This is a genomic window from Ralstonia sp. NFACC01 (assembly GCF_900115545.1).
Lineage (GTDB): Bacteria > Pseudomonadota > Gammaproteobacteria > Burkholderiales > Burkholderiaceae > Ralstonia > Ralstonia mojiangensis.
Window position 1 is genome coordinate 171,327 of sequence record NZ_FOWV01000002.1, and the last position, 114,995, is coordinate 286,321.

Below are 114,995 nucleotides of genomic sequence, written 5' to 3' on the forward strand. Positions count from 1 at the left end.
TCGGCGAAGCCAATGGAGGGCCAATCGGGGCGGTACCGGCGCTCGCTGGGCTCGTTTTCCCGCTGGGGCTCGTTACCCTGGCTTTCTTGCGTGTGCGCTGGTTTCCGATGGTGTGGCTCGGATACGGCCTGCTCCAGTTGCTGGCTACGCTGGCCATGAGCGGCGGCATTCATGCGTGGACGACACAAGCCTCCGGCGGCACGGCAGGGCGCATGCCGATCACGCTGCTGCTGGCAGCGGAGGCGCTACTGCTCATCGGCTCGGCAGCGTACATCTGGTTTTCGCGCCGCGTGCGTGTGACCTATCGGCATGAGGTGCGGCTGACCGATCCTGCTGCAGCACCGGCCGTGTTCGACAAGCCCGCCCCCAATGAAACGCCCTCTGACGCCACCGACCACGCACGCGAACGCGCGGCGCTACGGCGCGTTGCCCAAGAACTGAGTTCCGGTGTGCTCGACACCCGAACCTGGATGCACGTGATGCGGCATCACGCCGATGCCACCGACGGCACCCGCACGGCGGCCTATGTGCGGGCGCGCATGTCTGAGCTGTGTCCGCCGGCGCATGTCCATCCGCCGGTCGTGCGCACGTTGTCGACCGGGCTTGGTGCGTTGCTTGTGAGCGTGCTGGCTGCGGGCGTGCTGATGGCTGCGGTGATTGCGCTGGCGCTGCGCGTGCCTGGCGACGGCACCGATCTGCTTGAACTGCTCGTTGCCGTGGCGCTCACGCTGAGCTGGCTGGGCGGCCTCTTTGTTGGCGCGGGTTTTCTGCGCCGCGTTGCCTGACATCTACCGCGTGGCCGTCGGCGCGGCAGCGGCTTGGTTCCAGTCGCCGCCCACCGCCTTGACGAGGAACACGCTCGTCGTCATCTGCTGGCCGAGAATCTGCACCGCCGTGCGCTGGTTGTTCAACAGCGATTGCTGCGCGGTGATCACGTCCAACGAGGTTGCGAGCCCGCCCTCGTAGCGCACGCTCGCAATGTCGTAGACCTTGCGGGCGCTTTCCACGGCATGGCGCGCCTGGTTTGCCGCACGGTCCAGCGATTGCAGCCCGGCAAGGCCATCTTCCACTTCCTGCAACGCGCCCAGCACCGTCTGCCGGTAGTTGGCGATCGCGCCCTGGTAGGCCGCATTGGCAAAGTCCACACGCGCCCGCGTGCGGCCGGCGTCGAACACCGTCTGGGCGATCTGTGTGCCGAACGACCACAGCAGCGTGGGCGCAGAGAACAGCAGCGCCAGATCGCGGCTTTCCCAACCGGCGCCGCCGTTGAGCATCACGCTCGGGAAGAATGCCGCGCGTGCCACGCCCACCTGAGCGTTGGCGGCAGCGGCACCCCGTTCAGCCGCTGCCACGTCCGGGCGGCGTTCGATCACGTCGGAGGGCAGCGCCACCGGAATCTGCGGCGCTGTGCCTGCAAGTGGCGCGGGGTCGAGATGGAAGGCCGGGGCCGGTGTACCGACCAGCGTAGCCAGCGCGTGTTCGTACTGCGCGCGTTGCTTGGTCAGCAGTTCGGCCTGCGTGGCGGTGCTGTCCACCAGCGCCTGTTGCTGCGCCAGATCGAGCCCCGACGCCACGCCGTCCTGGTGCCGTGAGGTAACAAAATCGAGCGCCTTGCGCTGCAGAGCCAGACCTTCCTGCACCACGGCGATTTCCGCATCGGTCTCGCGCAGGTTGTACCAGGTGGTGGCGACCTGCGCGGCAAGCAGCAGGCGGAAGTTCTCGAAATTGGCGCCGGCCTGCTCTTCACTGGCGGCGGCGTTGGCGACGGTGTTGCGCACGCGGCCGAACAGATCGGCTTCATAGCTCGCGTCGGCGCGCAGGACGAAATCGCTCTGCACCGTTGACATCGTTGGGCTCGTGTACGACGAGAGCGGCCGTTCCGACGACGTGCGCGTACGCGTGTCGTTGTTGGTGGCTGTGATGGTGGGCAGCAGGCTTGCGCGGGCCATGCGCGTCTGAGCCTGCGCCTGCTCCAGGTTCGACAACGCAACCTTGAGCGATTGGTTGTGCGCCAGCGCCTGCGTGACGAGCTTGTCGAGCTGCGGATCGTTGAAGCGTTGCCACCATGGCCCTTTGGGCGCGGCGTCTGCGGGTTGCGCGGCGCGCCAGGGCGCTTCGGTCTGCCAGTGCGCGGGCACGTCCATGGCCGGGCGCTCGTAAGTCGGCGCGAGCGAGCAGCCGGCCAGCGCGGCGATCAGCGATGCCGCCAGCGCGGTGGTGCGCAACCGCGTCATGATGCGTGCGGCGCGGAAGCCGCGGGCGCTGATGCCGGGGCCGGCGTGACGATGGTCACCGCTTCGCCCTGCTCGATGGAATCGGCCGGGTTGAGGATCAGCGCGTCCGTCGCCTTCAAGCCGGAGATGATTTCTACCGTGCGGCCGTAGTCGCGTCCGATGGTGACGGGGCGCAGGTCGACGTGGCCGTTTTCTGCCACGGCGATGCGCGGGCCTTCCTTGCGGAAGAGCAGCGTGTTGGTCGGCACCGTGAATGCAACCGGTGCGTCTGCCTTCGCGCTGGCGCCGGCTTCGTCGCCGGTGGCTTTGCCCTTGATGGCGACCTGCACATAGGCGCCGGGCAGCAGGCGCCCGTCCTTGTTGGGCAGCTGCACTTCCACCTGCATGGTGCGCGTAGTGGCGTCGATGGCGCCGGAGGCCCGCGCGATGGTGCCGTGGAAGGTCTGGCCCGGCAGCTCTGCCAGCGTCACGGCCACGTCCTGCCCGACCTTCACCTGTTGCGAATACGCCTGCGGCACATAGAGGTAGATGCGCAGCGGATCGGTCTGCGCAAGCGTAAACAGCTCGCGGTTGGCGCCCGCGTTGCCGGCGTTGACCAACGCACCGACATCGACATTGCGCTTGGTCACCACGCCCGCAAACGGGGCCACCACGCGGCGGAAGCCTTGCAGTTCCTGCAGGCGGCGCACGTTGGCTTCTGCGGCAGCCAGGTCGGCCTGGGCCTGGTTGGCGGCGCTGGTGCGCTCGTCCAGTTCCTGTTGCGAGACGGCGTCTTTCTGGCGCAGGTTCTGCCAGCGCGTGAGCGAGGTCTGCGCCAGTGCCTTGCGTGCGGCGGCCTGGTTGCGCGTGGCCTGCGCCTGGTTCAGTTCCTGGTCCACTTCCGGCGTGTCCAGCAGCGCCAGCACTTCGCCCTTGTCGACGTGCGCACCGATGTCCTTGAACCAGCGCAGCACGTAGCCGCTGGTGCGCGCATAGATGGGCGATTCAACGTAGCCCTGCAGCGTGCCCGGCAGCGTCAGTTCGCGATTGGTGTGAGCCGGTTTGGGGGCGATGGTGGTGACGTAGCGGCTGGTCTGCGCGTTCACCTGCCGCTCCAGCGCATGTGCGTTGTAATAGCGGCCGACCAGCGTGCGCGCAGCGCCCAGCGCCAACACCACCACCACGGCAATCACGACCCAGCGTGCGCGGCGCATGGCGGGGCCGCGGTCGACCTGTTCGATCGGGTCCACCGTGACGACGTGGTGCGGCGGGCCGCCTGCGAGGTGCCCTGAATGCGACCCAGAATGCGGCCCAGAATGGGCACCGGATGTTTGTTCAGACATGTCCTTCGCTTCCCCGCAAATCGTGACTACGCCGGGCGGCGCGCCGCTGCAATCTGTTGTGCACGCTGGCAAACACCACCGGAACAAAGAAGAGGGTCGAGACGGTCGCAAACAGTAGACCGCCGATCACCGCGCGCCCAAGCGGCGCGTTCTGTTCTGCGCCTTCGCCCAGGCCCAATGCCATGGGCACCATGCCGATGATCATCGCCAGGGCCGTCATCAGCACCGGGCGCAGGCGGGTGGCCCCCGCTTCCAGCGCAGCCTGCACAGGCGCGATGCCTTCGGCCAATCGCTCACGCGCAAACGAGATCAACAGAATCGAGTTGGCCGTCGCCACGCCCATCGTCATGATGGCGCCCGTGAGTGACGGCACCGACAGCGTGGTCCCCGTCACGAACAGCATCCACGCGATGCCCGCCAGCGCTGCCGGCAGGGCAGTCACGATGATGAGCGGGTCGATCCACGATTGGAAGTTCACGACGATCAGCAGGTACACCAGCACGATCGCCATCACCAGCCCCACGCCCAGGCCGAGGAACGACGACTCCATCGTCTTCACTTGGCCGCGTACCGTGACCTGCGCGCCGCGCGGCAGCTTGGGGCGGATGTCGTCAACGGCTTTCTGCACTTCCTTGGCGACGGCGCCCAGGTCGCGGCCCTGCACGGCGGCGTACACATCCACCACGGGCGTGATGTCGTAATGCGAGACGACCTGCGGCTGCACCCCGGGGCTGACCTGTACGAGGTTGCCCAGCAACTGCGGGCCGCCCGCCTGGGCAGCGCCACCGCGCGAGCCCGCCACCGGCGTGCGCAGCAGCGCGTCAAGGGAGTCAACGCGGTACTGCGGGCTGGTGACGGCAACCTGATACACCACGCCGTTGATCGGGTTCAGCCAGAACGTGGGCGAGGTCTGGAAGCTGGAGCTGAGCGATACCAGCAGGTTCTGCGCCACGTCGCGTCCTTCCAGGCCGACCTGCTGGATGCGGGTGCGGTCCATGTTCAAGGCCAGCGTGGGCTGATCGAAGCGCTGGTGCACATGTGTATCCACCGCGCCCGGAATCTGCTTGATGCGGTTGGCCAGCACGCCCGCGAGCTGCTGGTTGGTGGCCACGTCGGCGCCGGAGAACTGCACGTCGATGGCCGACGGCAGGCCGAAGTTCAGGATCTGACTGACGATGTCCGCAGGCTGGAACGCGAACTCCACGCCGGGAAACCGCTTCGGCAATTCTTCGCGCAGGCGGCGGATGTATTCGGCGCTGGGTTTGCGCTCGCCTTCGTGCAGGGCGATCAGGATTTCGCCATCCAGCGTGCCGATGGTGCCCGCGTTGCTGTACGACAGGTTGATCCCCGAGTTCGGCACGCCCAGGTTGTCGAGAATGGTCGACAGCTCTTTCTTGGGAATGATCTGTCGGATGGCCGTTTCCACTTCGTCGGCCAGGCGCGCTGTCTCTTCAATGCGCATGCCCGACGGTGCACGCATGTGCAGGCGGATCTGGCCCGCATCCACATCCGGGAAGAAGTCGCGGCCGAGCACCAGGAACAGCGCGCACGATGCCACGCAGAAGCCCAGGAACGACAGCGCGAACACGCGGCGGTATTCCAGCAGGCCGCCCAGGATGGCGGCGTAGTTGCCGCGCATGTGCTCGAACTGTGTGTTGAACGCCCGATAGATGCGGCCGAACGTGCTCGGTTTTGCGTCGGCTTTCCCGGCGCCATGCGTGTGCCCGGTCATGAGCATCATTACCAGCGTCGGCACCAGCGTGCGCGACAGCACATACGACGCCAGCATCGCGAAGATCACTGCTTCGGCCATCGGCACGAACAGGTAGCGCGCCACGCCCGTGAGGAAGAACATCGGCACGAACACGATGCAGATGCAAAGGGTCGACACGAAGGCCGGCACGGCAATCTCGGCGGCGCCGTCCAGGATGGCGGTAACAGGCTCCTTGCCTTCGTGCAGGTGGCGCTCGATGTTCTCGATGGTGACGGTGGCATCGTCCACCAGAATCCCGACCGCGAGCGCCAGGCCGCCCAGTGTCATCAGGTTGATGGTCTCGCCAATCAGATGCAGCACGATGATCGACGAGAGGATCGACAGCGGAATCGACACCGCAATGATGGCCGTGCTGCGCCAGTTGCCGAGGAACAGCAGGATCATCGCGGCCGTCAGGCACGCGGCGATGATCGCCTCCCGGATCACCCCTTCGATGGCCGCCTTCACGAACAGCGACTGATCGAACAGTGGCGTGATCTTCAGGTCTTGAGGCAGCGCGGCGGCCGCGGCCGGCAGAAGCTTGTGGATGTTGTTGACGATATCCAGCGTTGATGCGCCGCCGTTCTTCAGGATGGACAGCAGCACGCCGCGCTGGCCATCCTGGCGCACCACGTTGGTCTGCGGCGAGAAACCGTCGCGCACATGGGCCACGTCGCCCAGGTAGAGCGTGGCGCCGTTGCTGGTCTTGACCGGAATGGCGTTGAGCGCGGCGATGCTGCCCGGCGTACCGTTGAGCGTGACACCGTATTCGGTGGCGTCGATCTTTTGCGTGCCGGCCGGCAGGATCAGGTTCTGCGCGCCCACCGCGTTGACGATGTCCACCGGTGTCAGGCCCTGCGCCAGCAGCTTCTGCGTGTCGAGATCGACCGTGATCTGCCGGCTCTTGCCGCCATACGGGAACGGCACGGCGATGCCAGGCACCGTAATCAGGCGCGGGCGCAGGAAGTTCAGTGCCGCATCATTGAGTTCCTGCTCCGACAGCGTGTTGCTCGACAGGCCGAGTTGCAGGATCGGAATGCTCGACGCTGAATACTTGATGATCAGCGGCGGAGTCGTCCCCGGCGGCAACTGCCGCACCTGCGCCTGCGACACCGAAACGATCTGCGCCAGCGCGGTCTGGATGTTGGCCGTCGGCTGGAAGAACACCTTGACGATCGAGATGCCGTTCAACGATTGCGACTCGATGTGCTCGATGTCGTTGACGGTGGTCGTCAGGCTGCGCTCCGTGACTGACACGATGCGGTCGGCCATCTCCTTGGCGGGCAGGCCGTTGTAGTTCCAGATGATGCTGACGACCGGAATGTCGATTTCCGGAAAGATGTCCGTGGGCGTACGCATGAGCGTAAACGGCGTCGCCAGCAGGATCAGCAGCGCGAGGACGATGAACGTCAGCGGCCTTCGCAGCGCGAGTTGGACAATCCACATGGAGGCGTTTCAGAACCGCGGTGCGTTGATGGAGGGCGACGGTTGTTCGATCCGGCCCGACAGGCAGGGACCAGCCATTCTAGCGCCGGGGGCCGCCGATCAATATGTCGCTTTGATCTGACTTTATTACATTGCATAACGGCAACTGCCGTGGCAACTGAAGGCCCCGCTCAGCGCAGATTGCGCCCGCATTGCAGCAGCAGATCGTGCAGCAACGCAGCGTGCGCAGCGTCGATTCCCTGCAGCATTTCCTGCTCGAGCCGGCTCACGGCTTCATCGCACAGCGCCAGCAGCGCGAGCGCTTCGTCGGTCAGGCCCAGCATGACGATGCGGCCGTGCGTCGGATCGGGCGTGCGCGTCACCCAGCCCCGCGCCTCCATCGTCTTCACCACTTCATTGGCCGATTGCGGCGACATGAAAGAGCGCTCCGCCAGTTGCGCGTTCGACAGGCTACCGCGCGCGTGCAGCACGGACAGCGCCGTGAATTGCGGCACCGTCAGCCCGTGCGGGGCGAGCGCCTCGCCCAGGCGACGCTTGACGATGCGGTCGGTGCGCCCAATCAGGTAGGGCAGTCGTGCAGACGTTGCTGGTGCGCCGTCTTGTGTGGGCTGAGGTGTGTTGCGTTTGGTTCGGGTGGCCGCCATGGATGTGAGTGGGTGTGCACCTATGCAGATGCGCACATTCTGCTACGTGTCGTTCGGGTCAGGGTTTACGGCAATGATAATCTCCTTGTTATATCAGGTTACCTGATATTAAATTGGCACCAAGCTGAGACGCGCCGCACACAAGACGGCGGGCGTCTCAAGCAGCCGACAGATCAAGGAGACGGAAATGGCTGATTACCAAGGGCGCTGGCAAACCGTGGACGTAAAGGTGGACCAGGGCATTGCATGGGTGACGTTCAACCGCCCCGAGAAGCGCAATGCCATGAGCCCGACGCTCAACTCGGACATGATCCAGGTGCTCGAAGCGCTGGAGCTGGATGCCGATGCCAAGGTGCTGGTGTTGACCGGCGCCGGCGATGCGTGGACGGCAGGCATGGATTTGAAGGAGTACTTCCGCGAAGTCGACGCCGGCCCGGAAATCCTGCAGGAGAAGATCCGCCGCGACGCCTGCCAGTGGCAATGGAAGCTGCTGCGCATGTATGCCAAGCCGACCATCGCGATGGTCAACGGCTGGTGCTTCGGCGGTGGCTTCTCGCCGCTGGTGGCGTGCGATCTGGCGATTGCGGCGGACGAGGCCACCTTCGGCCTGTCGGAAATCAACTGGGGCATCCCGCCGGGCAACCTCGTCAGCAAGGCCATGGCGGATACCGTCGGCCACCGTCAGGCGCTCTACTACATCATGACCGGCGAGACCTTCACCGGCCAGCAGGCCGCCGCCATGGGCCTCGTCAACGAGAGCGTGCCGCGCGCTCACCTGCGTGCGCGCACCGTGGCGCTGGCCGAGAAGCTGCTGGAGAAGAACCCGGTGGTGCTGCGTGCCGCCAAGCACGGCTTCAAGCGCAGCCGCGAGCTGACGTGGGAGCAGAACGAGGACTACCTGTACGCCAAGCTCGACCAGGCCACGCTGCGGGACCCGGAGGGCGGCCGCGAGCAGGGCCTCAAGCAGTTCCTGGACGACAAGTCCATCAAGCCGGGTCTGCAGGCATACAAGCGCGCCTGATCCGCTCCCTCCAACGCCCCCGGAGACGAACCCATGCCTGACGTGACTCAGCTTGTGACCCTGCTCATCGGCGGTCAAAACCGGCCAGCCGCAAACGGTGCCATCTTCGAGCGCCGCAATCCAGTCAACGACGCGGTCGCCTCGCGTGCGGCGGCTGCCACGCTGGAAGATGCCGACGCCGCCGTGCAGGCTGCCGCCGGTGCATTCCCCGCGTGGGCAGCGCTACCGCCGGGTGAGCGCCGCAAGCGCCTGCTCAAGGCGGCCGACTTGATGGACCAGCACACCGAGGCATTCATCCGCGCGGGCGCCGCCGAAACCGGTGCCAGCCCCAACTGGATCGGCTTCAACGTCATGCTGGCGGCCAACATGCTGCGCGAAGCCGCCTCCATGACCACGCAGATCGACGGCAGCGTCATCCCGTCGGATGTGCCGGGCAACTTTGCGATGGCCGTGCGCCAGCCGTGCGGTGTGGTGCTCGGCATCGCGCCGTGGAATGCGCCGGTGATCCTGGGCACGCGTGCGCTTGCGATGCCGCTGGCATGCGGCAACACGGTCGTGCTCAAGGCATCGGAGATGTGTCCGGGCGTGCATCGGCTCATCGGCACCGTACTGCAGGAGGCCGGCCTGGGCGATGGCGTGGTCAACGTGATAAGCAACGCCCCGGCCGACGCCGCCCAGGTGGTGGAACGCCTGATCGCGCATCCGGCCGTGCGCCGCGTGAACTTCACGGGTTCGACGCATGTGGGGCGCATCATTGCGCAGCACGCGGCGCGGCACCTGAAGCCCGCGCTGCTGGAGCTGGGCGGCAAGGCGCCGGTGCTGGTGCTGGACGATGCCGACCTCGATGCCGCGGTGGAAGCAATTGCATTTGGCGCATTCTTCAACCAGGGGCAGATCTGCATGTCGACCGAACGCGTCATCGTCGATCGCAAGATTGCCGATGCCCTCGTCGACAAGCTGGCCGCCAAGGCACGCACGCTTCGCGCAGGTGACCCGACCGACGCCACCGCGCAACTGGGCGCGATGGTGAGCGTGGATGCGGCCCGGCGCGTGCAGGCGCTGGTGGAAGACGCCCGCGCGCACGGCGCTGCGCTGCCCGTCGGCTTGCACATGGATGGCGCCATCGTGCAGCCGGCCATCGTGGATGGCGTGACGCCTGCCATGCGGTTGTACAACGAGGAATCGTTCGGCCCCGTGGTGACGGTGGCGCGCGTGGATGGCGATGAAGAGGCAATCTGCCTGGCAAACGACAGCGAATACGGCTTGTCGGCCGCCGTGTTCAGCCGCAATGTGTCGCGCGCCATGCGGGTCGCGCAACGTATCGAATCGGGCATCTGCCATATCAACGGCCCCACCGTGCACGACGAGGCGCAGATGCCGTTTGGCGGCGTGAAGAGCAGCGGCTATGGCCGGTTTGGCGGCAAGGCGTCGATTGCGGAATTTACCGAGCTGCGCTGGATCACCTTGCAGAATACGCCGCGCCACTATCCGATTTAACCGATCTGAAGTTCGGCAGCCGCCCACCACAACCATAAAACGGACGGCGCATTCAGGAGACAAGACGTGAATCACGTCGAAATGCAGGCTCAAGGCCGGCAGGTTCAAACCGGGCATCACACGCCGCCCCCGGCAGGTGTGCCAAATCACCCATACAGGCAGGTTGCCGTCAGCGATGCGCCTGCGCGTTGCGAGATGGATGTGCGCGACCGCGGTGTCTGGCACGTGCGCAATACCGAGGCGCTTGCCGAGCATCCGCAACGCATGACCGATTGCCTCGTGGCGGGCGCTCAGCGCCATCCGGATCGTGTGCTGGCTGCACGCCGCGGGGCAGACGGCGCGTGGATCAAGCTGACGTATCGCGAGATGCTGGAGCGCGCACGCGCCATCGGCCAAGCGTTGCTGGATCGCGGTGTCTCCACCGAACGCCCGCTGGCGATCCTGTCCGGCAACGATCTTGAGCACTTGCAGCTGGCGCTGGGCGCCATGTGGGCGGGTGTGCCGTATGCGCCGGTGTCGCCGCCGTACGCATTGGTGTCGACGGATTTCGGCAAGCTGCGCCACGTGTTTGACGTGCTGACGCCGGGGCTTGTTTATGCAGCGGATGGCGCGGCCTTTGCCAACGCCATCAGCGCGGTGGTGCCGGCCGGCGTGGAGGTCATCACGCGCGACGGCGCATTGCCCGGGCGCAGCGCCACCGCCTTCGACACGCTGCTGCAGACGCCCGTGACGACGGCAGATGCCGCGCAGGCCGCAACCGGCCCCGATACGCTGGTCAAGGTGCTGTTCACCTCCGGCTCGACACGCGCACCGAAGGCCGTGCCGACCACGCACCGCATGCTGTGCAGCAACCAGCAGATGCTGCGCCAGACCATTCCCGAATTCGCCAAGGAGCCGCCGGTGCTGGTGGACTGGCTGCCCTGGAACCACACGTTCGGCGGCAGTCACAACGTCGGCATCGTGCTCTACAACGGCGGCACGCTTTACATCGATGACGGCCGGCCCGTGCCCGGCAAATTCGACGAGACCCTGCGCAACCTGCACGAGATCGCACCCACAGCGTATTTCAATGTGCCCAAGGGGTGGGAAGAACTCGCGCTGGCGCTGGAACGGGACCCGGCGTTGCGCGAGCGCTTTTTCTCGCGCGTGAAGCTCTACTTCTTTGGCGGTGCCGGGCTGTCGCAAGAGGCATGGGACCGGCTGGAGCGCGTGACCGGCCAGCACTGCGGCGAGCGCATCCGCATCATGGCCGGGCTGGGCATGACCGAGACCTCGCCGTGCTGCCTGTTTACGACCCGGCCAATCATGCGTTCGGGCTATGTCGGCACGCCGGCGCCGGGGTGCGAACTCAAGCTCGTGCCCGTGGGCGACAAGCTGGAGGCGCGCTTTCGCGGGCCGCACGTCATGCGTGGCTACTGGCGCCTCGGCGAAGAGCCTGCCGCGCCGGTCTTCGATGAAGACGGCTACTACTGCAGCGGCGACGCGCTGCGTTTCTACGATGCGGAGCACCCCGAGAAAGGCCTCGTCTTCGATGGCCGCATCGCGGAGGACTTCAAGCTCAGCTCCGGAACCTTCGTGAGCGTGGGGCCGTTGCGCGCCCGCGTAATCGCGTCGGGCGCGCCGTATGTGCAGGACGTGGTGATTGCCGGCATGAACCGTGACGACATCGGCTTGCTGGTGTTTCCGCAAGTGGAGCGATGCCGCAGCCTGTCTGGCCTGCCGCCCACCGCGGGCGTGGCCGAATTGTTGGATGCCCCCGCCGTGCGCGCCGCGTTTGCCGCGCTGCTGCACGAACTGAACGCCACGGCCACCGGCAGCGCCACGCGCGTGGCGCGACTGCTCTTGCTTGACGTGCCGCCATCGCTCGACCGCGGCGAGATCACCGACAAGGGCACGCTCAACCAGCGCGCCGTGCTGGCCCACCGTGCCGAGCAGGTCGACACGCTGTATCGCGATGGCGATCCCGCGGTGATTCGCGCGGGCTGATTCCAACGCAGCACTACGCCCAACCGGCAAAGACCGGTTCATCCACCCAGGAGGAGACTCATGAAGACCGTCATGTCACGGGGCATGGCGCTGGCCGCGCTCGCCCTCGCGCTGAGCTGCGCCGGCTGCAACGACGACAGCACAGGCGACACATCAACGTCGCAAGCATCGCAACTGCCCCAGCTCACGCCCGCCACCGGTTTGACGCTCGCCAGCGCGTGCGAGAGCTTTGCCGGCAAGCTGAGTTTTGCCAACACCAGCATCACTGCCATCTCCACCGTGGCGGCAGGCACGTTGAGCGTGGGCGGTAACGCCGTGCCCGAGCATTGCCTGATTACCGGAACCATGAACATGCGCGTGAGCCCGGTAGACGGCAAGACGTACGCCATTGGTTTTGAAATGCGCCTGCCCAAGGCGTGGAACGGTCGCTTCTATTACCAGGCCAACGGCGGGCTGGATGGCGCGGTGGCCACCGCGCTGGGCGCGTTGGGTGGCGGGCCCGTCAGCAGTGCGCTGGGCTCGGGGTTTGCCGTGATCAGTTCGGATGCGGGGCATAACGGCAGCCAGGTGCCGCTGTTCGGGCGCGACCCGCAGGCGCGCCTCGATTACGGCTATAACGCCGTCGCCACTCTCACGCCGATGGCCAAGTCGATGATCGCGCAGGTGTACGGCAAGACGCCGGACCGCAGCTACTTTGGCGGGTGCTCCAACGGCGGGCGCCACGCGATGGTGGCTGCCGCACGGTCGGCCAATGCGTATGACGGCATCGTGGCAGGCGACCCGGGCTTCCATCTGCCCAAGGCGGCCATCAACGAGGTGTACAGCGCCCAGCAACTGGCGACGGTGGCCACGGCCAACACCAGCGCCGGCTTTCCGGACATCACCACGTCCTTGAGCGCCACGGAGCGCGCCATGGTCGCCAGCCACGTGCTCGCCAAGTGCGACGCGTTGGATGGCACGACCGACGGCATGATCAACAACCTCAAGGCGTGCCAGACCGCCTTCAGCCTCGCCAACGATGTACCGACCTGCACTGGGGCACGCGACGGCACCTGCCTGACCGCCGCGCAGAAGACCGTGATGGCCAACCTGTTTGCCGGCGCGCGCAACAGTGCGGGGCAGGCGTTGTACTCGGGCTTTTCGTTTGACGCCGGCATCAGCGGCAGCAACTGGGCAGCCTGGAAGCAAGGCAACTCGATCCAGCTGGATCCCGCAGCCCTGGCGTTCGTGTTTACGACCACGCCGCAGCCGGCGTCCGCCATCACGTCGCTCACCGCGTATGGCCTGGCGTTCAACATGGACACCGACGCGCCGAAGATCTTCGCCACCGACGCCACGTACACCGAATCCGCCTGGTCGTTCATGACGCCGCCGGATGAAACCAACCTCGGCACGCTCAAGGGGCGCGGCGCCAAGCTGATGGTCTATCACGGCACGAGCGACCCGGTGTTCTCGTCCGACGACACGACGGACTGGTACCAGCGCCTGGCTGCAGCCAACGGCGGCGACGCCAGCAACTTCGCGCGCTTCTATCCGGTGCCCGGCATGAACCACTGCGCGGGCGGCCCCACCGCCGACCAGTTCGACATGCTCACGCCACTGGTGGCCTGGGTGGAACACGGCGTGGCGCCTGACAGCGTGGTCGCCACCGCGCGCGGCCCTGCCAACGCCGTGCCCAATGCCGAAGTGCCCAGCGACTGGAATGCCGCTGGCCACGACCGCACACGCCCCCTGTGTGCATACCCGAAGAACGCCCGCTATACGGGCACCGGCAACATCAACGACGCGTCGAGCTTCAGTTGCCAATGACGGCCGCCCAACATCCGGAAGGAGACGCCATGCAAACCACCACCACGACATTGACCCGGGAGAACGTTGGCCCTGGTGTCGCCATGACCCTCGGGCTGTGCTTCATCGTTGCACTGCTTGAAGGGCTCGATCTGCAATCCATCGGTGTGGCCGCGCCGCGCATGGCGCGCGAGTTCGGCCTGTCGGTCGGGCAGATGGGCCTGGCCTTCAGCGCCGGCACGTTCGGCCTGTTGCCGGGTGCCATGCTGGGCGGCCGCCTGGCCGACCGCATCGGCCGCAAGCGCGTGCTGATCCTGGCCACGGCGCTGTTTGGCATTTTTTCAATCGCCACCGCGCACGTGTGGGATTTCAACAGCCTGCTGATGATTCGCGTGGCCACCGGTATCGGCCTGGGCGCTGCCATGCCCAACCTGATCGCACTGTGTGCTGAAGCGGTACCCACGCGCCTGCGCAACACCGCCGTGAGTGTGATGTATTGCGGCATCCCGTTTGGCGGTGCCATTGCTGCGGTGGTCGGCATGTTGAGCGCGGGCGATTCCGGCTGGCGCCACATCTTCTACGTGGGCGGCTTTGGCCCGCTGGTGGTGGTGCCGTTGCTGCTGACGCTGCAGGAATCGCGCCGGTTCGACGGCGCACAGCGTGGCGCCATTCAGCCACCGCCCGTGTCGTGGGCACTGTTTGGCGAGCGTCGGACGGCCGCCACGCTATTCCTGTGGGTCAGCTATTTCTTCACGCTGATCGTGCTGTATTTCCTGCTCAACTGGCTGCCTTCGCTGATGGCCGCGCAGGGGCTGACCCGGCCGCAGGTGGGCATGGTGCAGATCCTGTTCAACATCGGTGGCGGTGCGGGTGCGCTGGGTATTGGCATGCTGATGGACGCGGCGCGCCCGCGCTGGGTGGTGTCGGGCATGTATGTCGGCATCATCGCGGCGCTGTCGTTGCTGGCGGCGGCGGGCGGCATGGCATCGATGTCGGCGGGAGCCTTCATGGCCGGGCTGTTTGTGATCGGCGCGCAGTCGGTGCTATACGCGCTCGCGGCGGCCTATTACCCGACCGTCGTTCGCGGCACCGGCGTGGGCGCGGCGGTGGCGGTGGGCCGGCTGGGCTCAATTGCGGGGCCGCTGCTGGCGGGCCAGTTGCTGGCGATGGGGCAGCACGCCACCACCATCATCGGCGCGAGCATCCCCGTCACCGTTGTTGCGGCGTTGGCGGCGTTGCTGCTGCTCAAGCGGCCGCGCGTGCAGGACTGACACAGCGGTTCTTCTTTCTCGCGCCGTCCGCCCGGACGGCGCCTTCCACGCATTCCAAACTGCCGGCCCGCCAGACATGGGGGGCGGGACCGGCTCGACCCTAGGAGGGGCCCCATATGCAAACCACCACCTTGCGTACGCACTGTCTCGCGCTGGCCGCGGCTACGTGCGCACTCGCCAGCGGCGCCGCCAACGCACAGAGCGTCACGCTTTACGGCCTGATTGATACGGGCATCGAATACGTCAGCCATGCCAACGCCAACGGCAATGGCCTCACACGCATCCCATCGGTGACGGGAACGTTGCCCTCGCGCTGGGGCCTGCGCGGCGCTGAAGACCTGGGCAACGGCATGAAGGCCGTGTTCACCCTGGAGAGTGGTTTCAACACCGACACCGGCACTTCCGGTCAGGGCGGTCGTCTCTTCGGCCGGCAGGCGTGGGTCGGGCTCGCAAGTGATTACGGCACCGTCACGCTGGGCCGGCAGTACAGCATGGTGTTTCTGTCGCTGGCCGATGCTGACATTCTCGGCCCCAGCCAGTACGCCATCGGGTCACAGGATGCCTACATTCCCAACGCCCGCACAGACAACACCATCGCCTACAAGGGCACCTTCAGCGGGCTGACAGTCGGCGCCACGTATTCGTTCGGCCGCGATGCGGCGGGCGGTGTGCCGGCGTCCGGCACCTGTGCGGGAGAGGTAGCGGGCAATGCATCGGCATGCCGCGCCATGTCGGCCATGGTGAAGTACGACGCCGCCACCTTTGGCGTGGCCGGCGCCTACGAAGAGCAACGCGGCGGCACGGGCGCCACCGCATCGTTCTTCAACGGCAGCGCGCCCATCGCGTTCACCGATGCGGGCGACAAGGACCGCCGCATCGTCGCCAACGGCTACGTGAAACTCGGCAACGCCAAGCTCGGCGTGGGCTGGATCGGTCGCCACGTGCAGGCCGTTGCCGGCGACGTCCGTTCCAACCTGTACTTCGTCAACGGCAGCTATCCGCTCACGGGTGCACTCACGCTTGATGCAGGCCTGATCCGCCTGGTCAACGCTGACCAGAGCCGTAGCGCTACGATGGCTGTGCTGCGCGGCGTCTATGCGTTGTCCAAGCGCACGGCGCTCTACGCGCAGACGGGCTATCTCTGGAACAGTGCCAACGCGCAGTATTCCGTCAGCGGCGGCGGTGGCGGCACCACGCCGGCCAAGGGCGTCAACCAGCTCGGCGCGATGGTGGGGATGCGGACGGCGTTTTGATGAGGTGGAAGGGGGGAGAGCCCCGTCACCCATTGACGATCTCCCCCCCATTCGGATGCAGCGTTTGCCCCGTCATATAGCTCGCATCGGCAGACGCGAGAAAGATGTAGCAGGGCGCCACTTCATCCGGCTGGCCGGCCCGGCCCAATGGCTCCTGGCTGCCAAACTTGGCGACGTGCTCGGCATCGAAGGTGGACGGGATCAACGGTGTCCAGATCGGTCCCGGTGCCACGGCGTTCACGAGGATGCCCTTGTCCGCCAACTGCTGCGCCAGTGAGCGCGTGAACGCCACGATCGCGCCCTTGGTGGCGGCGTAGTCCACCAGATGCCCGCTGCCGCGAAACGCCGTGACTGACGTCGTGGTGATGATTCGCGCGCCTTCATGCAGGTGCGGCAGCGCCGCGCGAATCAAATAGAACATCGCAAAGACGTTCGTGCGGAACGTGCGTTCCAGCTGCGCGGCATCGATGTCGGCCAGGCTCTGCTGTGGATGCTGTTCTGCTGCATTGCTGACCACGATGTCGATCTTGCCGAACATGGCCGCCGCCTGCGTGACCACCGCGCGGGCATGCGCTTCGTCGCCCAGGTCGCCAGCAATGGCTTCGCAGCGGCGGCCGGTCGCGCGTACGAGGCGGCAGGTCTGGTTGGCATCGTCGTGTTCATCGAGGTAGGCGATCAGCACGTCGGCGCCTTCCTTGGCGAAGCCGATGGCGACGGCGCGTCCGATGCCGCTGTCGCCGCCGGTGACGATGGCCACCTTGTCGGTCAGCTTGCCGCTGCCGACGTAATCCTCCATCTCTGCGCGGGGATGCGGCGTCATGTCGCCCTCGGTGCCGGGCTGGCGGTCCTGATGCTGGGGCGGTTGCTGTTGTGGCTGGTCGGGCATGGCGGGCTCGCTATGAAAGAGTGGATACACGGCTTTCAGCACGCGGCATGCCATTGCGCTCGAACGTGGCGTGGGGTGCACTCTCGTGTGCATGCCGTGCGGCACGCTGCTTGCTCTGCTGGTGGAACAGACTCCACATCGACGACGGGAGGCACCATGGACACGCTGCTGTTCCTGTTTGGCGAAGGCAAGGACCTCAACCCGCTGCAAACCGCGATGCGCGCGGTGGTTGTGTTCGCCATCGGGCTGGCGCTGGTGCGTCTGTCGGGCCGACGCTCGTTCGGGCAGCGTGCGCCGTTCGATTTCGTTGTCGCCGTGCTGCTCGGGGCGACGCTGAGTCGCGCGATTGTCGGGGCCTCGCCGTTTGTGGCCACGGTGTCGGCATCGCTCGCGCTGGTGGCCGTGCACCGCCTTCTTGGCTGGGCGTGCGTGCGGCTGCCGAAGCTGGACCGGCTCATCGCGGGCCGCGAGCGCGAGGTCTATCGCGAAGGGCGCTTCGACCAAGGCCAGATGGATGCGGCGCTCATCACCGTGGGCGACTTGCAAGAGAGCGTGCGCCAGACCTTGGGCTCGCGCACGCTCGATGATGTAGAGGCCGCCATCCTGGAACGCAACGGACAGGTCAGCCTGATCCGCAAACGCCGCTGATTTTGCACACCCGCACCCGCACACCGGAGCCAATCATGCGAGACAAGCAACAGAAGGAAAACCGAGACGCCGAACAACGCAAGGCTGATTGGGGACAGGCCGAATCGCACCGCAAGCCCGGCGACCGGCCGGCCATTGCGGAAGTGGGCCGCACCGGCAGCACGGCACCCAAGCCGCAAAGCCGGCACGACACGCTGCGCCAGGGCGAGGTGCCACCTGGCATCACACGCGACAAGCTGCACGACCCGGGCGACCAGACCACCGACGCGCCGCCCACAGACAATCGCAGCTGAGCGCAACGTGCCGGCCGCAGACGACGCCCCGTGGTACCGCCGGTTGGGGCCCGGCCTGATCACCGGCGCGGCTGATGACGATCCGAGCGGGATCGCTACCTATGCGCAGGCCGGCGCGCAGATGGGTACCGGCATGCTGTGGACGCTGTTGCTGACCCTGCCCCTGATGATTTCCATCCAGCTCGTCAGTGCCCGCTTGGGGCGCGTGTCCGGCCAGGGCGTGGTCGCCAACATCCGGCGGCATCAGTCGCCGTGGCTCGCCTATGCATTTGTGGCACTGGTGACGCTTGCCAACATCATCAACGTGGGGGCTGACATTGCGGCCATGGGCGACAGCGTGCGCCTGCTTCTGGGTGGTTCGACAGCGTGGTATGCCTGCCTGTTTGCCATCTTCACGCTCGCGCTGCAGGTCTGGATGCCGTACCGCCGCTATGCGCGCTATCTGCAGTGGACGGCGCTGTCACTGCTGGCATATGTGGCCACGGCGTTTGTCGTGAAGGTGGACTGGGCGCACGCGCTGCACGACACCGTGGTGCCCCGGCTGCATTGGTCGAAAGACTATGCAATGACGCTGGTGGCGGTGTTCGGCACCACCATCAGCCCCTATCTGTTTGTGTGGCAGGCCGCGGGCGAAGTCGAAGAGACGCGGCTGGCCGAAGACGAAGCGCCGCTCAAGAAAGCGCCTTGGCAGGCGAAGGATCAGCTTGCACGCATCCGTATCGACACCACGGTCGGGATGGTGGTATCGGCGCTGATCGCCTTTTGCATCATGCTGACGGCCGCTTACGCACTGCACACGCACGGCGTCACGCAAATCGAGACCTGCGCCCAGGCCGCCGAAGCGCTCAAGCCCGTGGCTGGCCCATTTGCGCAGGCATTGTTTGCCGTGGGCGTGATCGGCACGGGGCTGCTGGCGGTGCCGGTGCTGGCGGGCTCTGCCGCCTATGCCGCTGCTGAAGCCTTCCAGTGGCACAGCAGCCTGGAGGCCAAGGTGCACCGCGCGCCCAAGTTCTATCTGTTCCTGGCGCTTGTGATGGCGGTGGCCACGGTGATGGTGTTCCTGCCCATCGAGCCGTTCAAGCTGCTGTACTGGGCAGCCGTGCTCAATGGCGTGGCGGCCACGCCCGTCATGGTGATGCTGCAACTGATGTCGCGCCGCAAGTCCGTGATGGGGCCGTTCCCCAGCTCACGGCTGCTGCATGGCACCGCCTGGGTGGCGACCCTGTGCATGTGCGCCAGCACGTTGCTGTTCTTCGTACTGGCTGTGCGCGGTTCGTAAAAGGGGCAGGCACCGGGGTTGCGTGTCTAGGGCGAAACCGCGCAACAGGTGCGATGTCCTGTTCACCAACCAGGGGTCAATCATGAAAGCTGTTGTATTCCACGGCATCGGGGGCATTCGTCTGGAAGACGTGCCCGAACCGACACTGCGCGAGCCAACCGACGCCATCTGCGGTACGGATCTGCACTTCGTGCGCGGCACATACCGCGCCTTCCACGCGCGCCAGCCCGGGTGGTTGAAGGTCAAGCTGGACCCACAAGCCACTGACGGCGCTCGCACGCCCCGCGCCTCACGGGCATGAGCCGGGAGCTGCACGATCGCGTCGCCCGCCTTGGGCCGGTGCTGGTGATCTCGCCGCACTTTGACGATGCGATCTTCTCGTGCGGCGCCCTGCTGGCTGCGCATCACGGCAGTCGCACCGTCACCGTGTTCGGCGGCGCACCTGCCACACCCGTGTCGACGGTGTGGGATCGCGACGCGGGCTTTGCCGATTCCAACGAAGCGGTGGCCGCGCGCCGGCAGGAAGATGCACAGGCGCACGCGCAGGTGAGCGCCACCGTTCACCATCTCGGCTTTTGCGACAGCCAGTACGGGCAGACGCCTGCCGTGACGGAGCTGGAGCGCGCGCTACACCGGTTGGTGCAGACGCGCTCGGCACAGGCGGTGTTTGTGCCGCTGGGGCTGTTCCATAGCGATCACGTGCTTGTGCACGAAGCGGCCCTGATGCTGATGCACAAGCTGCCGGAGCGCCTCTGGATCGGGTATGAAGATGCGCTGTACCGGCGCGGGCGTGGCGTCGTGCAGGAGCGCATCGTTGCGTTGGCGGCCCAGGGCATCGTTGCCACGCCCGTGTCGCCCACCACGGCGGCCGATGGCCGCCAGAAGCGCCGCGCCGTCGCCTGTTACGCCAGTCAGTTGCGCGCCTTTGGGCCGGGTGGTGTGGAAGATCTGCACCAGCCTGAACGCTTCTGGCAGCTGGAACCCAAGCAAGGAGAATCCGATCATGCAACCCCTGGATGACGCCCGCAAGGCGCAAGTACCGTGTTCCATCGTCGTGCTGACGTATAACCGGGCGGCCACTGTGCTGGAGACGCTGGAGAAGTTGGCCGCCCTGGATGAACCCTGGCCCATCGTGGCGGTCGACAACGGCTCGACCGACGGCACCGCTGACAAGATCGCCACCCGCTTTCCCGAGGTTGCGCTCGTGCGTTTGCCGCGCAACTACGGCGCAGCCGGCCGCAACTTTGGCGTGGCCACCGTCGATACGCCGTACGTTGCCTTTTGCGATGACGACACCGCATGGCTGCCCGGCTCGGTGGCGCGCGCGGTGGATGTGCTGCAGCGGTATCCGTCGGTAGGCGTGGTGGCGGCGCATGTCGTGGTCGGCCCCACGCGCCGCGACGACACCGCGTGCGAACCCATGGCCGCCAGCACACTGCCCGCCGACGGCCTGCCGGGCCCCGCGCTGCTCGGCTTCATGGCCGGGGCGTGCGTGGCGCGTACGCGCGCATTTACCGAGGCAGGCGGCTACCGGCGCGACCTCTTTATCGGCGGAGAAGAAAGCGTGCTCGCGCTCGACCTGGTCGACACCGGCTGGCGCATCGTCTACTGCCGGGAGGTGGTCACGCACCACAACCCATCGCCGGTGCGTGACGTGATGCAGCGGCGCGCGCTGCTGACGCGCAACGAATTGCTGAGCGCCTGGCTGCGGTTGCCGCTGGACCTCGCGTGGCGGGTTACCGGCCGGGCGATACGTGCGATGGCCGAACAAGGTGTGCTCGCAGAAGCGTTGCCCGCTGCGCTGGTACGCCTGCCACGTACCTTGTTGCGCAGACATGCCGTTCAGCCCTCCACTGTCGCGCTGTGGCGGCAGATGGACGCAGACCGCCAGCGCCGCCGCGCCATCCCCACGCTGTCGGTTGGCTAACGCAGGGGGGCGGCGCAGAAGGTCAGGCCAGCACGGGCATCGGCGCGAGGAAGAACTGCTGTCGGAAATACTCCACCGTGCGCGCCAGTCCCACCTCCAGCGCGGTGTGGGGCTCCCAGCCGAGCGCCTCGCGCGCCAGCGCGATGTCAGGGCAGCGCTGCGTGGGGTCGTCTTGCGGTAACGGGTGGAACACCAGTTCCGAGGTCGAGCGTGTGCACGCAACGATCTGCTGCGCTATGTCGAGCATGCTCATTTCAACGGGGTTTCCCAGGTTGACCGGCCCTGCAAATTCCGCTGGCGTGTTCATCAATCGCACGAGTGCGTCGATCAGATCATCCACGTAACAGAAGGCCCGCGTCTGGCGGCCATCGCCATAGAGCGTGATGGGCTCGCCGGCCAGCGCCTGCATGATGAAGTTGGAGATCACGCGCCCGTCGTTCGGGTGCATGCGCGGGCCGTAGGTGTTGAAGATGCGCGCCACCTTGACGTCGAGGCCATGCTGGCGGCGGTAATCCATGAACAGTGTCTCGGCGCAACGCTTGCCTTCGTCGTAGCACGAGCGCACGCCGATGGGGTTGACGTTGCCCCAGTAGCGCTCGGTTTGCGGATGTTCATGGGGGTCGCCATACACCTCGCTGGTTGACGCTTGCAGGATGCGCGCGCCCACGCGCTTGGCCAGTCCCAGCATGTTGATCGCGCCGTGCACGCTGGTCTTGGTGGTCTGCACGGGGTCGTGCTGGTAGTGGATGGGGGATGCCGGGCAGGCGAGGTTGTAGATGTCGTCCACCTCCACATACAGCGGGAAGGTCACGTCATGGCGCAGCACCTCGAAGCGCGGGTGCCCCAGCAGGTGGGCGATGTTGCGCTTGGTGCCGGTGTAGAAGTTGTCGACGCACAGCACGTCATGCCCGTCGCGCAGCAGGCGGTCGCACAGGTGCGAGCCGAGAAAGCCCGCGCCGCCCGTGACCAGCACGCGGCGTTGATCGCGCCAATTTTGGTGCGGTTGAGGGTGGCCGGGGTGATGTGCGTCGCCGTGGTGTCTCATGCCGCCTCCCTTCTGTTTTCCATGACGGTGGCAAACGCGTTCAGCCAATCGGCGACAAAGCGGTCGATGCCAAAACGTGTGCGCGCCGTCTCGCGTGCGGCGTCGCCCCAGCGGCGGGCAAGCGCCGGGTCGCGCAGCAGCGTCTGCATGACACCGGCCAGCGCATCGGGGCTGGTATCGACATAGCCGTTGTGGCCGTTGCGGATGACGGTGCTCATTTCGGTGGTCGCCAGACCAATGATCGGCATACCGATGGTCATGGCTTCCACCACAGCCAAGCCCAGGCTGGTATAGCGGATCGGGTTGAAGAAGAAGCGATAGCGCGCGCAGAAGGCGGGCAGGTCGAGATTGCCCACCTCGCCGATGCCGCCTGCCGCATCGGCGCCCATGCCGACCAAGTCGAGCGGCACACGCTGACGCAGCGACAGGAACACGTCTGCGCCGAGCCGCCGCCCGCGCTTGTGCAGATGGTTGACGACGACAATGCCGCGCTCCAGTTCGCCGCTGTAGCGCGCCGGCACGGGCAGGTGCACACCATGTTCAATCACGCGTGTGGGCGTAATGCCGCTGTCCCACATCAGCGCGTTGAACGGGGTCACGTGCACCAGCAGCACATTGGGGTCTTGCACCCAGTGTCGCGTGTTGGTGGGGTGTTCCTGCGGGGGATCGTGCTCAAGGTAGATCGTCGGCAGCGCGCGCTGGGCGGCGCTGAGCACAGTCAGGCGATCGTCTTCCCATTGGGCGCGCGATTGATACAGCACCGCATCGAAGTGTTGCCCGGCAACGGCGTCGAACGGCACCTCGTGCACGTTGTCACCCCAGGGCAGCGCGCCAACCTTGCCCGCATAACCGGGCGGCACCCGCCCAGCCGCATCGGGCGGCCGCGTAACAAGATAGAAGTCGTGCGGCACCTGCGACAGGTAATACAGGTAGTTGCCGTGCACGTGCCACGTCAGGATGCGCAGGCGTTGTCGCGTCGGGTGGTTCATGAAGTCGAGTTCTCGATCGTGTGCGATGCGGTCTGGGTGTCGGCCGGCTGCGGCGCGTGCGACGCGCGCAGGTGCACATCGGGGTCGAACAGCGCGGCATAGGCGGCGTCCAGCACCTGGTGCACGGTCACATCGCGTGCGCATTCATGGCCCGTGGGGCATGTCCAGTGCATGCAAGGCCGGCAGGGCGGGTGCGCCGCCAGCACGCGATGCAGCGTGCGGTCTGCCGGCGCCCAGCGATCCACGTCGCTGCCGCAGGCGATGACAAGGCTGGGCGCGCGCACCGCCGCCGCCACGTGCGAGACGCCGGTGTCGTTGCAGATCAGCAGGCGTGCCAGCCGCAGCAGCGCCGCCAGCCCGCCCAGCGAGGTCTGCCCCACCACCGAAGCCGCGCGCTGGCGCATGTGGCTGCGGACCTCTTCAACGAGCGCCGCCTCCGCTGGCGCGCCTGTCATCACCACATGAAAACCACTGACGGTGAGCGTATCGGCCACCGCGGCAAAGCGCTCGGGCCACCAGCGCCGTGTGGGCATGCGGGCACCGGCGTGCAGGCAGACAAGGCGGTCGCGGTCCAGCGCGTGGTGGCGCAGCAGAGCGAGGGCTTCGGCATAGTCTTCGCGCCCGAGCGGAAAATCGGGCGTGGCGGGCACCGTCGGCGCGCCCAGGTGGATGAGCAGGGCCAGCAGGCGTTGCGCCTCGGGCAACTGCGTCGGCCATGGAAGCAGCGCTGCATTGGTCTGCCGTGCAATCACGCCATTAGGCTGAAACCCGAATACATGGTGCGCGCCAAACTGGCGGACTACTTCCGTCGATTGCGGCCCGCTCCCGTGTAACTGGATGGCGACGTCAAAGCAGCGGGAGCGCATCCCGGCATAGAACGCATGCGTGGCATCCCCATCGGCGGGCCCGGCTTCCGGAAAGCCGTCGCCGCCGGGGAATGCGACAAAGTCGTCTAGCAGATCGGCATAGCGCTCTTGGAACTGACGCGCCCATGGCAGCCCGACGAGGGTGATATGTGCCTGTGGCGCGGCGGCCCGCAACGCGTGCAAGGCAGGTACGGCGCACAGCATGTCGCCCAGTTGCAGGGCGCGAAAGACGGCAATGCGGCGTGCGCCGCGCAGGAGTTCAGCAGCGGACGTCATAGGAACCAGACCCGGAAATGCCACGCGCCGCGCAGGCGCCAGTACAGCGCGAGCGGCGGAATGGCGATGGATGTCCAAAACATTTCAAGCACATGCCGCACCGTGTGCGCGGTGCCGTGAAGCCGCATGGCGGTAAAGCGCACCGTGAGCGCCAGCCAGACCATGGCAGCTGCACCGGCCACCCAAGGGCGATGGGCTGCCAGCGCAGCGAACGCAATCACCACAGCGGCGCCCATGGCGTAGTAGTGCCATGGCGGCACCGGGCGGATGCGTGTGCGGTAGCGCTGCGGGTGCTTCTTGTAGAGCAGCGCGTCGTAAAACACTTTGCGCTGCTGCGACACGCTCACGCCCCATGGCGCCGGCCGCACCGGGTGGTGCATCAATGCACGCGGTGCCTGCACGATGCGCCCCCCCGCATCCAGGATGCGGAACTGCAGATCGGAATCTTCACGCCATGCCAGCCGGAAGCGCTCGTCAAAGCCGCCGATGCGCGCCAGCATCGCGCGCCGCACGAAGCAGTTGGCGGTGACGAACTCCGCCCGGGTCAGGCCGCTGGCGTCGCGTTCGTAGTCGGTGGGGCGTGTGGGCAACGGCATGCGCACAGCACCGGTCGCGGCATCGGGCGGGGTGCCGCCGCCAGCACTGGCAGCGTCTTCGGGCGTGGTCATGGTGCGCCAGCCTTCGGCCAGCCAGGTGGGTGCGGGGATCGTGTCGTCGTCGGTGAAGGCGATGATGTCGCCTGTGGCGGCCTGCCAGCCGCGGTTGCGGGCTGCCGCCGGGCCTTGCGTCTCACGCACCGGCACGTAACGCACGCGCCAACCGGGGGCCGCTGCAGCAAAGCCGTCCACGACCGCACGGGTGGCGTCGTCGGGGCCATCGTCAGCCACCACCAGCTCCAGCCGGCGCGCGTCGAACGTTTGCGCCAGCAGGCCGTCGAGGCAGCGTTGCAGCATCTGCGGCCGTCGCCATGTGGCAATCACGACTGACATCGCCGGTGCCCCTTGCGTCGGGGTCAGCAATGACACGTCGAACGGCATTGGCTGGTTCATGCGACCCCCGCCAGGCCGGGAACGCGCCGCAGCCCATCGACATTGCGCACGGCGCCGTCTTCCTGGGTCTGCGATTGCTCCGGGCGCACGGCCGTCTTGCGCAGCAGGAACGGCCCGATCACCAGCGCATCGAGCGGCGATGTCCAGAACGATTCCACCGCATCGCGCGGGCTGCAGACCATGGGCTCGCCGCGCGTATTGAACGACGTGTTGACCAGGATCGGCACGCCGGTGCGCCGCTCGAACGCCGCCAGCAGGTCGTAGTACAGCGGATGCTGGCGCCGGTTGACGGTCTGCACGCGCGCGGTGCCGTCGACGTGGCGCACGGCCGGGATCTGCGTGGCGCGGTCTTCCCGCACGTCGAAGATGAACAGCATGAACGGCGCAGATTGCGCACCGACAAACCAGTCGGCAGCGCGTTCTTCCATGACCACCGGGGCGACGGGGCGGAAGTCCTCGCGGTCCTTGATCTCGTTCAGGCGTGCCTGCATGTCGGCAGGGATGGGCGAAGCCAGGATGGAGCGCGCACCCAACGCACGCGGGCCGAACTCCATGCGCCCCTGGAACCAGCCGATCACTTGCCCTTGCGCCAACAACTCGGCGGTCTGCTCGGCAATGTTGTCCAGGCGCTCGAATGGCAGCTTCGACCACGTAAGGAATTGCTCGATTTCTTCATCGGCATACGACGGGCCGAGATAGGCGTGGTCCATCTTCCACAGGCGCTGTTTGTTGCCGCGTGTCTGGTAATCCGTCCACAGCGCTGCGCCAAGCGACGTGCCTGCATCGCCTGCGGCCGGTTGCACCCAGACGTTCTCAAATGGACCACGGTCGCGTATGCGCGCGTTCATCACGCAGTTCAGCGCCACGCCGCCTGCCATGGCCAGATTGCGGGCGCCCGTGGCCTGATGCAGCCACTGGCTCATCGTCAGCACGGTCTCTTCCAGCACCTGCTGGAGTGAGCGGGCAATGTCAAAGTGGCGCACTTCCATTGGGCCGCCCCGTTGGCGCGGCGGGCCGAAGCGTTCTTCCAGGCGCAGCGGTGCCACGGTGTAGCGGCCGTCGGTCTCGACCCGCACCATCTCGTGGAATGCGTCGACATAGCGCGGCTCTCCGTATGAGGCCAGCGCCATCACCTTGTACTCGTCGGACGAGCGCAGAAAGCCCAGATAGTCCGTCACCTCTTCATAGAGCAGACCGAGCGAATGTGGCAGATCCACTTGCTGCAGGCGCGTGTATTCGCCGTCGCGGAAGAGGCCGTAGGAAGTCGTCGCACGTTCGCCGCGGCCGTCCATGGTGAGTACGGCACAGTCTTCGAACGGTGCCGCCAGGAACGCACTGGCCTCGTGCGCAAGGTGATGTTCGACAAACGACCAGCGGAACGGCCCGGTGTGCTTCACGTTGGCGAAGCGCGCCTGCAGATGATGCGGCGCGCCGTCGGCCAGTTGGCGCGGGGCGTTCAATACGTAGGAGAGAAACAGCGGGTCCCACGGCGCGGCGCCCGGTGGCAGATCCATCTGGGCAGAAGGCTGCAGCGGCAGGGCGATATGGGTTTGCGCCTGCAGGTCGGTCAGCAGGGCAGGGTCCAGCGAATACGCGACCTGATCCACACGCGCGAGGTCGATGCCGGCTTCGGCCAGGCAGTAATCGATGGCGTGATACGGCAACTGCCAGGTGGAAAACGGCACCGGCCGCTTGGCGTGCTTGACGTGCGTGAAACGTTCGTCTTCAGCGGCGGCAATCACCACACCGTCACGCACCAGCGTAGCGGAAGAATCGTGATACGCCGCGTTGATGCCGAGGGTGTAGAGCGGTTTGGCTTCCATGCGGGGGCTCCGTCAATCGATTCAGTCAGTACAGGTCACGCGCAACGCTCAGGCGACCGGCGTTGGCGCATTCGATACAGGCAACGCAGGCACGGCGGAAACAGGCCATAAACGCTGCGCCACGCGCGACGACTGCCATAGCGGGTGCGCGGCGGCGACCACTTCCTCTTCCGTCACGCCGGTCAGGCACGCCTGATGGCCGAGCGGACACACGCTGCGATAGCAATAGCGGCACGGCACCTGATGCGAGAGCACCGCGTGCGGCACAGCCCATGGCGTGTGCTGCGGATTGGTCAGCGCGTACAGGTCGACCACCGGCGTTTGCGTGGCTGCAGCCAGATGCACGGGCCCGCTGTTGTTGGACACCAGCAGCGCTGCGCCTTCAATGAGCGCAGCCAGTTCGCCGAGCGTGAGGGCACCTGCCAGGTTCAGCACGCGCTGCCCGGCAATCAGCCCCGGCAGGCACACCTGCTGCACCAGTTCCGCTTCGGCGGGTGCGCCGGTCACCAGCACCGGGCAGTCATAGCGGTTCGCCAGCGTGGAGGCGACATGCGCAAAGCGATCGGGCGGATAGCGCCGCGACGCTGCGGTCGCACCCGGATGCAGGACGATCCACGGAGCGCCCGCGCTGATGCCCCGCTCGGCCAACTTGGCGCGCACGGCATCGCGGTCCGCCTGGCGTACGTTGAAGCGCAGCCGATGCGGCAGATGCGCGGCCACATCCGTCACGTGCTGCACGAGATCCAGCTGGCGGCGCACCTCGTGGCGCACGTCACCGGGCGCGGTGGCGGCAATGCGCGCATCGGGGTCGGCAATCCAGTCGGTCAGCAGCGCGTACGGGTTCTCGCGGCAATGCGCGAGGCGCAGCGGAATGCCGGCCAGAAAGCACAGCATGGCGGCCGGCAACGGATTCTGCGTGTGCACGGTAAAGATGACCGCCGCGTCGAATGCGCCCTCGCGCAGGGTGTCGACCAGCGCGCGTGTCTGCTCGACATCGGCCACGCTGGCGTGCTTGGCCCACGGCACATTGCAGACGATCACGTCGTCGATGTCGGACAGGTGCGGCGCCGCCGTGGCGCCCGAGTGCGATGTCAGCAACGTGAGATGGCGGCTGGCACGGCGGGTCTGCCTGTCGGCCTTGAGCGCGTGGAAGGCCGGCGTAGTCATGACCACGTCGCCCAGGTTGTCAGGCCGTACGCACAGGATGCGGCTCGCGTTGGCCCACACGGCACGGCGCTCGGGAATGCCCGCTGCGATCATGCAACCGCCCTCAGGTGGTGTGCGCGCGGCGCATGCCGTGGCCGCTGGGCAATGACGATGGCGGCCGCCTCGTCAAAGCGCCCGACGATGTAATCCGGCACGCGCAGCCGCCCCGGCTGCCACAGCGTTTCGTTGCCGTTGGCGATCAGAATGGTCTGGCAGCCCGCGCGCCGGCCGGCTTCCACATCGTTGAGGATGTCGCCGATCATCCAGGAGCCTTCCAGCGCAAGGCCGTGTGCCTCAGCGGCCTGACGCAACAACCCGTCGCCCGGTTTGCGGCAGGCGCAGTGGGTGCTGCCATCGGCTGCCGGTGCGTGCGGGCAGAAATAGAAGCCGCCCAGCGTGGCGCCGTGCAACGCAAACAATTCGCCCAGCCGCTTTGCCACCCCTTCCAGCGCAGGCTCGGGAAAGAGTCCCAGCGCCACACCGGGCTGGTTGCTCACCACGATCAGCGGCAAGCCGGTGGCGCCCAGCATCCGCAGGCCTTCGCCCGCGCCGGGTGCCAACGCAATGCGTGCCGGATCGACGTTGTAGGGAACGTCTTCAAGCAGCGTGCCGTCCTTGTCGAGAAAGATGGCGGGGCGCGATCGCAGCCGCAACGGCGCACGCATCAGGGCCATGACGTCTCCCGCATCGGCAGCACCATCACTTCCGGGATCACCGTCTCGGGCGGCTGCAGCAGCACGAAGCGCACGGCGGCGGCCACGTTGGCCGGATCCTGCAGATTGCTTACATCGATATCGGGAAAGCGATCGAGCAGGAACGGCGTGCGCATGCCGCCGGCAATCACGGCAGAGACCTTGATGCCATGCGGACGCAGCTCGGCATGCAGCGCATGCGACAGGCCCAGCAGCCCCCATTTGGTGGCGTGGTAGACCGACGCATTCGGCCACGCACGGCGCGAGGCGGTTGACGCGATGTTGACGATGGCGCCGCTCGCGCGCTTGCGCATCAGCACGCTGGCGTGCTTGGCCAGCAGGAACGGGCCGCGCAGGTTGGTGCGCACCACGCGGTCCCAGTCTTCGACGTTCAGTTCATCAATGGGCAGCGTGATATCGATGGCCGCGTTGTTGATCACGGCATCCACGCGGCCAAAGCGGTCGACCACTTCATCGAGTGCGCCGCGCACGGCGGCTTCATCGCCCACGTCCAACGCAATGGCGTGCGACTGGCTGCCCTCGGCGATCAGTTCAGCGGCGGTCCGGTCGGCGGTGCCGGCATCGTGGTCGGTGGCGACCACCGTCGCCCCTTCGGCGGACAGCACGCGGCTGATGGCGGCGCCCAGCCCGCGCCCCGCGCCGGTCACGATGATGACCTTGTCGCGTAGCGTGGGCGTGGTGTTGGGGTTCGAGTTCAAATCGGTCTGGGTCATGGCGGCGTGAAGAGATGGAAGAGATGGGATGGAAAGGTGGGAAGAAAGCGGTCAAGCCGCGAGCCCCGCCAGCGCGGCGGCGTTGGCGCTGGGCGTGGCGTCGGTCATGCGGCCCATGGCGCGTGCGTGGGAGTCGATGGCTTTGAAGTAGGCGCGCTCAAGCTGCCCGGCCACGCCCAGCCACGTGTAGAGCATGCGGGCGCGCACCAGCCCGGCCTGCCCCAGCTCGTGGCACAGATCCGGTTGCTGCATCAGTTGCAGCAGGCGTGCGGCGAGTGCTTGCGGGTCCTTGGGCGGAACGAGAAAGCCGGTGCGCTCGTGCCGCACGGTCGAGCGGATGCCGCCGACGTCTGCACCAATGACCGCGCGCCCGCACGCCATGGCCTCCACCGGCGTGATGCCGAATGGCTCGTACCACGGTGTGCTCACAAACACATCGCAGGCGCTGTACCACGCGCGCAGATCGGCACGGCCGCGTTTGCCGACAAAGGTGGTCTGCGCGCTCACCCCAGCGCTCTCGGCAATGGCTTGCAGGCGGCCGAGTTCAGGCGTGGCGGCCACGTCCGGTGCAACGGTGTTGCCGCCCACCACGTACAGGCGCACGCGCTTGCGGGCATCGGGCGGTAGCTTGCCGATGGCCTCGATGACGTTGTCCACGCCCTTGCGCGCCACCATGCGACCCAGTTGCAGCACGACGAACGCATCGGCCGGCACGCCCAGGCGGCGTCGCGCTTCGGCGCGGTCGATGGGCGCAAATTCCCCGGCGTCAAAGCCGCACGGCACGACATCGATCTGCTCGGGCCGTGCGCGGTAGAGCGTTTCCAGATCGGCCTGATCCTGCGGGCATTCGGCAATGACGCGATCGGCGCGTTGCACCAGCGTCTCTTCAATCGCGAAGCGTGCATCGGGAAAGCCATCGGCGCTGCCCTGGTGCAACCGGCGCACGCGGCCCAGCGCGTGGAACGTCATCACCAGCGGCAGGTGCAACCGCGTGGACGCCGCCAGCGATGCCAGGCCCGACATGAAGAAGTTGGCGTGGATGACGTTGTAGACGTCGCCGCTGGCCTGGGCGCGGGCGCAGTGGTTCAGCAAGTGCCGGCCAAAGGCGTGCATGTGCGGCAGCAGCGCTTCCTTGGGCAGCACAGCAGCCGGCCCGGCTGGTACGTGGATGACACGGCATCCACTATCGAACGGCACCACCTCCGGATCCCACGGGCGCTCACGGCGCGTGAAGACATCGACACGATGGCCCAGCCGTGCGAGCTGGCGCGCGACATGGCGCACGTAGACGTTTTGTCCGCCGCAATCGACACCGCCCAAGTCGGCGAGTGGCGATGCGTGTTCACTGACCATGGCGATGCGCATGTCGTTTCTCCTCTTATCGTCGCGGCCTGTGGTGATCAAGTGTTGGAAGCCACGTGCGAAATCCCTCAGCAGCCGGCGTGCCACGGCGCGCAACCTTGTGCTGCGGGGTATTCCGGCGCTGCGCGCGGAGCGAATGTGGGGAAGCGTCTCTCGCTTGTCCGGACAAGCGTTTGCGGCAGGTTGATGCGGACATGGCGTGTGGCACGTACGCGCGGTGGGCCGTCATGGCGTGACGCGTTCGGGCCAGCCCGCCGCCGAAGTGACCGCGCAATTCTTACGTGGAGCGCAAGGAGAAACGGCGCGGCGACGGCATCACGCCCGTCGTGCCGCGCGTGAAGGGAGGGGCGTCAGGCGAGCCGCAGCGTACCGCACGTGGCAGCAGCGGCCTGTTTGGCGATGGCTCGCAGGCACGCAGCCACCACATGCGCGAAGGCTTCGTCATAGAACGGTAGCGCGCCGCTCACGCCAACCACGATGCCGTCGAGCACGGCGCTGCCCCATAGGTTGGTGTCGCCCGCGCGCAGCACGTGTGGGCGCAGTGCCTGTAGTGCGTGTGTGCTCATGCCGTGCTGCCACGCCAGCCGCGCCTTGGCGCGCGCATAGGCGGCGTAGTCCGCATCCCATTGCGCGCGATCGCCTACCGAATATTCGTAGAGCACGGCGTCATCAAAGGCCCATTCCGCAGGCGAGCGTGCAGGGTCTATCACAACGATGTGCAGGAAGCCGCTGTCGCCCACGTCCTGCGGACGCTTCATCGCTTGCGTGATGAGCGGCAGCGCCATCTCCACCGCACGGCGCGCGGCGTCGGCGCCAGCAAAGTGCGATGTGGTCTGGTGCGGTTGTTTCTGCGGTGCCTCACGTTGGGCGGAAGGATCGAAATCGGCCAGCATGCTTATGGAGACTCCTGGGCTGATTGGAAGGAAAGGGAGGCGTGCGATTCATGCGCGGGCGCACGCCGCGCGCGGATGACGCTCAGGATGGCGGTGACCAGCTCGCCGCGCTCGGTGGGCTTGGCCAGATGCAACTGGAAACCGGCCAGCAGCGCGCGCGTACGGTCTTCCGGTCTGTCATAACCGGACAGTGCGACGGCGGGCAGCCGGGCATCGAGCGGCATGTCGCGCTCGCTCTCCAGCAGGCGCACGTTGCGCAGCAGCGCGTAGCCGTCTTCGTCGTCGCCGAGCGCGATGTCGGAGACCAGCACATCGGGCCAAGAGTTGCTCGGCGCCGCACGCAAGGCGGCGAGTGCGGGCTTGGCAGCGCCATACGCGGCGACGGTGGCGCCGTAGTCTTCCAATAGCAGCTGCAGGATTTCACGGGCGTCTTCCTGGTCGTCGACGATGAGCACATGCACGCCGGACAGCGCATCTGGCGGCGGTAGCGCAGTGCGTTCGGCCCGCGGCGCCTGCGGCGCGGCGGTGGGCACGGCCTCGCCTGGTACAGCCGGGAGCGGCGCCACCGCGCGGATCGGGAAGTCCATCACATACGTGGTGCCGTCACCGTGGGGCAGCGGCACGACGGCAAAGCGCCCACCGTGCTGTTCCACCACCGAGCGGATCCACAGCGGGTCAAGCGTGGCTGCAGGCGTGGCGGCCGTGTCCTGCGCGGTTGCCGCCAGCGCGGTGTCGAACGCGCGCGGCTCCTGCCGCAACGGCGCGAGCGGGTCCACCGGGTCCAGCACGTCAAACGGCGCGGGTGCAGGCGGGGTGGTCGTGGGCCCAAAGGCCGACAGGGCGGCGTCGGGCTCCATCTCTGCGGGCGTGTGCGACGCGGTAGGAATGGCAGCCGCCGCCACCGCCGGTATGGCAATCGTGTCGGTCACGCGCAACTGCGCCATCCCTTCCACGCGCTCCAGCACGATCTCGATGCGGCTGCCCGGGTGGCTGGCCAGCACGGCGTGGCTCAGCACATCGCCCACGATGCCTTGCAGGCGGCTCGGGTCGCCCGTGATGCTCGGGGTTTCGGAACGGATGACGGAATACACGGTGATGCGGCGTGCATCGATGGCCTCGCGCAGGCCGTCTAGCACGCTCACCACCAGGGCCACGAGGTTGATGGGCTGCTGTGCCAGCCGGTGCTGGGCCTGCTCCAGGTCGGACTGCTGGCGTTGCAGGGTCCAGAGCTGGGCGTAGACGCCGTTGGCGGCCAGCAGGTCGACATGGCGGCCGCGCTCGACAATACGGCCCTTTTCCAGCACGACGATTTCGTGCGCGTCCACCACCGTGGAGAGCCGGTGCGCAATCACCAGCGTCGTGCGGTGGGCCGAGAGGCGATCCAGCTCGCGCTGGATGGCGCGTTCTGAGCGGGTGTCGAGGGCGGAGGTCGCCTCGTCGAAGATCAGGATCGACGGGTTCTTCAACAGCGCCCGCGCAATGGCAATGCGCTGCTTTTCACCGCCTGACAGCTTGAGCCCGCGCTCGCCCACCATGGTCTGGTAGCCCTCGGGCAGCGCGGCGATGAAGTCGTGCACATAGGCTGCGCGCGCCGCCTCGATCACCTCGGCCATCGTCGCGCCTTCGCGCCCGTAGGCAATGTTGTACGCGATGGTGTCGTTGAACAGGATGGTGTCTTGCGGGACGATGCCGATCGCGCGCCGCACGCTGTCTTGCGTGACCACGCGCAGGTCTTGCCCGTCGATGGACACGCGCCCCGCCCACGGGTCGTAGAAGCGCAGCAGCAGCCGCGCCAGCGTCGACTTGCCCGAGCCGCTGCCGCCCACCACCGCCACCGTGTGCCCGGCCGGAATGTGCAGCGACAGGTCGTGCAGGATGGGCCGCGTGTTCTCGTAGCCGAAATCCACATGGTCGAACTGCACCTCGCCCTGCGTCACGCGCAGCGGTGCGCCGTTGGGCAGGTCCACCACGTCGGCCCGCTGTTCAAGCAGTTGGAACAGGCGCTCGGCATTGATGGCGGCGTCTTTCGCCTCGCGGAACATGAAGCCCAGCGCGTTGAGCGGTAGGCACACCTGGATGATGTACGCGTTGATCAGCACGAGATCGCCCACCGACAGCACGCCGCGCGTCACGTCCTGCCCGGCCAGCAGCATGACGGTCGCTACACCGGCGGCAATCACGCCGCTTTGCGATACGTGCAGCAATGACAACGCACGCTGGTTGGCGACCGCCGTCTCGATGCGCTGGCGCAGGATGTCGCGGTAGCGGTGTGCCTCGAAACGCTCGCTGGTATACACCTTCACGGCTTCGTGATTGAGCATGCTGTCGAGCAGCCGGCTGCCCGCCATCGAGTCGAACTCGTTCATCTGCCGCTGCAGGCGTACGCGGCGTCGCGTGAGCAGCACGGTGGCGGTGCAATAAGCCGCAAACGTGGCCAGGATGGTGACGAGATACCACCCGCTGTAGCGGCTCATCATGATGATGAGCACGGAGCCGATCTCCACCATGGTCGGCAGGATCGTGAACAGCGCGACACCCAGCAGGAACTCGATGCCGGTGGTGCCGCGCTCCACATCGCGGATCAGCCCGCCCGTCTGCCGGCTTGCATGAAAGCGCGGCCCGAGCTGGTGCAGGTGCTCGAACGCCTGCGCCATGAAGCCCGCCACCGTGGGCTGCGACACGCGCGAGAACACCATGTCGCGCAGCTCGCCGAACAGCGTGCCGCCAAAGCGCAATACCGCATAGGCCAGCAGCAGGAAGGCCGGAAACACGCGCGCCCGCGTGGCATCGCCAAAGCCGTCGACGATCCACTTGAGCACGATCGGCACGCCCACCGCGCACAGCTTGGCGAGCACCAGCAGCCCCACGGCCACCAGCACGCGCTTGCGGTAGCGCCAGATGGCGCGCCACAACGCGCCCACGATCCGCTGCTGGAGGCTCGATGCCTCAGCAGGATGGGAAGGAGGGGAGGATGCAGGAGATGGGTTCGTCACCAGGCGTGGAATCCGGTCGGTCTTGCAACGCGAGGTGCGACGCAAGCCACGTTCCACGCCCGGCCGGCTTCCGGCGCCCAGGTGGCCCCGGAATCGCGCGATAATGCAGAACTTTCCTGCCGTTTCCTGCTGTTTCCTGCCTTTCTGCTGCCCCCGCCATGACCGGACTGACCACCGCCCTCCTGCACGCCGACCGCGAAGCCGGCGTCGAGCACTACGCCATCCACAAGCCGCTGCACACGTCCACCACGTACGGTTATACCGATACGCGCGAGCTGATCGACGTGTTCCAGGGCAAGCCCGGCTACACCTACGCGCGCCAGGGCAACCCGACCACGGCGGCACTGGAAGCCAAGATCACGATGATGGAAGCCGGCGTGGCAACCGCGTGCTTTGCGACCGGCATGGCGGCCATCATGGCGGTGTTTTCCACCATGCTCCGTGCCGGCGACCACGTGGTCTCCAGCGCCTTCCTGTTCGGCAACACCAACAGCGTGTTCGAAACGCTGCGCAACCTGGGCGTGGAAGTGACGTTCGTCGATGCCACGTCGGCCCAGGCGGTGGCCGACGCGGTGCGGCCGAATACGCGCCTCGTCTTTGTGGAAACCATTGCCAACCCGCGCACGCAAGTGGCGGATCTGAAGGGCATTGGCGACATCTGCAAGGCACGCGGCCTGATTTACGTGGTCGACAGCACGATGACGTCCCCATGGCTGTTCCGCGCGCGCGACGCGCAGGCCAGCTTGGTGGTGCATTCGCTCTCCAAGTACATCGGCGGGCACGGCAACGCGCTGGGCGGCGCGGTGGTGGATACGGGCCTGTTCGACTGGGCGGCCTATCCGAACATCTATCCGGCCTACCGCAAGGCCAAGCCGGAAATGCAGGGTATCCAGCAGATCCGCAAGAAGGGCCTGCGCGACCAGGGCGCCACGTTGATTGCCGATGCCGCGCACCGCATTGCCGTGGGCGCCGAAACAATGGCCCTGCGTGTCGACCGCACCTGCAGCAACGCGCTGGCGCTGGCCCGCACGCTGGCGGCGCACCCGAAGGTGGCACGTGTCTACTACCCCGGCCTGCCGGAGCACCCCCAGCACGCCCGCGCCGCCGAGTTGTTCCGTCACTACGGCGGCCTGCTGAGCTTCGAACTGGTGGACGGCGCTGATTACGTCGACATGCTCGACCACCTGCGCTACGCCGTGCGCGCCACGCACCTGGGCGACACGCGCACGCTGGTGATTCCGGTGGCGCCCACCATCTACTGGGAAATGGGCGCCGAGCGCCGCGCGTCGATGGGCATTGCCGATTCGCTCGTGCGCGTGTCGGTCGGCATCGAGGATGAAGCCGATCTGGTGGCGGACTTCACGCAGGCGCTGGACGCCATCCACCTCGGCTAAATCTCCTCGCCTTGGCAACGCGGCGGCCCAAGACAAGGCTGCCCGTTCGCCCGCGAGTGTTGGAGCATCGCGCTCCACGATCGAACACTCGCATTCCACCCTCGGATGGTGGCGCTCCAGGCGCAAACACTGGCGCTCCACCGTGCGAGCGTCGAGCGTGGGGCGCAATGGGTCGAACGTGACGCTTTGAGGCCCGAACGCCACCGTCACGGGGTCGTGCCCCAATGTCAAACACACGATTGCCGCGCTCGGACGCTGGCGTTTCAGTCTCGAACACTCGAACGCCACTGTCCGAGGCTGACGCTCCGCCCTCGGAAGGTCACGCTCGACCGGTTGAGGCTGGCGTTCCACTGTCTGAGGGTCGAACGCCACAGTCGGAGGTCGAAATTTTGGACCTCAGACTGCGGAGTGCGACTGTTTGAGGTCCACGTTCCGCCCTCCGGGGGCCGGATGCGAGCCTCGCCGGGCCGTGCTTGGCCCCCGCCCAGCCCGGGCTCAATGGAAGAACAGCATGCGCATGCCAAAGGTGTGATGCGCTTCCGCCGCCATCAGCACCATCAGCACGAGCAACGCCAGCGGCGGCAGCAGGATCGCGTACACCAGGGCCAGCCGCTCCCACATCATGTGCATGAACACGGAGACGATCAGCCCGGCCTTGGCGATCATGAACACGATGATCAGCGTCCAGCGCATCAGCCCCTGCACGTGGAAATAATCGACCAGGTACGACATCGTGCTCAGCACGAACAACAGGCCCCAGATCTTCAGGTAGATGCCGATGGGGTGTTGTTGCCCGTGGGCAGAGGGTTCCGCGTGGTCCATGACAGGCCTCACCACAGGTAGAACAACGCAAAGATGAACACCCAGACGAGATCCACAAAGTGCCAGTAGAGGCCCGCGATCTCCACGATCTGGAAATTGCCGTGTTCGGCAAAGCCCGGCTGCAGGATCTTGCGCGCGACCAGCAACAGGTAGATCACGCCGCACGTCACGTGAAAGCCGTGGAAGCCGGTGATCATGAAAAAGCATGCGCCAAACTGCGCCGCGCCCAGCGGGTTGCCCCACGGGCGGATGCCCTCATGCACGATCAGCTTGGTCCACTCGAACGCCTGCATCGACACGAACGCCGCGCCCAGGATGGCGGTCGCCAGCATGAGCAGCGCCGCCCGCTTTGCCTCGCGCCGGTAGCCGAAGTTCACCGCCATGGCCATCGTGCCGCTGCTGCTGATGAGCACGAACGTCATGATGGCGATCAGCAGGAGCGGCACTTCCACCCCGCCCACCGAGAGCCCGAACACCTTGGACGGGTCGGGCCACGGCACGGTGGTCGACATGCGCACCGTCATGTAGCCAACCAGGAAGCTGCTGAAGACAAAGGTGTCTGACAGCAGGAAGATCCACATCATGGCCTTGCCCCACGGCACCTTGAAGGTTTCGCGGTCGGCCGACCAGTCGTTGACGATGCCGGGCCAGCCTTTGGCGGCGTCTGCCGAGACTGCCGAGTCGGTTGGAAGCGTGGAGTGGCTCATGGCGTGGCTCCATACAACGGCCCGCAGATGGCGCTGACGAATGCGGGCGTGATCCACCACATCGCGGCCAGCAGCACCAGCCACACGGCCAGCAGAAAGTGCCAGTACGTCGCGCAGAGGGCAACGGCGCGCTGGGTGCGCTCGGCGTTCTTGCGCAGGCGCGCGACCGTCACCGCCCAGACGACAAGGCCGCCGATCACATGCGCTGCATGCAAGCCGGTGAACACATACAGAAAGCTGTTGGACGGGTTGACCGCCACGCCTTGCCCGGTGGCAGACAGTTGCTGCCACGCTGCCCATTGCCCCAGCACGAACAGCGCGGCAAGCGCGCCACCGGCCAGCAGCCAGGGCGTGCGGCGCGCGTCGGAGCGCCTTGCCCTTTCCATGGCGACGCTCGCCAGCGCCAGCACGCCGGTGTTCCACCACAGCAGCACCGGGTGGGGAACCGGCATCCAATCCGGCTCGCGCATGCGCATGGCGTAGGCCAGGATCAGCAGCGAGAACAGCGCTGTCACCACGGCCATGAATACGCGCAGGCCGATGCGCCCGGCGTGCGGCAATACGGGCGAAGTATTGGGAACAAAGTGGCGGGGCAGGGTCGTCATGTGCACACCCCGTTGGTGTGGAGGTGGCTGGTTCCCGGCTGCGCTTGCACCCCCGCTCCCATGTCGGGTGCGCCGGTGGGCGGTTCGTTCTGCGGCACGAAGTCATCCGCGCGGCCCGGCGGGCTGTACTCGTACGCCCAGCGATAGACCACCGGCAGTGTGGGCCCCCAGTTGCCGTGCACGGGCGGCGTCTGCGGCGTCTGCCACTCGAGCGTGGTTGCACGCCACGGGTTGGCCTCGGCCTTCCTGCCGCGCACGAGGCTCCACGCCAGGTTGAAGAGGAACAGCAACTGCGCCACGCCCACGATGATGGCGATGACGGTGATGAACGTATTCAGCGTCTGCGCCGAGGGCGGGATGAAGCTGTAACCCTCATATGCGTAATACCGGCGCGGCATGCCGAGCACACCCAGGTAGTGCATCGGGAAGTAGATCAGGTACGTGCCGATGAAGGTGATCCAGAAATGCGCGCGGCCGAGCGTGTCGTTCAGCATGCGGCCCGTCACCTTCGGGTACCAGTGATAGAGCCCGCCAAACACAACGAGGATCGGCGACACGCCCATCACCATGTGGAAGTGCGCCACCACGAAGTACGTGTTGGACAGCGGAATGTCCACGCTGACGTTGCCCAGGAACAGCCCCGTCAACCCGCCGATGACGAACGTGCTGATGAAGCCGATGGCAAACAGCATCGGCACGGTCAGATGGATGTCGCCGCGCCAAAGCGTGAGCACCCAGTTGTAGACCTTGAGCGCCGTCGGGATGGCGATGATGAGCGTGGTGGTGGCAAAGAAGAACCCGAAGTACGGGTTCATGCCCGACACGAACATGTGGTGCGCCCAGACGACGAACGACAGCACACCGATGATCAGGATGGCCCACACCATCATCCGGTAGCCGAAGATGTTCTTGCGTGCGTGCGTGCTGATGAGGTCCGACACGATGCCGAAAGCGGGCAGCGCGACGATGTACACCTCGGGGTGCCCGAAGAACCAGAACAGGTGCTGGAACAGCAGCGGGCTGCCGCCGCTGTGCTTGAGCTGTTGCCCCATCGACACCACCGCCGGCACGAAGAAGCTGGTGCCCAGCGTCTTGTCGAGCAGCATCATGATGGCCGACACGAACAGCGCCGGAAATGCCAGCAGGGCCAGCACCGTTGCCGTAAAGATGCCCCACACCGTGAGCGGCATGCGCATGAGCGTCATGCCGCGCGTGCGCGCCTGCAGCGTGGTGGTCACGTAGTTCAGCCCGCCCATGGTGGCCGCCACGATAAAGATCCCAAGCGACACCAGCATCAGCACGATGCCCCATTCGGTGCCGGGCGTGCCCGGCAGGATTGCCTGCGGCGGATACAACGTCCAGCCCGCGCCGGTGGGCCCTCCCGGCACGAAAAAGCTCGCCACCAGCACCAGCACGGCCAGCAGATACACCCAGTAGCTGAGCATGTTCAGAAACGGAAACACCATGTCGCGCGCGCCCAGCATCAGCGGGATCAGGTAGTTGCCGAAGCCACCGAGGAACAGTGCCGTGAGCAGGTAGATCACCATGATCATTCCGTGCATGGTGACGAACTGGTAGTAGTGGTTGGCGTCGATAAAGGCGAACTTGCCCGGAAAGCCCAGCTGCAGCCGCATCAGGTTCGACAGCACGAGCCCCACCAGCCCGATGGCGATGGCCGTGAGCGAATACTGCACCGCGATGACCTTGTGGTCCTGGCTCCAGACGTAGCGTGTCCAGAAGCTTTGAGGTGCGTGACCCTGGTCGTGGTCAGCGTGTCCGTAGGACATGGTTTCTCCTCGCTACGGTTTTGCGGCGGTCGCCGCAGCGTCGCCACCTTGCGCTTTGATGTACGCCACCAGCGCTGCGAGTTCCTGCTCGCTCAGGTCGAAGTTCGGCATGATGGGCGCGAAGCCTTTGACCACACGCGCTTTCGGATCGCGGATGAAGGCGCGCAGATAGGCTTCATCGGCCACTGCGGTCGAGCCGTCGGCCATGGTCTGTGTGGAGCGGTACAAGCCCTTCCATGTCGGGCCGACGCCAGGGGTGCCATTCACCGAGTGGCAGGCGACGCAGCCTTTGGCCTGGGCGAGCGCCTGGCCCTGATCGGCCAGCGCCTGCGCGCTTCCACCGGCCGCAGCCGGTGCGGCCAGGACTTTTGCTCGCTGGCTTTGTTCGAAGGTGGTCTGTCGCGCCAGCCAGCGCGCAAACGCAGCCTCGTCTTCTACCACCACCACGCCGCGCATATTCGAATGGCCGATACCGCAGAGCTGCGCGCACAGGATGTCGTAACGCCCCGCCTTGGTGGGCGTGAACCAGAACGTGGTGATCATGCCCGGCACCATGTTCATGCGTGCACGGAACGGCGGCACGTAAAAGTCGTGCAGCACATCGCGCGAGCGCGCCAGCACCTGGATCGGGCGGTTGATCGGCAGGTGCAGTTCGGGGGTTTCGATCAGGACGTTGTCGCGTCCGTTCGGGTCAGCCGGGTTCATGCCGAACGGGTTGTCGTTGCTCATGTAGCGCACGTCGGTCGTGCCGAGCTTGCCGCCGGGGCCGGCAAAGCGGAAGCGCCATTGCCACTGCTGGCCGAGCACTTCCATCTGCAGGGCGTTCGGTGGTGGGCGTACGTAATCGGCATAGACGAACAGGCCGGGCGCGAGCAGCGCGGCCACACCCACGCTGGTGACGCCGATCAGCCACCATTCCAGTCGCGTGTTGTGCGGCTCGTAGGCGGCGCGTTGGTTGGGTTGGCCATCGCGATGGCGATAGCGCAGGAGCGCCGCGACGACGAAGAGGTTGATGGCGACAAACAGCACGCCGGTGATGACGATGGTGATCGTCAGCGTGTCGTCCATGCGCACCCAGTTGGAGGCGATCGGGGTGATCCACCACGGGCTGGCAAAGTGAAACCCCACCGCCAGCACGACGATCAGCACGAGCGCAATCGCAAGGGCCATGGGCACCTCCGGCGAGGGACTCCCTCAACACGCTAAAGACAGGCTAGGTCGCGCACTCGGATCGTGCAAGGCAACGTAAGGACGAGGCACACCCCGCGTACGGATCGCGCCGACGCGCCGTCTGCATGCTGCGCCGCAATGCAAAACGGCCGCCTCCGGCATGTGTTGCCAGAGGCGGCCGCCTCCTGATGGCGCCGCTCAGCTTGCGGCGCCGCAGGAAAAAGGTTGTGTCAGCGCATCGGTTCGCGCACGCGCCGCTCCAGCATGCCGTAGGTGATGGCCGTTACCACCCCGAACAGCAGGTTCGCGAGCAGTGGCCCTGAGCCGCGCTCCGAAACAAACCACGGAAACACCGCCGTCATGCCATAGAAGTTCACCACGTACGCGACGATCCCGAAGGCCACGCCGACGGCCGCGAGCATGCCGGGGCTCGAATCGAAGTGAAACGGCGCGATGATGGCGCCAAGGATCATCCCCATGATGGCGCCCAGTACGAAGTGCAGCACGAGCGCCGTCGCCACGATGCTGTAGCTGAACAACGACATCTCTTCCAGTGCGCCCCGACCCATGACCATGGCGGCGATCTTGTGGGTCGGGCGCCAGGGGCTTTCATTGAGCACCATGGTCGACCAGAAGAATTCGAGCACGATGACCAGTGCGCCGCCCACGAGGCCGGCCACGCTGGCGGCGAGCCAGTCGGGCATGCGGCGCTCCCAATGATGCGATTGCATGTGCAGTTCCATACGAACCTCCTGCTGATGTATCCACGCAAGCACTTAGGAATCGGAAGCGCCACTTACGGTGCTGCAAAGCGCTGTGCGCCAAGTGCCCTGTGCAGAATCAGTCTGGCAGATACGGGTGCCAACGCAAGGTACAAAATCCATGCGCATCGCACAGCACTACGGCGTTTTGCTCGAACGTGAGCATCAAGGTATCGGCAACCGAAGGGTCTTCGATGAACAGAAGCAGGCTCGGTTCGGATGACCACGCGTTCGGCGGGGCATCTTCCGGCGGGCCGCCTTCGCCCGAGAGCCAGGCCATGCCGCGTGCGATGGCCCAGGCAAGCAGCTCGGCCTGCCGCGCGGCGTTTTCATCGGCAGACACCGCGTGCGAAAACGGCTGATGCGCCGTCATGAAGACGGCCCACGGCACGTTGGCTTGCGCGAGCAATGCCGCCACGCACGGGTTGATGGCATCGACGCGCAACAGCACATCGCCCTCCGGTGCGCTGATGCGATACCGCGCGCTGCGATAAGCGGCAATCAATTCGGGCGTGGGGGCGGGCGGATGACGGTGCATTGTTGCGTCGCATGGTCGCGGCCATCTGATTTGGCGCAACGCAAAAGGGCGGTCGATGTCACAGAATAGCGTGTGGGTGGCCCAAGCGCTTCCCCAGCACAGTCAGCACAGTATTCCGACAACCACTCTCCTGCGAGGCTTGAACCATGTACAAGAAGATCCTGGTCGCCATTGATGGCAGCGAAACCAGCAAGCTGGCCCTGGCCGAGGCCGTGCGCCTTGCCAAGGCATTCCAGAGCACCATCCGCGCCGTCTATATCGTCGACAGCCCCGCCATGCTCTTCGACGTCGGCTATTACGACCCGACCGAGCTACGCAAGTCGTTTATCGAAGCCGGCACCGCGTTGCTGGCCGACACCGCCGCAACGCTCACCTCCGCGGGTTTGCAGCAGGAAACGGTGCTGGTGGAAACCCAGCACGTGGGTGAGGATGTGGCGGGTGCCCTGCAGGCCGAAGCGGTGCGAAGCGGCGCCGATGTGGTCGTGATCGGCACGCACGGCCGCCGTGGCCTGGCGCATGCGATGCTGGGCAGCGTGGCCGAGAAGTTCATCCGCCAGGCGACCACGCCGGTGTTGCTGGTACGCGGTCCGGCCAAGGGCTGAGCCTCGGTTGTCATTGCGCAGGCAGGGCCTCCTGCCTGCGGGTGCCGGATATGATGTCGGGATTCGATTTGCCCCAACCCAGCGTATCCGTCGCCGTCCCATCATGAATATCAATCCCGACGCTGTGCAGCGTCGCGCCATCCGTACTCTGACCGCCCTTGAAGGACGCGTGCTCGGCGTTCTGGTCGAAAAGCAGCACACGGTGCCCGACACTTATCCGCTGACGCTCAACGCGCTGGCGGCCGGCTGCAATCAGAAAACCGCAAGAGCGCCGGTCATGTCCGTTACCGAAGCCGAGATCCTCACGGCCATTGACGGGCTGAAGTCCCTGAGCCTGGTCATGGAGGGCAGCAGCAGCCGCGTGCCGCGCTTCGAGCACAACATGAACCGCGTGCTGGGCGTGCCAAGTCAATCCGTCGCGTTGCTCACGGTGCTGTTGCTGCGCGGCCCGCAGACCGCAGCCGAGTTGCGACTGAACGCGGCGCGGTTCCACGCCTTTGCCGACATTTCATCCGTTGAAGCGTTTCTGGACGAACTGGCAGAGAACGATCCGCCCTATGTCGTGAAGCTGCAGCGTATGCCGGGGGAGCGTGAAAGCCGTTGGATGCACCTGCTGTGCGGTGAAGTTGCGCAGGCCGACATCCGGCAGGGCGCCGGGGTTGACGAGTCCATCGCGCCGTCTGAGTTTGAAGCGCTGAAGGCCGAGCAGAAGCAGTTGGCCGACAAGGTGGCCAGGCTGCAGGCGCTTGTCGAACAGATGGCGGGTGAGCTGGGTATCTCGATCGACAAGTCGATGCTGTAAACACAACCGGCCGAGGCCTCGGGCCTGGGCCGGTTGGATCGTCTTCAGCCTATGCGCCGGCCGATACGAACAACGTGCAGGCGCCTTCTTCCGCTGCGGACACATTGCGGCGGAAACCCGAGAACAGGTCTCGCCCAACGCCGGCGTGGTAATGCGACAGATCGGGCACGCTGACCTGGCGGGCATTCCACTCCGCCTCCGGCACGCGCACTTGCAGCGTGCCCGCTTCGGCATCCAGCACGACGATGTCGCCATCGCGCACACGCGCCAGCGGCCCACCGTGGAGCGCTTCCGGCGTGATGTGAATGGCGGCCGGCACCTTGCCCGATGCGCCCGACATGCGGCCGTCCGTCACCAGCGCGACCTTGAAACCGCGCTCCTGCAGCACCGACAGCGTTGGCGTGAGCTTGTGCAGTTCGGGCATGCCGTTGGCGGCCGGGCCCTGATACGGCAGCACGGCCACGAAATCGCGCTCCAGTTCGCCGGCTTTGAACGCGTTGATCAGATCGTCCTGCGCCAGGAACACGCGCGCCGGCGCTTCCACAAAACGATGTTCCGGCTTGACCGCCGACACCTTGATGACCGAGCGCCCGATGTTGCCGTCGAGCACGCGCAGGCCGCCGTCCGGCGAGAACGGCTCGGCCACGCCGCGCACGATGTTGGTATCGAGCGAGGCGGCAGCGCCATCGCGCCACACGAGCTTGTCACCGTCAAGGAATGGCTCCTGCGAATGGCGGCGCAGGCCCTTGCCCATGATCGTCGTCACATCGTCGTGCAGCAGGCCCGCATCGATCAGCTCGCGAATCACGATGGAGAGGCCACCCGCGGCCTGGAATTCGTTCACGTCGGCCTTGCCGTTCGGGTACACACGCGCCAGCAGCGGAATCACGCCCGACAGGTCGTTGAAGTCGTCCCACGTGAGCAGGATGCCGGCCGCACGGGCCATCGCCACCAGATGCAGCGTGTGGTTGGTCGAGCCGCCGGTGGCGAGCAGGCCGACGATGCCGTTGACGAAGGCGCGTTCATCCAGCACGTCGGCAATGGGGGTGTATTGGTCGCCGCTGAAGACAAGCTTGAGCGCCTGGCGCGCCGACTCACGCGTGAGCGCTTCGCGCAGCGGCGTGTTCGGGTTGATGAAGGCGGTGCCCGGCAGATGCAGGCCCATCACCTCCATCAGCATCTGGTTGGAGTTGGCCGTGCCGTAGAACGTGCAGGTGCCGGCGCCGTGGTACGACTTGGATTCGGCTTCGAGCAGGTCGGCGCGCGAGAGCTTGCCCTCGGCGTAAAGCTGCCGCGTGCGGGCTTTTTCATCATTGCTGATGCCGGTGGTCATCGGACCGGCCGGCACGAACACGGCGGGCAGGTGGCCGAACGACAGCGCGCCAATCACCAGCCCTGGCACGATCTTGTCGCACACGCCCAGGTACAGCGCCGCGTCGAACATCTGGTGCGACAACGCCACGGCCGTCGACAAGGCAATCGTGTCGCGCGAGAACAGCGACAGCTCCATCCCGTCCTGGCCCTGCGTGACGCCATCGCACATGGCCGGTACGCCACCGGCAAACTGCGCGGTGCCGCCGGCTTCCAGCGCAGCCTGCTTGAGCCACGCCGGAAACGCCTCCAGCGGCTGATGCGCCGACAGCATGTCGTTGTAGGCGGAGACGATGCCGAGGTTCGGCTGCTCCAGCGCTTTCAGGCGGATCTTCGCTTCGCCCGGCATGGCCGCAAAACCGTGCGCGAGGTTCGTGCACGAGAGCAGCGTACGCTCGACCTTGCGGCCGGCATTCTTGCGGGTGACATCCAGATAGGCCTGGCGGGGGCCGCGGCTGCGGTCGATGATGCGCTGTGTGACGGCGGCCAAAGTGCGGTGCAGGGCCATGCGGGTTCTCCTGGGGGGGTAGGTCCGGGCAGGACGGAATGCTGTAATTTTCCTACAAATGCGCCGCATGTGGTGCAGGGTTTTCCACAGGTATCGCATCCGATGCAGCGCCGATAACACGGGCGAGCACGCGAATTGCGTGCCAGAAGTCGCGCCGAAGCCCACGCCCTGCGGCAAAAGTCTCGCCGGAAACGCTTGCCCGGGCAGTTTCACGAACGCCTTGCTCGCGATGTAGTAATACTACAAAATGAGCTTAAAAGACGTGGCTTTGCTAGTCAGCTAGGCTAGCCTAATCGATGGCTCACACACAGGAGATGACGATGTCGGTGCCCGCATTCGACATGGTGTTGTTCGGCGGTACGGGCGATCTTGCCCGCCGCAAGCTGATTCCGGCCTTGTTCGATGCGCATCAGGGCGGCGAACTGCACCCCCGTGGGCGGATCTTCGCCATCGGCACGCAGCCGCTGGAGACAGCCGGCTACCTTGCCCTGCTGGAGCGCGAAACGCGCCCGACCATGCGCCTGTATTCCGGCGCGCCTGTCTCCGATGACGCCTGGGCCTCGTTTGCCGAGCGCATCGTTTATCAGCAGGTCGACGCCCGCAAGCCCGAGCAGTTCGACGGATTGGCCGCCGCGCTCGGTGAAGACCGCGCCCCGGTAACCGTGTGCTACTTGGCCACCGCCCCGGGCTTCTTCATCGACATCTGCGCGCAGCTCGCCCGTGTCGGGCTGAATACGCCGAATGTGCGGCTGGTGCTGGAAAAGCCGCTGGGCACCGATCTCGCATCAAACGAGCGCATCAACTCCGCCGTGGCCGAGTTCTTTGCCGAAGACCAGATCTACCGGATCGACCACTACCTCGGGAAAGAGTCTGTCCAGAACCTGATGGCGATCCGCTTTGGCAACGCGCTGTTCGAGCCGTTGTGGCGCCGCGAGTGGATCAAGGACGTGCAGATCACCATTGCCGAGCAGCTTGGCGTGGAAAAGCGCGGCGACTTCTACGACGGTGTCGGCGCGCTGCGCGACATGGTGCAGAACCACCTGCTGCAACTGCTATGTATCGTCGCCATGGAACCGCCGTCGAGCCTGTCGCAAGACGCCATCCGCGATGAGAAGCTGAAAATCCTCAAGGCGCTCAAGCCGATCCCGCTGCAGGAGGTGCCTGAGAAGACCGTGCGCGGCCAGTATCAGGAAGGCGCCATCGCGGGGCAGCCGGTGCAGGGCTACCTGCATGAGCAGGGCATTCCGCCGGACAGCCGTACGGAAACCTTCGTCGCCATCAAGGCCGAAATTGCCAACTGGCGCTGGGCCGGCGTGCCGTTCTACCTGCGCACGGGCAAGCGCATGCCGCAGCGCCTGGCGGAGATCGTGGTGCGTTTTCACGACGTGCCGCACGCGCTGTTTCCCAAGCCGCTGATCCAGTTTCCGGAAAACCGTCTCGTCATCCGCCTGCAGCCTGAAGAGAGCATCCGCCTGCAGTTCCTGACCAAGACGCCGGGCGCGGCGCTCGGCCTGCAGCCGTCCACGCTGGACCTGGACTTTACCGACCACGGCGGCGTGCGCCATGCCGGCGCGTATGAGCGGCTGTTGATGGACGCCGTCAACGGCAAGCTGGGCCTGTTCGTGCGCCGCGATGAACAGGCCGAAGCGTGGCGCTGGGTCGAACCGATCATTGAAGCGTGGAACGAAGCACGCATTCCGCCCAAGGGCTACACCGCGGGTAGCTGGGGCCCGGCGGCATCGAGCGCGCTGCTCTCGCGCGACAACGCTGCCTGGCACGAGGAGATGTAATGGCGATGCGCTGGCACGCAGTTCCAGACGCCGAGGCGCAGGTGCAAGCGTTGGCAGCGTCCATTGCCAACACGCTCACGCATGTGATCGAAGAACAGGGCAGCGTGTGCCTGGCCGTGTCGGGCGGGCGTTCGCCCATCGCGCTGTTTTCCGCGCTGCGTGTGTTGCCGCTGCGCTGGGCCGATGTGTCGATCACGCTGGTCGACGAGCGTGCCGTGCCGCCCGAGCACGCCGACAGCAACGCGCGCCTCGTCCGCGAGCACCTGTTGCAGGACGCGGCGGCGGCGGCGCGCTTTTTTCCACTGGTGTTGCCACCGCACGTGCACGGTGAATCGGTTGACGTGGATGCGTGCGTGGCGACTGCCAATGATCCGTTTCAGCAACCCGACGTAGTGATTCTCGGTATGGGGGACGATGGGCATACCGCATCGTTGTTTCCCGACGCGCCTGAATTGAACGAGGGCATCGATCGCACGCAGGCTCCGGCTTATCTGCCGGTGCGCCCGGGCACAGCGCCGCATCGGCGTATCAGCCTGAATCTGTCTGCGCTGTGTGCGGCGCGGCGATTGTTCCTTTCGATCTCAGGACCGGTCAAGCGCGGTGTGTTCGACGATGCCGCGCGAGGCGTGGCACAGCGTGCGCTGCCGGTGAGCTACGTCATTCATCAGCGGGAGGTACCGCTCGATGTCTATTGGACTACATGAGGTGAACGCGGGCACGGGGGCTGACCAATTGGCCGACATGCTGGCCTACCCGCGGCTGGTGGCCGATGTGGGCGGCACCAACGTGCGCTTTGCGGTGGAGATGGCGCCCATGCGCCTGGCCCACATCGGTGTGCTGGCCGGCGATGACTACCCTTCGCTGGAAGCGGCCATGCGTGCGTACCTGGCATCGTTGCCGCCGGAAATCGCAACCGCCGGCGTGCGTCATGCGGCCATCGGCATCGCCAATCCGGTGCTGGGCGACCAGATTCGCATGACCAACCGCGATTGGGCGTTCTCGATCGAGGCAATGCGGCAGTCGCTGGGCTTCGACACCTTCGTCGTGCTCAACGACTTTGCCGCGCTGGCGCACGCGTTGCCGTATCTGCCTGCAGAGGAGCTGGAACAGGTGGGTGGCGGTGCGAGCCTGGCCGATGCACCGCGGGCGCTGCTCGGCGCCGGCACCGGCTTGGGTGTTGCATCGCTGGTGCCGACGTCGGATGGCCGCTACATCGCTGTGGCTGGCGAGGGCGGCCATGTCGCCTTTCCGCCGATGAACGACGAGGAAGCGGTCATCTGGCGCTTCGCACGCGAGCGCTTCGGCCATGTGTCGGCCGAGCGGCTGATCTCCGGCATGGGTCTGGAACTGATCTACGAGGCGCTGGGTGCATGCTTCGACCTCTGGCAGCAAGGCCCCACCTTGCGCCGCGCGGCGGACATCACCGCCATCGCATTGGGCGAGATGGAAGATGCCGCTGGCGACCACGCGCGCTGCCGCTATGCCGTCGATACGTTCTGCGCGTTTCTCGGCACCATCGCGGCCAACCTGGCGGTCACGCTGGGTGCGCGCGGCGGCGTGTACATCGGCGGCGGCATCGTCCCGCGTCTGGGGCCGGCGTTTGCCAACTCACCGTTCCGGCGCCGCTTTGAAGACAAGGGCCGCTTCTCGGCCTATGTGGCATCGATGCCGGTGTACGTGATTCATTCTCCGTACCCGGGGCTGATCGGCCTTTGCGCTGCCATGGACCACGCGGTGGCCCAGGGGCACTGACGCAACGCTCGCGTTACTCAGACTGATCGGCGTGATGGAGTGCGCTGCCCTTGCGCAGCGCCACTTCCAGCACCAGCGCGTCGAGCAGCGCCAGGTGCAACAGGCGAGCGACCATCGAGCGGTCGGCCACGGCATCGTCCACGCCGGCGGGCAGCACGACATCGGCCAGTGCCGCGAGCGGGCTGCCGGGCGCTGTCACGGCAATTACGTGCACGCCCAGTTCGCGCACGCGCTCCACCGCCGTTTGCAGTTCGGGCAACGCGCCCGATTTGGAGATGGCGATCACCACGTCGCCCGCCTGCAGCACATTCAACGACATCGACACGAGATACGGATCGCTATACGCATTCGCAGGAATGCCGTAGCGGAAGAATTTCGTCTGTGCATCGAGCGCCACCACGCCCGAGCTGCCGAAGCCGTACAGGTCGATGCGGTGCGCGTTGTCGACCAGCGCCACCGCTGCATCAAGCGTGCCCGGGTCGAAGCGGTCCTGCAGCGTGGTGAGCGAATCGATGGCGTTCTGCAGGACGCGCATGCCCGAGGGGGATGCGATGCGCGCCGGCGCGGTATCGCGAGCCACGTTGCCTTGCGCCAGCCGCAGTTTGAAATCCGACAGGCCATGGCAGCCCATCGAGCGGCAGAAGCGGATCACGGTCGGCTGGCTGACACCGGCCTCACGCGCGATGGCGGCTACTGGCAGGCTCAGCACCGTTCCGGGCTGGCGCAGCACCCAATCCGCCACCTGGCGTTCGGCCGGCGAGAGCGACGGGCGCGCCGCGCGAATGCGCTCGCGCAGGTCGGTCGGTGAATCAGGGGTGGCGGGGGAAGTGGCTTGCTGGGCGCTCATCTGCGCGCGGGTTCGAATGGCGGATCGCATCACGATAAAGGCAAGCGCTGCCTTGCGCAACCGCCCGGCAAGGGGTTGCTAGATGCAGCGCGCTCCGGATGCAACTGACTCTTTTTGCACTGTTGCAAGGGCAGCGCGTTGGATACGGTGAACGACGCCCACGTCGTCACAAGCGGCGTGGTCCTGCAACGTCGTACTCCTCAAAAGGACATCCGATGCTCCGTACTGCTCTCCCCATGCAGCGTTTTTCCACCCTGTGCCGCCATCTGGCGTATGCATGGCCGGTGGTGTTCGCGGCCGGGCCGCTGCATGCCGCCACCGATTGGGTCGACACCCACACCAAGGCGTTCGTGACCGGCCCGCAACTCATGGCGCGCGGTGCCGCCAACGAGGTCGCACCCGGCCAGACCACCGATGTGCTGATCAGCCTCAAGCTGCGCAACGAGGCCACGCTGAAAGCGCTCGCGCACGATGTGAACGACCCGCGCAGCTCGCGTTATCGCAAGTACCTGACCAGCGAACAGTTCCTGGCCGACCACGCGCCCACGCAGGCGCAGGTGGATGCCGTGGTGCGCTATCTGCGGCAGAACGGCTTTATCTATCGACATTGATGTGGCGCCCAACCGGCTCCTGGTGTCGGCGCGCGGCACGGCCGGCACGGTCAAGGCGGCGTTCAACACGCCGCTGGTGCATTACCAGCTGGCCGGCCACAGCGGGTTTGCGAACAGCAGCAAGGCTCAGGTGCCACGCGCGCTGGGCGGCATCGTTGGCTCGGTGCTGGGCCTGCAGAACGTGGCGCGTGCGCGTCCGCTGCTGCGTGTGGGCGATGTGGCCGAAGCGCGCACACTGGCTGCGGGCACGGCCACGGGCCATTACCCGAAGGAATTTCCGGCGCTGTACGGCGCGACCGGCGTGCCGACGGCGGCGGGCACCACCGTGGGCATCATCACCATCGGCGGTGTATCGCAAACGTTGCGTGACCTGCGCACGTTCGCGAGCAACAACGGCTATGCCGCGGTGTCCACCTCCACGATCAAGACGAACGGCACCAGCGGCAACTACACCGATGATCAGGAAGGCCAGGGCGAATGGAACCTCGACAGCCAGTCCATCGTGGGCGCGGCCGGCGGCGCGGTCGGCAAGCTGGCTTTCTACATGGCCGACCTGAATGCGCCGGGCAACACGGGCCTGACCAAGGCCTTCAACAAGGCGGTGACCGACAACACCGCCAAGATCATCAACGTGTCGCTCGGCTGGTGCGAGAACGACGCCAGCGCAGACGGCACGCTCGACGCAGAAGAGGCCATCTTCACCACAGCCGCCGCGCAGGGGCAGACGTTCTCCGTGTCTTCCGGCGACGAGGGCGTCTACGAGTGCAATAACCGCGGGTATCCGGACGGCGGCAACTACAGCGTGTCGTGGCCGGCATCGTCGCCGCACGTGCTGGCCATTGGAGGCACCACGCTCTACACGAGCGGCTCCAGCTTCGCCAGCGAGACCGTGTGGAACGAAGGCCTCGATGGCAACGGCAAGCTGTGGGCCACCGGCGGCGGCATCAGCCAGATCCTGCCGGCCCCGAGCTGGCAGGGCGGCAATGCGCGCCTATTGCCCGATGTGTCGTTCGACGCGGCGCAAAGCACCGGTGCCTACATCTATAACTACGGGCAACTGCAGCAGATTGGCGGAACGAGCCTGGCATCGCCCATCTTTGTCGGCTTCTGGGCACGGTTGCTGGCGGCCAACGGCAACCTGGGCTTCCCGGCGGCGCGTCTGTACAGCGCCATTCCGGCCAACGCGTCGCTGCTGCGCTATGACGTGGTCTCGGGCAACAACGGCTACCAGGGCTACGGTTACAGCGCCGCCAAGGGCTGGGACTACCCGACGGGTTGGGGCAGCCTGAACATCGGCGCGTTGAATCAACTGATCAAATCGGGCGGATTCTGATGCGGAGGTGAGTTTGCGGGCGGTTTCGCACAAAGCGTGAGCCGCCCGCGCGGCGGTTCTACAATGAGCCTTCCCCGGCTTATTTTTGATTCGTCATGCGCGTACTGCTCGTAGAAGACGACGACATGATCGGCGACAGCGTGCGCAAGGGTTTGCGCCACGACGGTTTCGCCATCGATTGGGTGCGCGACGGCGAGGCTGCCGTGCACGCCATCACGGCGCCTGGCGCCGCCGGCGCAGAGTCCGGCGCCACCATGTTCGATCTCATGCTGCTCGACCTCGGCCTGCCCAAGCGCGACGGGCTGGATGTGGTGCGCGAACTGCGCCAGCGCGGCATCGCCATCCCCATCCTGATCCTGACTGCGCGCGATGCGGTGGCCGACCGCGTAGCCGGCCTCAATGCCGGCGCAGACGACTACCTCGTCAAGCCCTTCGACCTTCAGGAACTGGCGGCACGCATGCACGCGCTGCTGCGCAGGCAAGGTGGCCGCGCCGATCCGCTCATGCGCCACGGCGAGGTGCTGCTCAACCCCGTCACCCGCGAGGTGCTGCGTGCGGGGGTGCCAGTCAAACTGTCGGGCCGCGAGTTTGCGGTGCTGCATGCGCTGCTCGCGCGGCCGGGCAAGGTGTGGTCGATCGCGCAGTTGCAGGACAACCTCTACGGCTGGGATGAGGAAGTCGGCAGCAACACGGTCGAGGTCTACATCCACGCGCTGCGCAAGAAGCTCGGCAGCCATTTCATCCAGAACATCCGCGGTGTGGGGTATGTGATTCCACGTGAGGCGTCGACGTCGCCTGCGGAACCTGCCGGCGGCGACGCGCACCAATAACCCATGCAATCGATCCGTAAAACCCTGCTGTGGTGGCTGGCCGGCGGCCTGCTGGCGGGCATTGTCATCGCCACCGGCCTGATCTACGCGCAGGCGCGCCAGGAAGCCAACGCGCTGTTCGACTACCAGATGCAGCAGGTGGCCGCCGCGCTGCCGAGCCAGTGGATCGACCCGCCGCCGCCGGCACTCGCGGGCATTGCGCGTGACGACGACGTCGTGATCCGCATCTGGGACGGCACCGGCCGCAGCCTGTATCTATCACACGCAAGGCCAGATCTGCCGGACCAGGCGGAGCTGGGCTTTTCCGATGCGAATACGCCGGAGGGCCCGTGGCGCATCTACAGCGTCGCGTTCGGGCCCGCCGTGGTGCAGATCGCGCAGCCATATAGCGCGCGGCACGAGGTAGCGGCGCGCATGGCGTTGCGTACGGTGGCGCCGCTGTTGATCCTGCTGCCGCTATTGGGATGGATCGTGTGGCTGGCGGTCGGGCGCGGTCTGGCGCCGCTGGGCTCCGTGGCCAAGCAGGTGCAGGCGCGCGATGCGGCAGCGCTGTCGCCGTTGCCCACGCAGGGGTTGCCCGACGAGATCCGCCCGCTGACGAATGCTCTGAATGACCTGCTTGCGCGACTCGGCACCGCTCTTGCGCACCAGCGTGCGTTCGTCGCCGACGCTGCACATGCGCTGCGCACGCCGCTGGCTGCGCTCAAGCTGCAGTTGCAGGTGGCCGACCGCGCCGAGAACGAAGACGAACGCCGCGCCGCGCATGCCGATCTGCATCGCGGTGTGGAACGCATGATCCGTCTCGTTGGCCAGTTGCTGACGCTCGCGCGGCAGGAGCCGGGCGCTGCCGATACGCAGCGCGCAACGGTTGCACTCGAGGCGGTGGCGGCCGACGTGGTTGCCGAACTGTCGCCGGCGGCGGTGCACAAGGGCATTGATCTGGGGATGGCGATGGAGTCGCAGCCGGCATCCGTCATCGGCAATCACGATGCGCTGCGCGTGCTGCTGGTCAACCTTGTCGACAACGCGCTGAACTACTGCCCGCGCGGCGCGCGCGTCGATGTGTTGACGGGGCACACGCCCGACGGTGGGGTGCAGTTGGTGGTGGAGGACAACGGCCCCGGCATCCCTGCGGAGGAACGCGAACGCGTGCTCGATCGATTTTATCGGCCAGCGCAGGCCCCCACGGGCGGCAGCGGCCTCGGCCTCGCCATCGTCCGGGAGATCGCGCAAGCGCATGACGCAACCCTGGCGCTGGAAGCGCGCGAGGGCGGCGGCTTGCGCGTGGTGCTGCGCTTTCCATTCAAGGCTAACGCGTAGAAACATTTTGTTTCGTGTGACGGCCGCGTGCGCCTTGCACCTTTAAGTCTCGTTTAAGTCTGCCCGCCTACGATGCCTTCAACCGATGGGCACGACAGGCGACTCCGCAGGCCGTGACCCTCGTGCAAAGCAAGAGAGGACACGACAATGACGCGTCAAACCCTGGCACGCAGTGCGGCTGGCCTGGCCGCTGTGGTCGCCGTTGCAGGCGGCTATGCCTATCTGCAGAAAGACATGATTTCGCGCGCGGTGGCGGCGCCCGTGGCTACCGCGACGGCAACGACCGCGCCTGCTCCCGGTGCAGCACCGGTGGCTGTGGCGGCGCCAATGGACTTCTCCGGCATTGTCGATCGCTACGGGCCGGCGGTGGTCAACATCAGCACCACCGCGCACGCGCAGCGCACCAGCATGCAGGGCTTGCCGCCCGGCATGAGCCCGGATGATCCGTTCTCCGAATTCTTCAAGCGCTTCATGCCGCAGATGCCGCAACAACACGGCGACCAGATCGTGCGCGGTCTGGGCTCGGGCTTCATCGTCTCGGCCGATGGGCTGATCCTGACCAACGCCCACGTGGTGGACGGCGCCCAGGAGGTCAACGTCAAGCTGACGGACCGCCGCGAGTTCAAGGCCAAGGTGCTCGGCGTCGACAAGCAATCTGACGTGGCAGTGCTGCGCATCTCGGCCAAGAACCTGCCGGTGGTGCAGATTGGCAGCCCCGCCAACACCAAGGTGGGCGAGCCCGTGCTGGCGATCGGTTCGCCGTACGGTTTCGAGAACACCGTTACGGCGGGCATCGTGAGCGCCAAGTCGCGCTCGCTGCCGGACGATACCTATGTGCCGTTCATCCAGACCGATGTGGCCGTGAACCCGGGCAACTCCGGTGGCCCGCTGTTCAACCAGCGCGGCGAGGTGATTGGCATCAATTCGCAGATCTACAGCCAGACCGGCGGCTACCAGGGCCTGTCGTTTGCCGTGCCGATCGACGTGGCGATGAAGGTGGAGCAGCAGCTTGTGTCCACCGGCAAGGTCACGCGCGGCCGGCTTGGCATTGCGGTGCAGGAGGTCGACCAGTCGCTGGCCGATTCCTTCAAGCTGCCCAAGCCCGAAGGCGCATTGGTCAACTCGGTGGAAGACGGCGGCCCCGCAGCCAAGGCCGGCCTGCAACCTGGCGACGTGATCCTGCAGATTGGCGGTGCACGGATCGACCGGTCGGGCGATCTGCCCGAGCAGGTGGCCGACATCAAGCCGGGCTCCACTGTGCCGCTGCAGATCATTCGCCAGGGCAAGCCGACCACGCTGACTGTGACCGTTGGCGCAGCGAAGGATGCGAAGGTGGCGTCCAGTGAAAAGGCGGCGCCGGACCAAGGCCGCCTGGGCCTGGCGGTGCGACCGCTGCAACCGGAAGAGAAGCGCCAGAACGGTTTGCCTGGCGGCCTCGTGGTGATGGACGTCACAGGCCCGGCGGCGAAAGTCGGCATCCAACCGGGCGACGTGATCCTGTCGCTCAACGGCACACCGGTGTCATCGGTGCAGGAGTTGCGCACGCTGGTGGACCGCGCCGGCAAGCATGTCGCGCTGCTGGTGCAGCGTGATGACACGAAGATCTTTGTGCCTGTGGATCTGGGCTGATATCTATCTCCGGCGCTGCCGCGCTGAAGACATTGCATCTGCTCAGACAGCCGGTCCGCTCGGGCCGGCCTTTCTTTTTATTTGCGCCCGCTACATACCTGCCGGCGCTATTTTTTATTGGATCAGCGGGTGGTGGTGCACAGCCGTGCGGTTGCACGGTCCAGTGCAATGCGATGCAAGCTGTCGAGCGATTTCTCCTGCGCCACACGGCCGATTTCGTTCGCCACCTGCATCGGGCAATCCGCGTGGCCGCGTGCCGGTGCAGCATCGCGCAAGGCTTGCAGGATGGATTTCTGCAGTCCGTCCAGCTTGGGCCGGATCACATCCGGCAGGCTCTGCCGCTGCGCGGTGGGCGCAGCACCGGCCCGTCGCCAGTCGTTCAGCAGGGCGTACTGCACTTCCTTGTTCGCCTCGATCTGGTCTGTGAAGACATCGCTCACGTCTGGGGCCGCCAAGCCGTAAGCGGGCGCTTGCGCCGAAGCATTGGCGATGACCTTCGCTTCGCGCGCCGGGTCGTAGACCGACTGTCCGCTGTCCCATTTGCTCAGCGCAACCTGGTCCGCGGTGACCAGGCGATCGGCCAGATGGCGGAGCAGCGGAGCGAAGGCGCCTTCCTGAGCGTGAGCCTGGGTGGCGAAGCTTGCCGCCAACAACAGGGCGCAGGCGATTCGGGGTGTCATCAAGGTGTTAAAGGCGTTCTTCATGCTAGGTACCGGTCGATTGCCGCGTGTCATGAGACTGGGAGCGGCCATCATACCGAAGCGTCCACTGTCTGGCGCGTGCAACGTTGTTCCGATGCGCGCCGTTAGGGCGTTTGCACGTGCCGTCTGCCATAAACCCAGGTATCATGCGGCCTACGCGCCGTTTTTGTCTGCAAAGCCTGCGGCGGCGCGGCTAGCTGAGCATACGACGATGGATTTTTACCCCGATCTGGAAGGTTTGCCGCTGTTCGCCAAACCCGCTTTCGGCTGGGAGGAACCACTGTCGGCATCACCAGCCGAAACTCCCCCCACCAAACCCCGCCGCTTGCGCCGATGGCGCGGCCCGATCACGCATTGGGAACGCGGCTACCGCTCCCACTACTACCGTGACAAGCGCGGCAAGAAGCTCGGTGAAATCCACCTGAGCCCGCGCGGTCAGGCTCCGCTGCTCTACCGCTGGCTGGCCGGTACGCTCTCAGGCATCGAAGGGTCGCTCACGCATGCCCGCATGCGGGTGGAAGAGGCCATCGGGTTTGGGGTGCGGCAGATGGCGCTGTTCTGAGGCAGTCGCCCGACGCATCGCCGGGCACGGCCGATGCGTCAACTTTGGGTTCACCACGACGAGGAGAACCCCCATGCCGACCATCGTCCGCATCTTCACAGACCATGCCGCTGCTGAGGCGGCCCGCCAAGCCGTGTTGAACACCGGCCTCACGCTGGAGCGCGTCGCGCTGTCACATCAAGGTGACGAAGCGGGTGCCGTGTGCGGCAACTTTCTTTGCGGCGACCACGAGGCCGGTGGCGAAAACGCCGAGACATACGAGCGCAAATTCCAGAACGTCGTGATCGGCGGGCGCTTTCTGCTGACCATCGAGGCCGAGCCCGCACAGGTGGACGCCGCCGAAGCCGCGTTGCAGGCTACCGGCGGACACGCCGTAGACGATCTCGGACCCAAACCCTGACCTAGCGCGGCGGTTCCTGCGTGCAAGGGCTGCCGTCACCATAGAAGCGACCAGCTGCAGTTGAATTGCGGCGTTCGGCCCAGGATTGAGTTTGGCTGTGATAAGGCGCGCCGTGCCCCACCACCCGGTGATGTCCGCAACGCGCCACTTTTCGTAGAATCCCCGCCACAGAAGATTTGCGGGAGTGCTCATGCTGGATCCAGGCGTCGCCATTGCCACGTCGGCGCTGATGAGCTTTGTGCTCCTGGGGCTGCTGGGTTCGTTGCTGCGCGCCAGCAAGCCTGGCATTGCCGAGTGGTTTGGTGCCAATCTGGCCGTGGTGCTAGCGCTGCCGTTGATCCTGCTGCGCGGGAAGATCCCCGACAGCCTTTCGGTTGTTGTGGCGAATGTCCTGTTGGCGCTCGGTGGTGCTGCGTACTACGCGGGCTGCGCACGGTTTCTCGGACGGCGCCCGCAGTGGCCCATCCTACTGGCAGGCGTGACGGCGGTGGGAGTGGCGGTCATCTACTGGCGCTACGCCGTCGATAGCATCCCCATGCGGGTGTTTTCGACCACGCTGTTTTCGGCCGCCTTCTGCACGGCACTGGTGTGGATTCTGTTGCGGCATTCGCCCGCCGGTCGACCGACCTATCCGTACCGGGTAACGGCCGTCATTGCTTTCGTGTTCGGCGTCTGTCAGCTCGTACGCGGCATCTATTTCCTGACGCTGGGCGCGGCGTCCAGCCCGAGCATGTTTGCCACCGCCGGCAGCGTGCTGCTGCTCGTGGTGGCGGCGGCCATCATGCCCATCCTGTCGATGTCGGCCATGTTGATGGTGCATGACGCACTGCTGGCGGACGCGTGCGATGCCGCCAATCGTGATTTCCTGACCGGCGCGCTGTCGCGCCAGGGCTTCGAGGTGCTGGCACGCCGCCATGTCGGCCGTGTGCAGCGGCACGCCAAGCCGCTGGCATTGCTGATTCTCGATCTGGACCATTTCAAACGCATTAACGATACCCTCGGCCATGCCGCCGGCGATGCCGTGTTGCGCGCGTTTGTGCAGATGGCGCAAGCGCAGTTACGGCCGACCGACGTGCTCGGGCGTATCGGTGGCGAAGAGTTCGCGCTGCTGCTGCCCGACACAGACAGCGGCAACGCCATGCATCTCGCAGAACGCTTGCGCAAGGCAGCTGCCACGCACGTTGTCTCGGCCGGAGCGCAGTCTTGCTGCTACAGCGTCAGCGGTGGCGTGGCGGCGTGGCAACCGGGCGAATCGTTCGACCGGCTGAGCGCCCGCGCAGACCGTGCGCTGTACGACGCCAAACACCGGGGGCGCAACCGCATCTGCGCAGCCGATGTGGTCAACGTGGCTGCGGTGGCGTAGCGCTGCGCGCAAGGTCACGGCAATACGCAGCGCCGACTTGCGCCGTGCCGTAGAAGAACACCTTCGTGCAGGCATGCTATGAGGCGGTGCGCGGGGCACCTGTGCCCGCAGCGTTGGTCGCTTCCACCATCCGCTTGCGCGTCTGCGCATCCAATAGCCCGCGCAACGTGGTGAACAACGGTGCGGCCTGCATGTAGCGCTGCCCATACCCGAGGTTGAATGCGTAATCGAAGTCCGGGGGGTTTGCGCCCTGGTTGTGCTGCAGGATGGTCTCCAGCTTGTCCAACGCCTTCACGGCCCGTGCTTCCGGCGTAGCCGCCGCTTCATATTCATCCCACAGCCTGACGAGGGTGTTGCGCACCTGGGTGTCCAGCATGTGTGTGAGCTGCAACAGGTCACAGCGCTCTTGCGCGCTCTTGTCTGGGTGCGCGTGTTGATGGATGGCCGGGACGTCGCCGTGGATGGCTTCACCCAGATCGTGCACCACGCACAGTTGAAGCACCTTCAAGAGATCGAGGTCTTGCAGCGCATCGGCAAAGACGATGGCCATCAGGCTCAGACGCCAGCTATGTTCTGCAGTGCTCTCGGGGCGGCCTACTGACGTGTGGCCGCTGCGCAGCACGTTCTTAAGACGCTCGGCTTCGCGCAGGAAATCAAGCCGGGCGACCAGGGTGTCGGGGGTCATGATGTGGGAGCGTTCGTTCATCGGCTGAGCCTAGGCGTTTGGCCAAGCGCTGTCCACGCATGAAACATGCGCGCAACCGGATTTAGTCCGATCGCAGTGTTTCCACAAGGCGTACGGCCGTGCCGTCAGAGAGCGTCATACGTGTCCAGCGGCACACGCTTGGGCGAATCGGCACGACAACGGAATCGTTGGCCCCGGTGCTGAACTCCACGCCCGGCGGGGCGAGATCGTCATACCAGCCCAGCGCATCCAACGACGCTTCCCGCTGGGCGATGGCCTCCGTTGCGTAGCGCCATAGTGAGTGTCCGATCAGTTGCACGATCGGCCGGCCGAATTCCGCTGCGCGTGCCGGTGAGCTTGCGAGCACCCGGTGCGTGAGATCGCAGACGAGGTGCATCGCGCCTGGGTGTGTATCGATCAGTCTGGCCAGCGCATGATCGGCGGACGAACTGAGGCGCGCTCGTAGCAGCGATTCCGCCCGCAGGCGCTCGTCCGGCGCCATGTCTTGCACGCCGGCCTCCCACCGTGAGATGGTCGACTGCGTGACGCCAAACAGTTCAGCTGCGTGCAACTGCTTGATGCGGTGCAGGGTGCGCCAGCGCCGCAACATTGGCCCGAGCGGGCGTTGGGCAAGTGGAGAATTGACCATGTTGGCGAAGGCGCAGATGGACCGTCAAACTGCTGATGGTATGGGAGCTTGCGAACCGAGGTCATACGGCCGCGTCATGATCTCTAGAAAGTGCCCATCTGGATCGTCGAAGTACACCCCGCGCCCGCCGTTGTGCTCGTAGGTTTCGCCCTGCCGCTTCTTGGCTGGGTCCGCCCAGTACGTCAGCCCCTTCGCCTGGATGCGGGCGAACGCCTGCTCGAATTCGGTGTCGCTGACGAGAAAGGCGTAGTGCTGCATGGCGATGGGCGCATCGCTGTCGAAAAAGTCGAGCGACACGCCGTTCGATAGCGGGACGACCAGCATCTGTCCGAACGGGACCGGCTCGGGCAGGTCGAGGATGTCGCGTAGAAAGCGCGTGGACTTCTGCTTGTCGCGGCACCAGACGATGGTGTGGTTCAGTTCGATGCGCATGTGGGCTCCCCGGTGTAGCTTGCGATGCAATCGTATGGTTAGACGATAGGCCACGCATGCCCGCCTGCAAAGCATCGCCGCACATCAGCAAGTTGCTTGCCCGCAGAGTCCAATACGGCGCCATTTCTTGCGCTTCGGTACGCCGCCGTTTTGCGCAAAACCTGTCGATTTGACAACGCTGTCGGCGTCTCCTTTTCTGGACTGGCTTTCCGTCCACCAGGCAGGAGATGACGATGCATCGACAGGCTCACTTTTTGATCCGGCGCCGTGCGGCCAATGTTGCTGCATGGCTGGCGTTCGGTTTTGCGGCGTCGTCCGCATTGGCCGATGTGGGCGTGGGTGCCGCGCTGCCGCCGTCGCCCGACAAGCTTTACGGCGACTTGTTCGTGGCCGTGCAGACCGCGCAGGTGTATCCGGATCAGAAGACGTTTGTCGATGCCGTGCCCAAAGCCGCACCGGCCGCGATCCTGCAGGCATACCAAGTACAGAAGAACGTGCCGGGTTTCTCGCTCAAGGCGTTTGTCGATCAGTACTTCACGCCGCCGGTGGAGACGCCCGTGACACCGCCCGCGGGGCAGTCCTTGCGCGCGCACATCGACTGGCTCTGGCCGGCGCTCACGCGCACGACGACCACCGCCCCTGACAACAGCTCGCTCATCCCGCTGCCCAAGCCTTACGTGGTGCCCGGCGGCCGCTTCCGCGAGGGCTACTACTGGGATACCTACTTCACCATGCTCGGCCTGCAGGAGGCCGGCCGCGAAGACCTGGTCGACAACATGCTCGACAACTTCGCCTATGCCATTGATCAGTTCGGCCACATTCCCAACGGCAATCGCACGTATTATCTGAGCCGCTCGCAGCCGCCGTTCTTTGCGTTGATGGTCGAGCTGGCCGCGCAGCAGGAGGGTGATACGGCGCTCAAGCGCTACCTGCCGCAACTGCGCAAGGAGTATGCGTACTGGATGCGCGGCGCCTCGACTACGCCCGCAGGGCAGGCGAGCAGCAACGTCGTCGTCATGCGCGACGGCACTGTCCTCAACCGCTACTGGGACGACCAGGACACCCCGCGCCCCGAGTCCTATCTGCAAGACGTGACCACAGCGCAGCAAACACCCGCGCGCCCTGCCAACGAAGTCTGGCGCGACCTGCGCGCAGCGGCTGAAAGCGGCTGGGATTTCAGCTCGCGCTGGTTTGGCGACAACGCCACGCTGGGCACCATCCGCACCACGTCGATCGTGCCGGTGGATTTGAACAGCCTGATGTTCCAGCTGGAGAAGACCATCGCGCGCGGTTGCACAGCGGCGCGCGATTTTGCATGCACGGTCGAATATTCCGTGCGCGCCGGAAAACGTGCCGTCGCCATCGAGCGCTATCTATGGCACCCCGCTGGCTACTACGCAGACTACGATTGGCAGCTCGGCCGCATTCGCGGCAACAAGTCTGCCGCGATGACGTATCCGCTGTTTGTGGGTGCCGCACGGCCGGACCGCGCGTGGAAGACATTGCAGTGGACGCAGCAGGCGCTGCTGCAGGTGGGTGGGCTGTCCACCACCACCTTCAAGACCGGCCAGCAATGGGATGCCCCCAACGGCTGGGCGCCGCTGCAATGGATCGCGCTGCGTGGTGCGCAGCGATACGGCTGGCAACCGCTCGCCCAGGCAATCGGCGAGCGCTTTCTCGGCAGCGTCGAGCAGCTCTACGCCAGCCAGCAGAAGCTCGTCGAGAAATACATCGTCGACGGAACGGGCACGGGCGGCGGCGGGGGTGAGTATCCGTTGCAGGACGGCTTCGGCTGGACGAACGGCGTCACGCTCAAGCTGCTGGATGCATATGGCCGTGGGCAGTAAGCTGGCGGTTTCATCCGCCACCACAAGCGCCTCGCATGCCCATCGAACTTGACCGCGACGTCCGTGAAGAGGCCGTTCAATCCATCCAGCGCTACTTCACCGAGCAGATGGACGAGCGCATCGGCAACATCCAGGCCGGTGCGCTGCTGAGTTTCTTTCTGGAAGAGATCGGCCCGGTGGTCTACAACCTTGCCGTGCAGGAGGCGCAGGAACGCCTGCACACGCGTGTGGCCGAGCTGGACTACGAGTGCCACCAGGAGCCGTTCGGATACTGGAAGAAATTCGACAAGCGCCGATAGTTCCCGGCTACCATGCCCGGATTCCATCGGGCAGCTTCGCTTCCATGTCTTCCTTGCGCGCATTCTTCGGCACGGCCTTCCGCTGGCAGCGCGGCCGCCAGGGCACCGGCTACGACAAGATGCTGCTGGCCACCGCGCTGTGGCCCATCCCGTTCGATAGCTACCTGATCCGCTATCCAGACGGTTCGGAAATTCCGCCGCATACCGACCCCGTCACCAACGGCCGGCACTATCGACTGAACATCGTGCTGAAGTCGCCGCGGGCGGGCGGCGAGTTCGTTTGCGCCAGCCCGATCTTCCAGACCCGGCGTATCAAGCTGTTTCGCCCCGATGCGTGCGAGCACAGCGTGACGCGCGTGGTGGGTGGCAGCCGGTATGTGCTGTCGATAGGGTGGGTGTTAGGGCGACGGGCTTGAGGGCCGGGAACAGAATCGTGACGCACGCATTTGCTGCCAACCCCTGGTTCCAGAGCCTGCCGCCGCACGCGGCCGATGCGCTGCTCGGAGCCGCGGTGCCCCTGCACATCGGAGCCGGCGCGTTTCTCTTTCGCCAGGGCGATCCGATGGACGCCGGTTCGCACGCGTTCTTTGGCGTGGCCAGCGGCGCGCTCAAGCTCTCCATCTTCAATGCTGACGGAGATGAGGCCATCCTCACGTTGGTGGAGCCTGGCAACTGGTTTGGCGGGGTGTCGACGCTTGATCAACAACCGCGCGGCCACTGCGCAATCGCGCTGGAAGATTCGGACGTGCTGGGGGTGAGCGTGGCGCGCTTTGAAGCACTGATGCGCGATGCCGCATTTGCCGGAGCGATAGCGCGGCTGGTGGCGACGCGCTTGCGCCTGGCGTATGGCTCGCTGGCGAGTGCGGCGCTGCACGGTACGCGGGCGCGTGTCGCACGGCGTATTGCTTCACTGGCGCACGGCGATGTGTCGCAATCGGCAGAAGGCCGCGCGAGCATCTCCACCTCGCAAGACGCGCTGGCGATGATGTTGGGCATCAGCCGGCAGACGCTGAGCAAGGAGCTGCAGGCGCTGGTCAAGCTCGGCGCGATCCGCCTGCGCTATGGCCACATCGAGATTCAGGACATGGCGTTGTTGCTGGACGCGAGCGAAGCCGGCGCCGACTAACCCGCAGCCCGCAAGGCCGCCAGCAGATCAATGCCCGACCAGCTCGGGCGCGAGGCGGCAGATTCGGCGGCATGCACCATCGCGCACAGTTTCGCGTTCACGGGGGCGCGTTGCCCCAGGCGCTCGGCCAAGCGCACCACTTCGCCGTTGATCCAGTCGACTTCGGTCGTGCGCCCGGCGGCCAGATCGTCGGACATGGACGAACGCGCGAGCGGATCGATGGCGAGCATCTTGCCGGCGAGTCGCGCAAATACCGCATCGGGCGTGGTGAGCAGGCGCGGAATCCAGGCGGGCGGTATGGGCGTCAGCTTGGCGGGTTGGATGCCCGCACGCGACAGCAGCCGCAGTGCCTCCATTTGCGCCAGGGCGAGGCAGCGCCGGTACGCACGCTGCGATAGCTCTTCCTTCAGTGGCCGGTTGGCCAGTGCGTTGATGGCGTTGTTCAGGTTGAGCAGCAGCTTGGCCCATTGCACGGCTGCCATGTCGGTCCGTTCCGTGAGCGGCAGACCTGCGCGGAGAAAGTCACCCAGAAACGGCTGCAGCATGGGTGACGCTGCCACTTCCAGCTCACCGCCCGTGCCTTGATGGAAAGCGCCGGGGCCAGGCTGCATCACATTGAAGGGCACCATGCCCGCCAGCACGGTGTGCTGCGGCAGAGTGGCCCGCAGCACGTCGGCATTGCCAAGACCGTTCTGGAAGCTGATGACGATGGCACCCGTGCGCAGCACGGCCTGCAGCTCATCTGCCACGGATTGCGTGGCAGCAGATTTGACCGTGACGAGCACGAGATCGGCATCGGCAGCAGCGCCGGGGTCTGTCACGAAGCGCACCTCAGCCGGCGGTACCTGCCAGCTGCCGTTGCGGTAGTCCGTCAAGGTGAGACCGTGCTCGCGCAACTCGTTGCCGATGCGTGCGCGGCCGACCAGCGTGACGTCGGCACCGGCTGCCAGCAGGCGGCCTCCCAGATAGCAGCCGATCGAGCCGGCCCCCACGATGCAGATCTTCGCCATGCGTCTCCTTGTTGTTGCGCTGGCACCTCAAGCCAGGCGCGGCACCTCGTACACCAGCACCGGCTGCAGTGTATCGATGGTTTCCACCGGCTCGGGCGGGCGCCACATGAACAGCGAGAAGGTCATCTTCTCGGGCGTCACGTCGATGATGGTAAAGCCGTTTTTCTCAGTCGGGCGCAACGCCTCCTGCATGGCGACGGACAGCGCCGGCGTGGTCTCGATGCTGCGGAATGCCGAGGGGAAGGCGAGGTCGCCGGTGCCGAGCGTGCCGGTCATGACCGTATGCACGGGATGTGCGAATGCCAGATCTCCCGAACGCGACATGGACCCAACTGCCGATGCATGGAAGTCGCCCTGCACGATCACGGCTGCACGTTGTTTCTGCTCGGCAAGCGCCGCTACCAAGCGCTGGTGCTGCGCGTACCAACCGCTTTGCCAGCCAGCTTTGGGCTGGTTGGCCACGAGGCGGCCGGTCTTCCTGTCGAGCAGATCCGGATACCAGTCGCCCAGCTTGCCCGACGAATACGCAAACGGCAGCGACGGCACGTGGAAGAAATGCGCGGTGTCTTCAGCGCGCGTGCGTGCCACGAGCCAGTCTTCCACCCATTGCGGCACCACGCGTGCATGGATGCCCTTGTTGTCGAGAAAGCGCCGGCAGTCGTACAGCACCGCTTCGAGCAACGCGCCGTAACGCAGCGTGCCGAAGGCGCTGTTGGTGTCGCTGGGCATGCCGGCCTTGTCACCGCCGGGCAGCCACACGGGGCGGTTCGTGTCGGGCAGGAACTCGGGGTAGTAGCGATGTTGCGTCAGTTCTGCACCTACCAGGCCGTACGGCTCCGGCGGCAGGGTGGCAACCTTGTCGTCAAACTCGTCGTTTTCGAACGTGTCGTGATCGTCGGTCAGGAAATACGCGGGCGTGGAGCGCAGCGTGGTGCCGTAAAGCCCGCTGATCTGGTAGTCGCAAACGCGCGTGAAGATGGCTTCGTTCTTCGGGTGCGACATCGGCACAGACGTGTCGAGCGCGCCGCCAAACTTCGCCCACATCAGTTCGCGCACCTGCCGTGCGAAGGGCTTGTTCTGCGAGGTCTGCAGATCCCAGTAGATGTGGTCGCCGTTGGCGATGACGGTGTCGGGCGCGAACGACATCCCGCGTGCGAGCAGGCGGCGGCGGGCGGTCATGTCCAGCCATGCGGTCTTGCCGGCCACCGGCGGCCCGTCAAAACCGCCAGCGCAGGTGTAGGCCAGGATGCGCAGCTGTGCGGGCGTGGCGTCGGGCGCGGGGAATGTACGCAGCGGCCACGCGTCGGCCAGCGGGTTGCCGCCCGCATCGACAATGCGCAGCGTGTATTGCGTGGCGGGCTGCAGGTCACGCGCATCAAAGCGCCAGAAGCGGCCGGCGGCATCGGTTCGCTCCCCGGCGACGCGCTTGCCGTTGACCATAAGCCAAGGTGCCCGTGCAAGCGGTGCCTGGAACGATGCCTTGATGAGAAGGCGGTTGTGGCTCGCTGCCGGAATCAGGTGCGCGAGTTGGCCAGCATGCCAGTTGGCGTCGCCGGCATGCGCGGCGGCTTGCGCGCCTTCCGGCAGGCTCACGCCTAGTGCGCCAAGGCTGGCAGCGGCGGTGCCGAGCGTCAGAAAATCGCGCCGGCTCATGCCGTGCGCAGGGGTGTTCGGGGGTGTGCGGGAGGGCATCGTGATCCTCTGGCGTGGTGCGGAGACGCCATCGTGCCGAGCCCTGCACAGGCTGAATGTTCAGCTTTTGACAATTTAGGGGTAGGCCCCAATGCGGCGCGCCTATCGCACCAATGACAAACGCCCCGATGGCCGAAGCCACCGGGGCGTTTGTCATGTCAGGCGATGCTGATACTGGAGCTGCCGCTTAGTAGCCCCACACCTGCATTTCATCCAGCGAGTAACCCCACTGCGTAGCGCGCTGCGTGCCGTACATGCGCACATAGCGGCCGCTGCCCTTGAGGTTGGCCAGCGATGTGTGGCCCCACGAAGCGCCGCTCGAAGTCGAGTAGATGTTCGTCCACGTCACGCCGTCATTCGAGGTCTGGATGTAGTAGACCTTGGCGCCTGCGTCCCAATACAGGTCAACGCCGGTGATGGTGCGGGTCGAGCCCAGATCCACCATCAGCCATTGCGCGCCGGCAACGCCTTCCACCGAATCCCAGCGCGTGCTGGTGGTGTTGCCGTCAAATGCGTAGGCCGGGCCGAGGCTGGCGCTGTAGCTGGAGGACGCGCTGGCCGGCTTGCCCTGCGAGAGCAGCGTGACGGACTGTGCAGCAGCCGTCGGCGTGCCTGCGTAGTAGTTCGAGCCAAGCTTCGCCTTGGTCGTGTCCGAGTTCACACCAAATTGCGACAGGCTCCAGCGCTGGCCGGTGCTCGCATCGCCCAGGTAGAGCTGGTAGCCGCCGGCGCTCGTGGATGAGAAGAACACGTAGTTCGTGTTGTTCACGGGCGACGGGTCGGAGTTGTTGCTGTTGCAGTCGTTGAGCGTGAGCTGGTTGGGCGTGTCGCTCGGGTTGACCTTGGTGTAGATCTGGTCGGCTTGGCTGGTGGCGTCGTGCCAGCGGGCATAGAAGACGGTGCCGTCGGCGCGCACGATCGGGTAGTACGTCGCCAGGCCTGCCGGTGTGTCGAACGCCACCTTGGTCGTGCTGCCCACGGTCTGCTTGTACAGGCCCATGCCCGAGCCGGTGCCCGTGGTGTAGTAGACGGCCGTGCCGTCCGGCGTCGCAAACGGCATCGAGTTTTCCAGCGTCGGTGCCGTGCGCGTCAGATTCACCGTCGAGGTGAAGACGGGGCCCGAGCTGGTGTACGACAGCGCGGCCTGCATGACATCGCCGTTCTGCTTGAAGAACAGCGATTTTCCGTCGGTGCTGAACTTCGGGTCTTCATTGCGCGTCTGGCCGGTGCTGTTGGTCAGGTTGATCGGCATGCTGGTCGAACCGACTTGCCAGAAGAACACATTCCACGCGTTGTTGGTGATGCCCATGAAGGCGATCCACTTGCCGTCGGGGCTGAACACCGCATTCATCGGGTCCTGGATGCCCCAGGCTGCCTTCGACACCTGTTGCAGCGTGCGCGCCGAAAAGTCGTAGATGAAGATCTGGCTGGTGCCGTCGCCGTAGCTGACGTAGCTGTGATACGCGAGCTTGCCGGTCAAGCTGGCGGGGAACGTCGTGTTGGACTGCGTGGGCGGATTGGCAACGCAATTTGCCTGCACGCCGGTGGAGAACAAACTGAGCGTAGCGCTGGCGACGAGGCCAAGAGAAATCAGAGTGGAACGCATGAAACGGGACTTCCTATGCAAATGGGTCAGTGGGGCGGGGGCAGCCGCCGCATTAAGTCCACGTCACTTTTTTGAATTTGGGCAAAGCTCCGCCAATTCCGGGGCATCCGGATTTGAAAAAGCGCCACAAACCGGGGGAGTGACGAGGATGAAGACGCGCCAAAAAACCCTGTTGCTTCGTACCGTCGTGTTTCTTGTCGGGGTCTCGACTACATCGAGAGGGCGAGTCGCGGACCAGACTGTAAGGCTTTCGCTGACACTGCGAAACCCCAATAAGAAAGCCGTTCTTGCCCTAATTCTCTGCCGTGGTAGTGAATCGCCACATGTGCGTGTAAATCTGACACGTCAATTTTTTGCGACGTTGATCAAACTGCACGTGAAACGTCATTATTGTTATTTTTACTGCGACGTTTTGTCGCGTCACCGAGGTGCAATCCTTGCTGTGTGTCGCACCTCCGCATCACCGCAATGTGGCGTCGGCGCGCGCTTTGCGGCGTTGTCGGCACTGCAATCCGGCTATGCGCATGAAGATGCACCCGCGGCAGTGGAGGCAAGCGATGACGGAAGCCGACGATACGAATTCCGCCTACCCAGGCCCTGCAAGAAGGACGCGTCCCGTGGGGAGATGGCAATGCCGACGGCGACATGCCGAACATAAATAGCAGATTTAAATAATGGGTGTGCTTTTGCGCAAAGCCATTTGGCTATCAGATAATTTATTGCTGTATTGCGTTATTCCAATATTCGAGAAAATCTACTAATTGCATGCGCTATGCGGGGCGCGCAATTCGTTTCGGATTATGTATAGTTCCGGCACGCCAACGACTGCCTCAGCAAAACGCAAGGCTGATCGCGCTTTTCGCCAAATTTGAATTGAGGGAAGCCGGTTAGCTGGAGTGGGCACCGGTATGGCGATTCAGCGCGTGTTTTGGAGGCCGATGGGATGGGCGTTCACAACCAATTGCCGCTTGGCTATGCAACATCCTGGCGTGCGGCATTGCTGCGCGAGCTGAATGCACTGCGCGACGCCGATGCTGTCATCCGTAGCCTGCAACCGGCGGTGACTCTGCTCGGCTTCGACTATTGCGCCTACGCCCTGCGTGCAGCGATTCCGATCACGCGCTTCAACACCATCTGCTGGAGCACCTACCCGGAACATTGGCGCGAGCACTACCGGGTGTGCGGCTACTTGGCTATCGACCCCGTGTTGCAGTTTGGTCAGCGCTGCGTCAAGCCAATGCTGTGGTCCAGCATCGCCACGGCAGACGCGCCGTTCTGGATGGACGCGCGCCGCCACGGGCTCAACCACGGGTGGTCGCACACCATTCGCGATCACACCGGCATCTTCGGTACCTTCAGCCTGGTGCGCCGCGCCACGCCCATCACCGAAGACGAACTGGCCGCGAGCGAGCCTGAAATGATCTGGCTGAGCCAGCGCGCACACGCCAGCATCGGCACGCTGATGGCCGAAAAGGTGTTGCCCGATGCCGCCACGCGCCTGAAAGAGATTGAACGGCGGACACTGCACTGGACGGCCGAAGGTAAGACGGCGGCTGAAGTCGCGGCCATCCTGGAAATGACCGAGCGCAACGTGAACTTCCACATCCGCAACGCCATCACCAAGCTCAATGCCGCCAACAAGACGCATGCCGTGGTAAAGGCCGCGTTGCTCGGGCTGATTCCCGCGATGCTGTAGCGCAGGCGCAGAGATGTCAGGCCATGGCCCGCGCGGCAGGGGCGGGGTGCATGGCTTCCAGATGGAAACCGTTATCGCTTTGCTTGGCGCGCCGCTTGGCCAGGGCGGCGGCGGTGCCGATGTCATCGCTGTTGTGCGCGGCGCCGGGGTGCACGTGCAGCGCGCCCACCGCCATCGTCACGAAGCGGAAGAACGCCGGCAGGCCCTTGCGGTCTTCCGCATGGATGCCGCCTGCCGCGCGGTCAGCCGGCGTATACATGGCAAGCGCGTTGGCGTTGAACGCCGTCATCGCCTGCGTGATGCGTGCGTGCCAGTCGGCGCTCTGGAACAGGATCAGGAAATCGTCGCCACCCACATGGCCGAGAAAATCGCGCGTGGGCTCGCATGCGGTGGCCAGCACGGCGGCGGCCATCTTCAGCATCTCGTCGCCCTGCCAATAGCCGTACTGATCGTTGAAGGGCTTGAAGTGGTTCAGGTCCACGTAGCATGCATAGAATTCAGCGTGCGCTTCCAGCAAACGTTCAATGTGCAGGTTCAACGGAATGTTGCCCGGCAGGAATGTGAGCGGATTGGCGTAGCGTGCGGCCTCGATGCGGATTTCGGTCACGGTGCGCACCAGCTCTTCACCGGTGCCCAGGCCCAGGTAGCGGCCGTGCTCCGTGATGATGAAACCATCGGTCAGGTAGCGTTGGTCTTCGCTCATCAGCAGCGCCGACATGTCCTCCAGCGAGGCGGATTTTTCCACCAGCACAGGCTGCCGGTTGGCAAACGCCAACGCCGGTTTCTTGCCGTACAGCTCGCGGTGATACGGCATCGCATAGCGGTCAATGAACGCGCGGCGTGCGATGAGCGCGAGCGGGCGTTCGCCTTCGTCGAGCAGCGCCACGGCGTGCAGATCGGGGTGGCGGTTGAACAGGTGCAGCACGTCGTCGTTGCTGCTGCGCAAGGGCAGCGTGGGAGCGACGCGCAGCAGCTTGCTGGCCGTGATGGCGCGCCAGCCCACGCGAACCGCCTGCGGAAACACCGCAATCTGCGAAGACTGCAGCACGCGGGCTGCCTGGCTCGACATGTCGCTCGCGGGTTTGTCCTGCGGGCGCGCAAGAAAGAAGCCCTGGCCGAAACGGATGCCCAGGTCGCGCACCACGCCCAGTTCGTCCTCGGTCTCCAGCCCTTCGGCAATGATGCTGGTCGCGCCGCCCTTGAGCGTCTGTTGCAGCGTGCGCGCCATGTCCAGCTTGGCCGGATGCTTGGCAATGTCACGCAGGAAATACTTGTCGAGCTTGATGAAGTCGGGCGTGAGTTCGATCAGCAGGTTCAGGTTGGCATTGCCGGTGCCGAAATCGTCCAGCGCGCATTGCAGGCCAAAGTCGCGTGCTACCGACAGCGCCTCGGCAAAGCTCGCCAGATCATCGATGGGCGTCTGCTCGGTCAGTTCGATGACGATGCGCGAGGGGTGCAGGTCGTGATCGGCAATCGCGTGCAGCAGGCGGGCGTGGTCTTGCAGCAACTGGCGCACGCCTTGCGCGCTGAAGTTCAGGAACAGCTTGCCCGGCAAGCGCATGGCCGAGAAATTGGCGATGGCCAGACGTGCGGCGGTGGTCTCCAGGGCAATCGTGCCTGCCGTGTCCGAGGCTGCGGCAAACAGGGCCGCCGGCGATTCCATGGCCGAGCCCACCGGCCCGCGTAGCAGGGCTTCGTAGCCGAGCACCTCGGTGGTGGACAGGCGGAAAATCGGTTGGAACACCGTGCGCAGCATCTCGGGCGCAATGCCCGCGGGCAAGGGAAGCGGTGAGAAAGTCATGACGTTGGCGGCAGACGCAAGATCGGACATTCCGCTATACGACCCGCTGAACACAGAGTTGAATGAACTTTTTGTGACGCACGCAGCCGCGCGGGTTCGCGGGGCATGTTCCCCACCACAGAGGGGCCTGGTTCAGAATGCAGGATGCGCCTGCGTCTTCACGGGGCGCTGCCTATTGCCGTCCATTCACGCCGTGCTTGACCCTCACATTGTGTGAGGTCCTAGCCTGTGTCCAAGCCAGAAGACAGGAGCCACCATGTTGTTGAAAGTGGGCGATCTCGCCAAACGCTGCGGCCTCTCGGTGCGCATGCTGCATCACTACGACACCATCGGCCTGCTCACGCCTTCGGCCCGCTCCGACAGCGGTTACCGGCTGTACGACAAGGCTGACGTCGCCCGCCTGCACAAGATCCAGGCGTTGCGGCGCTTCGGCATGTCGCTGGCCGATGTCGGGGCTTTCCTGGCCAATCCGGACATCCCCTTTACCACGATCGTGGAACGGCAGATCGCGATGCTCGATCAGCAGATCACGCAGGCCAGCGTGCTGCGCGATCGGCTGTCGCGGCTGCACGGCCAGCTCGTGCGCGAGGAGGAGCCCGAATTGACCGAGTGGCTCACAACCTTGGAATGGATGACCATGTACGACAAATATCTTTCGCAGGAAGAACGTGCCCGCGCCGAACGCATGGACGCCGATACGGCGCGTCATGAACGGTGGGCGGCGCTGGTGTCGACCGTGCAGGATGCGATGACGCGCCAGGTGGCCTCACGCAGCAGCGAGGCGCAAGCGCTCGCCAAGCAATGGATGGCGCTGCTCGCGCAGGACGCGGCGCTGGACCCGGTCCTTACGGCCAAGCTGCACACGATGCACATCAACGAGCCGGCGTTGCAGGAGCGCACCGGAATCAGCCTGGAGATGCTCGACTTCATCATGGAGGCGGCCAACGAAAGCAAGCTGGCGATCTACGCGAAATATCTGTCGGCGCAAGAGCTGCAGTTCATGCGCGAGAACTTCGGCAAACGCGCCAACGAGTGGCCGACCCTGATTGCAGAGGTGCGGCAGCATCTGGCCAAGGGCACGCCGGCGCATGCGCCTGCCATGCAGCAGCTTGCGCGGCGTTGGATCGAATTGTTCCGCTCATATGCGGGAGACGATCCGCAGACGCAGGCGAAGGTGCGCCTGGCGATGGAGCGGGAGCCCGAACTATCCGCCAGCCCGTGGATGGGCCCGGACCTGATCGCGTATGTGCGCGAGGCGATGGAAGGTTTGAAGGCAGCAGCGTAAGCCGCCCGCTTGCGCAACCCGAGGCGTCTGCCGGTCACGCAGGCGCCTTAGGTGCGCGTTGCTGTGCGTGCAAGAGGCCACCATCAGGCGCCAGCGTCTGGGCTCACACGCCGCAGATCGAACAGTGCTTTCCGCCGCAGACATGGAGGACGCTGTTGCGGCGGCCGGAGCCCCCTGCGCTGCCTGGCCCGGTGATTGGTTTGCCCGCCAGTTGCTCATGCAGCGAACTGGGTTGCCAGCGTGAAACTGACTTCAATGCAACGCGCCCCCCGGTCGGCATTGGCGCGGCGGGTGTGTCTTCGTCGCAATAGGGGCAGGGTGTGGGCGCGTGCAGTTTCGCAGCCGGAATCAGCCGTTCGAAAATGCCGTCGCAAGCGGTACAGCGGATGTCGTATAGCGGCATGAATGCCTCCGTTGCAGCGCCGGCCGTAGCGGTGCGGCCATGGCCGGCGCATATTGACCCTCAGCGTCAGTCGGGCTTGCGGCCCCAGTGCGACTTGTCGTTCAGCATGCCCTTGGGGGTGATGTCCTGATCGAAGATCGCCGTGGGAATCGACACCGTGCAGGCGCAGTTCGGGATGTCGACAATGCCGCCGATGCGTCCCTCCACCGGCGCAGCCGTCAGCAGCATGTAGGCCTGGCTGGCGGTGAAGCCGAAGTGCGTGAGGTAGTCGATGGCCTTCAGGCACGCTTGCCGATAGGCGACGGTGGCATCCAGATAGTAGTTGGTGCCGTTTTCTACGCTGATGCCCTCGAAGGTCAGCCACTGGTCGTAGCGCGGCTTGACGGGGCTGGGCATGAAGATCGGCGCGCTCAGGTTGTACTTGGCCATGCCGCCCTTGATGAGGTCGAAGCCGACGCGCGTGGCGCCGTCCATTTCGATCGCACCGCAGAAGCCGATTTCGCCGTCGCCCTGGGAGAAATGCAGGTCGCCCATCGAGAAGCCGGCGCCCTTGACGTACACCGGGAAAAAAATGCGGGTGCCGATCGACAGGTCCTTGATGTCGGTGTTGCCGCCGTGCTCGCGTGGCGGCACCGTGCGCGCAGCCTCGCCTGCCATGCGATCGAATTCCGCGCCGGAAACGCCGCGCAGCACTGCGGTGCGCGGGTCGGGCGGCTGGGCCAGGCCCTTGGCGGCCAGCGGTGCTTCGCGGCGGTTCCATTCGTCCAACAGTTCGCGGGAGGGCAGGCAGCCCATCAGCCCAGGGTGCGTCAGGCCGGCCAGCCGGACCCCGGGAATATGGCGTGACGTGGCATAGACGCCTTTCAAGTCCCAGATGGCCTTGTCGGCATCGGGAAAGTAATCGGCCAGGAAGCCGCCGCCGTTGGATTTTGCGAACACGCCAGAAAAGCCGATCGGCGTGACGGGCTTGATGTCGAGCAGGTCCACCACCAGCAGGTCGCCCGGCTCCGCGCCTTCAATGTAGAAGGGCCCTGTGAGCGGATGCGCGCGCGTCAGGTCGACATTGCGCACGTCGTCGACCTTGTCGTCGTCGCGGATCTGAGCATCGAGAAAATCCAGCGATTCGATGATGATCTCTTCGCCGGGCTTGACCTTGGAAAGGAACGGGATGTCCGGATGCCAGCGGTTGTGGCCGAGTTCGGCCTGCTCTGCCAGCGGCTTGCCGGGCTGGATCTTGAAATGCTGCATGGTGGTTTCTCCTCAGGGAAGTGGCGTCAGGCGTGGGGGATGCCATCGATGGGGCATTCGGGCGTGCCGGCGGTGCGGCGGGTGAGTGCCTCGACCTGCGCGCGCGCGGCGGCCGGATCGTTCACCCAGGTCTTGTAGAAATCGAATGGGCAGGCGGCCACGCCTTCCGGTGCTTCTCCGGAGTTGATGGTGCCGGTGTAGCCGCGGTGCAGCAGCTTATAAAGATGGTTTTGCGATTGCAGGTGCTTGCGCGCATCGCGGATCAGCCCGACCGACAGCTCGGCGTACTGGATGCCCATCTCTTCGGTGCCGCATTCGCCCAGCGTGCGGCCGTCGAATCCAACGATGGCCGAGTGCCCGAAATACGAATACACGCCGTCGAAACCGGCCGCATTGGCGACCGCCACGTAGACGTTGTTCATCCACGCCATGGCTTTGGACACCATCACCTGCTGCTCTTTGGCCGGGTACATGTATCCCTGGCAGCGGACGATCAACTCAGCGCCCTTCATCGCGCAGTCGCGCCAGATCTCGGGGTAGTTGCCGTCGTCGCAGATGATCAGGCTGATCTTCAGGCCCTTGGGGCCTTCCGATACGTAGGTACAGCCGCCGGGGTACCACCCTTCGATGGGGCACCACGGCATGATCTTGCGGTACTTCTGCACGATTTCACCCTGGTCGTTCATCAGGATGAGCGTGTTGTAGGGCGCCTTGTTCGGGTGGTCTTCATGACGCTCGCCGGTGAGCGAAAACACGCCCCACACCTTCGCTTCGCGGCATGCCGCGGCAAAAATGGCGGTCTCGTCGCCGGGGATGGTGGCCGCCGTCTCGTACATCTCGGCGGCGTCGTACATGATCCCGTGCGTGGAGTATTCGGGAAACACCACGAGGTCCAGCCCGGGCAGACCTTGCTTCATGCCGACCAGCATCCGGCCGATGTTGCGCGCGTTCTCCAGCACCTCGGCGCGCGTGTGCAGGCGCGGCATCTTGTAGTTGACGACGGCCACGCCAACGCAGTCCTGGCTGCTTGAAATGTCCCCGTGACGCATGCTTGCTCCTATGGTGTGAGGTGGGTCAAACCGAGAGGTATCGGCTGATGGTGGCGGCATCGACCTTGTCGCGCGTTTCTTCGTAGACGAAGCGCCCTTTGTCGATGACGAGAAAGCGGTCGGCAATATCAAGGGTGAAGCTGAGCACCTGTTCCGACACGACGATGGTGAGCTGGCGCAGCTTGCGGATCTCCTTCAGCGCCCGTGCGATGTCCTTGATGATCGACGGCTGGATGCCCTCGGTCGGCTCGTCCAGCAGCAGGACCTTCGGGTTGGTGGCCAATGCACGCGCAATGGCGAGCTGCTGTTGCTGGCCGCCCGACAGGTTCCCGCTCTTGCGCCCGCGCATGTCGTACAGAACGGGAAACAGCGCATACAGTTCGTCCGGGACGCGCCCGCCGGCAGACGCCGGCAGACCGGTCTGGATGTTCTCCAGCACCGTCATGCTCGAGAACATCATGCGGCCCTGCGGCACGTAGGCGATGCCGCGCGCCACGCGCTGGAACGAGGGCAGGGCCGTCAGTTCCTGGCCGTCGATCGACACGCTGCCCGAGCGCGTCGGAAGAATGCCCATCAGGGTTTTGAACAGCGTGGTCTTGCCCATGCCGTTGCGGCCCATCACGGCCACGATCTCCTGCGGTGCCACCTGCAGGTTGAGGGCATGGAGCACCTGGCTCTGGCCGTATCCGGAAACGAGGTCGGTCACGTTGAACATGTGCGGCTCCGGGGCTCAATGGCCCAGATAGACTTCAATGACTTTCGGGTCGGCCTGCACCGCATCCATGCTGCCTTCGGCCAGCACCTTGCCCTGGTGCAGCACGGTCACGCGGTGGGCGATGCTCTTGACGAACTCCATGTCGTGCTCGATGACGAGCACCGACCGCCCCTGGCTGATGCGGCCGAGCAGTTCGGCTGTCTTCTCGCGTTCCGACACGCTCATGCCGGCCACGGGTTCATCGAGCATCACGAGTTCCGGCTCCTGCATGAGCAGCATGCCGATCTCAAGCCATTGCTTTTGCCCGTGCGAGAGCAGGTCCGCCTGCTGGTGCAGCAGCTCGTTCAGGAAGATGTCGCGGGCCACCGCTTCTACGCGTTCCACCACGTCGGGCGTGCGGCGGAAGGCGAGTGCGCCGAGCACCTTGCGCCCGCGCGGGAACGACATCTCCAGGTTCTCGAACACCGTCAGGTTTTCGTAGATGGAGGGGGTCTGGAACTTGCGGCCGACGCCCGAGCGCACGATGTCGTGCTCGCGCATTTTCGTCAGCTCCAGGTTGTTGAAGCGGATGCTGCCGGAGGTGGCGCGCGTCTTTCCGCAGATCAGGTCCAGCACCGTGGTCTTGCCCGCGCCGTTGGGGCCGATCACCACGCGCACTTCGTTGCGGTCGACATACAGGTTCAGGCTGTCCACCGCCTTGAAGCCATCGAACGACACCGTCAGGTCTTCGATCGCCAGCACGGGCTTGGGCATTTCCACGCCGATCGGTTGGGTCATGGTGGGCTCCTCGTTTAGCCTTGCGCGGTGGCGCTGGGCGCCGGTTTTGCCGCCGTGCGGCGGCCTTGCAGCAGCCGTGCGATCCATTTGCGGCCGTGGCTGTCGTACAGGCCGGCCAGGCCGTTGGGGAAGTACATGACCACTGCAATGAACAGGCCGCCCATCAGGAACAGCCACAGCTGCGGGAAGGACTCAGAGAAATACGTCTTGCCGAAATTGACGAGCAGCGTGCCGTACACCGCGCCCAGCAGCGAGAGGCGACCGCCCACCGCGGCATAGATGACCATCTCGATCGACGGCACGATGCCGACGAACGACGGCGACATGAAGCCCACCTGCAGCGTGAACATCGCCCCGCCGATGGCCGACATGGCCGCCGCCACGCAGAACACGAACACCTTGAAGCTGGCGACGTCGTAACCGGAAAAGCGCACGCGCTCTTCCTTGTCGCGCATCGCCATCAGCAGGCGGCCGAGTTTGGAACGCAGGATGAAGCGGCCGAGCACGATGCAGCCCACCAGCAGGCCGGCGGTGACGAAGTACAGGATCAGCTTGGCGGAGTCGGTGCGGATGTCCCAGCCGAGCAGCGTCTTCAGGTCGGTGATGCCGTTGACGCCGCCCGTCCAGCCCTGCTGCCCGATGATGAGGATCGACAGGATCGCCGCGATGGCCTGCGTGACGATGGAGAAATACACGTCGCCCACGCGGCGCTTGAACATGGCGATGCCGATCAGCAGTGCAAGCAGCGTGGGCACCAACACCACCGCGACCACCGCGAAGCCGAAGTGGCGGAACGGCTCCCAGAACAACGGCAGGGCGGTCAGCTGGTTCCAGTCCATGAAGTCGGGAATGCCGGGCGTGGACTGGATCTTGGTGCTGACGGGGTCGGATGCTTCGAGCTTGAGGAACATCGCCATGCAATAGCCGCCGAGCCCGAAGAACACGCCCTGGCCCAGGCTCAGGATGCCGCCGTAGCCCCAGCACAGCACCAGGCCGACGGCCACGAAGGCGTAGCTGAGGTACTTGCCGATCAGGTTCAGGCGGAATACATCAAACGCCAGCGGCATGACGACGAAGATGACGGCGCAGAGTACGGCCAGGCCGAGCCAGTCGCGCTTGCGCTCTAGCCATGAATGAAGCGTGGGGTTCATGTCGGACTCCTTATTTGCGGACCTTGACCGAGAACAGCCCCTGGGGCCGCATCATCAGGATCAGGATCACGGCCGAGAGCGTCAGCACCTTGGCCATCGAGCCTGTGAGGAAGAACTCGGTGGTCGATTGCGTCTGGGCGATGGTGAAGGCCGACGCGATGGTGCCCAGCAGGCTTTGCGCGCCACCGAACACGACCACCAGGAAGGTGTCGACGATGTACAGCGACCCCGATGTCGGGCCGGTCGAACCGATGGTGGTGAACGCTGCGCCCGCCACCCCGGCCACGCCACAACCGAGTGCGAACGTCATGCGGTCCACGCGCCGCGTGTCAATGCCGACCGCACCGCTCATCACGCGGTTCTGCACCGTGGCACGCACCTGCAGGCCCCAGCGGGAGCGGAACAGCAGGAGGAACAGCGCACCGGTCAGCAGCGTGGTCAGGGCCATCACGAACAGGCCGTTGATCGGGATATCGATGCCGCCGCCTGGCGAGAACGATCCCATCAGCCAGTCCGGCAGCGTGGGGCTGACCTCCTTGGCGCCAAAGATGGAGCGGAAAGCCTGCTGCATGGCCAGGCTCAGGCCCCAGGTGGCGAGCAGCGTGTCGAGCGGGCGGTTGTAGAGCCGCGAGATCATCAACCGCTCGACTACGTAACCGATAGCCGCTGCCAGGACGAACGACAGCACCACGGCCGCGAAGAAGTAGTAAGGCTGCAGTGCCGGCGCGTAGCTGGCGGTGAGCGTCGACAGCAGGTACGTGGTGTAGGCGCCGATGGTGAGGAACTCGCCATGGGCCATGTTGATCACGCCCATCTGCCCAAAGATGATGGCCAGGCCCAGTGCCATCAGCAGCAGCACGCAGAAGAACGACAGGCCGTTGAAGCCCTGCATGGCGAAGATCGCCCCGAATTCCGACAACGAGGTCATGGCGGCTCCACGAAGACGATGGATGCGGTGGGAAGCGGTCCGTCCGGCTTGCAAACCGTGCTGCGGCCGGACCGCGTCTGCGGCGGGTTACTGGTAACCCTTCGGGAACGGATTCGGTTCGATCAGACCCGATTCGTAGACGACCTTGAACTGGCCGTCCGTCTGCACTTGCCCGATGCGCGTCTTGCTCCACAGGTGGTGGTTGGCGTGCACCTTCACGTAGCCTTCCGGCGCGGTGTTCAGCTCGATGCCGGGCGAGGCCGCGACCACCTTGTCGACGTCAAAACTGCCGGCCTTTTCCACCGCCGCCTTCCACAGCCACGGGCCGAGGTAAGCCGCCTGCGTGACGTCGCCGATGACAGCCTTCGCGCCGTACTTGGCCTTGAAGGCCTCGACAAACTTCTTGTTGTTGGGGTTGTCCAGGCTCTGGAAGTACTTCATGGAGGCGTAGAAGCCGGCCATGTTCTCGCCGCCGATGCCGAGCAGCTCATCTTCCGTGACGGACAGCGTCAGCAGTGTCTGCTTGTCGGCGGTCACGCCCGCGGCCTTCATCTGCTTGTAGAAGGCCACGTTGGAACCACCCACCACGGCAGCGAAAATCACGTCGGGCTTCTTCAGCTTCATCTTGTTGATCAGCGAGCCGAACTGCGTGTTGCCGAGCGGGTAGTACTCCTCGCCGACCACCTCGCCGTGCAGCACGTTTTCGATGTGCTTGCGCGCGATCTTCATCGACGTGCGCGGCCAGATGTAGTCGGAGCCGACCAGATAGAACGTCTTGGCCTTCTTCTCCTTGGCCACCCAATCCAGCCCGGCCAGGATCTGCTGCGTGGCTTCCTGCCCGGTGTAGATCACGTTCTTGGATTGTTCCAGCCCCTCGTAGAACGTGGGGTAGTACAGCAGCCCGTTGTCTTTCTCGAACACTGGCAGCACGGCCTTGCGCGACGCCGAGGTCCAGCAGCCGAACACGGTGGCGACACGGTCAGCTTCGAGCAGCTTCTTTGCCTTCTCGGCAAAGGTCGGCCAGTCCGATGCGCCATCCTCCTGGATGATCTTGATCTTGCGGCCCAGCACGCCGCCCGCGGCGTTGATCTGGTCGATGGCCAGGCGCTCGGCCTGGATCGAGCCTGTCTCGCTGATCGCCATGGTGCCGGTAGCCGAATGCAGTTGGCCCACGGTGACCTCGGTGTCGGTCACGGCAAGCTTGGTGGTGTTGACCTTGGCGGTCGGGTGCGACTGGGCGAGCGTGGCAAGCGGCGTCGCCAGCAGTGGCATGACGGTAAGACACAAGGCGAGGCGCCGAAGGCGCGAGGGGTGGCGTGACATCGTGGTTTCTCCCGGTTGCGGATGGTGGTCGGTGTGAACAGGCATGGAGGCAAGCCTAGGCGGGGGCCTCGATTGCCGGAATACGTCAACCGACGTACAGCGCGGCCGCATTGCGCGGCGCAGCCATCCGCAATCAAAAACACGACGACATCACAAGGGTGAACCGGCCGAGTGCGAGGGCGGAACGGAACTTGCATCGCCCGCCGCGCCTTCTCGCCTAGAGCATGAAGCTCAGGCGCGGTTCACCGAAACGGGGAGCGTTCGTGCACCAATCCGGCACCCAGCGCATCGTCAAGATCCGTCGTGACTACAACACGTGGGTCGCCGACGAGACGCTGGAAGACTACGCATTGCGCTATACGCCGCGCGGATTCCGCAAATGGTCGGAATTCCGCGTGGCGAATACCGCGCTGGGAGCCACGTCGTTCCTGGCGCTGGAGGCCATTGGCGGCTCGCTCGCCATCAACTACGGCTTTACCAACGCGTTCTGGGCGATCGTGGTGGTGAGCGTGCTGATCTTCCTGACCGGCCTGCCGATCAGCTATTACGCAGCGCGCTTCGGCGTCGACATGGATTTGCTCACGCGCGGTGCCGGTTTCGGCTACATCGGCTCGACGGTCACCTCGCTGGTCTACGCCACCTTCACGTTCATCTTCCTGGCGCTGGAGGCGGCCATCATGGCGCTGGCCGTGCAGCTTTACGTCGGGTTGCCGCTGCCCATCGCCTATGTGCTCTGTTCGCTGGTGATCATCCCGCTGGTGACGCACGGAGTCACGGCCATCAACAAGCTGCAGAGCTGGACCCAGGTGCTGTGGCTGGTGTTGCTGGTGCTGCCCTACGCTGCGGTGCTGCTGCGCAATCCGCGCGCCTTTGCCGACTGGCCGAGCTTTGGCGGCCTGTCGGAATCGGGCCGCGATTTCAACCTGCTGGCCTTTGGCGCCGGCTGCACCGTGGCCTTTGCGCTGATCGTGCAGATTGGCGAGCAGGTCGACTACCTGCGCTTTCTGCCCGAGAAGACGCGCGCCAACCGCGGCAAGTGGTGGCTGGCCCTGCTGGCGGCGGGGCCCGGTTGGGTGGTGCCGGGCGCGCTGAAGATGCTGGGCGGCTCCTTTCTGGTCTTCCTCGCCGTTCAGCACGAGGTGGGCACGGCGCGCGCCGTGGAGCCCACGCAGATGTACCTGGTGGCCTATCAGTACGTGTTCGGCTCGCCTGCATTGGCGATGGCGGCCATGGCGTTGTTCGTGGTGGTGTCGCAGATCAAGATCAACGTCACCAACGCCTACGCCGGTTCACTGGCGTGGTCCAACTTCTTTGCGCGCCTCACGCACAGTCATCCGGGGCGTGTTGTCTGGCTGGTCTTCAACGTGCTCATCGCGCTGCTGCTGATGGAGCTGGGCGTGTTCGAGGCACTGAACGAGGTACTGGCGCTGTATGCCAACGTGGCCATCGCATGGATCGGCGCGCTCGTAGCGGATCTTGTCATCAACAAGCCCTTGGGATACAGCCCCGCACACATCGAGTTCAAGCGCGCCTACCTGTACGACGTCAATCCGGTTGGCGTGGGCGCCATGCTGATCGCCTCGGTGGTCGCGACGCTCGCTCACCTCGGGTTGTTCGGTGCCGTGACGGAAGCGCTATCGCCGTTCGTCGCATTGGGCGTGGCGTTCCTCTGCGCGCCGCTCATCGCCGTGGCCACGCACGGGCGGTTCTACCTCGCGCGCAAGGTGCACGCGCCCGCCGACGCCGAACATGCGCACGCCGGCGCCATGCGCTGCGTGATCTGCGAGAACGTGTTCGAGCGGGAGGACATGGCGCAGTGCCCCGCCTACGCTGGCAGCATCTGCTCGCTATGTTGCTCGCTGGATGCGCGCTGCGGCGACGCGTGTAAGCCGCACGGCAGACTGTCTGCGCAAATCGCGCAGGCTTGGCGACATTGGTTTCCAAACACTGAACTGCCGCGACTGCACGTGCGCGTGGCGCAGTACGCCGCCGTGCTGCTGATCGTGCTGGGCTTGCTGGCAGGCGTGTTGACGCTGATCTACTACCAGACCGCCGTCACCCTGAGCGCGGACCAATCGCCGTTGCAATTGCTGGCGCGCGGTTACATCAAGGCGTTTTTCGCGCTGGCGCTGGTCGGCTGCGTGGGCGCCTGGTGGCTGGTGCTGGCCAAGGAAAGCCGCAAGGTCGCGCAGGAAGAGTCCAACCGCCAGACCATGCTGCTGATGCGCGAGATCGAAGCGCACCGCAAGACCGACGCCATGCTGCAGCAGGCCAAGCAAGCCGCCGAGTCTGCCAACCGGGCCAAGAGCCGCTACGTGACGGGCTTGAGCCATGAACTGCGCACGCCGCTCAACAGCATCCTCGGCTATGCGCAACTGCTGATGCGCGATGCGTCGATTCCACCTGCGCGCCGCGAGGGCCTTGCCACCATATTCCGCAGTGGCGAGCACCTCTTGGCCCTGGTCGACGGGCTGCTAGACGTTGCGCGCATCGAGGCCGGCAAGCTGCAACTCGACGTGAGCCAGGTGGCGTTTCCTGCGTTCCTCACGCAGATCGAAGCGATGATGGAACCGCATGCCTCGGAAAAAGGACTGGCCTTCCGCATGGAGCATGTGGGCCGCATTCCCGATGCGGTGCGCATGGACGAGAAGCGCGTGCGCCAGATCCTGATCAATCTGCTGGGCAACGCGGTGCGCTTTACGGACAGCGGTACGGTGTCGCTGCGTGTGGCCTACGCGCGTGAGCTGGCGACCTTCGAGATTCTCGATACCGGCATCGGCATTGCCTCGGATGAACTGGAGCGCATCTTCCTGCCGTTCGAGCGGGGCGCCGCAGCGCACGCGCAGGACAACGGCGCTGGCCTCGGTTTGACCATCTGCCGCATGCTCACCACGCTGATGGGCGGCCAGCTGAGCGTGGACAGTGTGCCCGGCGAGGGCACGCGCTTTACCGTGCGGTTGTTCCTGCCGGAGGTGCGCGAGCCCCGCGCGGTCGACCGCATCCGTCATGTCAGCGGCTATCGCGGTGCGCGGCGGACCGTGCTGGTGGTGGATGACCAACGCGAGCAGCGCCGTATCGTGGTGGGCGCGCTCGCGCCGCTGGGTTTCACGCTCGTCGAAGCCGCCAGCGGGCCCGAGGCGATGCGCCAGCTCGGCACCTTGCCGGTCGACCTGATCGTGATGGATGTCTCGATGCCATCGATGGACGGCTTCGAGGCCAGCCGGCTGATCCGCAAGCAGGCACTCAGTGTGGCGCCGATCCTGGTGTTGTCGGCCAATGCGTTTGCCGGTGACCGTGCACGCGGTGCCGCCGCCGGCTGCGACGACTACCTTGCCAAGCCTGTCCACCTGCCGCATCTGCTCGACAAAGTGGGCGAGCTGCTCAACCTCGAATGGATCGTCGACAGCGAAGCGGCTGAGGAAGCGCCGCCGCCAGCACGCTCGCATGCGCCGCTGCCGGCAGAGCTGGTCGCACAGTTGCGGCCGCTGCTCGAGATCGGCTACATCCGCGGGCTCATCGAATTGCTGGATGAAGCCGAACATCGCGATCCTGATCTTGCCGGCGTGCTGCAACCTGTGCGTTCGGCCGCGCGGCGATTCCGATTGACGGAACTGGATATGTTGCTCAAAGGAGCCCCTTCAGATGAACACAGCGTGGATTGACCATGGCGGCGCTGCGGCGCTGCATATGCCATCGGCCTCGCAGGCGATCGGTGCGGCCGCTGCGGGCTCCGGCGTCGTGCTCATCGTTGACGATACGCCGGACAATCTGGCGCTGCTGTCCGATGCGCTCGACGCGGTCGGCTACACCGTCCTGGTGGCGCTGGACGGCCCTAGCGCGCTGGATCGCATCGAGCGTCTGACCCCCGACATCATCCTGCTGGACGCCGTCATGCCCGGCATCAGCGGCTTCGAGACCTGCGAGCACATCAAGGCCAATGCGCGCCACGCGCAGATTCCCGTGATCTTCATGACGGGACTGACGGAGAGCGAGCATGTTGTGCGCGGCTTCCGTGCCGGCGGAATCGACTACATCACCAAGCCGATCCGCCCGGAAGAGGTGCTGGCGCGTGTTGCCGCGCATCTGGAGCGCGCCCGTGCGCACCGGCAGGCAGACGAAATCGTTGGCCTGGGCGGCCGCGCGGCGCTGGTGGCCGATGTGCATGGCGAGATCCACTGGCGCAGTTCGCGGGTCGCGCCGTTGTTTGCGCGCTTTTATCCGGACCACGGCGACATGCAGCGGCTGCCCTCGGTATTGCAGCAGTGGCTGGCGCAGAGCGTGGGACCCGTTGGCGCACCCGAAGCCGGCCGGATGGCGGAGGACGGCGAGGGCGTGCGGCTGGTTGCAAGGCTGGCTGGGCCGGCGCCGCACAGCGCGTGGGTCATCCAGTTGGAAGAGCACGACGACCGCAAGGTGAGCGATCGCCTCTGCGCAAGGTTTCGTCTGACCGCGCGCGAGGCGGAGGTGCTGCTGTGGATTTCACGCGGCAAGACCAATCGCGACATCGGCGACATCCTCGGTATGCGCCCGCGTACGGTCAACAAGCACCTCGAGCACATCTTCGAGAAGCTTGGTGTGGAAACACGCGTGGCTGCTGCCGCGCTGGCTTTGCAGGCTCAGCCGGGTTGAGGATCCGTCGGGCTGCGCCGGCTTTGTGGCGGGCACGCTTGTAGCGCTAGCCCTGCCTACGCACGTAGCGCCATTTGAAACCGTCTCCTGAACGCTGCACCTTGCCCGCGGACGTTTCCGGAAAATGGGCGGCGAAGACCGTCGCATTGGTTTCAGCCGCCCGGTCCAAGAGCCTTCGCCGCGACTCACGCGCCTGTGCCTGATCCAGGCAGAACACGGAGTTCCATTCTGGCCGGTACACCTGGATCGCGCTGTGCATGACGTCGCCGGAGAAGAGCGCCGTTTCGCCGCGCGATCGCACCTCGATCGCCATATGGCCGAAGCTGTGCCCGAACGTGGGCACGAAGCGGATGCCGTCAAGAATCTCTTCGCCCGCGTCGCGCACCGCGCGGGCCTGCCCGGCTTCAATCAGCGGCAGCACACTGTCTTCAAACACCATCCGCCGCGGCTCGCCTTCCGGCATCGCGAAGAAGTCCTGCTCGCGCTGGCCGAACACATAGGTGGCGTTGGGAAAGACCGTTACCCATCGCCCGTCCTGCCAATGCGTGTTCCAGCCGACATGGTCGACATGCAGGTGCGTCAGCAGCACGTAGTCGACCTGTTCCGGCCGAAACCCCGCAGCCGCAAACCGCTCGAGCACGGGATTGTCGAGCTGATCGAACAACGCGTTGAAGGGGCGCGATTTGCCGTTGCCGATGCCGGTATCGACCACGATGGTGAGCCCGTCGGCCTGCACGACCCACAGATGGGTTTTCAGCGGTACCCGGCGGTTGGTCAAATCCAGGCTTTCGGTGCCAAAGCGCTCTTCGATCGCGCGGCCCGCGTCTTCATTCCAGAGCGGGAACAGGCGTTCCGGTGGCAGCGCAAAATCGGTCTCGTCGACGCGCGTGATGGTGGCGGCACCAACGTGATGGATGGGGGAAGCGGATGTCACCAGCATGACGGTTCTCCGAAAATCAGCGAGTGTTGGCGGCCGGCACCCGCCGTGTGGCGATCGTGTAAAGCACCGCGCTGGCAAGCGCAGACACGCCGCCGACCACCGCAAGTGCCATTCCCAGGCTGCTGCCAGTTTGCCCCAGGCGCTCATTCAGGTAACCGACCGACAGCGGACCGACCCCCCCGCTGATGGCGTTGGTCATGAACACCAGCAAGGCAAGCGACCGGCCGCGCATGCGGTTGGGCATGGCAATCTGTAGCGGCACGGGCGCCAGGCCCATCGCAATGCTGGCCGCGAACGCGCACGTGCCGTAGAGCAGCACCGCCACGCCGCTGTTGCTGACGAGCGGCATCGCAATGGCTGCGGGCACCAACACGGCAACAGCGCATGCCGAAAAGCCCAGTACGCGCCGCAACGCTGTCTCGTCGGTGACGCGCGTGGCCAGCATGCCGGCGCAGGCGACCCCCAGCATGCCACCGATCATGTAAGCGGGCGCCGCCATCTGACCGACCACATTCGGCGCGAGATGAAACCGGCGCATTAGCAGTGTCGGAAACCATGCGGCGTGCGAATAGAACAGCGTGATGAGCGCAACGTACGCAGCAAAGTACGCGAGGCAGAAGCGGTTACGAACGAACAACTCGTTCAGCACGTCCCTGAGCGATGGCACTTCGTCTTCTGCGCGCGCAGTGTGGGCCAGCACTTCACGCCGCTGCGGCTCGCGCACGGTCAGCGCAACCAGCGCGGCCAGCCCCAGCCCGGGCAGGCCGACCGCAATGAACACCGCTTGCCACGGTGCGATGTCGTGCGCGGCAAGCCATGCATTTCCGCCACCGGCTGCTGCCGCTGAGAGCAGCATGCCGCCACCGAACAACGCCAGGCCGCCGCCCACGTACGGCCCAAGCATGAAGATGCTGCTAGCACGTGCGACCCGGCGCGGCGCAAAGATGTCGCTGAAGATCGATAGCGCAGCGGGGCTTAACGCCGCTTCGGCAATGGCAGTGCCCGCACGCGCGACCAGCAGCTCCGGAAAATTCGTCGCGAAACCGCACGCGGTGGTCGAGATGGCCCAGATGGCAATGCATGCGGCGATCAGCTTGACGCGATTGGACCGGTCGACGAGCCGGGCGACGAAGACGCCCGCCGTGGCGTAGCACATGGTGAACGAAAAGCCTTGCAGCAGGCCGATCTGCGTATCGGTCAGCGAGAGGGATTGCTTGATCGGCTGCACGAGAATGCTGACGACCTGCCGATCGAGGTACGAGAACGCAAAGCACACGAAGAACAGCAGGACGATGTAGGCGGGGTGGCCGACATTGCCAGCAATGCTGCGCGGCGCAGCGTCCTCCGGCGGCTCTGTTGAAAGGGTTTGGCTGGGCATGATGGGTCTCCGTCTTGTCTTGTTATGTCGTGATGTGAATCGAATGGCAGCCAGCTCAGTCGAGACTGGCTTCCGTAGCGAGCAGTGCGATGCAGTCGCCCGGTTCGACGCGTGCAAACGTGCGCATGCACATGACCGTGCCGTCGCCGCGGAACGCGATGTCCTCGGGCGCCGCCCAGGGGCGGTGCGGGTCGAAGAGGCGGCCTGCCAATTGCCCGGCGCGAACCTGGTCGCCCAGCGCGAAGGTCGGTTCGAACACACCGGCACGCGGTGCGTACACGTAATGGCGCGCGCCTTCCACGCGCAGGAAGCGTGTCTGCTTCGGCGCTGACACTGCCGGTTCCGGCATCACGCCAAGCCGATGGAGCACGCGCTGCAGGCCGGTTTCGACGATCGCGAGGTTGCCGGCGTCGCAGCCGGCATGGCCGCCAAACTCTCCGCAGAAGAACAACGTGCCGTGGCGTTCAGCGGCAGCGGCGAAGGTCCGGTCTTCGCCAAGCAGATCCATGATCATGGTGTGCGGTGCGCCAAAGTCGCGCACCAGTTCCAGATAAAGCGCGCGTTGTTCACCGTGCGCCGGCGGGGACGCCAGCAGCGTGGGCAAGTGATCGAACGATGCACCGCCGGCATGAAGGTCGATCACGATATCTGCACGCGGCAGCAGTTCGGTCTCGACATAGTGCGCAATCATTTCGGTCGGCTGCCCGTTGCGCGCACCCGGGAACATACGGTTCAGGTTGCCCCGGTCGATCGGGGAGGTGCGCGAGCCGTTGATGAAGGCCGGGAAGTTCAGGCCCGGAATCACGATCAGACGGCCGCGCATCGCCATCGACGGCAGCTGCTGGAGCAGCTTCATCAGGGCGACGGGGCCTTCGTATTCGTCTCCATGATTTCCGCCGGTCAGCAGCACGGTCGGGCCGGTCCCTGCGCCGGCATTGCACACCGCAATGGGGATCGGAATATGCCCGTAGGCGGAGCGGTCATGTGACCACGGCAGGCGCAGCGTTCCGGTCTGGAAACCGACGCGTTCGAAGTCGATGTCGGTAGCGATGAGGGAGGCAGAATTTGTCATGGCGGCAAGCGTGAAGACGAGGTGTCTTCACTATCGCCGACGCCGGAAAGCGCGGCCAATGCCGATTTCTGCGGCGGCCGATGCCTTGCAGGCATCGCTCTTGGAACGCGCCGGGGGTCTACTGCAACTGCGCGATAAAACGCAGGAGTGCCGCGTTGGTGTGCGCCGAAAGGAAACAGAATTCCAGCGGCAGCGGCACCGACAGATCGCGCAGTTCGACAAAGCGCACGCGGGCGGGTGGCCGATGACGATTGGCGGCGTTGACGATGGCCGCACCCATGCCGGCAGATACGAGCGACAAGATGGCGGTTTCCGTCGATGCTTCCTGGCGGATATCGAGCGTGAGTCCGCGTTCGGCACAGGCTGACAGGAGCCGGTCGTAGTAGGCGGGATAAATGCGGCGCGGAAACGCGATGAATGGCCTGCCCGCAAGCTCGCTGGCGAGGACCGCGTCCTCGCTGCCAAGAGACCACGACTGCGGCACCGCCAGCACGACGTTCTGTTCCAGCACGGGCACGCCGGCGATGCCCTGCGGCAACGTGCCGAGGCGGTAACAGAAGCCGCCGTCGAGCTGACCCGCTGCAATCGCCTCAAATTGCTCCGGCGTATTCATCGGCGTCAGTTCGAGCGCGACGTCGGGCGCGGTCTGCTGGAAGGCGCTGAATGCCTGCGAGACGATGCCGATCCACGCGGCGTTCTCGACAAAGCCGAGCCGCAGTTGGCCATGCACGCCATCTGCAATGCGCCGTGCCAGACGGTTTGCCGCATCGACGCGCGTGAGGATGTCGCGCGCTTCATCAAGGTATGCAGTGCCTGCCGCCGTCAGCTTCAGGCCGCGTGGGGTGCGTTCGAACAGCGCTGCGCCGATGGCGTCTTCAAGGTCCTGGATCTGGCGCGAGATGGCCGGCTGCGTGACGTGCAACTGCTCCGAAGCGGCCCGCACGCTGCGCAGCTCGGCTACAGCGATGAAATACCGAAGATGCCGAAGCTCCATGATGGTCCCGCGCAGTCAGGTCGTCGGCAATGATAGTGCAGCCTCTGAGCCAAATCGACGAGGTCCTGCTGACATTGCGCGGTGCCGCCATGCGCAGAATCACGCCGCCTGGGGCGAGGCATGTGCAACGGCGTCGAGTTCGCGCATCGCATCTTCCGGCAACGTCATCGCCGCCGCGCCCAGGTTCTCGCGCAGGTGGGCGACCGACGAAGTGCCCGGGATCACCAGGATGTTCGGCGACCGGTGCAGCAGCCACGCGAGTGCGGTCTGCATTGGTGTTGCGCCAAGCCGCGCTGCGACATCGTTGAGCGTGGACGACTGCAGCGGGCTGAACCCGCCCAGCGGGAAATACGGGACATACGCAATGCCGTCGCGGGCAAGCGCGTCGATCAGCCTGTCGTCGTTTCTGTGGGCGAGGTTGTAGTGGTTCTGCACGCAGACGATCTCGCAGATCCGCCGTCCTTCTGCGATCTGGTTGGCCGTGACGTTGCTCAGCCCGATATGCCGCACCATCCCCTGACGTTGCAGTTCGGCCAGGACCGTGAGGGGCGCCTCGATCGATCCTTCGGCGGGGCCGTGCGTGTCGAACATGATCCGCAGGTTCACCACCTCCAGCACATCCACGCCGAGGTTGCGCAGGTTGTCGTGCACCGCTTCGGTCAGCGCCTGCGCAGAAAACGCCGGCAGCCACGCGCCCTTCGCATCACGCCGGGCACCGATCTTGGTGACGATGAGCAGGTCGTCGCGATACGGATGCAACGCTTCGCGAATCAACTGATTCGTGATGTGCGGGCCGTAGAAATCGCTTGTGTCGATATGGTTGACGCCCGAGGACACGGCCTCGCGCAATACGGCAAGCGCCGCGTCGCGATTCTTGGGCGGGCCGAAGACGCCCGGGCCGGCGAGCTGCATGGCGCCATAGCCGAGACGGTGCACCTGGTGGCCGCCGATGGAAAACGTGCCGGACTGAACGATGAGAGACATGGTCACACTCCTGTGTCGAAGATCGACGAAGAAAAAGGGCATGACGGCAGAGTAGGCGCAAGCGCGGTGCGCGATAAGTGGACATAATCCGCACGGGTTGTACGAAAGGGCGAACAATGAAAGTCGATCTGGGTGATCTGAATGCCCTCGTGGCGGTGGCGCAGGCCAAGGGCTTCCGCGAAGGTGCAAGGCTGATGGGCGCGAGCGCATCCGGGCTCAGCGAGGCGGTGCGGCGGTTGGAGACGCAGCTCGGTGTGCGCCTGTTGAACCGTACGACGCGCAGCGTCTCACCCACTGAAGCGGGGCAGCGTCTGCTGAGCCGTCTGCGACCCGCATTGAGCGAGGTAGAAGCCGCGCTTGATGTCGTCAACAGCTTTCGCGAAAGACCCGCCGGCACGCTGAAGCTCAATGTGCCGATGAGCGCCGCGAGGCTTGTGCTGCCCACCATCATCCCGGGCTTTCTCGACGCTTATCCCGAGATACAGCTGGAGGTCGTGGCCGAAGAGAGCTTTGTCGACATCCTGGCTGCAGGTTTCGATGCAGGCATCCGTTATGACGAGCGGCTCGAACAGGACATGATCGCCGTCCCGATCGGGCCTCGGTCCCAGCGGTTCGCAACGGCAGCGGCACCCGGCTATCTCGATCGACGCGGCCGGCCCGCCCATCCGCGCGACCTGCTCGGCCACGCTTGCCTGCGCGGTAGGTTTGCAAGCGGTGCGATGCCGCCGTGGGAATACGAGCGTGATGGTGAAGTGGTTCGGGTGGAACCGTCCGGTCCGCTGCTCGTTCGCATTGGGGGTGCGACCGATCTTGTCGTGGACGCAGCCCTGGCCGGCGTGGGCGTTGTCCATCTCTATGAAGACTGGCTGCGTCCACACCTTGCCAGCGGTGCGCTCGAACCCGTGCTCGAGGATTGGTGGCGGCCGTTCCCGGGGCCGTATCTCTACTATCCGGGGCGGCGCCTTGTTCCGGCGCCGCTCAGGGCGTTCATCGATTTCATCAAGGCCGCTTCGGACTAGCACGGCACTTCCAGCTCTTGCGGCAGAGCCGGCTTACTGCTCGCGCGCCCACTGCGGCACTGCTTGGGCAACGGGGTTCCATCGAGTTTCCGTGATGGCTTCGTAGGACGCGCGCGCCTTTTGCACAATCCACGTAGTACGCGGTGGCGGTCATGGCTCGCACACTTGGGGCCGTTGTCCACTTGGCCATCGGCCGTTCGCACCATGCAGCACGTTCGCCTCATGCTTGAGTACTTTCACCCGTGGACGAATGCTGCCGGGTTTTACCTCGCGCGTGCCAAGGGCTGGTTTGCGCGTGCAGGGCTGGACGTGGAAATCGTCGTGCGTGACGACGCCCGAGGCGACACGCTCGATCACGTCATGCGCGGCGATGTGCATCTGGGTGTGTGCCCGACCCGGCGTGTGCTGGCCCGTTTTGAGACAGGCGAGTCGGTCTGCGGTGTGGCCGCCGTCAACCAGCGCAGCCTGGAAGCCATCCATTCGGTGAGCGGGCGCGGCATCACCCGCCCGCGCGATCTCTGCGGGCGCCGTGTGGCGCTCAACCCCACGGTGCGTGCGCGCGCCTTGCTGGCCGACATCGTTCGCGCAGATGGCGGCGACCCCGATGCCGTGAAACTGGTCGACGCCGGTGTGCGCGAGCTGACGTTCGATGAACTGCGTGATGGCGCGGCCGATGCGAGCTTCGGCAGCTACTGGGCGTGGGAGGGCGTAATGCCTTCATCCCTGCCTGATGCGCAGCGCCAGGTGTGGCCGATCGATGAGATCGGCGCACCGTCGTATCACAGCTACCTGCTGGCTGCGGATGCGCGCTGGCTGGAGCGGAATGCAGGCGTGGTCAGCGGTTTGCTGACCGCCGCCTCGCGCGGGTTTGCCGCAGCCCATGCAGATCCGGCCAGTGCGCTGCCGCTGTTCGAGCGCGTGATCCCGTATTTCCCGCGAACCACGCTTGCCCGATCGTTGCGCGCGGTGTCGACCACGTGGCTGAGTGATGGCGTTTGGGGCCGGCACGATGCGTCGCTCATGTCGGGCTACGCCGCGTGGCTGGCCCGGCACGGCATCGTCCGCCGGCCGCACGCATGGTCGGCCGCGGTGACGGATGCGTTCCTGCCGCCGCGCGCCACGCGTGTCCCCGAGAAGCCGTGCCTGCAGGCACCACCGGGCGCATTGGCATACGCCGGCCCGTAGTTGTCGGGTGCGATCGCGTTCCGATACTGAAGCGGCGGACGGTTTCCCCAACCGTTTTCATCCATCACTCATCACCCATCACCCAAGACGACGCCTGCGCGGCGTCAGGAGACGGTCATGACACTAGCGTCAGTGGCATCGGTATCGGTCAGCGGACCGAGCTGGTCCGGCGATTTCCTGCGCACGCTGCAGGCCCCCGCAAGCGGTGTGAGGCGGGTGGGCGGCGATGCATGGTTGCGGGTCGAGCCAGGTCGCGCCGCTGCGCCGCGTGCCGACGAAATCGTCGTCAATGATGTGATGTTCGGGGTCGATGACGTTGATGTCGCGCATCGCCGGGCAGTGCGTGCCGGCGCGGCCGATCTGGCACCGCCGCACTGGGGCGTTCTGCCCACGCCGCATGGGGAGCGCCCTGTGCGCATGGCACGCGTGGGCGGTATCGGCCATGTCACGCACACGTTTGTCGAGCGCGACCCTGTCGCCCGCGATGCCGCCTTCGATGGAAGGCAGGGGCTTGACCACCTCGCGCTGTGCCTGCCTTGCGGAACCATGGGCGCAACGGTTGCGCGTTACGAAGCGGGCTTTGGCCTGCATGTCACGCAAACCGAGCACATCCAGACGCGCAGTCTCGGCATGATCAACACGGTACTGCAGAACGCCAGCGGCAGCGTGAAGCTCGTGCTCTCTGCGCCCACACCGACCAGCCAGACGACGCAACTGCACCGCTTTGTCGACGTGCACGGCGGCGCGGGCATTCAGCACCTGGCGCTGCGTGTGCCCGCATTGTTGGCGCATAGCCTTGCACTCAAACGCCACGAGGTGAACTTTGCGGGCTCCATGCCTGAAGTGTTCGACGCCATGCTGGCGCGGATCGGGCACTGCCCGGTCCCGCGCGACGCTGCCTTGGCGCTTGGCATCATGGCCGACCGCGATGCCGATGGTCTCTTGTTGCAGTCATTTCTGGCGCCGTCCCGAACGGCCGAGCCAGTGTTCTTTTTCGAACTGATCGAGCGTCAGGGCGCACGCGGATTTGGCGCGGCAAACATCCGCGCCCTGTTCGAGGCGGTGGAGCGTGTGCAAGGTGCGCCCGTGGTGGCGGCTGAGTCGCAACGTCAGCCGGCCACGGTCTAGCGCTCCGCGCGATGGCTCATTGGGCTGTCTTGCGCTGGCGCCATTTGCGCCGCAGCTTGATGAACAGTGCCACCAATACCGACAGCACGATCCCCCAGGGCAACAGATAGGCCGCCGCTTCAATCACGCTCGCACTGGCGCGCACCAGTGAGGGCAGGAACTCGCGCAAGGCATTGCCGATGGGCGCCCAAAGGCTGCGCGCTGCCGTCTGCCGCGTGCTCAGGTCGATTGACAGCACCTCGCGGTTGACGCGGTCCATGAGGTGCGTGTTCTGGCCAGTGGCGGCCTCCAGTTCCGATTGCGTTTCCGCGAGCTTTTCTGCGATCAGGATCAGGTCTTCCACCTTGGTCGCCTTGCGCTGCAGGTCGAGCAGGCTTGCACGGTAATTCTTCAGCATCTCCAGGCGCTTGCCGACTTCGGCAATCGGCTGGCCGAGGTCGTCCACGTGGGTGCCCTGGCTGACAACGCCACCGCTATCGGTCAGGCGTTTGCGCATGGCTCGGACCCCCTCGGGGCTGGCGCGCAGGTTCAGATGGGCGGTGCCGCCGCGCTGGTCGCGTTCGAGCTGGATGATGGCGTCCATGACCGTGCAGTGCCATGTGGCCTCATTCACGCAGGTGTCCTGCAGCTCGCGGTACAGGCGCGCGAGCTGCGGGGTGTCGACTTCCAAAGAGACGCGGTGCTCGTAGGCGAGAAAGCGCTGCTCGGCGCGATCGGCCATCTTGGCGCTTTCGGCGGGCGCCGGCGCGGCAGCCGTCATCGCGGGCGATAGGCCGCCGCTGGGGCCGGATTCTTCTTTCTTGCTGCAAGCGCTCAGGGACAGCGCGATCAGGAGCAGGCCGAGGAGTCGAGTCATGGGCAAATGAAATGGCGTTGGGTTGTACGCAAAGTCCGGTGGGTTGCGGCGCAGTCTAGCGCACACAGCTGAGCAGATCCCGGCAGCGCGCAGGCAAGAAAAAACGCCCGCCGGCAGAACCGGTCGGGCGTTTTTTTTTGCGAACAACAGCGGTGTCAGGCGCGTTGCGGCACGGCGCGCGGCGCACGCTTGGTGTCGTGCGCTGGCACGTCGTCATGTACGTGTTCGACCTCATCCAGATAGCGCGTGTGCCAGCCGCTGGCCACGCCCCAGTGGTAGAAGAACAGCGAGAGCACCGCCACGATGCCCATGTCCCAGCCGTAGGGGATGTAGCCGTGGCCGCCAAACTCCGTGCTGCCGCAGTACGACAGCGCAGCGATGGTCGGCAGGTAGGCGATCATCCACCACGCGCCCTTGAGTTCCGTCTTGAAGTCGGGCCAGCCGGCCTTAGCCTGGTAGTAGAAGTACACGGGCAGAGCCACCAGCATCAGCACGATGATCTCGCCCGTCAGCGGCCACTTGGCCCAATACAGGATGAGCGACGCGCACACAAACGCGAACGGCGCGATGAGCGAGAGCCCCGGCAGACGCAGCGGGCGATGCAGTTGCGGCGACGTGCGGCGCAGCGACATCACGCTGATCGGGCCAGTCAGGTACGAGATGACGGTGGCCACCGAGATGACGGCAGCCAGCGCGCCCCAGCCACGGAAGAAGAACAGGAAGATGAACGACACCGCCAGGTTGAACCACATGGCCGGGCGCGACACGCCAAACAGCGGGTGCACGCGACCGAAGATGGCCGGCATGGTGTTGTTGCGCTCCATCGCGTAGATCATGCGCGTGGTGGTGGCCATGTACGTGCTGCCGGTGCCCGACGGGCTCACGAACGCATCGATGTACAAGACGATGGCCAACCAGTTCAGGTTCAGCGCGATCGCCAACTGGGCGAACGGCGAGTGGTAGTCGATGCCGTGCCAGCCATTGACGAGCGACTCAGGCGGCACCGCACCCAGGAAGGCCACCTGCAGCGCCACGTAGATCACCGCAGCCAGCAGGATCGAACCAATCACCGCGATAGGCACGTTGCGGCCTGGGTTGCGTGCCTCGCCCGCCAGGTTGATCGGGCTCTGGAAGCCGTTGAATGCAAACACGATGCCGCTGGTGGCAATGGCGGTCAGCACTGCAGACCAGCCGTACGGGGCAAAGCCCTGTCCTGCCACATTCGCGGCCGAGCTGCCACCAAAGTTGCCCGGGTGGAAGCCCGCTGCAACCAGCGCCACCGCCGTTGCGGCCGGAATGATGAACTTGAAGATAGTGATGGCGTTGTTCGCCTTGGCAAACACCTTTACGCCCCAGTAGTTCAGCAGGAAGTACACGACGACGAGCACCGCCGACAGGACCAGCCCCGGCGGCGTCAGCTCACCGTGCTGGAACAGCGACTGCGCCCAGGGCCACGGCCAACTGCTCATGTATTGGATGGATGCCTCAGCCTCGATGGGGATGACGGTGACGATGGCGATCCAGTTGGCCCAGGCCGCCACGAAGCCCACCAGCGACCCGTGCGAGTAGCGCGCATAGCGCACCATGCCGCCGGATTCCGGGAACATCGCGCCCAGTTCGGAATACGTCAGGGCAATGGCCAGGATGACGACGGCGCCGATGATCCAGGTGAAGATGGCAGCGGGGCCCGCCACCTTTGCAGCGTGGCCGGCGCCGAACAGCCAGCCGGAGCCGATGATCGAGCCCAGCCCGGTCAGCATCAATGCCCAGGCGCCGAGATTGCGTTGTACGTTTTTTTCCAAGAGGAGTCTCCGCCCCGGCGAGTCGGAAGTTCGACAGGGCATCGCGGTTGCTTACCAGTCCGCTTAGTTCTACCGAGGCGACGCTGTTTGGGCGTCGCCCGCCGTCCCATGTGGTGGGTGTCACCAGCCTAGGACATGCGTGTGCCGGATGATGCGTAGCATCAACCGCACCCGTCCGGCCGCGATGAAAGGCAAAACACGGTGTCTGCCTTCCGGGGGGGATTCGCGTATAGTCGTCGGCGACGTTGTGCGGGGTGCCGCACTTGCCGCCCGATTCCGGAGCCCGCAATGGGGCGCAATGATAGCGAAATCGTGAGCGGTTGCACCGCCTTTTTCATCGTTCCTCGCAGTTTTTTCTCCCCATGGAGTCCTCTCTCGCCACTTCGGTTGCACCTGCGTCACCTGCGCAGTGGCACCGGCGCGTGCTGATGCTGGCATTTCCCATCGTGCTGGCCAACCTGACGCAGCCGATCCTCTCGGCGGTGGATACCGCCGTGGCTGGGCATCTGCCGGGCCCGGAATACATTGGCGGCGTGGCGCTGGGCGGGGTCTTCTTCAACTTCGTGTTCTGGGGGTTTGGCTTCCTGCGCATGGGCACCACGGGGCTGGTGTCGCAGGCGCACGGCGCGGGCGACACGCGGGCATTGCGCGCGAGTGTGGTGCGTGCGCTGCTGCTGGCATTTGCCATTGGGGCGACATTGCTGGTGCTGCAGGTGCCGGCGATCCGCATCACGCTGGCGCTGCTCGGTGCGAGCGAATCCGTCACCCGCATGGCCGAGGTGTATTGCCACACGCGCATCTGGTCGGCGCCGTTTGCGCTGGCCAACTACGTGGTGCTCGGCACGCTGCTTGGGCGCCAGCAGGTGCGGCGCGCTTTGCTGCTCCAGGTTTTCATCAACACCGTGAACATGGTGGCAGTGCTGACCTTGGTGCTGGGAGCCGGCATGGGCGTGGGCGGTATCGGCGCGGCAACGGCGCTGGCTGACATTGCCGGATTTGGGCTCGGCATGCTGCTGCTCTGGCTGCAACGGCCCGTGGGCTTGCCGCCGCTCACGCGCGCCGAACTGCTCGCCCGCGACGCCTGGCGCCGGCTGATGGGCCTGAACACCGACATCTTCCTGCGCACGCTGTGCCTGCTGGCCGCCTTCGGCTGGTTTGCCCACGCGGGCGCGAAGCAGGGCGATGTGGTGCTGGCGGCCAACGCACTGCTGCTCAACTTCCTGACCTTCATGGCCTACGGGCTGGACGGTTTCGCGCACGCCGCCGAAGCGCTGGTGGGCGCCGCCATGGGCGCCCGGGACCGCGCCGCGCTGCGCATGGCGGTTCGCGTGTCAACGTTCTGGTCGGTGCTCGGCGCTGGGCTCTTTGCGGCCGTGTACGCGCTGGCGGGTGCCGGCATCATCGGCGTGCTGACCGATCAGCCTGCCGTGCGTGAAGCCGCGCGCCACTATCTGGTGTGGGCGGCGCTGCTGCCCGTCGTGTCGGTATGGGGCTTCCAGTTTGACGGCGTGTTCATCGGCGCGACGCGCACACGTGAACTGCTGGTGACGATGGCCGTGGCGGCTGCCGCGTTCTGGGGCTTGTCTGTCACGCTGCAGCTGCTGTGGGGCAACCACGGGCTGTGGTTGTCGATGCTGGGGTTTATGGCGCTGCGCGGGCTGATGCTCGGGGTGCTGCTGCCGCGCGTGTGGCGAGCGCCTCAACTGCAGGCAGCCTAGGCAGCGTCAATCTGCAGCGGCTATTGCGCGTATTCCACCACCAGTAACGCCGTCGCCACCGTCTTGCCGGCGTTTGAGATGGCGTGCTGCACATCCCCCGGATAGCGCGCCGATTCCCCATGCCGCACCTTCTTCTCACTCGGGCCGGATTGAATGGTTACCGTGCCGCTGAGCACCGAGATGTGCTCCTTCGAGCCCAACTCGTGCGGCTCTGACGCGAGCACGCCGCCGGGCTGGATCGCCAGTTCATACCATTCAAAGCGCGCCGCCAAGTCCACAGGGCCAAGAATCTTCAATTCGCACTTGCCATCCGGGCTTTTGATGACTGGGATGGAGTGAGCGGGGATGACCGTCACAGCGGGCGCGGTGTCGGCCGCGCCTTCGGGCGACAGGAAATCGGCCAGCCCCACGCCAAGCGCGGTGGCCAGGCGCCACAGCACCGCGACGGTCGGGTTGGCCAGATTGCGCTCGACCTGCGAGAGCATGGATTTGGACACGCCTGCGCGCCGCGACAGTTCATCGAGCGACAGCCTGCGGGCCTGGCGCAGCGCTTGCAGCTTGGCACCAACGGCGGGCGGGCCGTCGGCGAGGACATCGGTGGCGGGGGCTTGTGCCATCGGTTGGTATCTTGTAAATTGAACGAATTATTCGATATATCGAACATGTTCGATTTATCGATCAACGCAGTCTACAGGAGCAGCACCATGGGGACAACGCAAGCCAATGCTTCCACCGACGCCTTCTACGCGCACATCCGGCGCGAATTGGAGGCGATCGAGGAAGCCGGTCTCTACAAGACCGAGCGCATCATCACCTCGCCGCAGGGCGCTGTGATCCGCACGGCTGACGGCAAGGAGGTCATCAACCTCTGCGCCAACAACTACCTCGGCTTGTCGTCGCACCCGGAGGTGCTGAAGGCCGCGCACGAGGCGCTCGACACGCACGGCTTTGGCCTCAGCTCGGTGCGCTTCATTTGCGGCACGCAGGATCTGCACAAGACGCTGGAAGCGCGGCTGGCGAAGTTTCTCGGCACGGAAGACACCATCCTCTATGGCTCGGCGTTCGATGCCAACGGCGGTTTATTCGAGACGCTGCTGGGCGCGGAAGACGCCGTCATCAGCGACGAACTGAACCACGCATCGATCATCGACGGCATTCGCCTGTGCAAGGCGCAGCGCTATCGCTACAAGCACAACGATCTCGATGATCTGCGCGCGCAATTGCAGGCCGCCGACGCGGCGGGCGCTCGCTTCAAGCTGGTGTTTACCGACGGCGTGTTTTCGATGGACGGCACCATCGCGCGGCTGGATGAGATCCGCGCCATCTGCGACGAATTCGGCGCGCTGCTCGGCATTGACGAATGCCATGCCACGGGCTTTCTCGGCAAGCGCGGCCGCGGCTCGCACGAGCACCGCGGCGTGTTCGGCAAGATCGACATCATTACCGGCACGCTGGGCAAGGGGCTGGGCGGCGCGTCGGGCGGCTTCACGAGCGCGCGCAAGGAAGTGGTGGCACTGCTGCGCCAGCGTTCACGGCCGTATCTGTTTTCGAACACGGTGGCGCCGTCCATTGTCGGGGCGACCATCAAGGTGCTCGACCTGCTGGAAGCCGACACCGCACTGCGCGACAAGCTGGAAGACAGCGCGCTGTATTTCCGCCGCAAGATCGTCGAGCTGGGTTTCGATATCAAGCCGGGCGACCATCCGATCGTGCCGATCATGGTGTACGACGCGCAGAAGGCGCAGGCGCTGTCCAAACGTCTGCTTGAGCTGGGCGTGTACGTGGTCGGCTTCTTTTATCCGGTGGTGCCCAAGGGACAGGCGCGCATCCGCGTGCAGATCAGCGCCGTGCACGAGCGCGCGCAACTCGATGCGGCGCTCAAGGCGTTTGAAACCGCCGGCAAGGAACTGGGGATCATCTGATGAGCACGGGTACCAGCGCGAATATTGGAACGGCGCCGCGCATCCTCATCATCGGCGCCAACGGGCAATTGGGGACGGAGCTGGCCGCCGCGCTGGCCGAGCGCTACGGCACGGGCAACGTCGTGACCAGCGACATGGTGCCCCGTGGCCGCCACCCGCAGATTCGCCACGAAACGCTGGATGTGACCGATCGCGGCCAGCTGCGCGAGATCATCGAGCGCCACGGCATCACGCAGATCTATCACTTGGCGGCGGCGCTGTCGGCTGCAGCAGAGCAATCGCCGACATGGGGCTGGGCGCTCAATATGAATGGCCTGCTGAACGTGCTGGAAGCCGCGCGCAATCATCAGCTTGAGCGTATCTTCTGGCCCAGCTCGATTGCCGCGTTCGGGCCCACCACGCCTGCGGACAACACCCCGCAGAGCACGATCATGGAGCCCAAGACCGTCTACGGCATTTCCAAGCTGGCGGGCGAGGGCTGGTGCCGCTGGTACTTCGAGCACCACGGCGTGGATGTGCGCAGCCTGCGGTATCCGGGCCTGATCTCGTACAAGACCGCACCGGGCGGCGGCACGACCGACTACGCCATCGACATCTTCCATTCGGCCGTGAAGGGTGAGCGCTATACGTGCTTCCTTGATCACGACGAGGCGCTCCCCATGATGTATATGCCCGATGCCGTGCGCGCCACCATCGAGTTGATGGAGGCCCCGGCCGAGCGCATCACCGAGCGCGGCAGTTACAACCTGGCAGGCGTGAGCTTTACGCCGGAGCAGCTGGCAGCGGAGATCCGCCGGCATCGTCCGTCGTTCGAGGTGGCGTATGCGCCGGACTTCCGCCAGGCGATTGCGGCCAACTGGCCGAACTCCATCGACGACTCGGTCGCCCGGCGTGACTGGGGCTGGAAGCCCGAATACGGTGTGGCGGAGATGACGACGGACATGCTGCAGAATCTTGCCCACTTGGCTGCACATCCAGCCTAGGCAGCTTCAGTTAGGGGAATTGCGGGCATTGCAGGGCGCTGTTTTGTGTTTCGCTTCGATCGGTTGTGTTCAACAATGCAGCATGGCCATCACATCTCGTCCCTGCCGCATGTCTTCTTCGACGCCTGATCCTGCGCCGCGCCATCGCGACGATCCGCCGCCAGCCAAGCGCACATGGTGGGTGCCGGTGCTGCGCATGTCGGTAGCGGCGGGCGCGGTGGCGGTCATTCCTCACACGTCCATCCAACTGCCGTTTGCCGACGGCGCCTGGATGCTGCATGCGGCTGCGGGGCTGATCTTCATGGTGGGCGCCATCGACAGCCTGTTCCTTTTTGCCATGCGCCATAGGCACTGAAGGGGCGCATCGGTCATCTACCCGCTGCTGGGCATGCCGGCAATGTGGCGCCTGCAGCGCCCGCTCGGTAAGTTTTAAAACAGGTTGTAAAAACGTTCAGTGGACAACCGATGGCATGATCGGGTCTGTCACCACACACCGCGAATTCGTAACTAAATCGTTACAGAAATAGAGTGGATTTGCGGCATCGCACCAATCGAGGCCGCTGCCCGCTGATCCTTTGCCACTGCGGGTTTCGCCCGCCTTCTGCACGACGTCATTTGTGCCGCAAGTGTAAGCAGATGTTGCGCTGCACGGAGGTGGCCCGATGCTTGCTCTATGTCGTGCGGTCACTCTGGATGTGCAAGGCAGTTCCGCCACATCCAGAACATGTTTTTCCAATAAGCGAATCCGGAACCGGCTTGATCCTTACGGTCCACGGTCCCCACGGCATTCGCACTTCGCTTCTCCAGAACCGGCACTCCGCCGGCGGCAGGGCGCTTCTCTCGGACGGTCCCGGGGTTTCGACGGTCACATGCGTGCTCGCCCGCAGCGGCTGGCCTGCGCGCGCCTGACCGGAATCGCTTCACAAGAAAACGAGGAAACCATGAAAGCAGTCCTGCTGGAGAATCATCCGTTGCTACGAGCCGGACTTGCGCAGTTGCTCGCGCATCCCACCCTCGGCCTGGAGGTCGTCGCCCCGGCATTGCCTGCGGGCATTCCTGGCGAACTGCACGCGTTCGATGAGCGAGCCGATCTGCTCGTCATCGGCATGGACGAGGCCGAGGGCCCGATCAACGCCGGTGAATTCGCTGCCCAATTGCGCGAGGCTATCGACGCCAGCGAGGCCAGCCGTGTGGTGCTGCTGGCCGCCAGCCTGTCTGCCGAAGAAGCGCACGTCGCCATGACGTGCGGGGTGGACGCCTACTGCGCCAAGTCGCAATCGCCGGAAGTCTTGCTCGCCACGCTGCGGCTGGTACTCGCCGGCGGCCAGTCGTATCCGGCGCTGATGCCGCGTGCGGCCAATGCCGCCATGCCGATGCTCTCGCTGGATGCATCGGAAGCGGCGCAGCGGCTGAATGTTTCGCTGCGACAGTACGAAGTGCTGGTGCTGCTGTCACGAGGTCACTCCGTCAAGGGTGTCGGCCGCTTGCTGGGCATTTCGGAAGCCACCGTCAAGACGCACGCGTGCACGCTGTATCGACGCCTGAACGTGCGCAACAAGAGCGAAGCGGTGTATGCCGCCATGCGCCTGGGGATTCCACTGGAACTGCAAGGCGGGGCTGCCGCCACGATCAGCGCTGCATCTGCGCAGACATCGGTCCAGGTGTCTGGCGATGCGCAACACGCAGACGTGTTCGTGCAAACCGCTGCACGCACACCGACTCCGCTCCAGGCCACTGCACCGGCCCGAGACGCGGTGATGGCGTCTTCATCCCCCCAGCCGGGGGCGTCCGAGCGGACCGCGGCATCGGTGACCGCATCGGGCGCTGAACTGGGCGCCGAGTCTCGCTGGGCTGCCATGACGCGTGCCTTCGGTGGCGTGACGCCTGCCAAGCCAATGCGCGCCCCGGTGCGCGCCGCTAACGGTACGGCCCGCCTCGGCTGACTCAGCCCGGTCCGCCCTTCATGCAATTGCGGATGGCGTGCGCCCGCACGTCCCGCTCACTGGACATGACAACAATGACAACCCACGAGCCAATCTCTTGGAGCCTACCGGCCGAGCGCACCAGCGCGGCCGCGGCATGGCATCCCCGCCGCTGCGCGATTGCTGCTGCCACCGTTGTGGTGGTCGGCACGGTGCCGATGATCGCGCACGCCGCGACCGACGATGCTTCCAACGCGGCCACGCGCCGCTTGATCGATACGCAGCTGACCGACGCCGCGGCCAAGGGCCCGGCCGCGTTTGCATCCACGACCGTCATCGCCGGCGGTGATGACGTGCCGGCGTCTCCGGCCAACACGCTGCTCGTGGCGCAACAGGCGGTGCCGCCTGCAGATTCGTCCGTTATGAAATCGCCCGCGGCAACTGCGCCGGCCGCCACGTCGCCGATGCCTGCTGTTGAGGCAGCGCCTCCGCCTGCGCCGCCGTCGCCCACGGTGATCCTGCCCCCAGGCGCCCCCGCACCGGATACGGCTGCACAGGCGCCGGCCGTGCCTTCGGGCCCGAGCGCTCAAGGGCCCGGCGCGCTCGAACCGCTGCCGGTGTCGCCGGAAGCAGCCAATGCGGCGGCGACCCACGCCGCCGGCAATGCGCCCGACAACGCGCCCGTCGGCCCGATGCCGACCGACCGCCAGGCCTTTCACGACGAGGTCATGCGCGAGGCGCGCGAGGGTGCGGCCACGCTTGCGCAAGAAAACCTGCGCCAGCATCCGGACTGGTTCAAGGAAAGCGAATCGTGGCACGTTGACCATGCCGCCGCCGCACAGCGCATCCGCTGGGGGCGTCAGCAGTTGAAGGTCATCAACGGGCCGGAACGCTTTGTCATCATCGATCAGGCTGTGGCCGAGATCGAGGCGCTGCTCAAGAAGGTGCCCGATACGCCCGAGAACGCAGAATTTCGCCAGGAAATCGTGGCGGATGAAGTGGTGGCACTGGCTTCGCGTGGGCGCATGAAAGACGCCGTCAAACGCTACGAAGCCATGTCGCAGACGGGCAAGGTCCCCGCCTATACACGCGTAGCCGCAGGGGATGCCTATGCGTATCTCGATACGCCGGACAAGGCCGCCGCGGCGTACGCGCAAGCGCTCAAGGATGCGAGCCCGGGCGAGATCGAAACGGGCGATGTCCAGGAAGGCCTCTTCTACGCCATGCTCGATACGGGCCGCTTTGAAGACGCCCGCGCGCTGCTCGACAAGATGAAGGCCGACAACCCGGAATACGTGCGCCTGGCGCCGGAAGCCGGTACGCCCAATCCCGATTACTCGCGCATCAAGCGCTTGGAAGCGCAGTACCTGATCCTGACGGGCCGCACGCACCAGGGCATTGCCGAGCTGGACAAGTGGCGTCACGAAGCACCGTTTGCCGCATCGCTCGTCAGCGCGCGTGCCGATGGCGCGATGGTGCAGACCGAGCCGTATCGCTCGCGCGACATGTACAAGACGGCGCTTGCCGAGCACCCGGATGACCTGAGCGTTGTGGCGGGTTACGGCCGTGCGTCGTTGGCGGTAGACGATCTGAAGACCGCCAAGGATGTCGCCAACGGGCTGGACGAGCGTTTTCCCGAGAACGGTTCCGTGCGTGCGCTGCGCAAGGATCTGGATGTTTATCAGAGCCCGCAGCTCATCATCCAGTCGACGGCGGACAAAGGCAATTCGGCGTTCGCCAACAACGAATACGGTATCGACACCAAAGCCTACACCGGCCCGTTTGCCGATCACTACCGCCTGTTCTTCCATAACTTTGCCGGCCGCGCGCAGTTTGACGGCGCATCGCAGAGCCGCGTGCGCAACGGCGCAGGCCTGCAGTGGTTCGACACCGGCGTCGAGGTGAACGGCGAGGTGCACCAGTCCGTCGGCGCGGTGGGCAAGACCGGCGGCACGCTGGATGCCACCTGGATTCCGAGCGACCACTGGAAGGTATCGGGCATGGTCACGAACGATGACCTGGAGGTGCCCTACAAGGCGTACCAGGTGGGCGTGACCGGCAAGACCGTCAGCGGCAACGTGCGCTACACCTGGGACGAAACGCGCTACGCCTCGCTCACGTACGGCGTGTCGCGCTACACCGACGACAACCTGCGCCAGCGCGTGGCAGCCAACTTCTACCAGCAGGTGTTCACCTCGCCGCGGCACACCATCGGCGTGCTGTTCGGGGCCGATACCAGCCGCAACACGATGACGGGCCTGAACTATTTCAGCCCATCGCGCGACTACAGCGGCCAGGCCACGGCCATCTGGTCGTGGACACCCTGGCGCTACGCCGACAAGTCGTTCACGCAGCGCGTGTACCTGACCGGCGGCATGTACAACCAGCAGTCGTTCGGCAACAGCCCGATGTACGAAGCGCGGCTGGAGCACGTGTGGCAAATCAATCGCAAGACGCAGGTGTCTTACGGCATCGGCTTTGGCCGCCATCGCTATGACGGCCAGCCTGAGAACCGCAAGTTCCTGTACCTGAACCTCAACATTCCGCTGTGATGCCCATGCAAGCTCTCCGACAACCGTCATTGCGACGATTCTTCGCCTGGATGGCACCGAGACTGGCGTTGGCCCTGACGTTGGCTTTTCTTGCCGCCGTCCGGCCTGCCGCTGCCGTTCAGGTGGACTTCCTGCCCAAGCCCGATCCGGACGACGGCAAGACGTTCCGCGTGCTGTGCTTTCACGACATTCGCGACAACCTGCGTGCCAGCTTTGAGACATTGCCCGACGGGTTTGCCGTCGACACCAAGATGCTGACGAATATGTTCAGCTGGATCCAGGCCAACGGCTACCACCCGGTCACGCTCGCGCAGATCGACGCGGCGCGCCATGGCGGCAAGCCGCTGCCCAAGCGCCCGATCCTGCTGACGTTCGATGACGGCTATGAAAGCCACTACACGAAGGTCTTCCCGCTGCTCAAGCAGTTCCGCTTTCCGGCGGTGTTCGGCCTGGTGACGGAATGGACCAACGCCCCCCCCGGTGCAAAGGTCAAGCTGTCGGACAAGCAGATCGTTCCGCGGGACTTCTTCATGAACTGGAACCAGATCCGCGAGATGCAGGCCTCGGGCCTGGCAGAGTTCGCCACCCACACGCAGGACATGCACCACGGCGCGCTAGGTAACCCGCAGGGCAACGAGATGCCGGCGGCCAGCACGCACGAATACCTTCGCAACCTCGGTCGGTACGAAACCGATGACGAGTACCGCAAGCGCGTGCGCGACGACCTGCAACGCAGCATCGACATCATCCAGAAGAACGTCGGCACCAAGGTGCAGACCGTGGTGTGGCCGTACGGCGCGCACAACCTGATGCTCGACCAGGAGGCCGCCAACGTGGGGTTGAAGTACATGCTCACGCTGGAGCCGGGCCCGAACACGCCGGATGTGCCGCTCACCGCCATCCGCCGAAGCCTGATGGGTTACGACACCAACACCGGCGATCTGGAGCGTTCGCTGCGCGAGCCCGTGACCCATCACGGCGAGATCAACCCCGTGCAGCGCGTGGTGCAGGTCGACATGGATTACATCTACGACCCGGACCCGAAGCAGCAGGAAGCCAACCTCGGCAAGCTGATCGACCGCATCAAGGACTTGGCGCCGCGTGTGGTCTACCTGCAGGCCTTCGCCGATCCGAAGGGCAACGGGGCTGTGGATGCCGTGTACTTCCCGAACCGCCACATGCCGATGCGCGCGGACCTGTTCTCGCGCGTGTCATGGCAGTTGAAGACGCGTGCAAAGGTGGAGGTGTACGCCTGGCTGCCGATGCTGTCGTACAAGCTGCCGGCCAACAATCCCGCCGCCACACACCTTGTGCAGTCGTTGCCGGGTGCGCCGCAGAAGCCGGGCTCCGTCAAGCCACCGCGCCTGTCGCCGTTCGATCCGCAGGCGCGCCAGATGATCCGCGACATCTATGAGGACCTGGCCAAGAATTCGGTCATCGACGGCGTGCTCTTCCACGACGACGGCGTGCTCGACGACTACGAAGATGCCAGCCCCGCCGCGCTCAAGGCTTACGAGGCCATGGGCCTGCCCGGCGACATCAACCAGATCCGCCAGTCGCCCGAGCTGATGCAGAAATGGTCGCGGGCCAAGACCGCTGCGCTGATCTCGTTCTCGAAAGAGCTGATCGCGGTGGCGCAGGGCTATCAGAACGGCCGCGACATGCTGACCGCGCGCAACATCTTTTCGGGCCCGGTGCTTGACCCGAAGGCCGAGGCCTGGACGGCGCAGAACTATGACGACTTCCTGGAGGCGTACGACTACGTGGCGCTCGAAGCCATGCCGTACATGGAAGAAGCCAAGGACCCGAAGGACTGGATGAAGAAGCTGACCGCCGCCGTGGCCAAGCACAAGGATGGGCTGAAGAAGACCATCTTCGAGCTGCAGGCGGTGGACTGGCGCAATCAGGACAAGCCGATCCCGACGACCGAACTGCGTGACCAGATGCGCGCGCTGCGCTCGGCAGGTGCTCTGAATTACGGCTACTACCCGGATGACTTCATTGCCGGCCGGCCCGATACCGAGGTGCTGCGTGATGTGATGTCGCTCAAGACGTATATCGAGACACGCAAGCCGCCCGGCGGCGACAAGGGCAGCGTTGAAAAGCTCAACAGCACCTCGCTGCCGCAGAGCCAGCCGCCGAATGCTGGCGTGGACAGGAAACCCGCGACGACCGAAGCGGCCACGTCGTCCAGCACCAAGGCGGGAGGCTGATATGGAAGTGGACTTCCTTCTGGCCAAGCGCTGGATCTCGGATTTCGTCTTCTACTATCCGTTCTTCATGTCGTATTTCTGGATGATCGGCGGGCTGCTGCACTACTTCCTGCTCGAACGGGGAACGGAGCACGTGCGGCACCCGCTGGCACTGCTGGGGGTGAAGAGTTACCCCAAGGTGTCGATCATCGTCCCTTGCTACAACGAAGAGGCGAACGTGCGGGAGGTGATCAGCCATCTCGCACGCATGCGGTATCCGAACTACGACATCATCGCCGTGAATGACGGCAGCTCCGACCGCACCGGCGAGCGGCTGAACGAACTGGCTGCGGAGTATCCGCAGTTGGTCGTGATTCACCAGTCGTCAAACCAGGGCAAGGCGATCGGCCTAACCACCGCTGCACAGGTGACCGACGCCGAGTACCTGATGTGCATCGATGGCGATTCGATCCTGGATGTGGATGCGATTGCCTGGATGATTCGCCACCTGATGGAGAACCCGACCATGGGCGCGGTGACGGGCAACCCGCGCATCCGCACACGCTCGACCTTGCTGGGGCGCATGCAGGTGGGCGAGTTCTCGTCGATCGTGGGGCTCATCAAACGCACGCAGCAGATCTATGGCCGGCTGCTGACGGTGTCGGGTGTGGTCGTGATGTTCCGCAAGCGCGCCATTGAAGATGTCGGCTACTGGAGCAATGACATGCTCACCGAAGACATCGACATCAGCTGGAAGCTGCAGGTGGGCGGCTGGCTGATCCGCTACGAGCCGCGCGCGCTGTCGTGGATCCTGATGCCCGAGACCTTCCGCGGCCTGTACAAGCAGCGCCTGCGCTGGGCCAAGGGCGGCATCCAGGCGATGATCAAATACGCGCCGGCGATGGCGAGCCTGCGGCAGTCGATGATGTGGCCCATCTTCTTCGAGTACGCGCTGTCGGTTGTGTGGGCCTACAACATGCTCATCGTCATCACGTGGTCGATGGTCAGCTTCTTCGTCGAGCTGCCCCCCGAGTGGCGCATGGAAGCGCTCCCACGCTGGCACGGCACGCTGCTCTTCATCACATGCGTGCTGCAGTTGCTGATCGGCTGCTTTATCGATCGCCGCTACGACGACAACATCCTGCGCTACTTCATCGACACCGTCTGGTATCCGGTTGCGTTCTGGATCCTGAACCTTGTCACCACGGTGGTCGGCTTTCCGGCCGTCGCCTTCCAGCGTACGCGTGCCCGTGCCCGCTGGACCAGCCCTGACCGGGGCATCCAACAACAACAGGGGAATTCGCCATGACCATGCTCGTCATTGATGTTTCGCGAAACTCGATCCGACAGTCGTTTTCGGACAAGGGTGTCGTCGGGACCTTGCACCATGTGCTGTGGTTCCGCATTTTCCGGCCGGTGCTCGTGATCTCGATCTGGGGCATGCTGGGCCTGTATGTGGGCTACTCCATCAGCAGCGTGGGGCCCAGCGGCCTGCCATTCGAACAACTGCGCATGTACGGCAACATCATCGCGGGCATGGGCGGCGTGCTCGTGGTGTGGATGGTCCTGTCGCGGCTGGACCGCGCCATTCGCCGCAAGCTCACACGTACGCCGGCAGCGACGGCTGCGTCCGCTGGGGCTTCTGCTCGCGCATCGCGTGCGGCGTTGCATGCGCAGCAACCCGCCTGGCACCGCCCGCGCAACACGCGCCTGCTGGTGGTCGACCACGACGATGACGGCGATATCACCCACGTGCGCTCTTGGCAGGAGTGGGCAGGCCGCCCAGCACCCGCCGGCACCGCCACGCCGCCCATGCCGTTCACCCGCAGCCCGGAATACGATCCGGAAGAGCCGGTACTGGGCTCTCGCCCCGTCAGCGAGGCGATCGTGCTGGAGAACCTCGATCGCGAAGAGCCTTCTCTGGCACGCGTTGATGCACCTGCACAAGAACCGCGTGACGTTGTGAAGGCCGTGGAGGCGGTGACGGCTGATGCCGCGGGCTTCCACCGTTTTGGCTATCGGGGCCGTCTGGGCCGCAACGATTGGGTCGAGCCGCAATCGCCCCAATCGCCGGTCCAGACGTACGCGATGCGGCCCGGCATGGCCCGTCACTACGGCAGCGTGACCGCCGTGGTGCATGGCCGTGCTGCAGTGCACGCGGCGGACCGAACCACGGAACGCCATCGCGCCCTGCATGCATTTGGTGCGCATGCACAACTGGACGATCCGTACGTGCGACTCCCACGCGTCGAACGCATTGACCCGCTGCACGGCTTCGGCCGCCGCGCCAACATCGTCGCCGACGACATGTAAGGTCGCCTGCCGAGCTCAGCGCTCAGCGCCCCGGTGATGCGAGTCACCGGGGCGCATTCTTTTGCGCAATTGACTTAGCGCAAACGGAGGAGGACGGACTTTTCTGCGATGCGCAATCGTTGCCGCCGGTGCGCTGTACCGCACGGCAAACGCTTGGCGCACCATCCTTGACCATGGGGCTGCAGAGCTCAGCGGACGATGCGCGGATTTGCCCCTCTTGAATGCGGCTGCGTGCGTGCCTATGCTGGCTTCTCCTGCAAGCCCAGCTACTCTCTCACGCTGTTCTTGGTGGCTCTTGCAGTGCTCATGGTGTCAGTGAAAACCAAGCCCACCCCTGTCACGAGTGCGTGCCGTGACCAACAGAAAAGCTGGAGCCAACTGTGCTGAGTCCCCATGAATTTGCCGTCCTGCTGCTCGTCAACGACGGCGCTGAATCCGACGACCTGGATCGCGCCGATGTCGAAGCGCTCATCGAGCGACAGCTCGTGACGCTGGAACGCCGTGGCCCCGACCACAGCTATGCCCGGGTCACCCTCCAGGGCTACGTTCTGCTCAAGGCTTCCGGACACGTCCGCACCGGTGGCCGCCGTTCGATGGCTGTGTCTCACTAGGCGGTTCTTCCTCATTGCAGTGCAACCAGTCGCTGCCTGGGCGCTACGTCCAGGAGGGCGTGTGACGTGCCTGCGATCGATACAAACAGAAACACTCTGCTCGTGGCCCCGGCGTAGCTTGTGCGCTCGCCTGCGGGCCAGGGGGCCGGCTTCTTGCTGAATTGCAGAGGCCTATCCTGAATTTCGACGCCCCAACGTCGGTGGGTAGGCACTCATGACAACTCAAGAGGAGCCACCCCATGAAAAACAAACACACCCTGCTTGCCGCGTTGTTTGTACTCGCCGGTACTGCTGCCCTTGCGCAGCCCATGCCGCCGCCACATCCGGAAGACCATGAACATGAACGTGCGGAGCGTATGGAGCATGAGCGACACATGGAGCGCCGCGAGGAACACCGTGAACTGCGCGCTGAGCACCGCGACATCAAGCGTGATCGCGAAGCCTTGAGGCACCGCGAACACGAGGCGCGCGAGCATGCGCACGAGGTTCATGAAGAGATGGAACACCGTTGATCGGGCGTGACCCGACGACGGCGCCCGACCGCGCGCACACGGCAAACCAGCGGGTCGGGCGTCGTCTCGATGCACAGGGTCCGCTGACCGTGATGTCCGTGCCCTGCCGCGTGCGCTGAAGTGCAGGGAATCATCAGCCTCCACCAATCCCTTGGACGATCTTGCCGCTGCCTTCGCACATGGGGCAGGGGCTGCCGTCGTCGCGTTGACCGGTGCCGTTGCACGTGGGGCAGACTGCTTCGCCGCTGCTGGGCGCTCCGGGCGCCGCTTCGTCGCCCGGAGCGGCCGGGGCAGGGGGCGTGCCGGGGATGGGGTTTTCATTGTTCATGAGGTGCTCCTGAATGCGCTCGAGGCGGTACGTGTTGCTTCAAGGGTGCGTGGCCGGAGTGTTTGGCGGGGCCGTGGGCGGACGCTCGCGCCCCTGCGGGCTGCCGCCCGTTGATTTGTCCTTGACAACGTTGCCGTTCTTGTCTTGATGCGAAGTGGAGCCGGTGCGGGGAACGTATCCACCGGAAGGATTGGCACTGTCGTTGCGGGTGCGGGTACGGTTGCGCGTGGCGTCACGGCCCGTGGGGCTGTCGCTGCGGTTTGTGGTGCCCGTTGCGGTGGTGCTGCTTCCATTGGGTGCTGCTGGCGCGTTGTTGCTGCTACCGTACTGTGCGCCTGTTGCTTGCGCGAATGCAGCGCCGCTGCAAAGTGCAATGAACGTAGCCGCCGCCGCGCAGAACGCACGTGCGGAATATGGGGTGCAAATCATCATGTGCTCCCGTAGGGTGTCGGTGTTCGTTCCAACGACGCAACTCGCGCGCCCGTGCCCCGGGGTCTCCTATTTGCCGGCAGCAAGCCGTCGCGCATGTTTGAGTGCAGTCACGATGTCGAGATAGGCGCTCTCGCGCGTTGCCGGGTCGGGAGCGCGAAGGGCATATGACGGATGCCATGTCGCCAACACCGTACGGCCTTCATGGCGCACTGGCTTGTTGAAATGCTCTTGCAAGCGCGCATGTGCATCGTCGAGCAGCGCCTTTAACGCAGTTGCCCCCAATGCCACCACCACCGCAGGCGCTTCCTGTTGCAGTTCGCGCTCCAGCCAGTACATGCAGGCTTGTACTTCGCGCTGGCCGGGTGTCTTGTGCAGGCGCCGCTTGCCGCGCAGTTCCCATTTGAAGTGTTTGACCGCGTTGGTGATGAACACCGTGTCGCGCGGGATGCCGGCGTCTTCCAGCGCGCGGTCGAGCAGTTTCCCAGCGGGTCCCACGAATGGTTTGCCGGCCAGGTCTTCGCCGTCACCCGGCTGCTCGCCGACGAGCATGATGCGCGCGCGCCGCCTGCCATCACCGGGTACAGCTTGCGTGGCGTGGCGCCAGAGATCGCAGCGGCGACACGTGTCAAGCGATTCCGGCTCTTGGTCGGGGTTAGTCTCGTCGTCGGGGGAAGAGGGTGCGGTTTGTTTCATGGGCAGGCAGGTGAGAACAGCAGAGGCAAAGCAACCCGAATGCCACCGTACCCATGTGGAACGCACGTTGCTTGGTGTCCGGCATTGACCAGGAGACCACTTTGGAAGCTGCATCGAATGTTCCGTTGGACCGACGCCGCCGGCTGGGCAACTGGCTGCCGGAAGGCGAAGCGCAACTGGCGGCGTTCCGCACCGAGCTGGTTGCGCAAGCGCTGTCTCGTCCGTCAAAGACGCCGTCCGTGGCCGCCGTGCGCGCACTTGCCAACCTGATCGACGGCGAGCCCGCATTGCGCATGCACCTTGCACGCGCTATCGACGAAGCGAAGGAGCGCGGATACGAACTCGGCTACAAGGACAGCGCAGAACTGCTGCTCGCCATTGACCACGTCGTCACGTGCGCGCCGCGCTTCAGCGAGAAGGCGCTGGTGATCTGTCCGCTCAACGCCCTGCTTGATTGGCCGATGTGCATGTCATCCGGCTACGCGCTGTTCCGTGACCGGCGCTTCAACGATGCGCTCGAGGCGGTGCTCAATGGCTGGAGCGCTTTCCTCAGCGGCCCGCATTCGCGCGCCTATCTGAACACGCGCGAGCCGGACGGCTGGTTCAGCCGCGAAGCGACGCGGCGTATCGGCATGGAGCAGTTTCTGTGCGACCCGTCGCAACCGTACTGGGGCTTTACCTCGTGGAACGACTTCTTCACGCGCCGTTTCCGTGCCGGCATGCGGCCAGTGGCGGGCAAGGACGACAACAAGTTGATTGTCAGCGCGTGCGAGGCCGCACCCTACAACATCAGCCACGATGCGCGCTATGAAGACGCGTTCTGGATCAAGGCGCAGCCGTACTCATTGCGCGACGTCTTCGGACCGGGGAAGGCCCACCTCGCAGAGCGGTTTGCAGGCGGCAGCGTTTACCAGGCTTTCCTGAGCGCCTACAACTACCACCGCTGGCATGCGCCCGTCGCAGGCACCATCGTCGATACCTTCCACGTAGACGGCACGTACTTCTCGTGCGTGGAAGCCGAGGGTACCGACCCCGAAGGGCTGAATGATTCGCAAGGCTACAGCGCAGCGATGGCCGCACGCGCGATCATCACCATCGCCTGCGACGACCCGGCCGTGGGCACCGTGGGTTGCGTGTTCATCGGCATGGCGGAAGTGTCGTCATGCATGGTCGACGTGACGCCGGGCCAGCATGTCTGCAAGGGCGAGGAGCTTGGCTACTTCCAGTACGGCGGGTCGACGTACTGCATGTTCTTTGAGCCAGGCGTGGTGGATGCCTTCGTCGTGCAGCCGCCGTTTTCGCTCGACACGCCGCCAGTGCGCGTTAACGCCGCACTGGCGCGTGCCCGATAGCGGCGTTGATCAAGCGTCGACTTCGGCAAGCGCCTTGAGGCCCACCGACAGCATCGCCAGATCTGCCGAACCGGCTGCGACCTGATCGGCAATCACGCGGTTGTAGCGCGCCAGTGCGTCCTGCCGTGTGCCGCGCCACGTGTCGATGAGGCCATCCGCGCTTGCGCCGGGCGTCGCACCCTGCAAAACGGATTGCGTGAGCCGCCGCCGCAGTTGCCCCAGTTCTTCGAGCAGCGTTGCGCGCGCCAGCATTTGCCAATGCGTTTGCGTCGGCAAGCCGAGGATGCCGCCTTGCAGCCACCCGTAACCCAGCGGCTGGTCGAGGGCGAAGTACACGCGTGCGGCAAGCCGTGCATCGCAGCCGCCGGCGGTCGC

99 protein-coding genes and 2 pseudogenes (2 of these 101 cut by a window edge) are annotated in these 114,995 nt (G+C 65.3%); 48 read left to right on the plus strand and 53 right to left on the minus strand.

All coding sequences use genetic code 11. The annotated features are described in order from the left end of the window. Positions 1-785, plus strand: the 3' portion of a protein-coding gene (locus BM136_RS05455; protein WP_254775618.1) for a hypothetical protein. 130 nt of this gene lie to the left of the window's left edge; the window shows 785 of its 915 coding nt (coding positions 131-915); its start codon lies off the left edge, out of view; its stop codon occupies positions 783-785. Between the two features lie 3 nt (positions 786-788). On the opposite strand, the gene BM136_RS05460 is transcribed toward BM136_RS05455, so the two are convergent. From BM136_RS05460 to BM136_RS05475, 4 genes are all read right to left on the minus strand, one after another. After that, on the minus strand, positions 789-2,234 hold the full coding sequence (locus BM136_RS05460) for an efflux transporter outer membrane subunit (RefSeq protein ID WP_092970904.1): 1,446 nt from the start codon (positions 2,232-2,234) through the stop codon (positions 789-791). Beyond that, positions 2,231-3,556 carry an efflux RND transporter periplasmic adaptor subunit gene (locus BM136_RS05465; protein ID WP_092970905.1) on the minus strand — a complete coding sequence of 442 codons (1,326 nt, stop codon included), beginning with the start codon at positions 3,554-3,556 and terminating at the stop codon, positions 2,231-2,233. The genes BM136_RS05460 and BM136_RS05465 overlap by 4 nt, the downstream gene beginning before the upstream one ends. Continuing rightward, positions 3,549-6,755, minus strand: a complete 3,207-nt coding sequence (locus tag BM136_RS05470; protein WP_092970906.1) for an efflux RND transporter permease subunit — start codon at positions 6,753-6,755, stop codon at positions 3,549-3,551. The genes BM136_RS05465 and BM136_RS05470 overlap by 8 nt, the downstream gene beginning before the upstream one ends. Before the next feature lie 170 nt (positions 6,756-6,925). Then, on the minus strand, positions 6,926-7,399 hold the full coding sequence (locus BM136_RS05475) for a MarR family winged helix-turn-helix transcriptional regulator (RefSeq protein ID WP_092970907.1): 474 nt from the start codon (positions 7,397-7,399) through the stop codon (positions 6,926-6,928). 187 nt (positions 7,400-7,586) lie between these two features. Here BM136_RS05475 and BM136_RS05480 point away from each other — a divergent pair, with 187 nt between their 5' ends. From BM136_RS05480 to BM136_RS05505, 6 genes are all read left to right on the plus strand, one after another. Next, on the plus strand, positions 7,587-8,420 hold the full coding sequence (locus BM136_RS05480) for a p-hydroxycinnamoyl CoA hydratase/lyase (protein ID WP_027679713.1): 834 nt from the start codon (positions 7,587-7,589) through the stop codon (positions 8,418-8,420). A gap of 33 nt (positions 8,421-8,453) precedes the next feature. Further along, the gene (locus BM136_RS05485) at positions 8,454-9,917 is read left to right on the plus strand and encodes an aldehyde dehydrogenase (protein ID WP_092970908.1); all 1,464 of its coding nucleotides are present in this window, start codon (positions 8,454-8,456) and stop codon (positions 9,915-9,917) included. Positions 9,918-9,998: 81 nt separating this feature from the next. Beyond that, positions 9,999-11,903, plus strand: a complete 1,905-nt coding sequence (locus BM136_RS05490) for a feruloyl-CoA synthase (RefSeq protein WP_092970909.1) — start codon at positions 9,999-10,001, stop codon at positions 11,901-11,903. A gap of 60 nt (positions 11,904-11,963) precedes the next feature. Then, entirely contained in the window at positions 11,964-13,712 is a 1,749-nt protein-coding gene (locus tag BM136_RS05495) for a tannase/feruloyl esterase family alpha/beta hydrolase (RefSeq protein ID WP_092970910.1), read from the plus strand. Between the two features lie 29 nt (positions 13,713-13,741). Then, on the plus strand, positions 13,742-14,962 hold the full coding sequence (gene mhpT / locus BM136_RS05500; protein ID WP_092970911.1) for a 3-(3-hydroxy-phenyl)propionate transporter MhpT: 1,221 nt from the start codon (positions 13,742-13,744) through the stop codon (positions 14,960-14,962). A 116-nt stretch (positions 14,963-15,078) separates the two neighbouring features. Beyond that, positions 15,079-16,215 carry a porin gene (locus tag BM136_RS05505; protein WP_092970912.1) on the plus strand — a complete coding sequence of 379 codons (1,137 nt, stop codon included), beginning with the start codon at positions 15,079-15,081 and terminating at the stop codon, positions 16,213-16,215. A gap of 25 nt (positions 16,216-16,240) precedes the next feature. On the opposite strand, the gene BM136_RS05510 is transcribed toward BM136_RS05505, so the two are convergent. Beyond that, entirely contained in the window at positions 16,241-17,101 is an 861-nt protein-coding gene (locus BM136_RS05510; protein ID WP_092971332.1) for an SDR family oxidoreductase, read from the minus strand. Between the two features lie 156 nt (positions 17,102-17,257). On the opposite strand from BM136_RS05510, the gene BM136_RS05515 reads away from it, so the two are divergent. The 6 genes and pseudogenes from BM136_RS05515 to BM136_RS05540 all read left to right on the plus strand — a co-directional run bounded on the left by BM136_RS05515 (position 17,258) and on the right by BM136_RS05540 (position 21,248). Beyond that, on the plus strand, positions 17,258-17,749 hold the full coding sequence (locus BM136_RS05515) for a DUF421 domain-containing protein (RefSeq protein ID WP_092970913.1): 492 nt from the start codon (positions 17,258-17,260) through the stop codon (positions 17,747-17,749). 35 nt (positions 17,750-17,784) lie between these two features. After that, on the plus strand, positions 17,785-18,042 hold the full coding sequence (locus tag BM136_RS05520) for a hypothetical protein (RefSeq protein ID WP_092970914.1): 258 nt from the start codon (positions 17,785-17,787) through the stop codon (positions 18,040-18,042). Positions 18,043-18,049: 7 nt separating this feature from the next. Next, positions 18,050-19,321, plus strand: a complete 1,272-nt coding sequence (locus BM136_RS05525) for an Nramp family divalent metal transporter (protein ID WP_092970915.1) — start codon at positions 18,050-18,052, stop codon at positions 19,319-19,321. An 82-nt stretch (positions 19,322-19,403) separates the two neighbouring features. Continuing rightward, positions 19,404-19,523, plus strand: a pseudogene (locus BM136_RS25575) (glutathione-dependent formaldehyde dehydrogenase); the annotation flags it as partial. Between the two features lie 95 nt (positions 19,524-19,618). Beyond that, positions 19,619-20,341 carry a PIG-L deacetylase family protein gene (locus BM136_RS05535; protein ID WP_092970917.1) on the plus strand — a complete coding sequence of 241 codons (723 nt, stop codon included), beginning with the start codon at positions 19,619-19,621 and terminating at the stop codon, positions 20,339-20,341. Next, positions 20,325-21,248, plus strand: coding sequence for a glycosyltransferase family 2 protein (locus BM136_RS05540; RefSeq protein ID WP_092970918.1), 924 nt, complete (start codon positions 20,325-20,327; stop codon positions 21,246-21,248). The genes BM136_RS05535 and BM136_RS05540 overlap by 17 nt, the downstream gene beginning before the upstream one ends. A gap of 22 nt (positions 21,249-21,270) precedes the next feature. Here the strand turns inward: BM136_RS05540 and BM136_RS05545 are convergent, their stop codons facing one another. The 11 genes from BM136_RS05545 to BM136_RS05595 all read right to left on the minus strand — a co-directional run bounded on the left by BM136_RS05545 (position 21,271) and on the right by BM136_RS05595 (position 35,104). Then, entirely contained in the window at positions 21,271-22,293 is a 1,023-nt protein-coding gene (locus BM136_RS05545; RefSeq protein WP_175537083.1) for a UDP-glucuronic acid decarboxylase family protein, read from the minus strand. Further along, positions 22,290-23,282 carry a glycosyltransferase gene (locus BM136_RS05550; RefSeq protein ID WP_092970919.1) on the minus strand — a complete coding sequence of 331 codons (993 nt, stop codon included), beginning with the start codon at positions 23,280-23,282 and terminating at the stop codon, positions 22,290-22,292. The genes BM136_RS05545 and BM136_RS05550 overlap by 4 nt, the downstream gene beginning before the upstream one ends. Further along, positions 23,279-24,424, minus strand: a complete 1,146-nt coding sequence (locus tag BM136_RS05555) for a glycosyltransferase family 9 protein (RefSeq protein ID WP_092970920.1) — start codon at positions 24,422-24,424, stop codon at positions 23,279-23,281. The genes BM136_RS05550 and BM136_RS05555 overlap by 4 nt, the downstream gene beginning before the upstream one ends. Next, the gene (locus BM136_RS05560) at positions 24,421-25,473 is read right to left on the minus strand and encodes a glycosyltransferase family 2 protein (RefSeq protein ID WP_092970921.1); all 1,053 of its coding nucleotides are present in this window, start codon (positions 25,471-25,473) and stop codon (positions 24,421-24,423) included. Before BM136_RS05560 ends, BM136_RS05555 begins: the two co-directional genes overlap by 4 nt. Beyond that, the gene (locus BM136_RS05565; RefSeq protein ID WP_092970922.1) at positions 25,470-27,296 is read right to left on the minus strand and encodes a carbamoyltransferase family protein; all 1,827 of its coding nucleotides are present in this window, start codon (positions 27,294-27,296) and stop codon (positions 25,470-25,472) included. The genes BM136_RS05560 and BM136_RS05565 overlap by 4 nt, the downstream gene beginning before the upstream one ends. 48 nt (positions 27,297-27,344) lie before the next feature. Continuing rightward, positions 27,345-28,556, minus strand: coding sequence for a lipopolysaccharide heptosyltransferase II (gene waaF / locus BM136_RS05570; RefSeq protein WP_092970923.1), 1,212 nt, complete (start codon positions 28,554-28,556; stop codon positions 27,345-27,347). Next, complete coding sequence (locus BM136_RS05575; protein ID WP_092970924.1) at positions 28,553-29,176, minus strand: D-glycero-alpha-D-manno-heptose-1,7-bisphosphate 7-phosphatase; 624 nt, start codon at positions 29,174-29,176, stop codon at positions 28,553-28,555. Before BM136_RS05575 ends, waaF begins: the two co-directional genes overlap by 4 nt. Next, entirely contained in the window at positions 29,167-29,928 is a 762-nt protein-coding gene (locus tag BM136_RS05580) for an SDR family oxidoreductase (RefSeq protein ID WP_092970925.1), read from the minus strand. Before BM136_RS05580 ends, BM136_RS05575 begins: the two co-directional genes overlap by 10 nt. A gap of 51 nt (positions 29,929-29,979) precedes the next feature. Next, positions 29,980-31,293: a glycosyltransferase family 4 protein gene (locus BM136_RS05585; RefSeq protein WP_092970926.1), complete on the minus strand. Its 1,314-nt coding sequence runs from the start codon at positions 31,291-31,293 to the stop codon at positions 29,980-29,982. A gap of 347 nt (positions 31,294-31,640) precedes the next feature. Continuing rightward, on the minus strand, positions 31,641-32,075 hold the full coding sequence (locus BM136_RS05590) for a hypothetical protein (protein ID WP_254775640.1): 435 nt from the start codon (positions 32,073-32,075) through the stop codon (positions 31,641-31,643). Between the two features lie 110 nt (positions 32,076-32,185). Further along, complete coding sequence (locus tag BM136_RS05595) at positions 32,186-35,104, minus strand: ABC transporter transmembrane domain-containing protein (RefSeq protein ID WP_092970928.1); 2,919 nt, start codon at positions 35,102-35,104, stop codon at positions 32,186-32,188. A 230-nt stretch (positions 35,105-35,334) separates the two neighbouring features. Between BM136_RS05595 and BM136_RS05600 the strand changes: the two genes are divergently transcribed. After that, positions 35,335-36,570 carry a cystathionine gamma-synthase family protein gene (locus BM136_RS05600; RefSeq protein ID WP_092970929.1) on the plus strand — a complete coding sequence of 412 codons (1,236 nt, stop codon included), beginning with the start codon at positions 35,335-35,337 and terminating at the stop codon, positions 36,568-36,570. A 495-nt stretch (positions 36,571-37,065) separates the two neighbouring features. Here BM136_RS05600 and BM136_RS05605 read toward each other — a convergent pair whose 3' ends face one another. The 7 genes from BM136_RS05605 to BM136_RS05635 all read right to left on the minus strand — a co-directional run bounded on the left by BM136_RS05605 (position 37,066) and on the right by BM136_RS05635 (position 42,960). Continuing rightward, positions 37,066-37,392, minus strand: coding sequence for a cytochrome C oxidase subunit IV family protein (locus tag BM136_RS05605; protein ID WP_092970930.1), 327 nt, complete (start codon positions 37,390-37,392; stop codon positions 37,066-37,068). Positions 37,393-37,400: 8 nt separating this feature from the next. Then, on the minus strand, positions 37,401-38,099 hold the full coding sequence (locus BM136_RS05610; RefSeq protein WP_092970931.1) for a heme-copper oxidase subunit III family protein: 699 nt from the start codon (positions 38,097-38,099) through the stop codon (positions 37,401-37,403). Next, a complete protein-coding gene (locus BM136_RS05615; protein ID WP_092970932.1) occupies positions 38,096-38,704 on the minus strand; it encodes a cytochrome c oxidase subunit 3 in 609 nt (202 codons plus the stop codon). Before BM136_RS05615 ends, BM136_RS05610 begins: the two co-directional genes overlap by 4 nt. Beyond that, a complete protein-coding gene (gene ctaD, locus BM136_RS05620; RefSeq protein WP_092970933.1) occupies positions 38,701-40,491 on the minus strand; it encodes a cytochrome c oxidase subunit I in 1,791 nt (596 codons plus the stop codon). Before ctaD ends, BM136_RS05615 begins: the two co-directional genes overlap by 4 nt. Positions 40,492-40,503: 12 nt before the next feature. After that, positions 40,504-41,661, minus strand: coding sequence for a cytochrome c oxidase subunit II (locus BM136_RS05625; protein WP_092970934.1), 1,158 nt, complete (start codon positions 41,659-41,661; stop codon positions 40,504-40,506). Positions 41,662-41,891: 230 nt separating this feature from the next. Continuing rightward, positions 41,892-42,404: a hypothetical protein gene (locus BM136_RS05630; protein ID WP_027679741.1), complete on the minus strand. Its 513-nt coding sequence runs from the start codon at positions 42,402-42,404 to the stop codon at positions 41,892-41,894. A gap of 97 nt (positions 42,405-42,501) precedes the next feature. Then, entirely contained in the window at positions 42,502-42,960 is a 459-nt protein-coding gene (locus BM136_RS05635) for a DUF3293 domain-containing protein (protein ID WP_092970935.1), read from the minus strand. Positions 42,961-43,106: 146 nt separating this feature from the next. Between BM136_RS05635 and BM136_RS05640 the strand changes: the two genes are divergently transcribed. Together BM136_RS05640 and BM136_RS05645 are read left to right on the plus strand one after the other, a co-directional pair. Continuing rightward, positions 43,107-43,562 (plus strand): universal stress protein, encoded by a 456-nt coding sequence (locus BM136_RS05640; RefSeq protein ID WP_027679743.1) that lies wholly within the window; start codon positions 43,107-43,109, stop codon positions 43,560-43,562. Between the two features lie 103 nt (positions 43,563-43,665). Next, positions 43,666-44,364 (plus strand): YceH family protein, encoded by a 699-nt coding sequence (locus BM136_RS05645; RefSeq protein WP_027679744.1) that lies wholly within the window; start codon positions 43,666-43,668, stop codon positions 44,362-44,364. A 49-nt stretch (positions 44,365-44,413) separates the two neighbouring features. Here BM136_RS05645 and edd read toward each other — a convergent pair whose 3' ends face one another. Next, positions 44,414-46,243, minus strand: a complete 1,830-nt coding sequence (edd, locus tag BM136_RS05650) for a phosphogluconate dehydratase (protein ID WP_092970936.1) — start codon at positions 46,241-46,243, stop codon at positions 44,414-44,416. Between the two features lie 320 nt (positions 46,244-46,563). On the opposite strand from edd, the gene zwf reads away from it, so the two are divergent. From zwf to BM136_RS05665, 3 genes are read left to right on the plus strand one after another with little or no spacing between them, the layout of a single operon-like run. Beyond that, complete coding sequence (zwf, locus tag BM136_RS05655; RefSeq protein WP_092970937.1) at positions 46,564-48,033, plus strand: glucose-6-phosphate dehydrogenase; 1,470 nt, start codon at positions 46,564-46,566, stop codon at positions 48,031-48,033. Next, entirely contained in the window at positions 48,033-48,737 is a 705-nt protein-coding gene (gene pgl, locus BM136_RS05660; protein WP_092970938.1) for a 6-phosphogluconolactonase, read from the plus strand. Before zwf ends, pgl begins: the two co-directional genes overlap by 1 nt. Beyond that, the gene (locus BM136_RS05665; protein ID WP_092970939.1) at positions 48,718-49,785 is read left to right on the plus strand and encodes a glucokinase; all 1,068 of its coding nucleotides are present in this window, start codon (positions 48,718-48,720) and stop codon (positions 49,783-49,785) included. Before pgl ends, BM136_RS05665 begins: the two co-directional genes overlap by 20 nt. Before the next feature lie 13 nt (positions 49,786-49,798). Here BM136_RS05665 and BM136_RS05670 read toward each other — a convergent pair whose 3' ends face one another. After that, positions 49,799-50,632 carry a MurR/RpiR family transcriptional regulator gene (locus BM136_RS05670; RefSeq protein WP_092971334.1) on the minus strand — a complete coding sequence of 278 codons (834 nt, stop codon included), beginning with the start codon at positions 50,630-50,632 and terminating at the stop codon, positions 49,799-49,801. 236 nt (positions 50,633-50,868) lie between these two features. On the opposite strand from BM136_RS05670, the pseudogene BM136_RS05675 reads away from it, so the two are divergent. The 4 genes and pseudogenes from BM136_RS05675 to BM136_RS05690 all read left to right on the plus strand — a co-directional run bounded on the left by BM136_RS05675 (position 50,869) and on the right by BM136_RS05690 (position 56,355). Further along, positions 50,869-52,576, plus strand: a pseudogene (locus BM136_RS05675) (protease pro-enzyme activation domain-containing protein). A gap of 95 nt (positions 52,577-52,671) precedes the next feature. After that, positions 52,672-53,406 carry a response regulator transcription factor gene (locus BM136_RS05680; protein WP_092970940.1) on the plus strand — a complete coding sequence of 245 codons (735 nt, stop codon included), beginning with the start codon at positions 52,672-52,674 and terminating at the stop codon, positions 53,404-53,406. Positions 53,407-53,409: 3 nt separating this feature from the next. Further along, positions 53,410-54,726: an ATP-binding protein gene (locus tag BM136_RS05685; protein WP_092970941.1), complete on the plus strand. Its 1,317-nt coding sequence runs from the start codon at positions 53,410-53,412 to the stop codon at positions 54,724-54,726. 147 nt (positions 54,727-54,873) lie between these two features. Then, positions 54,874-56,355, plus strand: a complete 1,482-nt coding sequence (locus BM136_RS05690; RefSeq protein ID WP_092970942.1) for a DegQ family serine endoprotease — start codon at positions 54,874-54,876, stop codon at positions 56,353-56,355. Between the two features lie 122 nt (positions 56,356-56,477). Here the strand turns inward: BM136_RS05690 and BM136_RS05695 are convergent, their stop codons facing one another. Beyond that, positions 56,478-57,035: a chorismate mutase gene (locus BM136_RS05695; protein WP_254775619.1), complete on the minus strand. Its 558-nt coding sequence runs from the start codon at positions 57,033-57,035 to the stop codon at positions 56,478-56,480. Between the two features lie 232 nt (positions 57,036-57,267). Between BM136_RS05695 and BM136_RS05700 the strand changes: the two genes are divergently transcribed. The 3 genes from BM136_RS05700 (at position 57,268) to BM136_RS05710 (ending at position 59,381) form a co-directional block, all read left to right on the plus strand. Then, a complete protein-coding gene (locus tag BM136_RS05700) occupies positions 57,268-57,618 on the plus strand; it encodes a hypothetical protein (RefSeq protein WP_092970943.1) in 351 nt (116 codons plus the stop codon). A 73-nt stretch (positions 57,619-57,691) separates the two neighbouring features. After that, positions 57,692-58,018: a hypothetical protein gene (locus BM136_RS05705; protein WP_175537084.1), complete on the plus strand. Its 327-nt coding sequence runs from the start codon at positions 57,692-57,694 to the stop codon at positions 58,016-58,018. Positions 58,019-58,208: 190 nt separating this feature from the next. Further along, complete coding sequence (locus BM136_RS05710) at positions 58,209-59,381, plus strand: GGDEF domain-containing protein (RefSeq protein ID WP_092970944.1); 1,173 nt, start codon at positions 58,209-58,211, stop codon at positions 59,379-59,381. Positions 59,382-59,457: 76 nt separating this feature from the next. Here the strand turns inward: BM136_RS05710 and BM136_RS05715 are convergent, their stop codons facing one another. From BM136_RS05715 to BM136_RS05725, 3 genes are all read right to left on the minus strand, one after another. Next, positions 59,458-60,066 (minus strand): HD domain-containing protein, encoded by a 609-nt coding sequence (locus BM136_RS05715; RefSeq protein ID WP_092971337.1) that lies wholly within the window; start codon positions 60,064-60,066, stop codon positions 59,458-59,460. Positions 60,067-60,148: 82 nt separating this feature from the next. Beyond that, positions 60,149-60,715, minus strand: coding sequence for a helix-turn-helix domain-containing protein (locus tag BM136_RS05720; RefSeq protein WP_092970945.1), 567 nt, complete (start codon positions 60,713-60,715; stop codon positions 60,149-60,151). Between the two features lie 24 nt (positions 60,716-60,739). Beyond that, positions 60,740-61,147: a VOC family protein gene (locus BM136_RS05725; protein ID WP_092970946.1), complete on the minus strand. Its 408-nt coding sequence runs from the start codon at positions 61,145-61,147 to the stop codon at positions 60,740-60,742. A 233-nt stretch (positions 61,148-61,380) separates the two neighbouring features. On the opposite strand from BM136_RS05725, the gene treA reads away from it, so the two are divergent. The 4 genes from treA to BM136_RS05745 are packed head-to-tail and all read left to right on the plus strand — an operon-like array spanning position 61,381 to position 64,419. Beyond that, the gene (gene treA, locus BM136_RS05730; RefSeq protein ID WP_175537085.1) at positions 61,381-62,994 is read left to right on the plus strand and encodes an alpha,alpha-trehalase TreA; all 1,614 of its coding nucleotides are present in this window, start codon (positions 61,381-61,383) and stop codon (positions 62,992-62,994) included. A 35-nt stretch (positions 62,995-63,029) separates the two neighbouring features. Continuing rightward, entirely contained in the window at positions 63,030-63,293 is a 264-nt protein-coding gene (locus BM136_RS05735; RefSeq protein ID WP_092970948.1) for a DUF2164 domain-containing protein, read from the plus strand. A gap of 44 nt (positions 63,294-63,337) precedes the next feature. Further along, complete coding sequence (locus BM136_RS05740; RefSeq protein WP_092970949.1) at positions 63,338-63,709, plus strand: 2OG-Fe(II) oxygenase family protein; 372 nt, start codon at positions 63,338-63,340, stop codon at positions 63,707-63,709. 17 nt (positions 63,710-63,726) lie between these two features. Beyond that, positions 63,727-64,419, plus strand: a complete 693-nt coding sequence (locus BM136_RS05745) for a Crp/Fnr family transcriptional regulator (protein WP_092970950.1) — start codon at positions 63,727-63,729, stop codon at positions 64,417-64,419. Here the strand turns inward: BM136_RS05745 and BM136_RS05750 are convergent. The 3 genes from BM136_RS05750 to BM136_RS05760 all read right to left on the minus strand — a co-directional run bounded on the left by BM136_RS05750 (position 64,416) and on the right by BM136_RS05760 (position 68,727). Continuing rightward, a complete protein-coding gene (locus tag BM136_RS05750) occupies positions 64,416-65,429 on the minus strand; it encodes a 2-dehydropantoate 2-reductase (protein ID WP_092970951.1) in 1,014 nt (337 codons plus the stop codon). The genes BM136_RS05745 and BM136_RS05750 overlap by 4 nt on opposite strands. Positions 65,430-65,456: 27 nt before the next feature. Beyond that, positions 65,457-67,121 carry an alkaline phosphatase D family protein gene (locus tag BM136_RS05755; protein WP_092970952.1) on the minus strand — a complete coding sequence of 555 codons (1,665 nt, stop codon included), beginning with the start codon at positions 67,119-67,121 and terminating at the stop codon, positions 65,457-65,459. A gap of 187 nt (positions 67,122-67,308) precedes the next feature. Continuing rightward, entirely contained in the window at positions 67,309-68,727 is a 1,419-nt protein-coding gene (locus BM136_RS05760) for a discoidin domain-containing protein (protein WP_092970953.1), read from the minus strand. Positions 68,728-69,670: 943 nt separating this feature from the next. Between BM136_RS05760 and BM136_RS05765 the strand changes: the two genes are divergently transcribed. Then, a complete protein-coding gene (locus BM136_RS05765) occupies positions 69,671-70,423 on the plus strand; it encodes an autoinducer binding domain-containing protein (RefSeq protein WP_092970954.1) in 753 nt (250 codons plus the stop codon). A 16-nt stretch (positions 70,424-70,439) separates the two neighbouring features. On the opposite strand, the gene BM136_RS05770 is transcribed toward BM136_RS05765, so the two are convergent. Then, a complete protein-coding gene (locus BM136_RS05770) occupies positions 70,440-72,254 on the minus strand; it encodes an EAL domain-containing protein (protein ID WP_092970955.1) in 1,815 nt (604 codons plus the stop codon). A 226-nt stretch (positions 72,255-72,480) separates the two neighbouring features. On the opposite strand from BM136_RS05770, the gene BM136_RS05775 reads away from it, so the two are divergent. Beyond that, positions 72,481-73,509, plus strand: coding sequence for a MerR family transcriptional regulator (locus tag BM136_RS05775; protein WP_092970956.1), 1,029 nt, complete (start codon positions 72,481-72,483; stop codon positions 73,507-73,509). Positions 73,510-73,612: 103 nt separating this feature from the next. Here BM136_RS05775 and BM136_RS05780 read toward each other — a convergent pair whose 3' ends face one another. The 8 genes from BM136_RS05780 to urtA form a co-directional block, all read right to left on the minus strand. Next, positions 73,613-73,912: an FmdB family zinc ribbon protein gene (locus BM136_RS05780; protein ID WP_092970957.1), complete on the minus strand. Its 300-nt coding sequence runs from the start codon at positions 73,910-73,912 to the stop codon at positions 73,613-73,615. A gap of 66 nt (positions 73,913-73,978) precedes the next feature. Next, positions 73,979-75,160, minus strand: a complete 1,182-nt coding sequence (fmdA, locus tag BM136_RS05785) for a formamidase (protein WP_092970958.1) — start codon at positions 75,158-75,160, stop codon at positions 73,979-73,981. Positions 75,161-75,186: 26 nt separating this feature from the next. Beyond that, on the minus strand, positions 75,187-76,209 hold the full coding sequence (locus BM136_RS05790) for an aliphatic amidase (RefSeq protein WP_092970959.1): 1,023 nt from the start codon (positions 76,207-76,209) through the stop codon (positions 75,187-75,189). A 25-nt stretch (positions 76,210-76,234) separates the two neighbouring features. Continuing rightward, positions 76,235-76,924, minus strand: coding sequence for an urea ABC transporter ATP-binding subunit UrtE (gene urtE / locus BM136_RS05795; RefSeq protein WP_027679771.1), 690 nt, complete (start codon positions 76,922-76,924; stop codon positions 76,235-76,237). A 15-nt stretch (positions 76,925-76,939) separates the two neighbouring features. Further along, a complete protein-coding gene (urtD, locus tag BM136_RS05800) occupies positions 76,940-77,701 on the minus strand; it encodes an urea ABC transporter ATP-binding protein UrtD (protein WP_092970960.1) in 762 nt (253 codons plus the stop codon). Positions 77,702-77,715: 14 nt separating this feature from the next. Then, positions 77,716-78,852 carry an urea ABC transporter permease subunit UrtC gene (urtC, locus tag BM136_RS05805; RefSeq protein WP_092970961.1) on the minus strand — a complete coding sequence of 379 codons (1,137 nt, stop codon included), beginning with the start codon at positions 78,850-78,852 and terminating at the stop codon, positions 77,716-77,718. Between the two features lie 10 nt (positions 78,853-78,862). Next, positions 78,863-79,780 carry an urea ABC transporter permease subunit UrtB gene (urtB, locus tag BM136_RS05810; protein WP_092970962.1) on the minus strand — a complete coding sequence of 306 codons (918 nt, stop codon included), beginning with the start codon at positions 79,778-79,780 and terminating at the stop codon, positions 78,863-78,865. Between the two features lie 87 nt (positions 79,781-79,867). Beyond that, positions 79,868-81,052 carry an urea ABC transporter substrate-binding protein gene (urtA, locus tag BM136_RS05815; protein ID WP_254775641.1) on the minus strand — a complete coding sequence of 395 codons (1,185 nt, stop codon included), beginning with the start codon at positions 81,050-81,052 and terminating at the stop codon, positions 79,868-79,870. A 314-nt stretch (positions 81,053-81,366) separates the two neighbouring features. Between urtA and BM136_RS05820 the strand changes: the two genes are divergently transcribed. Together BM136_RS05820 and BM136_RS05825 are read left to right on the plus strand one after the other, a co-directional pair. Continuing rightward, the gene (locus BM136_RS05820; protein WP_092970964.1) at positions 81,367-84,765 is read left to right on the plus strand and encodes a hybrid sensor histidine kinase/response regulator; all 3,399 of its coding nucleotides are present in this window, start codon (positions 81,367-81,369) and stop codon (positions 84,763-84,765) included. Then, positions 84,746-85,732: a response regulator transcription factor gene (locus BM136_RS05825; protein ID WP_254775620.1), complete on the plus strand. Its 987-nt coding sequence runs from the start codon at positions 84,746-84,748 to the stop codon at positions 85,730-85,732. Before BM136_RS05820 ends, BM136_RS05825 begins: the two co-directional genes overlap by 20 nt. A gap of 46 nt (positions 85,733-85,778) precedes the next feature. On the opposite strand, the gene BM136_RS05830 is transcribed toward BM136_RS05825, so the two are convergent. The 5 genes from BM136_RS05830 to BM136_RS05850 form a co-directional block, all read right to left on the minus strand. Then, positions 85,779-86,672 carry an MBL fold metallo-hydrolase gene (locus BM136_RS05830; protein WP_092970965.1) on the minus strand — a complete coding sequence of 298 codons (894 nt, stop codon included), beginning with the start codon at positions 86,670-86,672 and terminating at the stop codon, positions 85,779-85,781. A 16-nt stretch (positions 86,673-86,688) separates the two neighbouring features. Next, the gene (locus BM136_RS05835; RefSeq protein WP_092970966.1) at positions 86,689-88,050 is read right to left on the minus strand and encodes an MFS transporter; all 1,362 of its coding nucleotides are present in this window, start codon (positions 88,048-88,050) and stop codon (positions 86,689-86,691) included. Positions 88,051-88,105: 55 nt separating this feature from the next. Further along, positions 88,106-89,122 (minus strand): succinylglutamate desuccinylase/aspartoacylase family protein, encoded by a 1,017-nt coding sequence (locus BM136_RS05840; protein ID WP_092970967.1) that lies wholly within the window; start codon positions 89,120-89,122, stop codon positions 88,106-88,108. 118 nt (positions 89,123-89,240) lie between these two features. Further along, on the minus strand, positions 89,241-90,116 hold the full coding sequence (locus BM136_RS05845) for a LysR family transcriptional regulator (protein ID WP_092970968.1): 876 nt from the start codon (positions 90,114-90,116) through the stop codon (positions 89,241-89,243). A gap of 99 nt (positions 90,117-90,215) precedes the next feature. Then, positions 90,216-91,100: an aldo/keto reductase family oxidoreductase gene (locus BM136_RS05850; protein WP_092970969.1), complete on the minus strand. Its 885-nt coding sequence runs from the start codon at positions 91,098-91,100 to the stop codon at positions 90,216-90,218. Between the two features lie 116 nt (positions 91,101-91,216). On the opposite strand from BM136_RS05850, the gene BM136_RS05855 reads away from it, so the two are divergent. The 3 genes from BM136_RS05855 (at position 91,217) to BM136_RS05865 (ending at position 94,432) form a co-directional block, all read left to right on the plus strand. Then, on the plus strand, positions 91,217-92,119 hold the full coding sequence (locus BM136_RS05855; RefSeq protein ID WP_092970970.1) for a LysR family transcriptional regulator: 903 nt from the start codon (positions 91,217-91,219) through the stop codon (positions 92,117-92,119). Positions 92,120-92,323: 204 nt separating this feature from the next. Further along, on the plus strand, positions 92,324-93,304 hold the full coding sequence (locus BM136_RS05860; protein ID WP_092970971.1) for an ABC transporter substrate-binding protein: 981 nt from the start codon (positions 92,324-92,326) through the stop codon (positions 93,302-93,304). Positions 93,305-93,421: 117 nt separating this feature from the next. Next, entirely contained in the window at positions 93,422-94,432 is a 1,011-nt protein-coding gene (locus tag BM136_RS05865; protein WP_092970972.1) for a VOC family protein, read from the plus strand. A gap of 16 nt (positions 94,433-94,448) precedes the next feature. On the opposite strand, the gene BM136_RS05870 is transcribed toward BM136_RS05865, so the two are convergent. Beyond that, positions 94,449-95,288, minus strand: a complete 840-nt coding sequence (locus BM136_RS05870) for a DUF4349 domain-containing protein (RefSeq protein WP_092970973.1) — start codon at positions 95,286-95,288, stop codon at positions 94,449-94,451. A gap of 155 nt (positions 95,289-95,443) precedes the next feature. Then, on the minus strand, positions 95,444-97,090 hold the full coding sequence (locus BM136_RS05875; protein ID WP_092970974.1) for an APC family permease: 1,647 nt from the start codon (positions 97,088-97,090) through the stop codon (positions 95,444-95,446). A gap of 362 nt (positions 97,091-97,452) precedes the next feature. On the opposite strand from BM136_RS05875, the gene BM136_RS05880 reads away from it, so the two are divergent. Further along, complete coding sequence (locus BM136_RS05880; RefSeq protein WP_092970975.1) at positions 97,453-98,808, plus strand: MATE family efflux transporter; 1,356 nt, start codon at positions 97,453-97,455, stop codon at positions 98,806-98,808. Between the two features lie 20 nt (positions 98,809-98,828). Here the strand turns inward: BM136_RS05880 and BM136_RS05885 are convergent, their stop codons facing one another. Continuing rightward, a complete protein-coding gene (locus BM136_RS05885; RefSeq protein WP_092970976.1) occupies positions 98,829-99,425 on the minus strand; it encodes a helix-turn-helix domain-containing protein in 597 nt (198 codons plus the stop codon). Between the two features lie 87 nt (positions 99,426-99,512). On the opposite strand from BM136_RS05885, the gene kbl reads away from it, so the two are divergent. From kbl to BM136_RS05930, 9 genes are all read left to right on the plus strand, one after another. Beyond that, positions 99,513-100,730: a glycine C-acetyltransferase gene (gene kbl, locus BM136_RS05890; protein ID WP_092970977.1), complete on the plus strand. Its 1,218-nt coding sequence runs from the start codon at positions 99,513-99,515 to the stop codon at positions 100,728-100,730. Beyond that, on the plus strand, positions 100,730-101,713 hold the full coding sequence (locus BM136_RS05895; protein WP_092970978.1) for an NAD-dependent epimerase/dehydratase family protein: 984 nt from the start codon (positions 100,730-100,732) through the stop codon (positions 101,711-101,713). The genes kbl and BM136_RS05895 overlap by 1 nt, the downstream gene beginning before the upstream one ends. A gap of 109 nt (positions 101,714-101,822) precedes the next feature. Further along, positions 101,823-102,068: a hypothetical protein gene (locus BM136_RS05900; RefSeq protein ID WP_092970979.1), complete on the plus strand. Its 246-nt coding sequence runs from the start codon at positions 101,823-101,825 to the stop codon at positions 102,066-102,068. Between the two features lie 586 nt (positions 102,069-102,654). After that, entirely contained in the window at positions 102,655-103,656 is a 1,002-nt protein-coding gene (locus tag BM136_RS05905) for a LuxR C-terminal-related transcriptional regulator (RefSeq protein ID WP_092971339.1), read from the plus strand. 74 nt (positions 103,657-103,730) lie between these two features. After that, a complete protein-coding gene (gene pgaA, locus BM136_RS05910; protein WP_092970980.1) occupies positions 103,731-106,187 on the plus strand; it encodes a poly-beta-1,6 N-acetyl-D-glucosamine export porin PgaA in 2,457 nt (818 codons plus the stop codon). Positions 106,188-106,237: 50 nt separating this feature from the next. After that, entirely contained in the window at positions 106,238-108,400 is a 2,163-nt protein-coding gene (pgaB, locus tag BM136_RS05915) for a poly-beta-1,6-N-acetyl-D-glucosamine N-deacetylase PgaB (protein WP_254775642.1), read from the plus strand. Position 108,401: 1 nt separating this feature from the next. Continuing rightward, positions 108,402-109,688 carry a poly-beta-1,6-N-acetyl-D-glucosamine synthase gene (gene pgaC / locus BM136_RS05920; protein ID WP_175537088.1) on the plus strand — a complete coding sequence of 429 codons (1,287 nt, stop codon included), beginning with the start codon at positions 108,402-108,404 and terminating at the stop codon, positions 109,686-109,688. Next, entirely contained in the window at positions 109,685-110,692 is a 1,008-nt protein-coding gene (locus tag BM136_RS05925; RefSeq protein ID WP_092970981.1) for a poly-beta-1,6-N-acetyl-D-glucosamine biosynthesis protein PgaD, read from the plus strand. Before pgaC ends, BM136_RS05925 begins: the two co-directional genes overlap by 4 nt. A gap of 380 nt (positions 110,693-111,072) precedes the next feature. Beyond that, a complete protein-coding gene (locus BM136_RS05930; RefSeq protein WP_092970982.1) occupies positions 111,073-111,303 on the plus strand; it encodes a hypothetical protein in 231 nt (76 codons plus the stop codon). Positions 111,304-111,515: 212 nt separating this feature from the next. On the opposite strand, the gene BM136_RS25355 is transcribed toward BM136_RS05930, so the two are convergent. From BM136_RS25355 to BM136_RS05950, 3 genes are all read right to left on the minus strand, one after another. After that, a complete protein-coding gene (locus BM136_RS25355; RefSeq protein WP_175537089.1) occupies positions 111,516-111,794 on the minus strand; it encodes a hypothetical protein in 279 nt (92 codons plus the stop codon). 154 nt (positions 111,795-111,948) lie between these two features. Beyond that, complete coding sequence (locus BM136_RS05940) at positions 111,949-112,143, minus strand: hypothetical protein (RefSeq protein WP_092970983.1); 195 nt, start codon at positions 112,141-112,143, stop codon at positions 111,949-111,951. Positions 112,144-112,641: 498 nt separating this feature from the next. Continuing rightward, a complete protein-coding gene (locus BM136_RS05950) occupies positions 112,642-113,268 on the minus strand; it encodes a UdgX family uracil-DNA binding protein (protein ID WP_092970985.1) in 627 nt (208 codons plus the stop codon). A 101-nt stretch (positions 113,269-113,369) separates the two neighbouring features. On the opposite strand from BM136_RS05950, the gene BM136_RS05955 reads away from it, so the two are divergent. Then, positions 113,370-114,620 carry a phosphatidylserine decarboxylase family protein gene (locus BM136_RS05955; protein WP_175537090.1) on the plus strand — a complete coding sequence of 417 codons (1,251 nt, stop codon included), beginning with the start codon at positions 113,370-113,372 and terminating at the stop codon, positions 114,618-114,620. Between the two features lie 9 nt (positions 114,621-114,629). On the opposite strand, the gene BM136_RS05960 is transcribed toward BM136_RS05955, so the two are convergent. Then, a protein-coding gene (locus BM136_RS05960) for an NAD-glutamate dehydrogenase (protein WP_092970987.1) crosses the window boundary here: on the minus strand, positions 114,630-114,995 show its end. The gene runs 4,557 nt beyond the window's last position; only the last 366 of its 4,923 coding nucleotides appear in the window; its start codon lies off the right edge, out of view; the stop codon is at positions 114,630-114,632.

Bases quoted from the DNA above. Each gene is read 5' to 3' on its own strand.
- BM136_RS05510 (WP_092971332.1), bottom strand. From the start codon at position 17,101: ATGCCCGACCAGCCACAACAGCAACCGCCCCAGCATCAGGACCGCCAG.
- BM136_RS05640 (WP_027679743.1), top strand. From the start codon at position 43,107: ATGTACAAGAAGATCCTGGTCGCCATTGATGGCAGCGAAACCAGCAAG.
- BM136_RS05460 (WP_092970904.1), bottom strand. From the start codon at position 2,234: ATGACGCGGTTGCGCACCACCGCGCTGGCGGCATCGCTGATCGCCGCG.
- BM136_RS05575 (WP_092970924.1), bottom strand. From the start codon at position 29,176: ATGGCCCTGATGCGTGCGCCGTTGCGGCTGCGATCGCGCCCCGCCATC.
- BM136_RS05780 (WP_092970957.1), bottom strand. From the start codon at position 73,912: ATGCCGCTATACGACATCCGCTGTACCGCTTGCGACGGCATTTTCGAA.
- BM136_RS05465 (WP_092970905.1), bottom strand. From the start codon at position 3,556: ATGTCTGAACAAACATCCGGTGCCCATTCTGGGCCGCATTCTGGGTCG.
- BM136_RS05770 (WP_092970955.1), bottom strand. From the start codon at position 72,254: ATGTCCGATCTTGCGTCTGCCGCCAACGTCATGACTTTCTCACCGCTT.
- BM136_RS05845 (WP_092970968.1), bottom strand. From the start codon at position 90,116: ATGGAGCTTCGGCATCTTCGGTATTTCATCGCTGTAGCCGAGCTGCGC.
- BM136_RS05505 (WP_092970912.1), top strand. From the start codon at position 15,079: ATGCAAACCACCACCTTGCGTACGCACTGTCTCGCGCTGGCCGCGGCT.
- BM136_RS05670 (WP_092971334.1), bottom strand. From the start codon at position 50,632: ATGAGCGCCCAGCAAGCCACTTCCCCCGCCACCCCTGATTCACCGACC.
- BM136_RS05755 (WP_092970952.1), bottom strand. From the start codon at position 67,121: ATGCCCTCCCGCACACCCCCGAACACCCCTGCGCACGGCATGAGCCGG.
- BM136_RS05905 (WP_092971339.1), top strand. From the start codon at position 102,655: ATGAAAGCAGTCCTGCTGGAGAATCATCCGTTGCTACGAGCCGGACTT.
- BM136_RS05480 (WP_027679713.1), top strand. From the start codon at position 7,587: ATGGCTGATTACCAAGGGCGCTGGCAAACCGTGGACGTAAAGGTGGAC.
- urtA (WP_254775641.1), bottom strand. From the start codon at position 81,052: ATGCCACTGCTGGCGACGCCGCTTGCCACGCTCGCCCAGTCGCACCCG.
- BM136_RS05635 (WP_092970935.1), bottom strand. From the start codon at position 42,960: ATGCACCGTCATCCGCCCGCCCCCACGCCCGAATTGATTGCCGCTTAT.
- urtC (WP_092970961.1), bottom strand. From the start codon at position 78,852: ATGAACCCCACGCTTCATTCATGGCTAGAGCGCAAGCGCGACTGGCTC.
- BM136_RS05535 (WP_092970917.1), top strand. From the start codon at position 19,619: ATGAGCCGGGAGCTGCACGATCGCGTCGCCCGCCTTGGGCCGGTGCTG.
- BM136_RS05555 (WP_092970920.1), bottom strand. From the start codon at position 24,424: ATGACGTCCGCTGCTGAACTCCTGCGCGGCGCACGCCGCATTGCCGTC.
- BM136_RS05485 (WP_092970908.1), top strand. From the start codon at position 8,454: ATGCCTGACGTGACTCAGCTTGTGACCCTGCTCATCGGCGGTCAAAAC.
- BM136_RS05825 (WP_254775620.1), top strand. From the start codon at position 84,746: ATGAACACAGCGTGGATTGACCATGGCGGCGCTGCGGCGCTGCATATG.
- BM136_RS05835 (WP_092970966.1), bottom strand. From the start codon at position 88,050: ATGCCCAGCCAAACCCTTTCAACAGAGCCGCCGGAGGACGCTGCGCCG.
- BM136_RS05585 (WP_092970926.1), bottom strand. From the start codon at position 31,293: ATGCGCATCGCCATGGTCAGTGAACACGCATCGCCACTCGCCGACTTG.
- BM136_RS05590 (WP_254775640.1), bottom strand. From the start codon at position 32,075: ATGGCGCTGCCGCTCATCACGCAAGCGATGAAGCGTCCGCAGGACGTG.
- treA (WP_175537085.1), top strand. From the start codon at position 61,381: ATGCATCGACAGGCTCACTTTTTGATCCGGCGCCGTGCGGCCAATGTT.
- BM136_RS05600 (WP_092970929.1), top strand. From the start codon at position 35,335: ATGACCGGACTGACCACCGCCCTCCTGCACGCCGACCGCGAAGCCGGC.
- urtE (WP_027679771.1), bottom strand. From the start codon at position 76,924: ATGTTCAACGTGACCGACCTCGTTTCCGGATACGGCCAGAGCCAGGTG.
- pgaC (WP_175537088.1), top strand. From the start codon at position 108,402: ATGGAAGTGGACTTCCTTCTGGCCAAGCGCTGGATCTCGGATTTCGTC.
- BM136_RS05545 (WP_175537083.1), bottom strand. From the start codon at position 22,293: ATGAGACACCACGGCGACGCACATCACCCCGGCCACCCTCAACCGCAC.
- BM136_RS05580 (WP_092970925.1), bottom strand. From the start codon at position 29,928: ATGACCCAGACCGATTTGAACTCGAACCCCAACACCACGCCCACGCTA.
- BM136_RS05715 (WP_092971337.1), bottom strand. From the start codon at position 60,066: ATGACCCCCGACACCCTGGTCGCCCGGCTTGATTTCCTGCGCGAAGCC.
- BM136_RS05950 (WP_092970985.1), bottom strand. From the start codon at position 113,268: ATGAAACAAACCGCACCCTCTTCCCCCGACGACGAGACTAACCCCGAC.
- BM136_RS05775 (WP_092970956.1), top strand. From the start codon at position 72,481: ATGTTGTTGAAAGTGGGCGATCTCGCCAAACGCTGCGGCCTCTCGGTG.
- BM136_RS05885 (WP_092970976.1), bottom strand. From the start codon at position 99,425: ATGGCACAAGCCCCCGCCACCGATGTCCTCGCCGACGGCCCGCCCGCC.
- BM136_RS05860 (WP_092970971.1), top strand. From the start codon at position 92,324: ATGCAGCACGTTCGCCTCATGCTTGAGTACTTTCACCCGTGGACGAAT.
- BM136_RS05475 (WP_092970907.1), bottom strand. From the start codon at position 7,399: ATGGCGGCCACCCGAACCAAACGCAACACACCTCAGCCCACACAAGAC.
- BM136_RS05520 (WP_092970914.1), top strand. From the start codon at position 17,785: ATGCGAGACAAGCAACAGAAGGAAAACCGAGACGCCGAACAACGCAAG.
- BM136_RS05565 (WP_092970922.1), bottom strand. From the start codon at position 27,296: ATGGAAGCCAAACCGCTCTACACCCTCGGCATCAACGCGGCGTATCAC.
- BM136_RS05720 (WP_092970945.1), bottom strand. From the start codon at position 60,715: ATGGTCAATTCTCCACTTGCCCAACGCCCGCTCGGGCCAATGTTGCGG.
- fmdA (WP_092970958.1), bottom strand. From the start codon at position 75,160: ATGCAGCATTTCAAGATCCAGCCCGGCAAGCCGCTGGCAGAGCAGGCC.
- BM136_RS05760 (WP_092970953.1), bottom strand. From the start codon at position 68,727: ATGCGTTCCACTCTGATTTCTCTTGGCCTCGTCGCCAGCGCTACGCTC.
- pgaB (WP_254775642.1), top strand. From the start codon at position 106,238: ATGGCACCGAGACTGGCGTTGGCCCTGACGTTGGCTTTTCTTGCCGCC.
- BM136_RS05695 (WP_254775619.1), bottom strand. From the start codon at position 57,035: ATGACACCCCGAATCGCCTGCGCCCTGTTGTTGGCGGCAAGCTTCGCC.
- BM136_RS05735 (WP_092970948.1), top strand. From the start codon at position 63,030: ATGCCCATCGAACTTGACCGCGACGTCCGTGAAGAGGCCGTTCAATCC.
- kbl (WP_092970977.1), top strand. From the start codon at position 99,513: ATGGGGACAACGCAAGCCAATGCTTCCACCGACGCCTTCTACGCGCAC.
- BM136_RS05790 (WP_092970959.1), bottom strand. From the start codon at position 76,209: ATGCGTCACGGGGACATTTCAAGCAGCCAGGACTGCGTTGGCGTGGCC.
- pgl (WP_092970938.1), top strand. From the start codon at position 48,033: ATGGCGATGCGCTGGCACGCAGTTCCAGACGCCGAGGCGCAGGTGCAA.
- BM136_RS05685 (WP_092970941.1), top strand. From the start codon at position 53,410: ATGCAATCGATCCGTAAAACCCTGCTGTGGTGGCTGGCCGGCGGCCTG.
- BM136_RS05630 (WP_027679741.1), bottom strand. From the start codon at position 42,404: ATGGAACTGCACATGCAATCGCATCATTGGGAGCGCCGCATGCCCGAC.
- BM136_RS05610 (WP_092970931.1), bottom strand. From the start codon at position 38,099: ATGAGCCACTCCACGCTTCCAACCGACTCGGCAGTCTCGGCAGACGCC.
- BM136_RS05900 (WP_092970979.1), top strand. From the start codon at position 101,823: ATGTCTTCTTCGACGCCTGATCCTGCGCCGCGCCATCGCGACGATCCG.
- pgaA (WP_092970980.1), top strand. From the start codon at position 103,731: ATGACAACCCACGAGCCAATCTCTTGGAGCCTACCGGCCGAGCGCACC.
- BM136_RS05515 (WP_092970913.1), top strand. From the start codon at position 17,258: ATGGACACGCTGCTGTTCCTGTTTGGCGAAGGCAAGGACCTCAACCCG.
- mhpT (WP_092970911.1), top strand. From the start codon at position 13,742: ATGCAAACCACCACCACGACATTGACCCGGGAGAACGTTGGCCCTGGT.
- BM136_RS05560 (WP_092970921.1), bottom strand. From the start codon at position 25,473: ATGAACCAGCCAATGCCGTTCGACGTGTCATTGCTGACCCCGACGCAA.
- BM136_RS05705 (WP_175537084.1), top strand. From the start codon at position 57,692: ATGCCGACCATCGTCCGCATCTTCACAGACCATGCCGCTGCTGAGGCG.
- BM136_RS05765 (WP_092970954.1), top strand. From the start codon at position 69,671: ATGGGCGTTCACAACCAATTGCCGCTTGGCTATGCAACATCCTGGCGT.
- BM136_RS05605 (WP_092970930.1), bottom strand. From the start codon at position 37,392: ATGGACCACGCGGAACCCTCTGCCCACGGGCAACAACACCCCATCGGC.
- BM136_RS05470 (WP_092970906.1), bottom strand. From the start codon at position 6,755: ATGTGGATTGTCCAACTCGCGCTGCGAAGGCCGCTGACGTTCATCGTC.
- BM136_RS05615 (WP_092970932.1), bottom strand. From the start codon at position 38,704: ATGACGACCCTGCCCCGCCACTTTGTTCCCAATACTTCGCCCGTATTG.
- BM136_RS05880 (WP_092970975.1), top strand. From the start codon at position 97,453: ATGGAGTCCTCTCTCGCCACTTCGGTTGCACCTGCGTCACCTGCGCAG.
- BM136_RS05540 (WP_092970918.1), top strand. From the start codon at position 20,325: ATGCAACCCCTGGATGACGCCCGCAAGGCGCAAGTACCGTGTTCCATC.
- BM136_RS05865 (WP_092970972.1), top strand. From the start codon at position 93,422: ATGACACTAGCGTCAGTGGCATCGGTATCGGTCAGCGGACCGAGCTGG.
- urtB (WP_092970962.1), bottom strand. From the start codon at position 79,780: ATGACCTCGTTGTCGGAATTCGGGGCGATCTTCGCCATGCAGGGCTTC.
- BM136_RS05665 (WP_092970939.1), top strand. From the start codon at position 48,718: ATGTCTATTGGACTACATGAGGTGAACGCGGGCACGGGGGCTGACCAA.
- BM136_RS05870 (WP_092970973.1), bottom strand. From the start codon at position 95,288: ATGACTCGACTCCTCGGCCTGCTCCTGATCGCGCTGTCCCTGAGCGCT.
- BM136_RS05750 (WP_092970951.1), bottom strand. From the start codon at position 65,429: ATGGCGAAGATCTGCATCGTGGGGGCCGGCTCGATCGGCTGCTATCTG.
- BM136_RS05490 (WP_092970909.1), top strand. From the start codon at position 9,999: ATGCAGGCTCAAGGCCGGCAGGTTCAAACCGGGCATCACACGCCGCCC.
- BM136_RS25355 (WP_175537089.1), bottom strand. From the start codon at position 111,794: ATGAACCTCGTGCGCATGCTCGCGCGCCTCGTGTTCGCGGTGCCTCAA.
- urtD (WP_092970960.1), bottom strand. From the start codon at position 77,701: ATGACCCAACCGATCGGCGTGGAAATGCCCAAGCCCGTGCTGGCGATC.
- BM136_RS05840 (WP_092970967.1), bottom strand. From the start codon at position 89,122: ATGACAAATTCTGCCTCCCTCATCGCTACCGACATCGACTTCGAACGC.
- BM136_RS05740 (WP_092970949.1), top strand. From the start codon at position 63,338: ATGTCTTCCTTGCGCGCATTCTTCGGCACGGCCTTCCGCTGGCAGCGC.
- zwf (WP_092970937.1), top strand. From the start codon at position 46,564: ATGTCGGTGCCCGCATTCGACATGGTGTTGTTCGGCGGTACGGGCGAT.
- BM136_RS05925 (WP_092970981.1), top strand. From the start codon at position 109,685: ATGACCATGCTCGTCATTGATGTTTCGCGAAACTCGATCCGACAGTCG.
- BM136_RS05855 (WP_092970970.1), top strand. From the start codon at position 91,217: ATGAAAGTCGATCTGGGTGATCTGAATGCCCTCGTGGCGGTGGCGCAG.
- BM136_RS05645 (WP_027679744.1), top strand. From the start codon at position 43,666: ATGAATATCAATCCCGACGCTGTGCAGCGTCGCGCCATCCGTACTCTG.
- ctaD (WP_092970933.1), bottom strand. From the start codon at position 40,491: ATGTCCTACGGACACGCTGACCACGACCAGGGTCACGCACCTCAAAGC.
- BM136_RS05895 (WP_092970978.1), top strand. From the start codon at position 100,730: ATGAGCACGGGTACCAGCGCGAATATTGGAACGGCGCCGCGCATCCTC.
- BM136_RS05690 (WP_092970942.1), top strand. From the start codon at position 54,874: ATGACGCGTCAAACCCTGGCACGCAGTGCGGCTGGCCTGGCCGCTGTG.
- waaF (WP_092970923.1), bottom strand. From the start codon at position 28,556: ATGATCGCAGCGGGCATTCCCGAGCGCCGTGCCGTGTGGGCCAACGCG.
- BM136_RS05700 (WP_092970943.1), top strand. From the start codon at position 57,268: ATGGATTTTTACCCCGATCTGGAAGGTTTGCCGCTGTTCGCCAAACCC.
- BM136_RS05680 (WP_092970940.1), top strand. From the start codon at position 52,672: ATGCGCGTACTGCTCGTAGAAGACGACGACATGATCGGCGACAGCGTG.
- BM136_RS05830 (WP_092970965.1), bottom strand. From the start codon at position 86,672: ATGCTGGTGACATCCGCTTCCCCCATCCATCACGTTGGTGCCGCCACC.
- BM136_RS05850 (WP_092970969.1), bottom strand. From the start codon at position 91,100: ATGTCTCTCATCGTTCAGTCCGGCACGTTTTCCATCGGCGGCCACCAG.
- edd (WP_092970936.1), bottom strand. From the start codon at position 46,243: ATGGCCCTGCACCGCACTTTGGCCGCCGTCACACAGCGCATCATCGAC.
- BM136_RS05725 (WP_092970946.1), bottom strand. From the start codon at position 61,147: ATGCGCATCGAACTGAACCACACCATCGTCTGGTGCCGCGACAAGCAG.
- BM136_RS05495 (WP_092970910.1), top strand. From the start codon at position 11,964: ATGAAGACCGTCATGTCACGGGGCATGGCGCTGGCCGCGCTCGCCCTC.
- BM136_RS05940 (WP_092970983.1), bottom strand. From the start codon at position 112,143: ATGAACAATGAAAACCCCATCCCCGGCACGCCCCCTGCCCCGGCCGCT.
- BM136_RS05710 (WP_092970944.1), top strand. From the start codon at position 58,209: ATGCTGGATCCAGGCGTCGCCATTGCCACGTCGGCGCTGATGAGCTTT.
- BM136_RS05550 (WP_092970919.1), bottom strand. From the start codon at position 23,282: ATGAACCACCCGACGCGACAACGCCTGCGCATCCTGACGTGGCACGTG.
- BM136_RS05625 (WP_092970934.1), bottom strand. From the start codon at position 41,661: ATGGCCCTTGCGATTGCGCTCGTGCTGATCGTCGTGCTGGCGGTGGGG.